The following is a 115,255-nucleotide window of genomic DNA, read 5'->3' on the forward strand; positions in this document are numbered from 1 at the left end:
AATACCATGTCGTAACCGGTCAGGCGGTCGAGGTTGTCGAGCGATACTTCACTGAGTTTGATGGATGAATTGTCGTTGGCTTTCGATATACTTCCCTGCTGTATGGTCTGGAAGTTGATGAAAGCAATCTTTGTAGGACTGAACCAGGTATTCCATACGGACATCCCTATCAGAGCTGCAGCAACGATGCATACACCTAAGATGATTTTACTTTTCTTTTTCATTTCTCTTATTTTTAGCTTTGTATGTAGTTTTATCTTTTTTATTTTTTGAAGAACCTGTCTACGTCTAATGCAAGTCCGATGGAGAAGTTAGTTCCCCGGGTATAAGGAGAGTTTGCGTCATAATAGCTCGGAACATAATTAAATATGTTGTTGACGGCCATATTCAGGCTGACTCCTTTCCAGATTCCTTGTGTCAGCGTCAGGTTCCACATCGTATATCCCGGATAAGTCACTCCGGTAGTCCCTTCATCCGGATTATTGCCCACATATTTATTGGTTTCTACTTTGGATAACGCACGTCCGTTCAGGGAAAGATTGAATTGATAATTATCCCATGATTTGCCGTATTCGATACGTGCGGTCGCTGAATGTGGGCGGGTACTGGAGAATTTCATTTGTCCGTCGCGCATAAACTCGTGGAGGTATCCGTAAGAAACACGTATTCCCAGACCACAAGGATATTTGGCGGAGGCGTTGATATCTACACCGGCGATGTCTACTTTCTCTGTATTGATATATAGCTGTGCCCATCTTCCGTCAGTGTCGCGGAATGAAGTCAGGTCGATCCGGTCATTGACAAGGTTGTAATATCCCGAAACGGTAAAATTGTAACGGTTCTTGGTATATTCCGCCGAGAGCGAGAAGTTATGGCTCGTTTCCGATTTCAGGTCGGGATTACCATAAATCATCATGGCATTTGCCATGTCGAAGTTCATATACATTTCTTTGAGGGTAGGAGAGCGGAATCCCTGTGAGTATGAACCACGGAGGGAGCAGTTGGCTATTTTGTACATCAATCCGATGTGCGGAGATATATGACGCACGTTAGATTGTGAGAAATAGTCGAAACGTACCCCGCTGATTACGTTGAAATGTTCGGTCGGGTTCCAGTCGAACTGTCCGAATGCATCTGCCGAGTGCATGGTATAACTTCCATTGTTGGTGAATTGATAAGACAATAGATAGTCACGCATATAATCTCCTCCTACGGTCAGAATGTTTTTATCGTTGAAGGTGTAATTGTAGAGTGCGCGTACGCTATGTTGCACATTGCTGTAATCGCGGACATCGTATTTGTATGAGGTCAGATAATCACTTTTATCATATTGGTCGAATGTATAGGCAACTTCCAGATTACTCATGATGTTGAAATCATAGTTGGCTTTCAGACCTCCGCTGAAATCACGATAACGGTCTTTGCTGTCTCCGGTCTTATCCCGTTCGCGGAAATAATAACCTCCGCGTGCAGTCAGTTTCAACTGTTCAATCGGTCTGTAAACAAGACGTTCTTTCACATTCCATGTGCGGTTTCCGAAGATGGTTGTCACATCTCCTTCCGGTACGTCGTAAGAATCGGACATTGTGTGTTGCACATTCGTCTGGCTGTTGAATTTACCGGCTTTGAAACTGAAAGTTCCGCCATATCGTTGGTCGTTATGTTCACCGAAGCGGCTGTTTATGTTTAAATTCCATGGGTCCTCGGAATCACGGGTGATGATGTTGATTACGCCACCTACTGCACTGGAACCATAGAGAGTAGAGGCAGCCCCTTTTACAATCTCTACCCGTTCCACGTTATCGAGGTTCAATCGGTTGTAGTCGACGTTGTTTAAAGTTTCCCCTGCCAGACGTTCACCATCTACCAGAAAGAGTACAGAGTTTCCTCCGAATCCCTGCATATTGATAGAAACCTGCTGATCCATTGAATAGGAAAACTCAATGCCCGGCAGTTCTGATTGTAATAATTGGCCTACGTTGGTTGCATCTACCTTCTTAATATCGTCTGCTGTGATTACACGAGTGATGATAGGAGCATCTTTCAGTAATTTGGGAGTACGTGTACCTGTGACAACCACTGTTCCCAGGTCAAACTGATCTTCCGACAAGCGGAAACTTAGTCTTTTCTCTTTCCCTACAGTCAGTCTTTTTTCTTGTGGTTGATAGCCTACATACGAGGCGGTGATGAGGTATGTACCGGTTCCGGGGAGTTGTAATGTATATGTTCCGTCGACGGATGTGACGGTTCCGGTTCCTTTACCTTTGATGGAAATCGTTGCACCGGGGAGAGGTTCCCCTTCTGTATCAGTAACACGTCCGCTGATGTGATAAGTTGAGTGTTGTGCTAATGTGGTGCAAGTTGCTATAAATGAAAAAAGCAATAATGATATTATAAATGTAGGTTTCATTCTTGTTGATTGGTTTCATTGTTGTTGTCCTCGAACTCAAGCGGATACTGGAAATCGAAGTCAATATATCCTTTTATACCTCTGGCATTCATGTAGTTGGTAAAACGGATTGCTGCGTATGTATTGTCTTTCAAACGTATCAAAAAAACTTGGTTTGACATGGTGTATACCGGAGGCATCGTTGCGGTATTAACGTCCAGCCAGCCGGAAAGAACAGCATTACGGTAAGACTCTGTGTAGATAATGTTTCCGTCCATCATGCCCGACATGTCAATGGCTATTTTATCGGTTGTCCATTCATCTTCTACAAAATCTTCCGCTTTAGGCAGTTTACCTGTTGCTTTAAACTCGTCGATACTTGTGTAAGTTGTTTTGTAGGCAGCACCCTCGTTGGTTTTTATATCATAACGATGAATAGCGAAATCCCATTTTTCAGGAATTTGACTCTCATATTCCTCTCCGATTTTAACGGTGCTAACCGTACGCTCCGAAAGGTTAATGTAGGCCCATTCTGTATATTCAACAGTCTTGACTTGTGAAAAGCTATTCTCCTTGATTTCCATCTCCGTTTCGATGGGGGCATCATAAATATTTTCAAATATTCCATTACAAGCAGAGAGCGACATTGCCGCTCCCAGTACTATAGTATATTTGAAAATAGCGTTCCTGCTTCTTTTCATTGCTTATTTAATCGTTTATTGTGCGCTGTTAGTATTGCTTCCAGTAAAATCTGCTGTAATGTCCCATGGCATATTTCCCGGTTTAAAAACTATAGTAATAGTAGTTGTTCCGTCTGACTTAACAGTACCACTTAAACTCGTACCGGTGATTGCCAGAATTTCTCCTGTAGTCTTTTGGGTGTCTGCTTCAAAGCTATCGATATTGAGTGAGTAACTACCGTCGTTTGCTTTAGTAACATTTACTCCCTTTACGGTGAACTTTTCAAAATAATTCATAGAACCACTTGTGTTATTGAAGCCGCTAATTGTAACATCTACTGTACTGCCTGTTGGGTTTTCGATGATAACTTTGCAATCCTCAGTAGATTCAGTGGTATTTCCTCCTGAAATAGTGACTGAAAGAGATAAATTAGTTTGGTATTTATAAGTATCTTTTATATAATAACCAACAGGAGTTTCTCCTTGTATGAAATCAATCTCCATTTTTCCCATAGGTACAGGAATATCAACATTGGCTTTCAAACTTAACACTTTAGAACCATCTACACTACCTTCTAATGTGTAGTCGTAGCTACCGCCTGTGCTGCCGCCCATAGACATGGCAACTTCACCGGAACCGCTGAAAGATTTATTAGAAGAAAGTTTTAAATTATTCAGAGTGAAATCTCCGGATCCGGATTTATATACCAAATTGATGGTACCATCTTCGTTGGCAGTGATTGTTGCAGTGGATTCATCCCCCAACAAATAATCAGAGAACATATTGCATGCGCCGACTGAATAACCTTTATAAGCTCCTGCTATTTCTTTGGCAAGATTAGATTCATCGTCGTCGTTGTCGCTACAAGAAACGAAAGTAGAAGAAAGAGATAGTGCCATAAGGGCAACCATCCAAAAGTTTAAGATTTTCATACTTAATTTTGATAGATAATGATTAATTAAATTTCCAGCTGCAAAGTTACAGGGATATATATACAGGGGAAATACCTAAAAGAAATGAAAAAATGAAAGGGCTTTAATTATAAGTAGGTATTGGGAGGAGTGGTTTAACTCGTTATTTTTGCAGTCTTTTACTAAATTGATGATTAAAAACTCAAAATAAGAAGAAAATGAAAGGTGGTTACAGTAGAAAAAGTGTATTGACAGGGATTACTTCTTTCCTGATTGTATTGTTTACTATGCCGTTGGGGCATGCATTAATGATTTTTATGGAGCATGTGCTCTCATCCACAGCTCTTCACTATGCGGCTTTCACGATGGGAGCAGCAGGTCTGGTGATGGTGATTATTGGAGTGTTTGCAAAAGGAGATACACGACAGACGTTATGGGGATTATTCGGAGGACTACTCTTTTGGACCGGATGGATAGAGTTTATCTACGTATATTATGCACATCGTTATGAAGTGCAACCATTGCTGAACGCTGCCGGTGAAGTCGTGACAAAACCGGAATATTTAATTATGCCTTCCTCCTTCGGTTTTTGGGTGATGTTTATGCTGATTTACATTTTCAGTATAAAAAGCGGATGCGACTTCTTTACCTATCTTCAAAAAGTCTTTTTCCGTAAGAGTACCACCACGATTGTAGTACGGCCGATGACACGTCATACCTCGATTGTTACTTTTATGGAGTTAAATCTCATCATGTGGACGAGCTATCTCGTGCTACTCTTCTGTTATGATGAGAATTTTGTCGGCGAGCATAGTCCTGTTACTGCTATAGTTGCTTTCGGCTGTCTGGCAGGTTCGTTTTTTATGTTTAAACGCCTGTTGAAAATCACTCAATGGGGATATGCCATGCGCTTTTCTATTGCTACGGTAGTAGTGTTCTGGACTTTTGTAGAAGTATTGGGACGCTGGAATATCTTTCATGAAATATGGGTAGAACCAATGGCATATACGACAGAGATGATTACGATACTTTTGGCTTTCTTTGTTCTGTTGGCATTTCTGTTCTACCAGTCTGCTAAAAAGAAGAATAGTCATAACTAAAATATAGAATCAGAAATTATGTTAGAAAAACGATTGCTCGGAGAAGGAATACATATACGTTATATGGTAGACCGGAACAAATTTCTGGAAAAACTTGCCAGCCGTTAATACTGCCAAAAGCGGAAAGGGATGAACTAATCTCCTGATAAGATGTTTTTTATATAATTAGATATAATAACAATATATATAATGGAACCTCATCATCACGAACATAGTCATCGTTTGACATCGCTCAATAAAGCTTTTATCATAGGTATTGCTCTGAATATTACTTTTGTCATAGTAGAATTCGGAGTAGGATTTTATTATAATTCTTTGGGGTTACTTTCCGATGCCGGGCATAATTTGGGTGATGTAGCCAGTCTGGTGCTTGCCATGTTAGCTTTCCGGTTGGAGAAAGTTCACCCTAATAGTCGTTACACGTATGGATATAAGAAGAGTACGATACTTGTTTCTTTATTAAATGCAGTTATACTGTTGGTTGCTGTCGGCATTATTATTGCCGAGAGCATAGACAAATTATTTCATCCGGTTTCGGTTGATGGTTCCGCTATCGCATGGACAGCTGGGGTGGGAGTGGTCATCAATGCGCTTACTGCATGGCTTTTCATGAAAGATAAAGATAAGGACCTGAATGTGAAAGGAGCCTACTTGCACATGGCAGCAGATACACTGGTATCTGTCGGTGTAGTTGCTTCCGGTATTATTATTACGTATACGGGATGGAGTATCATTGACCCGATTATCGGACTTGGCATTGCTGTTATTATTATTGTCTCTACCTGGGGATTGCTTCACGATAGCCTCCGGTTGTCATTGGATGGAGTGCCGGTGGGGATAGATGCTCAAAAGATACAGCAACTTATCATGGAACAGCCCGGTGTGGAGAATTGCCATCATCTACATATCTGGGCATTGAGCACAACGGAAACTGCCCTGACAGCCCATGTTGTCATTGATGACGTAGAGAGAATGGAAGAGATAAAATGTTCAATTAAAAATAAGTTGGAAGAAGCGGATATTCATCATGTGACACTCGAATTTGAAGATAAAAGTATCTCTTGTGAAACTAAAAATAACTGTTATTAGGTATTACTAAGAAATAATATAGCAATTTGTTGCGATTGTCCGGGCCGCATTAAGTATTTAATTTTGCGGTCCGGATAATTGTTTATAACAAAACGCTAAAATGAGAGCATTTATTATTTCTTTTTTTGTAGTTATTTTCATTTCTGCCATTAGTTTTCAAGCTACCTATGCCCAACAAAAAGACATTGTGCTGACCGGTATGGTCACAGATCATCAGGGAGAACCGCTTCCTGGCGCTACGGTTCGTATTGGAAATACTCAATTTGGTACGGTGACTGATGCTAACGGACGCTATCAGTTGCGTGGAAGATGGAAAAAAGGAGACATGATTATCTTCTCCTTTATCGGAATGAAAGATGTCCGTGAAAAGTATACGGGACAGAATATACAGGATGCAGCTATGCAGCAGGATGCCAAATCATTGGATGAGGTGGTCGTGGTGGCACGGCAGAATATCAATGAGTTGGATATTCGTGCAAAATCCGGTGTAGTGCAGAATGTAGATATGGGACGTCTGAATAGCAAACCTATGATTGATATGTCGTTAGCATTGCAAGGAAGTGTTCCCGGACTGATTGTTACCAATACAGGTGATTTGGGCTCGAAGCCGGAAATTCGTATTCGTGGAAACTCGTCTTTTCGCGAAGGGGATGCTGCGAATGAACCACTATATGTAATGGACGGACAGGTAATCTCATCCGATGCCTTTATGACCCTTAACCCGGCGGACATTAAAGAAATAAAGGTGTTGAAAGATGCTGTGGCATGTGCCTTGTATGGTATCAAAGCCGCCAATGGAGTAATAGAAATCACTTCCTTGCGCGGGAATCCCGATGGACGTACAACTACCAGTTACAGTTTCAATATGGGTATTACTACTCGTGGACGCAGGGGAGTCGAGATGATGGATACGGACGAGAAACTGGAACTGGAGCGCCGATTACAAAATCGTTCTACTCCCGGTTATCGGTACAGTGAGGATTACTATAGGAAGTATTTCGCCAATGATCCGAATTTGAACCAAATGATAGCCGAAGGGCAGGGAATACTCGATTCTTTGCGCACCATTCATACTGACTGGTTCGACGAACTGATTCATTTAAATACCTATCAACGTCATAATCTGAGTGTCAGAGGCGGATCGGAAAAAACGTCTTATTATGTATCTGCCAATTATGCCCAGCAAGGAGGACGTGTGCCGGGGAATGATACACATCGTTTTACTGCCACTATGAGCCTTGACCAGCAACTGGGTAGGGTGGGATATTTATCATTAAGTGCCAATGCGGGATATTCTGAAACAGATACGCCGAATGGAAGTTCATATTCTCCTACCGATTTGATCTATCAACTCAATCCTTATGAAACAAAGACGGGAAAATTAGTTTCTTTTTCTAATGAAACTTCAGATTACACTTATAATGATTTGCTAAGTCAGTACAACAGTAAATCGACAGACAAACGCGGTGGAGTAAGTGGGAGTTTGAATTTGGAACCTCTGAAAGGATTGAGTATCGATGCTGTAGCAGGTATTGATATGCTTTTGAATGAAGGCATGACGCTGGTGCCTTCTACTTCTATCAGCGAACGAAACAGCGGGGTGGATGAAGCAGAGCGTGGAAAGCTCTCCAAAGAGAAAAACGTGACAACGAATGTTTCATCGAATGTCCGCATCACTTATAACAAGATATTTGCGGAGAAACATGATTTTACTATTGGCGGGAATATGGATTATTATATGACGGATGCGGATAATGTTTCTATTACAGGATATGGAGTGGGTACGCAAATGTCACCATCCGCTATCAACCAGTCTATTTCCGGTAATAGAAAACCTGTGGTCGGTTCTTATAAGGAAAAGACTGCCCAACTGGGAGTGGGGCTGGTGATGGGATATAGTTTTGATAATACTTACGATCTTTTCGCGACCTACAAAGCGGACGCTTCTTCTATCCTTCCTGAATCCAAACGTTGGAATGCCGCATGGGCTATCGGTTTGGGATGGACGATCAGCCAGTATCCTTTTCTGAAAGATAATAATGTAATCTCCCGCTTGAACTTGAAGGCTTCTTACGGGCGAATGGCTAATTTGGCGGGAGTGTCTGCTTCATCAACGATTGGTACTTTTTCTTATTCGACTGATTATTATGGAAATGCACGTCTCCTGCAGTTACTCGCACTTTATAATACCGATCTGAAAGCGGAGCAGACAGCATCTACGGATATTAGTTTGTCGGTTGAACTATTCAAACGTCTGACTTTGGACGCCAACATTTACCGGCGTGAGACAAGCGATGCTTTGCTTGATGTTCCGGTTCCGTTGTCTAATGGATTCAGCACGATGAAACGCAATATTGGCGTGCTGCGCAATGAAGGCTACGAATTGAGCGCTTCCCTGAAAGTACTTGATACTTCTGATTGGCGTCTTTCGCTACGCGGATCACTGGCGTACAATCGTAATAAGGTAGTCGATTTATATTATGCCGATCGCTTATATGCAAGTGAAGAAGCTATTATTCCTGATTATGAGATAGGAAAATCGTATGATATGATTTATGGATTGAAGTCGTTGGGGATTAACCCGATTACAGGCCTTCCCGTATTTCAGGGAGCAGACGGGCGCGAAATACCAGCCACGGAAAATCCGTCGAAAGAGAACATTGTAGCTTTGGGTCATGCGACCCCTCCTTACAGTGGTATATTCAATTTAAGTTTTTCTTATCGTGATTTTGATTTGGATATGGATTTCTATTATGTATTTGGCGGAGTTAAATCTTATAGTTATTCATACGTCCGCTCTTCCGATGACGCTAATAAAAATGCCATAAAAGGGCAATTGCAGAATATGTGGTTTGAGAAAGGAGATGAAGGAAAGACGTACCATTCTCCTTTTTACAGTTCTTCGGCTATCGCCTCACTGGATTATCCGAATACGGAAACTGTTGGAAAGAGTGATTATCTGAAACTGTCAATGGTGTCATTGCGTTATCGTGTTCCGCACACATTTCTGGAGAAGAACTGTAATTTCATTAAATATGCCAACGTTGCTTTCCAGGCATCCAATCTGTTTATGATTACTCCTTATAAGGAATCTGATCCGGAAACAGGTTCGTTGGCGGGTACGATGCAGCCAGTGTTAACCATTAATTTGAGTTTGACTTTCTAAACATGGATGGATATGATGATTGTAAAAATGATAAATAAAAGTCGGATCAAAACAGTGATAGGCAGTCTTTTCCTGACACTTTGTTTCACTGCCTGCTCATTGAATATTCCGTATGAAAATCAGTTTTCGGATCCGGATGCCATAACAACGCCGAATACTGCCCGTGAGTTGTTGGCTACTGCTTACAAGCAGTTGCCAAGTCCGGAATTTGACTTATCGGTATTAGGCGATGATTTTGAAACAACTTCCTGGATTTCCCGGGATGCGAGTTTGAATAATCTTTATAAATGGCAGACGCAACCCATAGAAGATCTCGCCGTTTCCATCTGGTCTGACTATTATGCGGCGGTAGCTATAGCGAATGCAGTGTTGGAACGTGTAGATGGCATATCGGTATCTACAACTGAAGAGACGAAAGAACTGCAAGCAGTGGTGAGCGAAGCGAAATTGTTGAAAGCTTATTGCTACTTCAATCTTCTCCGGCTTTTTGCACCGGATTATGAAGACGGGCCGGAAAAGGATGGAATCATATTGAAGGATCAGCTGGAATTGGAATTTCTGTATCGGTCGAGCATTGAGGAATGTGTGACTGCCATTCGTGAGTTGCTCAAGGAGGCCTTGACGGTGGAGAATAATCCTTCGGATGTTTATTGGTTTTCACAGTATAGCGGTTATTATATGTGGGCGGAATTGGAACTGTATGCTCATAATTATGAGCAGGCGGCAGAGTATGCACAAAAGGTGATCGATGAAAAAGGCGGCTATGATGTGCTTGGTGAAACGGTGTATGCTACATTGTGGAGCAATTCGTCCTGTGCAGAACGGGTGTTTTCTTTGTTTACAAACAGCAGCTATTATACCGGTATAAATTATGATACACATAAAGGGGATTACATGACAGTGAATAGTTCCCTGATAACCTTGTATGCTGATGGAGATATTCGTTCGGGAGCATCTGTATTTACCAAAGAAATGACGGATGATGCATTGGGCAACACGACGATGGAGAATTGTTTGGGTAAATATAATAAAATGAACTGGGAGAAGATAGAGCCGCAATATATCAATAAATATCGTGTGGCTGGTGCCTGTTTTATTCTGGCGGAAGCATACTGTCGTGACGGAAAGGGGCACGATGGACAAGCTGTCGGGGTGATGAACCGGTATTTGGAACAGCGTAATGCCACTTTGTTGGATACGCAGTTGTCCGGCGAGCCTCTTCTAAAGGCTATCTTTCAAGAAAAATGGAAAGAGTTTGTAGGAGAGGGGGAACGCTATTTTGATTTGAAGCGATGTCGTAAGGGAGTACTGTCCGATTGGAATACTTCCGGTACGATGGCAACAGACAAACGTGTTCAGGCGGATGATTACCGTTGGACTTTCCCCATTCCGAGAGGAGAATATCTGTATAATGAGAATGTATCACAGAATGAAGGTTGGACAAAAATAGAGAACTGATAATTTTAATTATAAACGAATCAATAAAATGAAAAAAGAAATGAAGAAACTGTTTGTTTATACAATGGGAATGTTCCTGTTGTCTCTTGTCACATCGTGTGGAGATGATAAAGAAGATACTGGGTATACAGGCGTTAATAAGATTTATTTATCTGCAGAAAATCCGGTGATTGAAGAAGCGGAAGCAACTCCCCTGACGGTAAATGTCGATCTTACTACAGCTTGTGAGCAGGATGTTACACTTAATTTTGAGGTATTGGATGACGAAGCCGGTATTTTAAAACTGGTAAATAATCCGGTGACTATTCAGGCCGGTCAGAAGAAAGCGACTTTTCAAGTTGTATCCAATCAGAAAAATCTGTTGGCTGTAGATACTTATTTTCAGATTGGCATTTCTACTATTCCTGTAGAGAATATGGCTTTGAATGCAGTGTTAAGTGTGCGTGTGAAACCCGATCCGCAAATACCGGAACTTTCCGAGGAACAATTGGCATTGATTGAAGGCTATAAAACTAAATATAACATTGATTTGACAGACTGGCTGGGAATCGTTTCTTGTCACACAGTGGTAAATAGTCCTGCAGATGGATATTTAACTCCTTTTGTTCAAGCGTTCACAAAAGAATACGACGGGAAAACAATTATTACTTTGAGTGAGGAGGCTACGGCTGAAATGCCTGTGTTGAAAATGGTGGACAACCCGATGGGATTAACCGAATATCTATATTGGGTATTTCGTGCCGAAACGGTCGAAGACTCCGAGTATTGGACAGAGTCACCGGCATCACAGACCTTGATGGAACAGATTAATTGGAATAAAAATACCAATGAAAGCTTCTCCGCATCATTGAACGGTATAAAACTTAAAGATATTACTTCTTCTACTGCCACTGTAGACTATATAGGAGAAGGAACAGACTCTTATGGTGATCCGATAAAAGCAGTTCCGTTCTCATATACTTTTAGTGCATGGACCCGGCAACAAGAATTGATGAAAACAGATCCAACTGCTCAAGAAATCTATGAACAGGGGGGAAGGGCAGAACCCGATTATTATTTGTGCAATACAGGTATTGACGAAGATGGTTGGGAAGATCCGGAAAATTTTGAAGAGTCTACCGGTAGTATTGATTTTACTGCTAAAAAGATGACCTTTAAATTTTTGATAGACCACATGAATGCCGGTGGATATACCCATGTAACAGTGACCTATGAGAAGAAATAATAAGAACTTGTATAAGGATGTTTCCATAGCAGCTATTTTAATAGCTGCTATGTGTGTGTATATACCTGGGTATGCGCAATCTGCTCCGATTTCTCTTCCAAAAGGAACTGTAGAGGGGTATTTGCCTAACGGACTGCATTATTTAATATTGAAAAACGCTGTTCCTGCTTCAAGGGTAGAGTTCCGTTTGATTATGCGTGTCGGTTCTGTTCAGGAAACGGAGAATCAGAAAGGATGTGCTCATTTCCTCGAACACATGGCATTTGGTGGAACCAGGCATTTTCCCAAACGTTCATTGGTGAGTTATCTGGAATCTAAGGGAGTGAAATACGGAATTGATATCAATGCTTTCACAGGCTACGATCGTACCATTTATATGTTTGCTGTCCCCACAGATCATGGGCAGGAGGCTGTTGTTGACAGTTCGTTGTTGATTATACGTGACTGGCTCGACGGAATATCTTTTCTTCCGGAGAAAGTGGAGAATGAGAAAGGAATCATTCTGGAGGAATTGAGAAGTTATGATCTCAATGATGAATTCTATCAGTTGAAGATTGGACAGGGTGTTTTTGGAAACCATATCCCTTTGGGTACTGCCGATGATATTTGTAAAGTGACCCCTCAAGTACTCAAAGAATATTATAATAAATGGTATACTCCTTCACTGGCTACATTAGTGGTAGTGGGAGATATTTCTCCCAATGAGATAGAGGCTAAGATAAAAGCAGGTTTCTCTTCATTAAAGAAACGTGTGGCTAAAGATTTTCGCATTTATCCGTTGGAGTATGCAAAAGGTATTCAAATATCGGAAGTCAGAGATTCGTTGCGTAACCATACGAAAGTGGAGTTGATGATTCCTCATCCTTGTGTGGTTGAACGCACTATAAACGATGCTGTCAAGAAAGAAACCGGACGTCTACTGCTTCGGGCAATAACACAACGTTTTCGGGGGCGTCACATCAAAGCGGATCTATCTGATTCCTGGTATTTGAGCGATAAGAATCATTTGGTATTGGCAGTAGAGGGAAACGACAGGAGCGAAATACTAAGTACTATAACTACTGCCGTAGCCGAATTAAACTGTTTGATTCGTGAAGGATGGGACAAGGAGGAACTGGCAGATGTCCGTACACAATTCTGCAATCAGCTAGCTGAAGGCAATCCTGACGATGCGCGTTCTTCTATTTATTTCTGTGATGATTTTACTGATTATGTAATATCAGGTGATCGTTATATGACTGCCCCGGCGGAGCGGAAGCAATTGAAAGAAGCCATGTTGCATGTGCAAAATAACGATTTGCAATTACTGCTGAAAGAATGGCTTACTTATCAGAAGCAAGCTATGCTTGTTGCCTGTAATTCTCATCCGGGGTTGGGGATGCCATTGACAAAACAGGAAATAGCAGAAGCGTGGGCAGAAGGTGAACGGGCAGAATGTATACCTTATACTTATGTTCGCCAGGAAGAAAAAGAGGAAGTGCCGGTAGAAACACCCGCTTGTTTGGCTATCCGTCCTCCTTTTGATGCTACGATGATTGCTCATATCAATGTCTATAATGAAATGGGGGTTAGGGAAGTAAAGCTGAAAAATGGTATTCGTTTAATAATGAAGCCCACACAGGATTCTGACAGCACCTTGTATCTGACTTCTTTCGCTCCCCTCGGCACTTCTTCCTTGTCCGACGAAGAATATCCTTTGTTAGAAGGTGTTGGAGGATATATCGATATGGGAGGTCTTGCGAAAGTAGATGGTCAAATTCTCTCAGAATATCTTTTTCAGAAAGAAATGTCAATCACTGTAGCCATGGAAAATCATTGGCATGGTTTTATGGGAATGTCTTCCACTGCTAATGCGCCGGAATTCTTCAACTTGATTTATGAGAAGATTTTTGATCCTGAACTGAAATACGAAGATTTTGAAGAGATACGTCAGGGATTGATGCAGAATGAAGGGAAAGAAACCATGTTGGAGAAAATGCTGAAAAGGGATTCAGGGCGTCAGTTGTCTGCCCGCATCAATGAATTGATGGGAGCATCTATTATGCGTCCATCTATTCGCTCTTTTGCAGAACGGTTGAACCTCGATTCCATAGCCGGATTTTATAAGAAATTGTATACACGTCCCGAAGGAACTACGTATGTTGTATGTGGTAGTTTCAATCCGGATTCGCTCATGCGCCAGTTTGTGTCTGTATTCGGAAGAATTCCGGTTTCAGGAAATACGGTGCAATACTCTTATCCTAGTTTTGAACTACCGGATAAAACCCTTATAGAGGGATTTCCTAATGATAACGAGACACAGACCTTGTTTGATTATTTACTTTACGGTCATTACCTGCCTTGCCAAAAGAATACACTCATGTTGAAATTGATGCGAGATGTAATTCGTAACCGCCTGATTTCAGTCTTGCGTGAGCGGGAGTCATTGGTCTATTCTCCTTATATTTCATTGTTTTATGAGGGAATCCCGTGGGGTACATTCTACTTTGACATAAATGCTTCTGCCGATAACCGGAATATGGGGCAGATAGACCGTTTGTTGAAAGAAATTCTTCAGAGGCTGAAGGAAGAAGAAGTAGATATACAGGAATTACAAACCATCAAGCGCTCTTTCCTCTTGGCAAAACGTGAAGCATTGAATGAAAAATCACCGGCGGCATGGCGTACCACGCTGGTCGGATTACTTAAAAATGGGGAATCATTAGCTGATTTTGAACAATACGAACAATGTCTTGATGAGATAACTCCGGTTGAGTTGCGTAAAGCTTTCAAAGAATGGATTGACTTGGATAATTATGTGCTATTATATTTGAGTAATAATAAATTAAAGAATGAAACAGCAAATGATTAAGCGTTTATTAGTTATAATTTGGGGGTGTTTTTGCCTGCAAATGGTTACCTGTGCACAGGTAGGAGTGGACAAGCCTGCCTACGTGTTATATGATAATGCGGGGAAAGCAATTACTTACAGCCAGTTGATAAAGCAACTGGAGAAGTATGATGTCGTTTTCTTAGGAGAGATGCATAATTGTCCTATCACTCACTGGCTGGAGTTTGAAATAACCCGTTCCCTTTACCATATTCATAAGGACAAACTGATGTTGGGAGAAGAAATGATGGAGAGCGATAACCAACTGATCCTGAATGAATATTTGCAGCGTAAAATTTCTTACGATCGTTTTGAAGAAGAGGCTCGTTTGTGGCCTAATTATAGTACGGATTATTCTCCGGTAGTCTATTTTGCTAAAGAGAATAAGATTCCGTTTATCGCCACAAATGTACCCCGCCGTTATGCCAATGCAGTGAAAAACGGGGGACTTGAAGTGCTGGATTCACTGTCAGATGAGGCTAAAAGATACATTGCCCCTTTGCCCATTTCTTTCAATTATGATGAAAAGGAGAGTGAGGCAGCTTTTAGCATGATGAATATGATGGGAGGACAAAAATCCGGAGATAATTATAAGTTGGCACAGGCACAGGCTGTAAAGGATGCTACAATGGGGTGGTTTATAGCTCACAATATGAAAGACAAATTTCTGCATATTAATGGAAGCTATCATTCCGACTGGAAAGGTGGGATTATTCCCTATCTGCTTCAATATCGTCCCGGGACAAGCGTTGTGACGGTTACTTCCGTACGTCAGGAAAACACGGATAAACTGGATGAAGAAAATAAAGGTCGTGCGGATTTCTATATCTGTGTCTCGGAAGATATGGTAACCAGTTATTAAGAAAGTAAAAGAATCAGGTTAGTAAAACTCATAAAAGTCTCCATGATGCTGTGCGTCTGGAGACTTTTTTGTACCTTCGCGCCCTTAAACTAACTAACCTTTATTTTTATGTTTACTGACTTATTGCATTCCTCTTATTTTTCCCTTTTCCTGATTGTCGCATTGGGGTTTATGCTGGGAAGAATAAAAATCAGAGGATTATCTCTCGATGTGTCGGCAGTTATTTTCATTGCCCTTCTTTTCGGGCATTTTGGTGTTATCATTCCTAAAGAATTAGGAAACTTCGGTTTGGTGCTCTTCATTTTTACCATCGGTATTCAGGCTGGGCCCGGATTCTTCGATTCTTTCCGCAGTAAAGGAAAGACGCTCATTCTCATTACTATGCTTATTATTTGTTCCGCCTGCCTGACCGCAGTCGGATTGAAGTACGCATTTGATATTGACACACCGAGTATTGTCGGTCTGATTGCCGGTGCGTTGACCAGTACGCCGGGTCTGGCGGTTGCTATCGACAGTACCAATTCTCCTTTGGCATCCATTGCTTACGGTATCGCATATCCGTTTGGAGTGATCGGTGTGATTCTGTTTGTCAAGCTGTTACCTAAAATTATGCGGGTGGATTTAGATAAAGAAGCCCGTCGTTTGGAAATAGAACGTCGCGGACAATTCCCGGAATTGACTACTTGTATTTATCGTGTCACCAATTCGAATGTGTTTGATCGCAGCCTGATGCAAATTAATGCGCGTGGTATGACGGGTGCCGTTATTTCCCGTCTGAAACACAATGATGAGATATCCATTCCTACAGCTCATACAGTGTTGCGTGAAGGAGACTATATACAAGCCGTAGGTAGCGAAGAAGCGCTGGATCAGCTTGCTGTACTGGTAGGTAAGAGAGAAGAAGGTGAACTGCCTTTGGATAAAACGCAGGAAATAGAATCTTTGCTGTTGACCAAAAAGGATATGATAAATAAACAACTGGGGGATTTGAACTTACAGAAGAACTTTGGCTGCACGGTTACCCGCATTCGTCGAAGCGGTATTGATTTGTCTCCGTCTCCCGATCTTGCTTTAAAATTTGGTGATAAGTTGATGGTGGTCGGTGAGAAAGAGGGGATTAGAGGAGTAGCCCGCCTGTTGGGGAACAATGCGAAGAAACTGTCCGATACGGACTTCTTCCCTATTGCGATGGGGATTGTATTGGGAGTGCTGTTCGGCAAAATAAATATATCTTTCTCTGATAGTCTGTCATTCTCTCCGGGATTGACCGGCGGAGTGCTGATGGTAGCTCTTGTGTTAAGTGCGATTGGCAAGACAGGACCTATTATCTGGTCTATGTCCGGACCTGCTAATCAGTTGTTGCGCCAGTTGGGTCTGCTTCTTTTTCTTGCCGAAGTAGGAACTTCTGCCGGTAAGAATCTGGTAGCCACTTTTCAGGAAAGCGGATTGCTGATGTTCGGAGTGGGGGCTGCCATCACATTAGTGCCGATGCTTGTTGCAGCCGTTGTAGGACGTCTGGTATTTAAAATCAGCCTGCTCGATTTGTTGGGGACTATTACGGGCGGTATGACGAGTACTCCGGGACTTGCTGCTGCCGATTCAATGGTAGACAGTAACATACCGAGCGTAGCTTATGCAACAGTTTATCCGATTGCTATGGTATTCCTGATTCTGTTTATTCAAATCATAGCTTCGGCGGTATATTAACAAAATTTTGTATAATCATTGATTGTTAAATAAATAGTTCGTATCTTTGCCGCCTCAAAGAAAAAATGAGGTGAAACGATTGTTATTGAATATTACACGCTACTTCTTACCGATACTGTTTGTGTCGTATCTGGTAAGCTTTACATTCTTTGCCCACGTGCATGTGGTCAATGGCGTGACAATCGTCCATTCACACCCGTTTAAGAAAGGGGCGGCACATAAACACTCTACAGTCGAACTGCTGCAGATTCATTTTCTGTCTCACTTGACGGCAGACGGTGCAGCTATTGTTTTTGCTCTTTCCCTTTTTATTCCTTTCTTATTGTGTTTTCTGCTCGGACGTTCGCAATATGCTCACTATCACTGTCCGTATCATGGGGTAGTGGGACTTAGAGCACCTCCGGTTATTCGTTTCTCCGTTCTTTGAATGATGATACCGTACCTTGCATGAGGTAGGGCATTGTCTGTCTATCCATGTGAATACTTATCGAAAATGAATAACAAACGAAAAATGAAGAAATATATCTTTTCGCTTGTCTGCCTGTGCTGCGCATTGTTGCCTGCCCTTGAAGGACAAGCTCATGAATATCCGGATCATCCCGAATTACGTAAGTCAGATGCCAATATTATTGGTCATATTCTTGATAAAAACACAAAAGAGCACTTGCCCTATATTACAGTCGCCCTGAAAGGTACTACCATCGGAACAGTGACCGATGCTACCGGGCACTATTTCTTGAAAAATCTTCCCGAAGGCAATTTTGTGCTTGAGGTTAGTTCGGTGGGCTATAAAACCGTCAGACGAAATGTGACGCTGAAGAAAGGACGTACATTGGAAGAAGATTTTGAAATAGAAGAAGACGCAGTTGCTTTGGATGGCGTAGTAGTATCTGCCAATCGTAATGAAACCACCCGCCGGCTGGCTCCGACACTGGTGAATGTAGTAGATTTGAAAATTTTTGAGAATACCAACTCTACGACTTTGGCGCAGGGGTTGAGCTTTCAGCCAGGCGTCCGTGTAGAGTCCAATTGTCAGAATTGCGGTTTCCAGCAGGTGCGTATCAATGGACTGGATGGTCCTTATACGCAAATCCTGCTCGATTCCCGTCCCATTTTTAGTGCACTCTCCGGTGTATATGGTATCGAACAGATTCCTGCCAGCATGATAGAACGTGTGGAAGTGATGCGTGGAGGCGGTTCGGCCTTATTCGGTTCATCTGCCATTGCCGGTACAATAAATATCATTACTAAAGAGCCGATACGCAACTCCGGTATGTTATCCCATACAATTACGGGAATTGGCGATGGAGACGCTTTTGATAACAGTACGGCATTAAACGCATCTCTTGTGACGGATAATCAACGTGCCGGTTTGTATATCTTCGGTCAGAACCGCCATCGCTCTGCGTATGACTATGATGGAGACGGATATTCCGAGATTCCTAAGTTGCATGGTCAGACAATCGGTTTCCGTTCATTCCTGAAAACAACGACTTATTCGAAACTGACTTTTGAATATCACCATATGGAAGAATTTCGTAGGGGAGGAGACTTGTTGAACCGCCCGCCCCACGAAGCGAATGTGGCGGAGCAGACCGAACACTCGATCAATGGCGGAGGACTGAAGTTTGATTATTTCTCACCTGACGAGAAACATCGTTTCAATGTGTTTGCATCCGCGCAGCATATCAATCGTGACAGCTATTATGGTGGCGGACAAGATCTGAATGCTTACGGAAACACCACCGACCTGAACTGGATGGCAGGATCGCAATATGTTTATAGTTTCGCAAAATGTATCTTCATGCCTTCCGACCTGACTGCCGGAATAGAATTCAATCAGGATAAACTGGAAGATAATATGTGGGGATATAATCGTACGGTAGACCAAAAAGTGAATATCGGTAGTGCCTTTCTTCAGAATGAATGGAAGAATGAGCACTGGGGATTCCTTATTGGCGGTCGTTTGGACAAGCATAATCTGATTGACCATGTGATATTCAGTCCGCGTGCCAATCTGCGTTATAATCCGACTGAGAATATCAATCTTCGTTTCAGTTACTCATCCGGTTTCCGTGCTCCGCAGGCCTTCGACGAAGATTTGCACGTGGAGAATGTAGGCGGTAATGTGGCGATGGTTGAACTGGCGGACAATCTGAAAGAAGAAAGATCACAGAGCTTGAGTGCTTCGGCAGATATTTATCACCGTTTTGGCGCGTTTCAGGTTAACTTTCTGGTAGAAGGATTCTATACAAAGCTGTCAGATGTATTTGCCCTTACCGACGGAGAGACAGTGGACGGAATCCTGACACGTACACGCTACAATGCACCGGGAGCCCGTGTGATGGGATTGACATTAGAAGGAAAGATGGCATATCTGACTAAATTCCAGCTTCAGGCAGGAGTCACTTTGCAGCAGAGCCATTACAGCGAACCGCACGTATGGAACCCAGACGCTCCGGCTGTGAAGAAAATGATGCGTACGCCGAATACTTACGGTTACTTTACAGCAACCTATACCCCGATAAAACCATTATCTATCGCTCTTTCCGGTACATATACCGGTTCGATGCTGGTTCCCCACGAACCTGTGCCGGGATTCCTTGAAAACCCGATAACGGTGAATACCAAAGACTTCTTCGACATCGGTTTGAAGGCTGCCTATGATTTCAAACTTTACAAGTCGATGAACTTGCAGGTGAATGCCGGTATACAGAATATTTTCAATGCTTACCAGAATGACTTCGATAAAGGAGCCGACCGTGACTCCGGTTATATCTATGGTCCGTCGTTGCCGAGAAGTTTCTTTGCAGGGGTGAAGATAAGTTATTAAGATTCGGTTAAGATTTAAAATCGTTATAAATAGGGATTGTTTTGTATAGAGACAATCCCTATCTTTGCAAAAAACAAACTGAACTCTGACTTTACTGCACGGAATAGATGTGCAAAATTACCGGATGAAACAATTGTACCTACATATAATGAAGTATTTTCTGCCTGTACTGTTTATTTCGTACATGGCAGGAATCACTTTGTTTACTCACTCACATGTGGTAAACGGGGTTACGATTGTCCATTCGCATCCATTCAAGAAGGGGAGTGAGCATAGTCATACGACGGTTGAATTCCAGCTACTTCATTTCCTGAATCACATATTGGTGACAGATAGCGGACTATTACCCGCGTTTATTGTTGCCGTTTTCTCTTTCTTGTGTATTCTGCTTGCCCGTCCGCAAGGTATGCGGTATTGTCGTACTTGTCCGGGCGTAATATCTCTTAGGGCGCCTCCTGTCGCTTAGTCTATACTTTTCGGGAATAGCATTTATTATTAGTTAGGAACAACGATTTATGATTGTTGCTTCCCTTTCCCTCTATTATTTTTTTTGAATTAAAACATTAAAAGACTAACGACAATGAAGAAATATCTTTTAGTCCTGATCGGCCTGTGTTGTGTTCTGTCACACGCATTGGCTGAACATCCGGACTACCCTGAACTGAAGAAATCCGATGCGAATATAATAGGTCATGTACTGGATAAAAAAACGAAAGAACATCTTCCGTACATCACCATTGCACTGAAAGGAACGACCATAGGAACGGTGACCGATGCTACCGGGCATTATTTTTTGAAGAATTTGCCGGAAGGAAATTTTATACTGGAAGTTAGTTCAGTAGGTTACAAGACAGTGACCCGCAACGTAACTCTGAAAAAAGGAAAGACACTGGAAGAAGATTTTGAAATAGAAGAGGATGCGATTGCTCTCGACGGAGTAGTGGTTTCCGCCAACCGGAGTGAAACGACACGCCGTATGGCTCCTACTTTAGTGAATGTCGTCGACCTGAAACTTTTTGAAACCACTAACTCTTCTACTTTATCACAAGGACTGAACTTCCAGCCCGGAGTGCGTGTGGAGACAAATTGCCAGAATTGTGGTTTCCAGCAAGTTCGCATCAATGGTCTGGACGGACCATATACGCAAATTCTGATCGATTCGCGTCCCGTATTCAGTGCCCTTTCCGGAGTGTATGGGCTGGAACAGATTCCTGCCAGTATGATTGAACGTGTAGAAGTGATGCGTGGGGGAGGCTCCGCCTTGTTCGGTTCTTCGGCTATTGCAGGAACAATTAATATAATCACTAAAGAGCCTTTACGCAATTCCGGTCAGCTATCGCACACCATTACTGCTTTGGGAGGAAGCTCCTCATTCGATAACAACACCTCGCTGAATGCCTCATTGGTGACGGACGATCATCGTGCCGGATTGTATATCTTTGGACAGAACCGCCACCGGTCAGGATATGATTATGACGGAGACGGATTTACCGAACTGCCCAAGTTGAAGAATCAAACAGTGGGTTTCCGCTCTTATCTGAAAACGAGTACTTACTCCAAACTGACCTTTGAATATCACCATATGCAGGAATTTCGTCGTGGAGGGGATATGTTGAACCGTCCTCCTCACGAAGCGCATATTGCAGAGCAGTTGCAACATTCTATTGATGGTGGAAGTTTGAAATTCGATTATTTCTCTCCGGATGAAAAGAACCGTCTAAGTGTCTTTGCATCGGCTGCCAATACAGACCGGGACAGTTATTACGGACCGGGCAACGATCCTCTGAAAGCCTATGGAAAGACGACGGATTTAACCGCTATGGGGGGCGCACAATACGTACATACGTTTGGCAAGTGCCTTTTTATGCCTTCTGATCTCACAGCAGGGCTTGAATATAACCGTGACCGCCTGAAAGATAACATGTGGGGATATGACCGTCACACGGATCAGACGGTGAATATTTACAGTGCTTTTCTGCAGAACGAATGGAAGAACGACCGTTGGGGAATTCTGATTGGCGGTCGTCTGGATAAGCATAATATGGTGGATAATGTGATCTTTAGTCCCCGTGCCAACTTGCGTTTTAATCCTACCCGGAATATTAACCTGCGTTTGAGCTATTCTTCCGGATTTCGTGCTCCGCAGGCTTTTGATGAGGATATGCATATTGAAAATGTGGGCGGAACAGTGGCTATGATCGAGCGTGCAAAGGATTTGAAAGAAGAGAAATCCCAAAGTTTCAGTGCTTCTGCAGATATGTATCATCGTTTCGGAGCATTCCAGACGAACTTGTTGATTGAGGGGTTTTATACAAGACTGACCGATGTTTTTGTATTGGGCGAACCTTACGACCGTGGTGATGGTATATTAGTGAAAACACGTAGCAATGGCCCCGGTGCTAAAGTGATGGGATTGACACTGGAAGGTAAAGTGGCTTATCTGTCTATCCTGCAAATACAAGCGGGATTGACTTTACAGCGTAGCCGATACGATGAACCACATAAGTGGCATGATGATGCACCGGCAGAAAAGAAGATTTTCCGTACTCCCGATACATACGGTTATTTTACTGCCACATATACTCCCGTCAAACCTTTGTCTATCGCCCTGTCAGGAACATATACCGGCAAAATGTTAGTGCAACGTATGGATATCACTGCCGAGAATGCCAAACTGGGTGAAATGCCTGAAAGAAAAGCGGAAGCAATCAGAACACCTCGTTTCTTTGATTTGGGAGTGAAACTGGCTTATGACTTCAAGCTATACAAAACAGTTGATTTGCAATTAAACGGTGGAGTTCAGAATATTTTCGAGTCTTATCAGAAGGACTTTGACAGAGGAGCTAACCGGGATTCCGGTTACATTTACGGTCCTTCTTTGCCGAGAAGTTTCTTTGCCGGGGTGAAGATTAGTTATTAACCGGTCATAAAAATAGTTTCCCGGCACGGTACTTTTAGTTTCATGCGTTGAAACTATTTGTTCCCCTATGGGAAACTGTAGTTTCCCCGTAGAGAAACCATAGTTCCCCCATAGGGGAAACAACAGTTCCCTTGCGGGGAAAACATTGTATTCTTTGGAGAAACTAAAGTTTCAAGCGGCTGAAACCAATGTATCGTATAGAGATTCATTCTTTTTCCTTATTGATCATTGATTGATCAGGCAGGGTGATAGGTGATAGATGTGGTGATAGGTTGCAAACAACCTGTCACCATCCCTGAAAGTACCATGAATAAAGGTTTTTAGAAGTGCTGGTGATAGGTGATAGAGGAAAGTGAAAAAATCTCTGTGTAGAGATGGATTAAACCATATCTTTATCGACCCCGAATTTTTCTCCTGTCTGGCATTTACCGGCGGGTTCCACATGTACCAGAATGTCATATACGTTATCTATCGAATTGATAATGCTTTTCTCCACCGAATCGGCAATCTCATGAGCTTGCGTGATCGTGATTTCCGGATTCACTTCTATATCAAGGGTAATCATATAGAGATTTCCTATCATTCGTGATCTGACGCGATGCGGATTACTGGCACCGGGCACTTTCTCTACAGCCTCGAATATCTTGTTGTATACATTGACATCTTTCACTCCGTCCATCAGTTCCACATTCGAATCAATGAAAATACTGATGGAAGATTTGATGATGAAGAGGCTGATTATCAATCCTGTTATTGAATCGAGTATCGGTAATTTGAAGATGAAAGTAAATATCAATCCTAATAAGACACCTGTTGAGATGACAACATCATTCCGCATATTGATGGCATTTGCAGTCAGCATGGAGCTGTCGATCTTCTTTCCCTGTTTGTACTGGTATGAAGCCAGTAAGAGTTTACCGATAATAGAAAATACAGTGACATAGATGGCGATAGCCGATGGTATTTCTTTCACTTCATCCGAAAAGATACTTTTAGTGGACGATAGCAGCATTTGTGCGCCGGCATAGAATATCACGAGTGATAGAATCTTTGTTGCGATCCCTTCCGCTTTCTCATAGCCGAATACATACTTCTTTGAAGGAGGGCGGTTGATGAGGCGTGCCGTAAAAATCATAACGATAGAGATAACAACATCGGTTGCCGAGTCGATACCGTCGCCGACTACGGCTAAACTACCGGCAAACAAACCGATGATGATTTTGGATGCGGACAGGATTGCATTGCCAATTGTACTGATCCATGAGGTTTTGATTAATATTTGTTCTCTTGACATTGAAGTGATTCTTTAGATTTGTTTGTAATGGGATTGGGCAGCAAAGATAAACATTAATAGGAGTTTGTGACATGAAGTCGCAAAAAAAACTTTTTCCGCCTTTTTAGTACTTTATGCCTTTTAGTTGTATTATATATAGATGGTCAATTAAAAACAGGACAAATCATTTATTAAATAGTTAACCGCATGTTCAAAAAATTAAGTAGTTCTTTACTCATTGTGTCAGTTTGTGTTTTTTCTTCTTGTACGTCTACCGTCAAGCAAGAAATTGCAATCTTGCCTACCCCCGTTAGTCTGACCGAGCAGTCGGGCTCGTTTGTTTTAAAAGATGGCATGAAAATCGGAGTTTCCGATCAGTCGTTGTTTCCCGCTGCCGGATACCTGCAGGAAATTCTTCGGAATGTCATATCGTCTTCTGTTGAAGTCACTACCGATAAGAGTCAGGTAGATATGTATTTTCAGTTGAAAGATACTATTGGAAAGCCCGGTTCTTATAAGCTTGAGTCTGCACCGGAGTATATTCGAGTAGAGGCAACTGACTATTCAGGCATTATTTCTGCTATTACTACTATTCGCCAGTTGCTTCCTGCAACGATAGAAGTGCAGGGAGAGAAACAGAATTATTCTATCCCTGTCGTGCAAATAGAAGATGCGCCACGGTTTGAATGGCGTGGGTTTATGTTGGACGCTTCCCGTCATTTCTGGGATAAGGAAGAAGTGAAGCATGTGTTAGACCTGATGTCTTTGTATAAACTTAATAAGTTCCATTGGCATCTGTCCGACGATCAAGGTTGGCGTATAGAAATCGAGAAATATCCGTTACTTACGGAAAAAGGGGCTTGGCGTAAATTCAATACGCAGGATCGTACCTGTATGGCACGTGCGAAAGAAGAAGATAATGCCGATTTCCTGATTCCGGAAGATAAGATACGTATTGTGGAAGGAGATACACTGTATGGAGGTTATTACACTCACGATGATATAAAAGAAATAGTAGCCTATGCTGCGCAAAGAGGAATTGATGTCATTCCTGAGATTGATATGCCGGGACATTTCCTGGCAGCTATCGGTCAATATCCGGAATTGGCGTGCGACGGATTAATCGGGTGGGGGGAGACATTCTCTTCTCCTATCTGTCCGGGCAAAGACGCAACACTGGAGTTCTGCCGGAATGTGTTCAAAGAAGTTTTTGAACTTTTCCCTTATGAATATGTGCACATGGGTGGTGATGAAGTGGAAAAAGCCAACTGGAAGAAATGTCCTCTTTGTCAGAAACGGATTCGTACGGAGAAACTGGGGTCGGTAGAAGAACTTCAGGCATGGTTTGTACGTGACATGGAGAAATTCTTCCTTGCCAACGGAAAGAAACTCATAGGTTGGGATGAAGTGGTATCCGACGGATTATCTTCCGATGCTGCTATTACCTGGTGGAGAAGTTGGGCGAAAGATGCATTGCCTACGGCAACTGCACAAAAGCAGAAAGTGATTGCTTGTCCGAATGAATATTTCTATTTCGATTATGCGCAGGATCAGAATTCAGTAAAGAAAATACTTGCGTATGATCCGTGTGCAGACGAGCGGTTATCGCCGGAACAGAAGAAATATATCTGGGGGGTGCAGGCGAATCTCTGGGCTGAATGGATTCCGACCATGAAGCGCATTGAATATTTGATTGTTCCCCGTATGATAGCATTGAGTGAGATAGCTTGGGCGGAGCCGGCAGCTAAACCGGGTCTCGAAGAGTTCTATCGTCAGCTTGTTCCGCAATTTAAGCGGATGGATGTGATGAGGGTAAATTATCGGGTGCCTGATTTGCAGGGATTCTATAAAGTGAATGCATTTATTGATGAAACAACTGTGGAATTGACTTGCCCGTTACCCGGTACTGAAATACGTTATACAACAGACGGTAGTATGCCTACCAAAGAATCAGCTCTTTATAACGGTGCTTTGGAAGTTGGGAAGACTACGGATTTCGCTTTCCGCACTTTCCGTCCGGATGGTTCTCCTTCGGATGTGGTGCGTACCAAGTATGTAAAGGCTCCTTATGCGGAGGCGGTGACTGCTCCGGCTGCTTTGCAGCCCGGCTTGAAAGCAGTATGGCACGATTTCCGTGGTAACCTTTGTGCGGATATGGATGCAGCTCCTGTCAAAGGGGAGTATGTGGTGGAATCGGTATCCATTCCCGAAGAGGTGAAAGGAAATATCGGTCTGGTATTGACCGGCTATCTGGAAGTTCCTGCCGATGGTATCTATACATTTGCCCTTCTCTCGGACGACGGTAGCACATTAATGCTTGACGGTGAATTGTTGGGAGATAATGATGGAGCACATTCGCCGGTAGAGATTATTGTGCAGAAGGCTTTGAAAGCCGGGCTTCATCCGATAGAGGTGCGTTACTTCGATTGTAACGGAGGCGTATTGCAGATGGAACTGGTAAATGAAAAAGGTGAAAAAGAAGTATTACCAAGTATGTGGCTGAAACATGAATAACTATTCTGTTGTTTCAATCATTACTTATTCGTTATAGTCTGAATAGTAAATTTCATTATTTTTAGGTATTGTCCGTCTTGCCGGCGAGCCGTACCTTTGCAGAAAATAATTGAAAACTTATGCGAATCAGTGAGAGACGAGTCGAGATTAATCATATATCAAAGGTGCACATGCACCGGATTGAATGGGATGAAGAGAGCTTATAGAAATATAAGCTCTCTTTTTTTTTGAACGATTTCGAATATTGTTCTTTTTTGAAAACAAGCGATAAGTTAAATGATTGTCGAACTTAATATAGATTGAACGTACGTTATGAGTACATTGAAAAAACTTCAGAACTACATGGGTAAACGGAAAGTGCTTTTGCCTGCGGCAATGCTGCTGTCTGCCCTAAGTGCCCTGGCGGGCATGTTGCCTTATATCCTTATTTGGCTGATTGTGAGAGAACTGCTTGAACACGGAGAGATAACCTCTTCCGGTAATGTGGTGACGTATGCCTGGTGGGCGGCAGGCATGGCCGTGGCGAGCATCGTCCTTTATTTTGCCGCATTGATGTCTTCGCATCTTGCAGCTTTTCGGGTTGAATCGAATTTGCGCAAAGAAGCCATGCGCCAGATAGTGCGTATGCCTCTCGGCTTCTTTGACATTAATACGAGCGGACGTATTCGCAAGATTATAGATGACAATGCAGGGATTACCCATAGTTTTCTGGCACATCAGTTGCCTGATCTTGCGGCTACTTTTCTAGTGCCGTTGGTAGCTGCCATACTGATTTTTGTGTTCGATTGGATACTCGGTCTGGCATGTATCGTCCCTGTAATTATTGCCATGCTGGTTATGGGTTTTATGATGAATGCGGAGGGACGGCAGTTTATGAAAAGCTATATGACCTCTCTGGAGGAAATGAATACCGAAGCTGTAGAGTATGTGAGAGGAATTCCCGTAGTGAAGGTTTTCCAGCAGACTATTTACTCTTTCAAAAACTTTCACCGCTGTATCATGAATTATAATAAAATGGTATTCGGCTATACACGAATGTGGGAGAAGCCGATGTCGCTCTATACCGTAATAATCAATGGCTTTGTGTTTTTCCTTGCTCCGTTGGCTATTTTGCTGATTGGTTATTCAGGTAATTATGCATCGGTATTACTTAATTTCTTCCTGTTTGTTCTCATTACTCCTGTATTCTCCCAAAGTATCATGAAGAGTATGTATCTCAATCAGGCTTTGGGGCAGGCGAGTGAAGCTATCGGACGTCTTGAGAATCTGGTTGCTTATGAGCACCTGACTGTTGTAGAGCATCCACAACCGGTAAAGGAATTCAGTATTCAGTTCGAAAAAGTTTCCTTCAGCTATCCGGGAGCTAATCAAAAGGCGGTGGATGATGTTAGTTTCACTATTCCGCAAGGAAACACAGTAGCTCTTGTCGGAGCTTCGGGCGGAGGGAAAACAACGATTGCCCGTCTAGTTCCCCGTTTCTGGGAGGCAACGGAAGGGAAAGTTTTAATAGGTGGCATCAATGTAAGAGAAATCGCTCCCGAAGAACTGATGAAATATATTTCTTTCGTGTTCCAGAATACAAAGCTGTTCAAGACTTCTCTGCTCGAAAATATCAAATATGGTAATCCCGACGCGACAATGGAGGAAGTGGAACGGGCAGTAGATATGGCACAATGCCGGGAAATTATCAATAAACTTCCGCTCGGACTGAATACGAAGATTGGTACGGAGGGAACATATCTCTCCGGCGGGGAACAGCAACGGATCGTACTGGCACGTGCAATCCTGAAAAATGCTCCCATCATTGTACTGGATGAGGCGACTGCTTTTGCCGACCCCGAAAATGAGCATCTCATCCAGCAAGCCTTGAAAGAACTGACAAAAGGAAAAACCGTATTGATGATTGCTCATCGTCTTTCAAGCATCACTGATGCCGACAATATCCTCGTCAATGACAAGGGGAAGATTGCGGAACAAGGTACACATGCCAACCTGCTTGGAAAACAAGGCATCTATTATCGTATGTGGAATGAATACCAGCAATCCGTTCGCTGGACAATAGGAAAGGAGGTTTCTAATGATTGAAGTAATAAAAAGACGTTTTGCCCTTTCAACTAAAGGAGCGAAAGATTTCTGTAAAGGTGTGTTTTTCACTACACTGCTCGATATCGTATTGATGTTGCCGGCGGTATTTGTTTTTCTCTTTCTTGAGGAATATCTTCGTCCTGTGTTTCAGCCTTCGGCTTCGGTGACGCATGGTATTCTCTATTATAGCATACTCGGTATTGTCTTTATGATAGTCATGTATATATTTGCGGTATTGCAATATCGTAGTACCTATACCACCGTTTATGATGAGAGTGCAAACCGGCGTATCTCATTGGCGGAAAAACTTCGCAAGTTGCCTCTGGCTTTCTTTGGCGAAAAGAATCTTTCCGACCTCACCGCCACGATTATGGATGACTGCACTGATCTCGAGCATACTTTCTCGCATGCAGTTCCCCAGTTGTTTGCTTCCATTATCAGTATTCTGCTTATTACCGTCGGTATGGCATTTTATAACTGGCAGTTGACGATTGCTTTGTTCTGGGTAGTGCCGCTTGCCGCCGCAATCCTTCTTTTCTCGAAGAAGGAAATACAGAAAAGCAATGAAAGTAATTATCTGAACAAGCGGATGGTGACCGAACATATCCAGGAAGGACTCGATACCATTCAGGAGATAAAATCCTACAATCAGGAGAGAGACTATCTGGAAAAACTGGATGCGAGCATTGATACCTATGAAAAGGTATTGACTCGTAATGAACTGGTGCTCGGCATGTTGGTAAACGGTTCCCAAAGTGTATTGAAACTCGGACTGGCAAGCGTTATTATCGTTGGTGCCAATCTCTTGGCTTCGGGTACGGTTGATTTGTTTACCTATCTTATATTTATGGTTATCGGGTCGCGTGTGTATGCTCCGGTCAGTGAGGTGATGAATAATATTGCCGCTTTGTTCTATTTGGATGTGCGTATCAATAGAATGAATGAGATGGAAGCATTGCCGGTACAAAACGGGACTACCGAATTCACTCCTCAAGGTTATGATATCGAATTCAGACAGGTAGACTTTGCTTATGAGCAGGGAAAACAAATTCTGAATAACTTGTCTTTTATTGCCCGGCAAGGTGAAAAAACGGCTTTGGTTGGTCCTTCGGGTAGTGGCAAGAGTACGGCGGCCAGGTTGGCGGCACGTTTCTGGGATATCCAGTCGGGAAAGATTACCCTCGGCGGGCAGGATATCAGTCGGATTGATCCTGAAACTTTGTTGAAAAACTATTCCGTTGTCTTTCAGGATGTAGTTCTTTTCAATGCTTCCATTATGGATAATATCCGTATTGGCAAACGGGATGCTACGGATGAGGAAGTCCGGAGAGTTGCCCGCTTGGCACAATGTGATGAGTTTGTCACTAAAATGCCGCAGGGATATCAGACGATTATCGGTGAGAATGGAGAAACATTATCCGGCGGTGAGCGTCAGCGTATTTCCATTGCCCGCGCTTTATTGAAGGATGCTCCGATTGTTCTGTTGGATGAGGCTACGGCTTCGCTTGATGTTGAGAATGAAACCAAGATACAGGCAGGTATATCTGAATTGGTACGTAATAAAACGGTGCTGATTATTGCGCACCGTATGCGAACCGTTGCCAATGCCGACAAAATTGTAGTATTGGAGAATGGAAGTGTTGCTGAAATGGGAACACCGGAGGAATTGAAAAAGAAAAATGGTATATTTGCCCGGATGGTGAACAGACAGGTTACAAATATGAATTGATAAATAGCAGCGATACTATGCAATTTTTGAAAGGAGATATACAAGAGGGAATCTTGAAGGCAGCCGAAGAAGTGTTTCTGGAAAAGGGATACAAGGATGCCTCTATGCGTGAAATAGCTTCGAGGGCAGGGGTGACGGTGAGTAATATCTATCATTATTTCACCAATAAGGATGAGATATTCCGTACGATTCTGAAACCGGTATTGAATGATCTGTATGCTATGATTTATAATCACGATGCAGATCAGATGACGATAGACGTCTTTATGGATTCGGATTATCAGAAAATGTCTGTACGGGAATATATCAGATTGGTCTCTGAACATCGTGACCGTTTGCGGTTGCTGCTTTTTCAGGCACAAGGTTCTGTTTTGGAGAACTTCCGTTCTGAATATACAGATTTGATGACGCGTACGATTTCTGTTTTTTTTCAAGGGATGAAGCAGAAATATCCGCATATCAATATAGCAATAACTAACTTCTTTATTCACCTGAATACGGTATGGTTGTTTGCCCTGCTCGAAGAGCTGGTGTTGCATCCTGTGAAGAAAGAAGAGATGGAGAAGTTTATAGCGGAGTATATCGCTTTTGAAACGGCTGGTTGGAAAGAGCTCATGAATGCATGAGCTCTTTCACTTTATTAAAAAAACGTCCGGCTTTCACAAGCCGGACGTCCTTGCCTCTTTTAGAATATGTCATCTATTCATATTCCAAAATGAATACATTATATGGTTTTTTCAACTTAACAACCAAATAAAAGAAATGCGGGTGAATCACTTCGGCCGATTTCTATGTATTTTTAATGTGGCTACGTAATATAATTATGACTAATTAATTTAATTCTGATACTGCAAAGATAGGGGCTTTCCGCTTTTCCCGCAATCCCCTAAAATGGGTATTCTTCTATCAATTACTAGCTATATATAGTGGTTCAGGCGTTTGCATAACTATGCATCCCTCCAAGAACATAATTTACCCCGAAATAGGTCATTAAGACGGTCAGGAAAGCAAGAATCATATAGATATGGAAGAATAGAGGCTTGCGGAAAATGCGCAGGCTTTGTGAATGGAAGGCTACTCCATATACCAGAAAAGTAATCAGTGCCCATACTTCTTTCGGGTCCCACGCCCAGTATCGTCCCCAGGAAACGTTTGCCCAAACTGCTCCCAGAAAGATGCCTGCTCCTAAAAAGAAGGTGGCAGGGTAGAGCAGCAAGCGGCTGACTAGCGTCAACTGTTCTATCCGGTTGTCTTGTATAGCGTCGTTTCCGGAGACATTGTTTTCCGATTCTTTTTTCCGGAGGCATAATGCCAGTATTCCGTTTAGCATGATGAATGCCAATAGGGCATAAGACATCATAATCAATGAAACATGAATACTTAGCCATGGAGAGACGAGCACCGGCATTAATGGGGTTATCTGGGGATTCATTTGTCCCAGATAGGAGACCAACAAAGCAAAGCCGGAGAGGAGGAATCCGAATGGAAGTATAAATGAGAATCTTCGATGGAGCAGACAGGCTATCAAAAGAATACAAAGAGCCATAAACTGCATGGTTTCGTAACCGTTGCTAAGTGGAATACGACCGCCAATGTACCAGCGCAGGCAATATCCTGCTAAATGGAATATGAAAGCAAGATAGAGTGCAACGGAAAAGAAAGTTCCTGCCATGCGGGAAATCGTTTTGGCTTTGGGCGAGAGGGTATTTCTTTGCAGGCTGTTATGAAGTAGAAGTAGGAAAGACAACATTCCCAATGACAGGTTAATCATAAAAAGAATCTTGCTGAACGGAGTCCGGTTGTAGAGTAATTCTGCTTTTACTTCCATTTCGGAGAGAGGTTGCACGCTGCCATCAGTAGGTAATGGATGGATGAATGTTCCTTTTTCCAACATCAGGATCAGGCCTACTTTTTCATCTGTTTCCTGGATCGCTTTGGCGAGTTTGCTGTCTTTTCCCTGTTCTTGTTGCCAAGTTTTCTGAAGACGGTAGACCGGACCGTCAAACAAATCGGTCAAGCGTGCATAAGAGGTTTTCAAACCGAGTAAATGGTGTAGTTCGGGACTTTTTATATATATCATTGGTTCATTTTTCCATGATTCCGGGTAAAGAATCCAGCCACTTATTACTTGTTCGGGAGTGAATCCTTTATAGTAGGTTTTTCCTGTCAGTTTCTTGACAAAGTCTCTTGCCAGTGTATTGAACGGCACTACACGGTCATGGTAGATAACCTGTTGTTGTGCCAGACTGTCTGCCTGTATTTTGTTTAATACGCGAAGAGGCGTTTCCTGCGCTTGCGTTGTTTCTGTCAGGTAGAAAAGGAATAGAATGAATAATCCTCCTTTTTTCAATAAGGGATGATTTAATAACTGACGAAACTCCCCCCGGCGATAGAAAAGTAGTAAAATCATGGAGATGCCCAGTAGGATGTATCCGCTATAGGCTACTCTGGTACCCCATGGATCATAGTTTACTGTTAGCCAACTTCCTTCACCATCTTCATCAAATGATGACTGGTAAAAGCGGAATCCTTGCATGGCAAATATACGGTTCATTGAGATGCGTTCGTTATGCAAAGAATCTTTCTGGCCGGGAAGTGAGTAGTTGATATAACTGACGTAATCAGCAGGAGCTTCTGTACCCGGATAATACTCTATCCGGAAACTGTCCAGTTTCATTGTAAATGGCAGGTCTGTCTTTTTGTCGCTTTGTGGTGACTGGAAGCTGCTTTTTACTGTATTCAGACGTAAATGCATATATCCTTGTTCACTATAGATAAACGTAATCATGGCCCCCACCAAGATAACGAGGAGGGAGCCATGAAACAGCAAAACAGGGAGCCGGTGCCATAGGGAACGTCGGATGAGGGTAACAAACCCTATTACGGCAATTACTCCCCACAAACAACAAAACCAGATTGTGTGATATATATTTCTTTCTACAAACTCTGTCCCGTATGCTTGCTCTATGAAAGTGGTTGCAGCAAGTAATCCTATCAGACAGATATATAAAATGATAAGTAATCTTTTCAACGGTATATCTTTTAAATGCTATTAATAGGGAGCATATTCCTTATTCTCACAGGTTTTTACTCCCATACATTCCATCTCGATCAACCATCCCGGTCGGCATACCGGTGCATGTACAAATACTTTGGGTGTACAAGGAAAACGTTTGTCGTACATTTCTTTGACGATGGTATAATCTGCAATGTCACGCAGATAAACAATCATTTGCCCCATATCGTCAAATGTACATTCTGCTTCTTTTAGTAGGGCTTCCACATTCTCCCACATCCGTTCTGTTTGTTTACGGATATCTCCCGGACATACCACCTCGCCTTTATTATTAATACTTGCTGTGCCCGAGATGAATACTTGGCGACGATCTCCATAATCTACATACGTTCCACGTTCGAAACTGACGCCGTATTCATAAGTGGGATTCAGGTGTGTCGGCGCATAAAGGAAATGAATCTGTTCGGGTTTGATTCCGTCTACGGCATACGTGTCCATTTGTACAAGAACTTTGGAGTCAGCATGACGTCCGCCGATACCTGTACTGGAAATGTAGTGTGTCTTTTCCGTCAGGTTTTGAGTAACGAATACTTCGTTACGTGCCTTTACTACTCCGGGATAATTCACATCCACATTCTGTACGAAAAACCAGGTACGGATACAGTTGGCGGCTAGTTTGCAACCTTGTTCAATAAGCTGCATGACATAGTCATTTAATAGTAGCCGGGTCTGGTATTCCGAGTTGGCAGCCCGATTGAAAGAGCAACCACCCCAAAGATGTCGGTAGGGGCCATGTTTAACCTCAAAGAGACCATTATGCAGCATTTGTGTTTGCACCTTCGTTTGGAGGTAAATCCATACTGCTACTTTGGTTCCGTTCAACGGTGGCTGTTCGACGATAGAAAGTGCGCAATCCGAACTTTCAGTTGTAAGTGCCAATAAGGTGTCTGCCTGATTGGAAGCGTCGCTCAAGAAATATCGTTTAAAAATGGCGACGGTACCTTGCAACTCTTTTTCCCGTAATTGGTAATATGTATCTATAATGGCGTTTAATTGTTCCTCGTAAGCATCTTTCGGCTGGGTTGCGTGAATCATTAAATGATATTCGGAAACGCCGTCTGCTACTTCGTATTTAAATATTTCAGTTAAAGTTTTTTCTGATCTTAAGGGTGGTTGTTTTCTGCTGTTCATATCAAAGTTTCTGTTACAAGTTAATTGTTTTCGGCTCCTGCTTTTATCCAAGTACGGATTAGAGCACGGACTTCACGTTGTTCAGCTCCATTGAATATATCAATATGATTATCGTGCTCTAATACATCTAATAGATAGCTGTTGTTTAAATCTCCGGGAGTTACATAATTCTTTCCCTCGTCGGAATGGGGAGCTTTTACATTAATCAGTGAGTTGTATGCTTTGGCTGCTGTCAGATCCAAGTCTCCGGCCGTTGTTGTACTTCCTCCATGACACATCACACATTTTGCATTGAAAACTTGTGTCTGGATGCGGCTGAACGAGGACACTTCGATTGTTGTCTCCGGTAAAGTCAACGATTCTTCCGATGCATTAACGGGGAATGACTGATAGGCATGTACCAAAGACATACCGGACGTAACAACTGCTACGGCAATACTATGCGTGTTTTCGGTTAAGTTGTTTAATGTCACAGTCACGGTTTCCGCTTCGCTGGATGGTTCCAGAATACGCTTTACCAATATGGGAGTAACTCCGTCCTCACCTAAGGAGATTAATGACATACTATTTTTTTGCGGCCAGGCATCCAGATGGGTGAAATGAAGGGTAACAGTAGCCGTACGTCCACTGTCAATCGTGTCGTCCGGATATATTTTACCTTCATCACAAGCTGAACACAAGCTTAGGCAGGTACAGGTTATAAATAAATATTTTAGTCTTTTATTCATAGACAGATTCCTCCTTCTGTACTTTAGAAAGTGAATTGTAACATGGCGGTAACGCTATGGCGTGATAGTCCTATTCCATCGTTGTCACGGTCAGTCTGTGTATCATGTCCGGTTCTGCCCAGATATTGGTACATCATTTGAAGTTTTAGATTAGAACCGACAAAGTAGTAATTAGCTCCAATGGCGGGCATATTCAACAAACCGCCTTCGTCTGTTCCGTTGCGATCAAATAGATCATAACGGAGAGCTGCTTGTAACTTAGGAGTTACAAAATAACCGGCTTGTGCGTAAGCTCCCCAATAATTCTGATCTTTGTCTTTATGCATGATTTCTGTAAAATGCATATTCATGAAATAACCTTCGGCTGCAAAATAGAAGCGGTTCTTTACCATTGCAAACTCTGCACCTATGCGCCAATCGCTACTACTGTGATCTTCTGCTTCGGCATTATAAGAGGTAGAAACACCGAATTGCATTTTATCTTCTTTCAGATTGTTCGGATTACCTTGTGTGGACGGCATTTCTCCTTTGGGCATATATACCAGACGACCGGAGTAAAGCAGTTGAGGCAACCATTTATGATCATCGCACATTCCTTTAGTTGCCGAATTGACATCAATTCCTGTACCATTGAAAATCCCTAACTGATAATTCCATTTTCCATTAATCAGACCATGTATCTGTACTCCTAAATCGAATCCGGTAGCCATGCTTGGTTTTACAGCGTTGATATCGTAGGGCATCAATATACCGCCTGCCACAGAGGTGGGTAATACAGGAAATAATGTTTCGCCCAGTGTGGTCAGGTAAGCATGCATGAACGGGGTTTTAAACTTTCCGACACGAATACGGAATGATTCTTTGAGGGCTACATCAAACCAGGCTTGTTGCAGTAGGGCAGCACCACTTTTTGCCGCATTTAGTGATAAGTTGAATGTGACTTTTCCAAATGCTTTGCCTGTAAATCCAAGGATGGCATTAGGAATAGCAAAACCACTGTTTGCCCAGTTGCGTGCATAGAGGCTTTCCAAACCTTGATCGTCGTATCGGTTGAAAGACAGGCTGGTTTGAACTAATGCATAGGGTTTGAATAGAAAATCACCGGCTTTGGTAGAAAAAGAAAAACCTTTCTTTCCCGCCAGTGAAACAACGTCATTCTCTACATATTTATCATCGATTTCTTTTGTATTTGAATCTTGAGCATAAGAGTGGCTGCACATAAATGCAGTGAGCGCAAGTACTAGAAATTTTTTTTTCATTGTTGTTGCTGATTATATTATAAACTGTTCAAAAATGTAAGTAAGGCTGCGCGATCTTCTTTCGACATGTGAGAGAAAATAGAACGTGAAGCGGCTCCTTCACCGTCATGCCACATGATCGCTTCTGTCAGGTTACGTGCCCGTCCGTCATGTAGGAAATAGGTATGTCCGTTGACAATTTCCTGAAGGCCGATTCCCCACAATGGAGTAGTACGCCATTCACAACCGCGTGCCAGACCACTCGGATAATCATCTGCCAATCCTTGCCCCATGTCATGTAATAAGAAGTCGGAATAGGGGTGAATGATCTGATTACCCAGCCAGGGCAGTTGAGTTCCATTCAGTAATATGCTGCCTCGTGGGCGGGTATGTAAAGTAACGGTATGGCATAAATGGCATTTTGCCTGATAGAACATTTGCTCGCCATGTTTGATGGTTTCATCATCCACATTGCGGCGTGCAGGAACTCCCAATGTCTGCATGTATAAATCGACATCTTCCATGTCACGGGTAGAAATCTCTACACCTTGGTTGGCAAATCCCATCATTTGTGATTGTCCTTCACCAACTTCATGTGGAAAACGGTCGTTGGTTACTCCCAAGTCCGAAGAGAATCCTAGTTCTACTGTTAAATCCTGATGGTTGGCTTTGTTGCCGGATATTCCAATGTCATATTTGCCTTTCTCCGTCACATAATTTAGGCGTCCGCTAATGCCATATTCGGGATAGTTGCTTTGAGCTGCCAACTGTTTCAGTTCATCATGGTTAAGTGCCATCATCTGCCCCATGCCGACATGTCGTAAAGGGGCACGTACCGAAATAATCAGATCTTCGGGCTTTATTTCATAATCATACCAATCTGTTATTTCATAATGAGGAGTTATCAATTCATATTCTTCTCCATCGGGAAATTTGAACTTTTCGGTAGTAGTGGTTATCTTTATTTTACCTTCGGCTTTTACACCATAAATGGACTGATCATGTAATACACGGCCATATTCGGGGAAGTATCCTCCGGTTTTGCGTGTAATATAAACCAGCATAGATGAAAAGCCTGCACCGGAACCACCTGTCACCCATGCAGGAGTCGTACGTCCTGTGTTTCTATGGCAAGCTCCGCAGGAATAACCTCCAAAAATGGGACCTAATCCATTACCACTGCCTGTACCTACTCCACGAGAATTATCATACAAACCATCGCCACGATTGAAGCGTGTTAATAATTCACCGGTGACCCAATCTGCATTGGTGTCGTAAGCGCCACTTACGGTAGAAAAGATAGTGGAAATGCCGGCTGATAATTCCTCCGGTTTCGCTATTTCTCCGTTTGGCTTATAAATAATGCCGTCAAAAGCATCATGATCACAACTTTGTAGGAAGCCTATATTTATCGCAACAAAGAGGATTCTTCCCAATCGCCTTGGGAATCCTCCTCGTAATGCTTTGATAACCGGCTTTCCTAAAAGAAAGAGCTTAGTCATCATAATTAGTATTGTTTATTCTCCTGCTAATTTTGCGCGGACTAAAGCCAGACCGCTACATAAAAATACGCATTGGTTTTGAGCATTCTTAACTTCAGTAGTAGCACCTAAATTGTTACGGAATGGGTGAGGTATATCATTGATTGCTGTGATTGTTTCCTGAATCTGCTTAACAACCATGTCATTCAATGTCGGATTCACTTTTTTCATGATAGAGCACAGACTTGCACTAGCAACAGTTCCGTCTAAACTACCATAGTAAGCATTACGGATGCTGTAAATGTTATCTGTATAATCATCTAAAGAGTTCCAGCTATACCAGGATTCTACGGCTAATACACCACCTTCTTTATCTCCGCTGTTCCACTTATCTACCGGATCTCCGATTTTCGTTGCACCTACTTCATTGGCAATTCCTTCTGCACCATTGTCAGAGTTTAGTATCATTGCAACAGATTGTTTGATATTGCTTATAGAGTAAGTTCCGTTAGGTGCTTTCATTGCATCTTTATAGGCACCGTTCTCCAGATTTTTACCTTCTGTCCAACCTTTTAACAAAAGCTCTGTGTCTTTTGACATACGTCCGACAACAGCCTTGAGGTATCCTATTTTATTAGCATCCAGGTCTGTGATTTTTTTTGCTTCACCGTCTTCAAACAATAAATATTCGGCTGTATGGAAACCACGCAAGTTTTGTGGTGCATCAGCTGGTGCGTCATCATCATCGTTTACATCGCCTCCAACAGCATCTTCCCAATTCCCAGACTGTAGAATTGCATCAATACCTCCTTTATCTAAAGGCCAGCTATCTAGACTAGGATCGAGCTTATTCAAATCTGCAGGACCATATAAAAAGGCCTCACTTTTTTCCCAAGGTTTACGTGCTGCAACCCAGGCGTCTGCTGCATTGGCTACATCATTATCACTGGAGGACGTTGATAACTTTTGTACTGCCGTGTTTAATGCGGTTACTTTATTGTACATATCTTCATAAGTAGGAATCACTACATCATCTACATACGTTGCAACCGCAGCTTTTAATTCATCATCTGTTGCAGTGCCACTGTCCGGGGTATTAAAACCCGCAAATGGATTTGGTGAAACATCTTCTTTTTTAGAATCTTCACTACAAGAGGTCATTGCCATACATACCCCTATTGCCATTATAGGCAAAAATTTCCATGTTTTCATTTTTGTTGTTATTAAAAAGTTATATTTATTTCTTGATAAACCAACCAATATAGGCTATGCCTACAGAGACTAAGTTTTCGTCGTTATATTTTCCACCTCCTATGGAGCGGTGAGTGTAGTCTGCTTTAATCACTAGATTGGGTAGAGCGTAGTAATTCAATCCTGCTGTTACGGCTGATACCTGAAAACGTTTGTCGGCCAACAAACCTGTGTTAGCTTCTGTCTTTTCCATCGGATTGTAATATTCATAACGAATAAAAGGATAGATACGGGGAGCTTTTGAGTTAAAGAAAGAACTTATATTATATCCTGCTTCGCCTCCATAACTGACTGCATTCTGTGCTACTGTTGTATTAGGGTAACCGGAAGCAGCTGAAGAACTGTTATTGATTGTAGTTAAGGCTCCGCTTGCCCCTAAATTTCCATAAACGGCATTTCCGCGTACAATCAGATTGTTATTAAAGCCTTTGTATTGTAAATCACCGGTTACAATAGTTACCGGGAATTTATAACCTGTATTTCTCCAAGGTTTAGTTCCATTCTTTGCAGTCTGGTTGTAATAGAAAGAAGCACCTACTCTTAATCCTTTCACTCCATGGTAGTTAACACGGGCTACAAAAGCCGGGCTGGTAAAATTGTTTACTTCGAAGGCTCCTTGTCTACCGTTTTTTATCCAGTCTTCACTGCGAAAGCCTTGTGGATCAAGACCATTGACTAATTGAAGTTCGTAATCAAATCGTCCTATCTCGCCAAATACGGCAATACCTGTTTCATGCCATGTTGAAGGTAATATGGTTGTTTCACCTTCCGGACGGTAGACTCCAAAGAAATTGATTGGCTCATGGTGGTTATTTGTCAATCCTACCGGTACAATCATATGTCCGAAACGCAGATTGATGTGTTTATTAATGAGGCGGGTGATATGAAATTGTTCCAAAGCTACTTCACCACCTTTTTCAATCTCTGTTTCATACTCGCCATTCTCTTCAAACCATTCTATTTCACGAGCTGCTCCCGTGCCTCCATATTCAAATTCGATTTCGGTGCTCAACACCCATTTGGAAGAGAATTTATAATCGAAGGCTAATACAAAACGTGGAATGGAAATCTCTCCACGATTTAGTTTACCGGAACCATTTGGAGTGAAACGATTAAAATTATAATCTTTATAGCTTGCTGCCATTTCTCCATATCCTCCGAAACGAAATTTAGTATATTCTTCTGTGGAAGAAGTTTTACTGTCTTTAGACTTCTCTTCTGTTTCCTGTGCTGAAAGTGTACGGTAAGATGACAGGAAACAAAGAATAATGATTGCAGTTAATTTTCTCATCTTTTTTATAATTTTTTCGACTGCAAAGTTATGTGAGGTTAAAAATAACCGCAATACCCAATAGTAGGCATAGTTATTTCTTAAATTCAGTATATGTAGGTAATTTAAAACTAATGAGTGAATATAAGGATATATGTAACGAAATAAAACAAATAAAGGTGTATTACAGTATGATGAAATTTACTGAAATACACCTTTGTTTGTTCTAACATGTGAGATTAGTCGGATTAGTATCTGTCGGCTGTCATGGACAAATAGAAAATGCTGCCAATGTATGGGCAGTGTGGTGTGGCTTTTGTTTGTAATTGAGCGAATCGTTTCTTTTACAGCCAGTTCCCTTGAGTATCTCTACCATCAAGAAACAGCCTCTTCAGAAACGATTCAACTCAGACAAACTACATACAAACAAAGCTAAACTTATGCTAAGGTTATCGCTTAAACTGCTATCTTTATACCTTCTTTTTTACTGCAATATCGTTTGCATTGCTGGCAAAGGTCATATCCCAGCATGGCTCCTAAAATAAAATCTTCTTCGGCAGTCAGTTGGTTTAAAGGACGGATGATGATGTGCCGCATGGCTTCCATACATTCTGCCTTTCCAAAAAACAGGTTGATTTTATTGGTTCCTACTTCCTGTATCATATAACTGATCTTTTGATTTTTCAATCGGCGGATGGCAAACTCTTCGTGCTCTTTACTCATTGTGTAAAGTACCATGTTGCGTACGCCTTTCTTAAACTCATAAATATGATTAAGAAAAATCCGGATTTCGCCGGGGATGATTCTTTCAGTTGCCATGATGCAAAGTATTCTTTTTATGTTAAGGTAAAATTAGCTAATTTCTTGTTTCACTTGTTCAGCCCATGCGCTGATACGTTCGTCTGTTTTGCTATCTTCGTTGACTTCGTCAAGTGGAAGACCTACAAACTTACCGTCTACGACGGCAATGGAAGAATCGAAGGTATAGCCTGCAGTATCTGTTGCTCCACAGAATTTACAGTGGGTATCTTTTAGGTCTTCATAAAGAATACCTATTGCGTCACAGAATGTGTCGCTATATGAGTCAGAGTCGCCGCAACCGAATAGGGCTACAGATTTGTGGGATAAATCACACTTCTTTAAAACTTTGACTCCATCGTACCAGTCGTCTTGGAGTTCGCCTGCTCCCCAGGTGGAAGAGCCGAGCACCAATACGTCATATTCATTGACTAATGCCTCTGTTAACTTGGATACATCAAATACATCTGCCGATGGTACATCTAATTTCTCTGCAATTCGACGGGCAAGGTCTTCTGTTGTTCCGGTTGTGGAACCATAAAATACACCAATTTTATTCATCTTTGATTCGTTTTTAAATGTAACGCTGCAAAGATAGAGGGTCTTAAAGAAATAGGAAATCCCCATTTATAATGGAAGATTTGTCTCCTTCTCATTATAAATGGGGATATATGGAATAAAAAATGGTCGATCTTTTTAATGGTGGAACAAGCGGATGCCTGTAAATGCCATTGCCATATTGTATTTGTCGCAAGTTCCAATCACATGATCGTCACGTACTGATCCGCCCGGTTGTGCAATATAGCTGACGCCACTCTTGTGTGCGCGTTCTATATTATCTCCGAATGGGAAGAATGCATCCGATCCTAAAGCTACGCCTGTCATCGTATCCAACCATGCCCGTTTTTCTTCGCGTGTCAGTATTTCCGGCTTTTCGGTGAAGAACTGTTGCCAGATGCCGTCTGCCAGTACGTCGTCATAATCTTCCGAGATGTAAACGTCAATTGTATTGTCACGGTCTGCACGACGGATTTTCTCAATCCATGGCAAGTTCATCACTTTCGGGTGTTGGCGTAAATACCAGATATCTGCTTTATTTCCTGCCAGGCGCGTACAGTGGATACGTGACTGTTGGCCTGCGCCAATACCGATTGCCTGTCCGTCTTTGGCATAACATACAGAATTGGATTGTGTATATTTTAAAGTGATTAAGGCAATGATTAAGTCGCGTTTTGCATCAGCCGGGATTTTCTTGTTCTGCGTAGGCATCTCTTTCAAAAGACTTTCATCGATCTTCAATTCGTTTCTTCCTTGTTCGAAAGTTACTCCGAATACATCTTTATGTTCGATAGGAGCCGGGCGGTATGCAGGATTTATCTTTATTACATTATAGGTTCCTTTTCTTTTATTCTTTAGAATCTCCAGTGCTTCGGGAGTATAGTCAGGAGCAATGACGCCGTCGGATACTTCACGGTTGATGATGCGTGCTGTTTCTTCGTCGCAAGTGTCGGACAATGCGATAAAGTCTCCGTAAGACGACATACGGTCTGCTCCACGTGCACGGGCGTATGCTGTAGCCAATGGAGATAGTTTCATGTCATCGACAAAATAAATCTTCTTCAGCGTGTCACTCATTTCTACCGCAACAGCAGCACCTGCAGGGCTGACATGTTTAAAAGAAGCGGCGGCCGGCAGTCCGGTAGCTTCTTTCAGTTCTTTCACTAGTTGCCAACTGTTGAATGCATCCAATAGATTGATATAACCGGGACGTCCATTCAATACTTCGATGGGGAGTTCGCCTTCTTTCATGAAGATACGGGCAGGCTTTTGATTAGGGTTGCAGCCGTATTTCAGTTCGAGTTCGTTTGCCATTTTATTAATTACAAATTACGAGTTACTAATTACAAATTGATAGCGACAAAATTACTAAAAAAAGACTAGCTTGCCTAAAGTTGCGCCACAAAATAGTAGCATATAATTAGTATTTGGCTATTTCCGGCGAATTAAAATACCTATAAATGATGATTGCATTTCAGCAAAATATTCCGTTCCTTTGCAGTCTCTAATATAAATAGGTATGATGGATAATTTACAAAAATATAAGTCAACTGATAAGATGATCGATCTCATCAGCGATAATTATTCTTTGTTGCAAGTGATGAGTCGTTTTGGGCTTTCGTTGGGGTTCGGTGACAAGACAGTCAAGGAGGTTTGTGAACTGAATGGAGTAGACTGCCGGACCTTTCTGATTGTAGTCAACTTTATGGCTGAAGGCTTTTCCCGGCTCGATGGAGATAAAGATGATATTTCCATACCTGCATTGATTGATTATCTGCGGCAGGCACATATTTATTTTCTGGATTTTTCTCTTCCTGCTATTCGTCGTAAACTGATCGAGGCAATCGACTGTTCGCAAGACGATGTTGCTTTTCTCATCCTTAAGTTTTTCGATGAATATACACGAGAGGTGCGTAAGCACATGGATTATGAAGAGAAAACCGTATTTAAGTATGTCGATTCATTGATTAAAGGAGTTGCCCCAAAAAACTATCAGATCAGTACATTTTCCAAGCATCACGATCAGGTAGGGGAGAAATTGACAGAACTGAAAAATATCATTATTAAATATTGCCCTGCCAAAGCAAATGAGAATCTTCTGAACGCGGCTCTTTTCGACATATATGCTTGCGAAGCCGGACTGGAATCTCATTGCAAGGTTGAGGACTATATTTTTGTTCCTGCTATTCTGAATTTGGAAAGGAGGATTAGGGAAAATGAAAAATAACGAAGTCGTTCGAATAGCTATTGCAGAGACTTCTGTAATTATTCGTGGTGGATTGACTGCTGCATTGAAGCGTCTTTCTAACGTAAAAGTGCAACCAATAGAATTGTTGTCTGTTGAAGCTTTGCACGATTGCGTCCGGACGCAATGTCCGGAGATGTTGATTGTCAATCCTACTTTTGGTGATTACTTTGATGTAGCTAAGTTTCGAGATGAAATATCCGGTAAAAGAATACGTTTAATAGCCTTGGTTACTTCTTTTGTAGATGCTTCATTATTGGGTAAGTATGATGAGTCTATTTCAATATTCGATGATTTGGAAACTCTTTCTAAGAAAATTGCAGGTTTACTGAATGTGGTTTCCGAAGAAGAAGAGATGGATAATCAGGACACGCTTAGCCAGCGGGAAAAGGAGATCGTCATCTGTGTGGTGAAGGGAATGACAAATAAGGAAATAGCGGAAAAGCTATTTTTGTCGATTCATACGGTGATTACACATCGGAGAAATATTAGCAAAAAATTGCAAATACATAGTGCTGCCGGTTTGACTATCTATGCTATTGTAAATAAGCTGGTTGCGTTGAGCGATGTGAAAGATTTATAGCCTGCGGAAGTGTTATAAAATATAAAACCGTTTGCGCACACGAAAAATATTCGTACCTTTGCAAAGCAGTTGAGAAATTGCTGTTAGTTTATAAGGTAAAAGAAAATATTAAATAAGGTATTAGATTAGATAGTTTTAAGGTATTAAAAGTTTTTTAGTTTAGTTCAATAGGATAAGTTTTTAATAGAAGGTAAAAGGATAACAATAGGTAAGACGTTTTAGGTAAAAAGAAGATTGGTTTTCAGGAAATTTGAGGTACTATAGAAAAGCCTTTAGGCTTTTCTGATGCAGTGGCGAGTGGTTCTATAAAAAGAATTAGCTCGTTTTTTTATTATATGGGATTTAAGTCTGTCGCATTGTTATGGGTTAAACAGAGAGCATTATTATTAGTCTAGATTATATAGTGGGTTTAAGAATCCCTGTGAGCGTAAAAAAATAGTGACGGTATATGACAATGATACCGTTACTATCCCATACATATCCCGTCACTATCCTTGCCGGATAGCGTCACTATTTTGTGGACGAAAACTTATCGATGAATATGGTTGCTTGATCTTGCAGGTTAGGAGGGTAATAAGAAAACAAAATCCCGACGAAATCGCTTCGGCAGGACTCTATTTCATTTTTTACTTAAATGTGGCTACGTAATAAAATTATGACTAATTAATTCAATTCTGATACTGCAAAGATAATGCATTTCAGAATGTGTCACAATCACCTTTATGAGGTATATTCTGTAGCTATTCTCACTATTTATGGTTAGTAGCAGGTGTTTTCTCTACTTTTTTCCACTCTTTAGTCTCGAAATCGTATGTTTTTATGATTCTTGCAGGGCATCCGGCACATATTGAATAGGGTGGGACGGAATGGCTGACTACACTTCCGGCAGCCACTACACAATGTTTCCCTAAAGTTACTCCCGGTAGAATGACTGAATTGGCGCCTACCCATACATCATCTTCGATGACAACGGGCAGTGTGCTGACGCCTTGTTCGTCAATCATCTTTTCTGCATCCTGATAATTATGGTTGAGCCCTGTGACCGTTACATTCTGTGCCAGGTTGACATGATCGCCAATATTAACCGGACCTATGATTGTGTTTCTCAATCCGATGCGTGTGTAATTTCCTATTGTTAAGTTGCCAACTGCATTATTCAGACAGGAGAAGTCTTCGACAACAGAATATCTACCCAAAGAGAACCGGTTGAAAGGAGGGAGGTCTTTGCGTACACTCCGATAAATGACAGAGCCCTTTCCACGTTTCAGGTATATGAAATCGAAGAGCCGTATCCACCAATTAGGGCGAGTTTTAACGGGATGCATGATAAAACGATGTACAGCTTGTTTTAAGCCGGGGTTTTCTTTAATTCGCTGTTTAAGTGTTTTCTTCTCCATATTGAATGTTTTTTCTTCTTTTTGTCCTCTACCAGATAATCAGGAATTGCCAGGCTATAAGTGATTAATAGACCGAAAAGTGCAATCCACCATCCGAATGATAAGGTCCAATTATATACGGTAATTAACGAAGCCCATATACTTACGAAGATACATAATGTAAGCGGAGAAGGCGTTAATTGTTGTACGATCCGGTTGCAGAAACTCCAGTTTCCTTCAAATATGGAAGGGAGTAAGTAGGAAGTTGTTTTCCGAATACGTTTACGGTAAGGACAGACGGGCGCAGACTGGCAATAAACGATCACATCCGGCAAGTAGTCAATGTATATATTCTGTCGGAATAATTTTCGTTCAATATTAGTCTTAGAACTTTTCATGTTCTTTTGCAGCCATTTTAGGTCAATTGCCATATTAGTCCCCAATAAATTGGATGACAGTCCGAATTGTGTATTGCTGGCTCTGCAGAGGCTGTTTTTTATTTCCTCACGTATAGCCCGAAAGCGATTACGGATGCCTTTGCGGTTTTCTACCACCGTATGTAGTTGGATGGCTTGTACACCGGCATCATAGGCATTATATATCTTATTCAGGAATTGCGGAGATAAAGTGCATGCTGTATTGGACAGGAAGAGAACCAGATCGTATTGCTCCTGGTCTAAACTGTTGATTGTCTGATGCAGATCGCTGTATGTGATAAACTCGTACGCCTCTTCTTTATACATATCCGGAAGAATACTTCCCTCCGGAACGAGAATGGCGCAACCATATTCTTTTTGAGCTTTCGGGTAGATAATATGTTTGCAATGTGAGGCTATGGCCATCACAAAGAGGTATAGGAGCAAAAGCCCTGTACAGAAGAATATCAGATCATCTATTATGTAGATATAAGAGTCTATCATCTGGAAGGAGATTATACGTTCTCTTTTTGAATGAATGCAGTAACTGTTTTCAGAATAATCTTTATATCCAACCAGAAAGAGAATGTCTTTGCATAGGTGATATCCAATTGCTTGCGCTCTTCAGCAGAAAGCTTACCGGCTTTGCCTCTTTTCTCTACCTGCCATAAACCGGTCAATCCGGCCGGACCCATAAAACGGTCGATGTATTCATCGCTTGTCAGTAACTCGGCTTCATAGAGTGGGAGAGGGCGGTTGCCTACTATTGACATATCCCCTTTTAAGATATTAATAAGCTGGGGTAATTCGTCAATACTATATTTACGTATAATACGTCCAATCTTAGTTATTCGAGGGTCATTTTCCAGTTTGACGAAAGCATTGCTTTTTTCCTTGGACTTCTTATTAATGTAGTCTTCTTCGGAGATTACGAAATCGTCGGATATCAAGAGGATTTCTTCTTCATTGATTTCTTCATTCACTTCCGCTTCCGGTTCTTCTCCCCAAATATCCTCATCTTCCTGCTGGTATTGGTTAAGGGCATTGAAATCTTTTAAATGCTTGTCGGCATCGGTATACATCGAACGGAATTTAAGGAAGTCGAATATCTGATAATTGCTCCCTACTCGTTTGGATTTGTAGATAATGGGACCCTTGCTTTCTACCCGGATAGCTAGTGCAGTAAAGATTAAGAGAGGAGAAAGACATAATATCGCCATTCCTGAAAAGAATATATCAAAAGTTCTTTTCCATAAAGGCAGTCGGAAAGCATTTATATTTTGTGCTTTCAGTTGGAGTGCCTTTATTTTCTGATCTTTTCTTCGTTTAAGGAAAGTTGATAAATTTTTTACAGCCTCCTGGCTTGTTTCATATTTTATCGTATTGTTGATACCGGCTTTAAGGTATTCAGATGCTTCTTCCTTAGATAAGGAGTCGATAACGAGTACCATATAAAGCCCCGGATACTTTTTACGCATGTATTGGATATCTGCAATATCTTTGGATATGTTCACTTGCTCGAAAAATAGAGCGGCGTCGTATTTTTCGCGTATTTTCTCCAATACTTTGACAGCTTTGCTACAATTGGGCGCAGCATAGAATACCCCAATACTTAGTCGGGAGAGTAGTTCTATTGTTTTGCTATCTCTGCCTATATAAACAAAATATTGCATGTGTAGAAGACCCGGTATTAGTCAATAATCTTTTTGATTCGGATTTTGAGTTCCAAAGGGTTGAATGGTTTCAGGATATAGTCTTCTGCTCCCTCTTCCAATAGTCTGATTCTTTCCGTTGTACTTTCCTCACTGGATAACATAACGATAGGAATTGACTTGAATAATTCATTGTTCTTCATGTATCTTAAGAATTCATCCCCCATCATGAGAGGCATACGAATGTCTGAAATAATGAGGTCAGGTACATTGCCTTCATTAAGCCATTCTATTGCTTTGATGGGATCTTCCAAATAGGTAAAATCATACTCTTTTCCTAGATACACACCGGCCACTTTTCCGATTGTCGATTTATCGTCGACTAGTAATATTTTTTTCTTCATACGAATAGACCTTTCTATCGCTTGCTTTGTTATTTGATTTGTAGATTAAGATTGTTGTCACATAATATTTGTGATACACTGCAAATATAGATATTATTTTAGAATAATTCCCAATCTGGAGAGTAAAATTCGTGATATATCTTTTTTTTCTATTAATTGCAACTTACAGCATCTTAATGAAAAAACACGGATTCCTGTTTTATGAAATCCGTGTTAAAGATTAATTGTTAGGCTTTATTTATATACTCTTGATGAATCAAAAGTTTTCCACCATTCTTCATTCTTAGTACCGCCACTGGTTACCCAACTTTCGAATAATGAGTAAGCAGATTTGATATTCACATATTCCAACGGCCATTTGAAGTCTGTCGGAACCATGATTCCCCATGCCAGGTTATCTTTGCTGATATAATATCTCTTGCGGGAAGTAGAGCTATCGTCGTTGTTTCCTCCGAACAAATCGGTATTTGCCAACTTAGTTGGCTGATAGCCGACAATATGAATCTCCTTACGCTGGTTCCTGTTTCCTTCTACGAAGATGAAAACATTCAGTTTGTTGATATTAAGTTCATCCACAGAGATAGGGTTATTGAACTTTATAGTGAAGCTGATATTTTTAGGACTCGTATTAGCAGAGTGGCCTGCAATCGTGTTAATCTGTTCGTAACGGTCTCTTCCCAAAGCTTTGTGAGCATCGTCAAATAATGGAATAACCGCATAGTCCTGTCCGTTCTCAATCAGATTACTATTCACATTGAAACCTTTAAAAAGAGAGTTGTCACTGAATTCCACCGGCTGCGTAATGGTGCTGGCAGGAACACCGTCCAGCATGATAGCAGCTCCAATACTCTTGGTAGCTCCGGCAGCCGATAAATCAAGACTTAACGTGAACTCTTCTGCTTTATTGCTCTTGTTGATAGAGATCTTTCTTTCCTTGACAATCAGAACAAGGTCGTTCATATCGTAATCCCCATATAAAGGCCATTGGTCTTCAAACAGATAAGCATAATTACGATTATCATCCATGATGATCGGGAACTTAGGATCTTCAGGATCTCCTCCTTCATTACCATTATTCTTGGTACCTGTACAGACTTCTATCGCAACTTTGGATTCTCCCATTTTGGTAAAGTATGCGCCATTCAATACATGGAAGTTCTCCCACCATTGTTCCTTTTTAACGTGGTTATCACATTCAATAACCAAATTTCCATCATACGTGAAACCTTGTCCGGTGATAACCGGTGATTTTATCATAGAAGTATTTTCGCCTTTTCCATAAAACTTGGCATAACCGGGAGGTATGCTGATACTTGTCGTAGCATCCAGCATAGAACCATCACTTAAATTTACTGTTCCATTAACAAACTCCATTTTAGGAGCTTTCAAATATCCTTGAGTAAAGTTAAACGTCGCTCCGTTGGCATAGAAAGAGGTAGTTGCTTCCATGCTACAAGCGTTATTGACAGTCGTATTGGTAAGACTGATGGTTGTAAACTTCATGATGTTGTTGTTAGTAGCAACAGCGTCGGAATTTGCAATTAATTTCTCTCCATAAATCTCTCCGTTATTTTCCAATGAGAAATTAGACGGCAGATTTAATTCACCTTCCAAACTGATTTTATTGTCATTCACAATTTTCGTATTGGAATTGATTGAGATATTCTTGCTGGCTATGGTTCCTTTGTTGTAGAGTGTTGCACCGGAATGTAGCGTCATTGTGTTTACTACAGTCAGTGTGCCCCAGTTTCTTAATGCGGCAGGCGCTCCATTAGTGAATGATATATCCTCTGCATTTACTTCTCCCTTTTCCATAATGGTCAACATGGAGTTTCTAATGAATGTCATGGTTCCTGATGCTTCAATTTTAGCATTATTCATCACAATGATTTCAATTCCGTTTTGGAATTGGAATGTTGCGGGAATCGTCCATTTGGCATCTACATAAACTTTGGTTGCAATTTCACCGTCATAACCGTCAAACTTGAATGTGCCGGTATAGTCGGAGGTGATTTTGTAAGAAGCATCACGCTGCAAAGTGGTTCCTGACATTTCAGTCACTTCTTTTGCATTAGCAGGTATGGAATAGTAATCAGGCTTTTCAAATGAAAAGCCTCTTGTAGCAGCGGCACGACTCATCAACGCCCTATTTTGTGCAGTGGATCCTGCATAATAGAGTTTACAGATCATGTTATCGCTGTTTTCCGGCACATCGAACTGATATACCTGTTCACGTCCTCTAGGGTCGGTTTGCTTCACATAAATACCCTTTTGAGTTGGCAGCAGACTGATAGCGGCTGTAACTTTAAAGTTGTTTTCTTTATTAGCTGTTCTTGTAGCTAGTACGGAGGCATTTTCGTTAGTTAAGGGATCATCTGCATATATTTCAACTAGATAAGCAAATAACCCTCCTTCTTCATCTTTCACTTCGACCGAGACATTTTTAGTGGTTATCATGCTCCAATCGATATCATCGGGAGCAGCAAAGCCATCTCCCATCGGGTTAGGTGTTTCGTAAGACGGATCATAGAGATCCTTTCCAGAGTCAACACAACTAGACATAGTACCTGCCATTGCTATTGCAATGATAGGTACAAATTGAATTGTTTTCTTCATCATAATGTATTATTGCTTGATTGTTTGTAACCAAATCCATTACAAAAATAACTGCATATCTTTTATTGGAAATGTTTTTTCTGTTATTTTATAGAGTGAAAACAACTATATTTCCGTTTTGGTTCTTCTTTGGCTCTTTTAGGTTTGATTCGGCCTTGATGATGATGAAAAGAATGCCCTTGATTTTCACTTTTATACAACTGTTTAAAATGAAAATCAAGGGGTTATAATAGATGGATTTAACTTAAGACTTGGTGATCTCTCCTATTAAGCAGGAGTTCATTTTATATCGGATATCCTTGTTGGGTAATCCATGTCCCAATAAAAACATGAGCTTTGTTATGGCACATTCGGGAGTACTGTCATATCCACTGATTACACCTGCTTCCAGAAGATGCATTCCTGTTTCGTAACGTCCCATTTCTACTGCTCCGGAGGCACATTGTGTAATGTTGACAATGATAATTCCACGATCGGTAGCTTCCTTTAGTTGGCGGATGAACCATTCTTTTTGCGGAGCATTTCCCGAACCGAAGGTTTTCATGACAACCGCTTTCAATCCCGGAACATGAAGCAGAGAAGTCACGATACTCTCTTGAATGCCTGGAAAAAGTGTTAGAATAACCACATTAGTGTCGAACAGGTAATGCGGCTTTAACGGTTTTGTCGGGTCTGGTTTCCGAATGAGATTAGGTTCATATTTAATGTGGATACCTACCCGTGCCAATGGCGGATAATTGAAAGAGCGGAAAGCGTTGAAATTCTCCGCATTGATTTTGGTGGTACGGTTACCGCGCATTAGATGATTTTCAAAGAAAATACAAACTTCAGGAACGATGGCTGTACCATCCGGGTTTTTAGCTGCAGCAATTTCGATGGCTGTGATGAGGTTTTCCTTTCCGTCTGTGCGCAAAGTCCCGATCGGGAGCTGGGAACCTGTGAGGATGACAGGTTTACTTAGATTTTCGAGCATGAAACTTAGTGCAGAGGCAGTGTAAGCCATTGTGTCTGTTCCATGAAGGATGACGAAACCATCGAAATAATCATAATTGTAATTGATGATCTTTACCAGTTTTGCCCAGTAAGCAGGTTCCATGTCCGAAGAGTCGAGAGGGGGATCGAACTGGTAGGAAGAGATGCGATAGTTGAATCTTTTTAGCTCGGGCACATGTTTAAGCAAATGATCGAAGTTGAAGTTTTCTAAAGCGCCTGTTTCCGGATTCTCTATCATTCCGATAGTTCCACCCGTGTAAATTAACAAAACGGAAGGGGTTTCTGCTCTCATAATTGTTGAATTACTGTTAAAACACTGACAAAGATATAGATTAATTACGAATTATGAGCAGTAAATGATGAATTTGTATGTAGTTTATGATGAAATGTTATAAATCTGAATAATTATGCGGAATAATCAGATGAATTATAAGAAAATGGCTTCTATATCGTTATAGGTAAATAATCAAAGTAATTAAGCAGAATAACCGTACCAAATCATTCTACTTAATTACTGATTGCCGGATTGCCGTCTGTTGTACTTACTTCAATGCTTCTTTTAATTTCAGAATAGCTTTTTCCGGGTCTTTTTCTTCTTCAAGCAGAGTGACGAACTTGCTTCCGATGATAGCTCCGGAAGCGTGTTCACAAGCTGCTTGGAATGTCGCTTTATTGGAGATGCCAAACCCTACCATCAACGGATTGTTCAGGTGCATATCTTCTATCTTTTTGAAGTAAGCCCGTTTTTGTTCGTTGAAATCCTGTTGCGCTCCGGTGGTTGCTGCTGATGAAACCATATAAATAAATCCGCTGGTATGTGTATCTATCTCGCGTACCCGTTCTTCGCTGGTTTCCGGTGTGATGAGCATAATCACTCTGATGTTATAGCGTTCGGCAATGATACGATAATGTTCTTGATAATCACGGAAAGGGAGGTCAGGGATAATGACGCCGTCGATACCACATTCCACACATTTACGGCAGAAATTCTCAAATCCGAATTGCATGATTGGATTTAAATATCCCATAAGTACAAGTGGGATTTTTACGTCTTTGCGAATATCCCGTAATTGTTCAAAAAGAAGTTTTAGAGACATACCGTTGCGCAATGCCTGAGTAGCGGCATTCTGAATAACAATGCCATCTGCCATCGGGTCACTGAAAGGAATGCCGACTTCAATCATGCTCACTCCGTGCTTTTCGAGCGTGCGGATTACATCGGCAGTGCCATCTAAAGTAGGAGTACCGGCACAAAAATAAATAGAAAGTATGTCTTTCTTGTTACTATTGAAAAGTTGATTAATTCTATTCATGACGTTGAAATTTTTAGATTATGATTTTAATTCATTTAAAAATGTCCGGATACGCTCCGGATCCTTTTCTCCCGGTTTCAATTCAAAACGGCTGTTGAGATCGTATCCGGCAAGCCGGGGATGCTTGAACTCTTTCAGGGCATTGGCACTGTACGAGTTAATACCTCCACTCAATAGAAAGGGTACATGTCCATTGTACATATCCAGAATGCTCCAGTCGAATTGATTTCCCGAACCACCATACTGTTCGCATTTGGTATCGAACAGAAAAAGATCACAGACTTTTTCATAGTCATATACCTTTCTCAAATCTTTGGGACGGTCTACTGAAAAGGTCTTGATGATTTTCAATCCAGTGGAATGTAAGGACCGGCAGTATTCCGGCGATTCATTTCCGTGGAGCTGCACATAATTCAGTCCGAAACGATCAGCATACATGCTGATTGTCTGCTTGTCTTCGTTGACGAAAACTCCGACACGCTGAGCGTGAATGGGCAAGTAAGCCGGAAGCTCGTAGACATATCGGGGAGATTTAGGATAGAAGATGAATCCCAGCATATCTATGCCTTCGATAGACTCTACGTCCTGTATGTTTTCAGCTTCACGCATACCGCATACTTTGATAATTTTTCCGTTAATCATAGGGCTGTCCGTTTTGAATAATTAGTTTATTGGATTGCTTGCAGGAAATTCTGTAAAGTTTCTCCCGGTTGCTGTGTTTTCATAAATGTTTCACCGATCAGGAATCCTCGGAATCCGGCTGCCCGAAGTCGTTTTACTATTTCCGGATCGGAGATGCCGCTCTCGGATACCAATACAGCATCTTGGGGGAGTTGTCCGGCCAAGCGGAAAGAGTTTTCTACATCAGTGAAGAAAGTACCTAGATTACGGTTGTTGATTCCTACCATATCTATTTTCTTGTTGATGTATATTAATTCCTCGGAGCTGTGAATCTCCAGGAGAACTTCCAGACCTAGTTCATGAGCTTTTTCTGCAAGTTCATTACATTTCTCCGGTTCTAATGCGGCTGCGATAAGAAGTACGGCATCGGCACCGACAATTTTGGCTTGATAAAGCTGGTATTCGTCAATGATGAAGTCCTTCCTAAGAATGGGGATCTCTACCAAAGGGCGTGCAGTGCGGATATCCTTCAGGCTTCCTCCGAAAAACTTCTCGTCGGTAAGGATGGAAAGGGCGGAGGCTCCTGCTGCTGCATAGGAGGGGACAATCTCTTCCGGGCATGCTTCTTTCTTTATCCATCCTTTGGACGGAGACCGGCGCTTGAATTCAGCGATAATACCCGATGCAGAAGAGGATAATGCCTGCTTCATAGAACGAGAGGTCGGAGCTTCGCTGATACCTTCCTGTAATTGCTCGATGGAGATAGCCTGCTTTTGCAGGTCAACTTCAAATCGTTTGTTTGCTATAATCTCTGATAATATATCTTTCATCAGTTCGTAGGTTTTTATATTTATGATGATTTAGGCACGGGGTACACGGATTTTACGGCTTCGGATTAACAAGAACTGTGTAATCCGCGTAATCCGTGCCTAATTTTACATTTAACTATTTAACTCAATGAATTTCTTCAAAGTTGCTAATGCGCGTCCACTTTCCAATGACTCTTTGGCGAGAGCAATACATTCTTCAATAGTCTTCTCCGGACAAATCACATGGATGGCGAAAGCTGAATTGACTACCACTACATTCTTTTGAGCTTCCGTAGCTTTGTTATTTAGGATCTGGTCGAAAATCTTAGCTGCATCTTCCGGTGTTTGTCCACCATCCAGGTCAGTTTCCTTATAGCGGGAGAATCCGAGACTCTCGGGAGCGTAAATCTTTTCATGATCGCTGGTCGCCACTTTAAACTCATTTGTCAGAGAGATTTCGTCATATCCGTCGAGACTATGAACAACGGCAAATTTCGTCTTGCTTTCCTGATAAGTATAGGTATAGAGACGAAGCAACGGGAGGTTGTAAACTCCTAAAAGCTGATAGGCCGGTAATACCGGATTAACCAACGGACCGAGCATATTAAAGAAAGTGCGCACTGCCAATCCTTTACGAACCGGAGCTACAGCCTTTAATGCCGGATTGAATAAAGGAGCATGCAGATAGGCAAGATTACATTTTTCCATGCTACGACGCAGTTGATCGATGTCACTGGTGAACTTTACACCGTGTTGCTCCATCACATTACTGGCACCGCTGACTGATGTTGCTCCGTAATTACCATGTTTCACAACCGGGAAACCGGCTCCGGCAACAGTGAAACAAGAAGCTGTGGAAATATTAAATGTATTTTTTCCATCACCTCCGGTTCCTACGATATCTATCGGAGCAAATTCACTTAAATCAACCGGAATACGCATTTCAAGCAATGCATCGCGGAAACCGCATAATTCTTCTACAGAGATATTACGCATCAGAAAGACGGTAATTAAAGAGGCTACCTGTACATCATTATATTTTCCTTGTGCGATGTTCTGTAAAATGGTGCGAGCCTCATCGCGTCCTAGATATTGATGTTCGAAAAGTTTGTATAGAATCTGTTTCATAAGTTTAATCGTTTAAGAAGTTTTTAATAATTTCTTTTCCTTGCGGAGTTAATACTGATTCGGGATGGAACTGAATACCATGTACATGGTAGGTCTTATGGCGGATTGCCATGATTTGTCCTTCCTGACTTTCTGCCGTTATTTCCAGGCAATCGGGAAAACCTTCCCGGCTGACTACCCAGGAATGGTATCTTCCGACAGGGATTTCTTTTCCCAATCCTTCAAAAAGCAAATCCTGGTGAAGGATGGTAATCGGAGTCTGTACTCCATGATATACTTCTTTGAGATTTTCCAGACGTGCTCCGAAAGCTTCGCCGATGGCTTGATGACCGAGGCAGACACCCAGAATACTTTTGGTCGGAGCATATCTTTTAATAATAGGTAATAGCAGTCCGGCTTCTTCGGGTATGCCCGGTCCGGGAGACAGGATGATTTTATCAAATCGGTCTACTTCATCAAGCTCTATCTGGTCGTTGCGGACTACTTCTACATCTGTAGCCCCTAATTCTTTCACTGCGTGCAGTAGGTTATAAGTGAAAGAGTCGTAGTTATCTAAAAGTAATATTTTCATTTTTATTGTCATTGTAAAATGGTTGTTCAAATACTATCTCTGCTTTCAATTTTTTAGTTTGACAGCTAAATCAATCGCCTTTTTCAGTGCTCCCAGTTTATTGTTCACCTCTTGCAGTTCGTATTCATCCTGACTGCGGGCTACAATACCTCCTCCGGCTTGGAACCAGAGTTCATTGTTGCGGCTTACAAAAGTACGGATGGTGATAGCCTGGTTTAATTCGCCGTTCAATCCGATAAAACCGATACAGCCACCATAGGCTCCACGATTATGTGGTTCGATTTCGCTGATTAACTGCATAGCGCGTACTTTGGGAGCACCGCTTAATGTGCCGGCAGGAAACGTGTCAATAAACGTTTTTATTTTGTCTGCGCCCTCATTCAACATACCGCTGACGCGGCTTACCAAGTGAATGACATGGCTATAATATTGTGGTTCCTTATAGAATAGAACGCGTACATCATGACAATTACGGGAAAGGTCGTTTCTGGCAAGATCAACCAGCATGACATGCTCTGCATTTTCTTTAGGATCGGCTAGTAAAGCTTCTGTCAGTTCCCGGTCTTTTACTATATCTCCGGTACGGCGGGTAGTTCCGGCAATCGGATCGATGTAAGCACGACCATCTTCGATTTTGCAATGTGTTTCCGGTGAAGAACCGAAGATGCGGTATCCTCCGAAATCGAAGTAGAAAAGATAAGGAGAAGGATTGATGCTGCGGAGTGCGCGGTAAACTTTGAAATCATCTCCGGCATAAGGTTGGATAAATCTTCTGGAAAGTACGATTTGGAAAACATCTCCACGCATACAGTGTGCGATTCCTTTGCGGACATTGGCTTTATGTTCTTCGTCGGTGATAGGGCTGGTAACGGGACCTGTTACAGAGAAGTTGTAAGAAGCATAATTCCGGTTTTCGATGGCTGCTTCCAGTTCCGGCAAGCCGCTTTCTTCTCCTTCGGACAACATTTCAACGAGTGTCAATTCATTTTTGAAATGATTGAAAACAATGACATACTTATATAATATGTATAGCAAATCCGGAGCATCATTTTGCTCATCGTGACTTTCTTTCACCGGGATGTGCTCGAAGTATTTCACAGCGTTAAACGTCGTGTATCCGTAAAGTCCACATACATTCTTATTATCTCCGGTCACTTGGAATTGATTGATAAACCGGTTCATGGCCTTTTCTACATGGAAGGTTTTTGTCAAGGGTTCTTCCGTGCGGCTGTTATCGGGATATTTGGCAGTGACAATTCCACTGTTTATACCGATGCTTGCCAGGGGACAGAGGGCTATAAATGACAAGGAATTTTCTCCGGCATGATAATCGGAACTTTCCATTAATGCAGATTGCGGATACATGTCGCGGACTTTCAGGTAAATGCTGACGGGAGTATGCATATCTCCGAGCACTTGTTTGCTATGAGTTGTATAATTAAATGTTTTCATTTCTATAATTGCTTGATTATTGATTACGAATAATGGTTTACTAATTACTTATTGCTGTTCATTAAACGATAAATAGGTTTCAATATCTTTGTCTCCTCGTCCTGAAACAGTCAATACAACGATATCTTCCGGTTTGAACTTCAATTTTTTCAAAGCTCCTAATGCATGGGCAGATTCCAGTGCAGGGATAATACCTTCGAGTTTAGTTAGTTCGTAAGCGGCTTCTATTGCTTCGTCGTCATTGATTGCCAAAACGTTGGCACGTCTTTGTGCGGCAAGATTGGCGTGTATCGGGCCAATGCCCGGATAATCCAGTCCGGCGGAAATCGAGTAAGGCTCTTCAATCTGTCCGTCTTCGTTTTGGATGACGTAAGTACGCGCTCCGTGGATAATTCCCATTTTACCGAGTTGGATGGTAGCGGCGGTCATTCCGGTTTCTATTCCTTTGCCTCCGGCTTCTGCCAGAATGATGCCTACCCGTTCATCATTGATATAATGATAAATCGTTCCGGCAGCATTACTTCCTCCTCCGACGCAGGCTATCAGATAATCCGGATAGTCACGTCCTTCTTTTTCTTGCAGTTGTTTTTTTATTTCTTCGCTGATAACAGATTGCAGGCGTGCCACCATATCAGGATAAGGATGAGGGCCTACGGTAGAGCCGATGATATAATAAGTGTCGGCAGGATGACAGCACCAGTCGCGGATCGCTTCGTTGGTGGCGTCTTTCAAGGTCATATTTCCGGAAGTAACGGGAATAACGGTAGCTCCCAGCATTTTCATTTTCTCCACATTGATGTGCTGGCGTTCTACATCCGTCTTTCCCATATAAACGATACATTCCATATCCATCAATGCACACACGGTAGCTGTTGCTACTCCATGTTGTCCGGCTCCGGTTTCGGCGATGATGCGCTTCTTTCCCATGCGGCGTGCCAGCAAGATTTGTCCGATGGTGTTGTTGATTTTGTGTGCACCGGTATGATTCAGGTCTTCCCGTTTCAGATACAACTTGCAACCATACTTTTCGGAAAGGCGTTTTGCCAGATAGAGTGGGGAAGGGCGTCCTACGTAGTCGCGTAATAATTGCTCAAATTCCTTTTTAAATTCTTCGTTTTCAATCACTTCGAGGTACTTGTTTGTCAGTTCCTCAACACATTTGTGGAGGATTTCCGGTACGTAAGCACCACCGAATTCTCCGTAATAGCCATCCTGGTCAACTAAAAAACTTTTCATAATCCTATCTATTTTTTATGTTATTATCTAATCTGTTCGAAAATGGGCAAATAAAAAGAGCCCTGCCGCAAGTTGCGACAGGGCTCTTTCAAATCTGTTATATCTTTAATGAGGTATATACATACGAGCACTGCTCCCTTACGACTGTCGGAGTTGTAACGGGTGCCACCACCAATATGTATTTACTAACATTGTTCTCATTGTCTTTTGTAATTTTATGAGGGCAAATATAGACACTTTGTTTGAAACAGCAAACAAAAAATGACTTTTTTTCTCTTTTGCCTTCATTTTTCTGATATAGAACAATTTTCAACCTGAACTGTTCTTATAAATATTGAATATTTAAACAAAAACAATTATGAAACAGAGAAAAGTTTTAGTAGGTATTGCTATTGCCATTTTCATTATATTATTATTGTATTGGTTATTGGTAGCAGAGGATATGAAACCTTGGTTGTCGGCTATGGTTCCTTCCGTGGTACAACAATTCTTCGCTTGATTCTGACAGGGTTCGGATAAATCATGTATCTTTGCAAGGAGAGTGACTGATAACCAAAATAATAACAATAGACTAACGATATGGAAAATTTTATTTTTCAAAATCTCGTGAAACTGATAATGGGAAAAGGGATGATTGCCCGGCTGGCTAAAGAAATACCATCCGACAAGCGTATTATGATTACTTTTGGCGGCGGAAGCGTGAAGAAAAACGGAGTATACGATCAGGTAAAAGAAGCATTGAAGAATCATTTTACAGTAGAATTCTGGGGAATCGAACCCAATCCTGCCATTGAAACTCTTCGTAAAGCTATTGCTTTGGGAAAAGAAGAGAAAGTAGATTATCTGCTGGCTGTTGGTGGTGGTTCCGTTATTGACGGTACGAAATTGATTTCTGCAGGAATCCTGTATGATGGTGATGCCTGGGATTTAGTACTTGCCGGACGACCAGTCACTCATACTGTGCCTCTTGCCACTGTATTGACTTTGCCCGCTACCGGTTCGGAGATGAATAACGGGGCAGTTATTTCCCGTCGTGAAACAAAAGAGAAATATCCTTTTTATGCCAACTATCCAATCTTCTCTATTCTTGACCCGGAAGTAACCTTTACCTTGCCTCCTCATCAGGTGGCCTGTGGTTTGGCTGATACCTTTGTTCATGTGATGGAGCAATATATGACTACTCCCGGGCAGAGCCGCATTATGGACCGTTGGGCGGAAGGCATTTTACAAACTTTGGTGGAAATAGCTCCGAAAATCCGTGAAAACCAGCATGATTATCAACTGATGGCTGATTTTATGCTTTCGGCTACAATGGCATTGAATGGATTTATTGCTATGGGAGTGTCGCAAGACTGGGCAACTCACATGATTGGCCATGAAATTACTGCTTTGCACGGATTGACACATGGTCATACGTTAGCCATTGTTCTTCCTGCCACTTTACAGGTGCTTCATGAAGAAAAAGGAGACAAGCTTTTGCAGTATGGTGAAAGAGTCTGGGGAATTACTTCCGGTACGCGAGAAGAACGGATTGATGAAGCGATTTGTCATACCGAAGAGTTCTTCCGTTCACTTGGGCTGACTACACGTTTGCATGAAGAGAACATCGGACAGGATACTATCTTGGAAGTCGAACGTCGATTCAATGAACGTGGTGCTAAATATGGAGAGAATGGAAATGTAACGGGTGCTGTTGCCCGCAGGATATTAGAGACTGCACTTTAAGCATACTCTTACATTAAAAATATAGGATAAAGAGGATATTGGAACAGACTTTTCACGATATCCTCTTTTATTATTTCTCAATTTTCTCTGACCTTGGAATTCTGAACCAGAAGCGAGAGCCTTCTCCTTCTTTAGATTCCACTCCGATAACCCCGCCCAGTCTTTCTACTATGACACGGCAGATGGCTAGTCCGAGTCCTGTTCCTTTAATAAAGGAGTTCAGTTTGACGAAGCGTTCAAACACTTTATCTATCTTGTCAGCAGGAATTCCGATACCTGTATCTTTTACATAAAAGTATATTTCATCTTTGGCTTCTTCAATCCGGTATCCCATTTCGATAGAACCTTTAGGGGTGAATTTCAAAGCATTATTTGTAAAGTTGATGATAACCTGTGATAGACGTATGCGGTCGGTATACATCACGCATTGATCTGCTTTTTCTGTGAATAAGATTTGAACGTCCGGGGAAGAATTCTTTTCTTGCATTTGCCTGCAAATACCTTCCATCAATTCATTGATATCAGTCTGTGCAAATGTGAAATCCATAGTGCCGGCTTCAATTTTAGAAAGATCGAGGATGTCGTCTATCAGTTGCAATAATAAGATATTATTGCTGGAGATGATTTTTACAAATTCTTTTCTCTCTTCCTCCTCCTCCGTCTGGCAAACCATTTCGGAGAATCCTACAATCGCATTTAGCGGGGTTCGTATTTCATGGCTCATATTAGCGAGAAAGGCAGATTTGAGCCGGTTGGATTCTTCGGCTTTTTCTTTTGCTTCCTGCAGCATTTTGTCCATCTTTAGTTTTTCAGTGATGTTTTCAAAACGAAGTAATCCTCCAATAATTTCAGTTTCCTTTTCGTCGCCGAATACAGGAGTTGCGGTCACTTCAAAATCTACATCGTCTACTCTGATGGTATGCCGGATAATTTTGCCCTGTTCGATAGCTTTCTTGAAAGCACATTGTCCACACGGTTCATTACGAAGTGCACTGGTCTGATAGCAAATTTTTCCCGGTATGTATCGTCTGCCTTTTACCAGGCTGGCTATTTGTCTTGTTTCCTCCCATTGTACGCGGTAATTTTTATCAATATAGATAAGGCCGAAGTCGATACTTTTTAGAGCTAGTTTTTGCTTCTTCAATGCTTTTTCCAGTTCTTCCTTGGCGGCAACTAATTCTCTTTCATAATTCTTGAGTTGTGTGATATCCCACCGGGTTGCCAACAGCCATTTCTTTTCTCCTTCCCATGAAATAATAGATTTAACGGCAATAGTATCATGGGTGATTCCATCGGGAGTGGTGTATTTCTCTTCTTTGCGATATACTTTGCCTGCTTGTATGAGTTCTTTGTCGATATGCCGGTATTTTTCACCTCTTTCTTCTCCGTAAATTTCATAATCAGTATGTCCGATGGCTTCTTCACTGCTAATGCCGGATTGAGCGGCTGATTCTTTATTCCAGTAATAGTATCGGAAATCGTTTGTAATATCTTTTACAAAGATAGGAAAAGGAAGGTTATCGAGAATATCAAAGGAGAAACGGTAGGAATGATTGGTCTTTTTAATCGTTTTTTGTAATTTACGGATTCTATATAGTAAGATGCTGATGACAAGGAGCAAAATAATTACCAGTAAATAATTATAACCCCAATGAGCTTCGTTGATCCAATAATTTAACAAAATATTGTTTGCCATAAAATGTTTGATATAAATGAGGTGTAAAGATATGAATTGTTCTTTAATTTTCAAAAAAATAATACATAAATATATTGTCTTTCAACATTATATTGTGAGGCTGTAATTATATGTGATGAAGAGATAGTAGAAGTGTGGTATTTTATAGTTCTTGTATAGTATCATATTTAGTTTGATTTAGAATCTTTTTTCGGAGAGAAAATGTATTAAAATATTAAATGATGTCTCATGAACTAAAATCATTTCTAATTTGTTTTAATAACGCTGGAGTATTTTCTATTTTTGTTCACCTGAATTAGTTTTGATAGAGTCAAAATAAAACAATCATTAAATTACGTATGCTAATAACCATTATCATTCTCGTTCTTTCGGCTGTCTTTTTTGTGAACGGCAAGGTTCGTTCGGATATTGTGGCACTATGTGCGCTGATAGCTTTACTTATTTTTCAGATATTAACTCCTGACGAAGCACTCTCCGGTTTCTCCAATTCGGTAGTCATTATGATGATCGGATTGTTTGTAGTGGGAGGGGCTATTTTTCAGACTGGGTTGGCAAAAATGATAAGTTCCCGTATTCTTAAACTTGCAGGAACTAGTGAGATTCGATTATTTCTGTTAGTGATGTTAGTGACTTCGGTCATTGGTGCGTTTGTCAGTAATACAGGTACGGTGGCGCTGATGCTTCCTATTGTTGTCAGTCTGGCGATGAGTGCCGGTATGAATCCGAGCAGGCTATTGATGCCATTGGCTTTTGCGAGTAGTATGGGAGGTATGATGACTTTAATCGGTACTCCGCCGAACCTTGTGATACAGAATACGTTGACTTCCGCCGGACTTGAACCGCTTTCCTTCTTCTCTTTCCTGCCTGTCGGTGTTGTCTGTGTAATTGTCGGTACACTTGTATTAATGCCACTTAGTAAATGGTTTCTTTCTAAAAAGGGTCAGAAAGATGATAATAAACGTTCGGGTAAGTCATTGAAGCAGTTGGTGAATGAATATGGACTTTCCAGCAATCTGTTCCGTTTGCAGGTAATAAAAGATTCCCGGCTTTTAGGTAAAACAATTATTGACTTGGATATTCGTCATAAATATGGTTTGAATATCATGGAAGTTCGTCGTGGTGATGCATCGCAACATCGTTTTTTGAAAACGATTACACAGAAGTTTGCCACACCGGACACGATGTTGCAAGCCGAGGATATTTTGTATGTGACGGGAGAATTTGATAAGGTACAACTCTTTGCGGAAGATTATCTGTTAGAGATTTTAGACGACCATGCAACAGAAGAAACAAAAAGTACAGTTAATTCGCTGGATTTTTATGACATCGGTATTGCTGAAATAGTGTTGATGCCAGCTTCTAATTTGATAAACCAAACTATTAAAGAGGCCGGTTTTCGTGATAAGTTTAATGTGAACGTATTAGGAATCCGTCGTAAAAAGGAATACCTATTGCAAGAGTTGGGAAATGAGCGCATTCACAGTGGTGATGTACTTCTGGTGCAGGGAACATGGAATAATATAGCCCGTCTTAGTAAAGAAGAGGCTGATTGGGTTGTCTTGGGACAGCCTTTGGCGGAAGCGGCTAAAGTAACGTTAGACTATAAAGCTCCCGTGGCGGCTGCTATTATGTTATTAATGGTGGCAATGATGGTTTTCGACTTCATTCCGATAGCTCCGGTTACAGCTGTTATGATAGCAGGTATATTGATGGTATTGACCGGATGTTACCGTAATGTAGAAGCGGCTTATAAAACGATAAACTGGGAGAGTATTGTATTGATTGCAGCTATGCTTCCTATGTCCTTGGCATTGGAGAAAACAGGAGCTTCGGAATATATTTCCAATACGTTGGTTAGCGGCTTGGGAGCATACGGACCTGTTGCATTGATGGCAGGTATTTACTTTACGACTTCGCTGATGACGATGTTTATTAGCAATACTGCTACTGCTGTCTTACTTGCGCCGATTGCTTTGCAAAGTGCCATACAGATTGGGGTGAGTCCGGTTCCCTTCTTGTTTGCTGTGACGGTAGGTGCAAGTATGTGTTTTGCTTCTCCATTCTCTACACCGCCTAACGCCCTGGTGATGCCTGCCGGTCAATATACTTTTATGGATTATGTAAAAGTAGGATTGCCATTGCAGATTATTATGGGGATTGTGATGATTTTTGTTTTACCTTTGATTTTCCCCTTCTAATTATTAACTTTTATTCTTTCGATAGGGAAATGAAGGAACTCGGGATTTTGTAGTGCTCTGTAGTACTGAATCTTTGTCGTTTAATTGAGAGTTGCATAGAATATGCAACTCTTTGTTTTTGCTTCATACTACAAAGCTTATACTTATAAGTTTTTTATTTTCAATGATGTAGCCGATTATCTTTTAATGAGAATAATTAAAATTATATTAATAAAAGATGTTAACGGTGAGCTGAAAATACAACTTTAACTGTCTTTTATCTATAAATACAATTATCTTTGTGCGTTCATTACTGATTGTTGATTAGTGGTGATTTGTATTTTGTGCAAATAAAGCAAACTTAAGCATTCAAAGATTATGAAACAGAACATTGCAAAAGTCTTCACTTTTTCGTTGTTGGCGTCCTCCATCAGTTTTACTAGTTGTGTTGATAATGAGAAAACTCTGTTCAATGCAGATCAACTGAGACAAACTTACGAAGAAACCTTTCCTGTAAAGAACATCGATCCTAATGGGGATTGGACCATGTCGCATAAAGTGACGGCACATGTGTCGGTTAATGGAGATTTGGGCACAGATTATAAGATACAGATATTCGATGCTGACCCATTAAGCTCGGAAAGTACAGCAAAAATCTTAGCGGAAGGAACTGCCAATCAAAGTACAACTTTGAATGTAGTGATGGACTGTGCAACAGCTCTCAATAAAGTGTTTGTTGCACGTATAGACAATCACGGACATTATATGGTGCAGCCCGTGGCGATTGAAAATGGAGAAGTAACTGCACAACTTGGACATGAAAAGGATGTGCCTACACGCTCTATGTCACGAACTGTGCCGAAAACAGGTATACCGGCTATGGGAGCGCCTTATACAGCTGATGATATTAGTAGTAAAAAAGCGATAGCTACTGATGTTCAAGCTGGTTGGGATTTGGGTGCAGGTTCCGGATGGTTTGAATATGCTAAATTACCTGTATTCAAAGAAAAAGAACGTTGGTTTAAAATTCAGAGTGGTACTTTTAATAAAGGATTTACTACTACTGGAACCAGTGGTGGAGCCCAGGCTGTGAAAGTAATCGTTCCTCAAGGAAGTACATGGATTATTGAAAGTAGTTATCAATTTAGCGATATTACAGAAATTGTAGTTGAAAATGGTGGGAAAGTAGAGATAGCCAAAAATGCGAGCTTGGCGTTGACAAATAAGTCTTATTTAACAGTAATGCCGGGTGGAAGTATCATAGGTGAGGGAACTATTCAAATTACAAATGGTTCTAGTGGATTAAGAAACTATAATGCAGGCACTATTAATTGCTCTGTATTAGATTTCAACGGTGGTGTAGGAGTCTTTTATAATTATGGATTACTTCAGTTGGAACGCTATGAAGCTTCAACAAATGGAATGGAACTGGTGAATCATGGTACTATGGAGGCTGAAAGTATCAATGGTAACAATAATACCAATATTAAAAATGGTTGTTATTTGAAAACCGGTAAATTTCAATTTGGCACACTTGTTATGGGGAATACTTCCGAAGCCATTTGCGAGGAGCTTGGTTATAATGGTAATGACAATGACATTGTAATGGAGGCGCAATCCATGTTGACTTGTACAGGTAAGGCCAGCTTATATAGAACTGTTACCGGTCCAACTGTGGGTACTGCTTTATTGAGAATTAATGAGATTGCTAATCTTAGTGGTTTGGCCCAATCTAATTCTAAAGTAACCAATAATATCATTTGTGAAATAACAGATCAGACATATAAAGGTGAAGCGCACTATGACTGGTCTCCTTTTGCATGGCTAGTAAATAAAGGATTGCAGCAAGGCGCTACCTATTGCAATCCGGGTAAGGCTGATTTTATACTTCCTGCTGACGGTGAATGTATCAAAGAAGGATACAATTCTGATGAAAATCCGGATGATGTAGAGATTCGAAATGCAGTTTATTCTTATGCCTTTGAAGACAATTATCCGCAAGCGGGAGACTATGATTTCAATGATATTGTGTTGAATGTCAATTTGCCTGCTGCTGGTAATGATGTGAAAGAATTGAAATATATAGTCGACCTGCGTGCGGTTGGTGCCGTGAAGCAATTAGGTGCTGGTTTAAGAATACGAGAATTCGATAAAAGTAATGTGGAAGAGGTCAGTTTTGGTGCAGGTGCTACCCAACGTACCAACTCATTAAATTCTGGAATATTTGAAAATGCATCTTATGAAACGAACGGTAATGAGCTTGTGATTCCTTTATTTGGCGATGCACATTATGTGTATGGATATACTGGATCACAACGTCCTATGTTGAATACGGGGAATGCTAGTACTCCTCTTACAAACATATATACTCTTGAAGTGAACATAAAACTCAAGAATGCAATATCCATCCCTAGTGTGACAGACGGCTTAGATTTCTTTATTGCATATCAGGGGGGAGCTCAGAAGAGAACGGAAATTCATCTGAATCAATTTAATTCGCCTACAGCGAACGGCCAATTGGCTGATAAGGAAGTGCTGGATGTAATCAAGGCGGTTAATAATACATGGGCTCTTTGCGTTCCTGAAAAATTTGCTTATCCTACAGAGACAACAGTGATAACGGATGCATATGCTAAGTTCGTCGACTGGGCGCATGATCAGGTCATGAATACTGACTGGTATAATACTGTAAGCAGTAATAAGGTAATGAAGTATTAAGCTATTGATTTTATAAAAAACAAGGTATCATAATATTATATTTACTAAAATATAAAAAGGTGATTAATACGAGGACTTTTCCAAATATTGATCACCTTTTTTTCATATCGTAACATATTACGAACTTATTACAATGTTTATTTGTTATTTTTATATGTCAGTAGAAACACTTATATTCGCAAAAGTATTGGAACAGACTCGGTTAAAAAAATAGAATTTATGAAAACAATGAATTATTCCCTTATTCGTATTCTCTTCGCACTTGTGATTGGATTGGTACTCGTGATTTGGCCTAATGCGGCTGCCAGCTATATTGTCATTACGGTAGGTGTTGCCTTCTTGATTCCCGGTGTTATCAGCCTTTTTGGCTATTTCGGCCGGAAAAGACCGGAAGGTGAAGCTGCTCCCCGTTTTCCGATAGAAGGAATCGGTAGCTTATTATTCGGACTTTGGTTGATTGTGATGCCTGAATTCTTTGCAGACGTCCTGATGTTTTTATTGGGATTTATCCTGATTATGGGAGGAGTGCAACAGATTGCTTCTTTGTCGATGGCTCGTCGGTGGATGCCCGTTTCGGGAGCTTTTTATCTGATTCCTTCGCTGATTCTTATTGCGGGTATCATCGCTTTGTTCAATCCGACAGGAGCGCGTAATACTGCATTTATAATTATTGGTATCAGCAGTTTGGTTTATTCTCTTTCCGAATTGATAAACTGGTTCAAGTTTGCCCGTCGCCGCCCGAAGGCTCCGGTTATGCATGACGATGATGATATTGAAGACGCAAAGATTATCGAATAAAAAAAAGAAGAGGACTGCTTCACAGCACCCCTCCCCGCAAACTTAAAACAACCAACAAAAGAAATAGATAATTTCAATAACAGTGAACGGCTAACGGTGAATATTCTGCAATGATAATGCAGTTTGTTCACCGTTTACAGTTTATCGTTCACCGTATTTTTTTCTATCTCACAAATAACAGTTCCCTGTATTTTGGAAGCGTCCACATCTGATTGTCGACAATCAGTTCCAACTTGTCGATGTGATAACGGATTTCTTCCAGTGCCGGGACGATTGTGTCGTGGTAGGCAATGGCTTTTTCCCGTTCGCTTTCTATCTTGTTTGCAACCTTACGAGCCTCAATCATTGCATCTACATGCTCCTTGATGAAAGCTGTGCGGTCGGCAATCTCTTCAATAAGTTCCAGGTTTTTAGCAGACAATTTCGCTGCCTTTTCTGCCGGGAAAAGAGATTGCATCTTATAGACATTATTAATTAAGTCCGTCTGGTATTGAGTGGCAACCGGAATGATATGATTCATTGCCAAGTCACCCAATACACGTGCCTCAATCTGAATCTTCTTCGTATAAGTTTCCCATTTCACCTCGTTACGGGCTTCCAGTTCTTTCTTTGTCATTACACCGGTAGCTTCGAACATGGCAATTGTTTCCGGTTTCAGGTAATTGTCGAAGATAACAGGAACACTGGTTTCGCAATCCAGTCCACGACGGGCAGCTTCTTTTTTCCATTCGTCGCTGTAACCGTTACCGTCGAAATGAATGGCTTTACATTCTTTGATATATCCGCGAATGATTTCAAGAATGGCGGAAATTTTGGGTTCTCCCTTTTCAATCAACGCATCCACGTCCTTCTTAAACTTCACCAATTGATTTGCTACGGCCGAGTTCAATGCAATCATGGCAGAAGCACAGTTTGCTTCGGAACCTACAGCACGGAACTCAAAGCGGTTGCCTGTGAAAGCAAATGGAGAAGTACGGTTACGGTCTGTATTATCGATCAGCAATTCGGGAATCTGCGGAATATCCAACTTCATTCCCTGTTTACCGCTAAGGCTGATCAAATCATCTTTCGTACTGTTCTCGATATGATCCAATACCTGCGACAACTGTTTTCCGAGGAAAGAGGAGATAATTGCAGGAGGCGCTTCATTCGCTCCCAGACGGTGGGCGTTGGTAGCACTGGAGATAGAAGCTTTCAGCAATCCGTTATGATGGTAAACAGCCATCAATGTATTGACAACAAATGTAACAAAACGCAGATTGTCTTCCGGAGTCTTACCTGGTCCCATCAATAAGATACCTGTATCAGTACCCAAAGACCAGTTGTTGTGTTTACCCGAACCATTGACACCTTTGAAGGGCTTTTCATGAAGCAGTACGCGGAAACCGTGGCGACGGCTCACCTTACGCATCAGTGACATAATCAGCAAGTTATGGTCGTTGGCCAAGTTACATTCTTCAAAGATAGGAGCCAGCTCAAACTGGTTTGGAGCAACCTCATTGTGACGAGTCTTGACAGGAATACCCAGTTTCAGAGCTTCAATTTCAAGGTCTTTCATGAAGGCAGCCACACGGGTGGGAATAGCACCGAAGTAGTGGTCTTCCAACTGTTGGTTCTTGGCACTGTCATGTCCCATCAAAGTACGTCCGGTCAGCAATAAATCCGGACGTGCGGCATATAAACCTTCGTCCACCAGAAAATATTCCTGTTCCCAGCCTAGATAAGCAACCACTTTCTTAACTTCCGGATTGAAGTAATGGCATACGTCTACGGCAGCTTTATCTACGGCACGCAGTGCTTTCAATAAGGGAGCTTTATAGTCGAGAGCCTCACCGGTATATGCGATAAAGACAGTCGGGATGCAAAGCGTATCATCTACAATAAAAGCAGGTGATGAAGGATCCCAGGCACTGTAACCACGCGCTTCGAATGTATTGCGGATTCCGCCATTCGGGAAAGAAGAAGCATCCGGTTCTTGCTGCACAAGCAGTTTGCCTGTAAATTCTTCCATCATGCCACCTTTGCCGTCATGTTCGACGAAAGCATCGTGCTTTTCTGCCGTACCTTCGGTGAGCGGTGCAAACCAGTGTGTGTAGTGAGTGGCCCCCATTTCGATGGCCCATTTCTTCATGCCGGCAGCTACTTCGTCAGCAATACTGCGATCTAGCGGAGCACCATTATCAATTGCGTCAATCAGCGCATTGTATACCTTGCTGGGAAGATATTTGAACATCTTTTCCTTGTTGAACACATATTTGCCGAAGTATTCCGAAGGACGTTCAGCAGGTGTTGCTACCTCAACCGCTTTCTTCTTGAAAGCTGTCTCTACTACTCTGAATCTAAGTTTTGACATAATACCTGATTTGATTTGTTGTTAAATATGTTAGAGTTGATAATCTGTTTCATTTAGTTGTAAGCGGACTCTCCGTGTTCGTAGATATCAAGACCTTCTTCTTCGATACGTGCCGGAACACGAAGTCCGTGAATCTTGTCAAGTGCTTTAAAGATTATGAATCCCATACCTGCTGCCCAGACACCGACAACCAGTGCTCCGAATAGTTGTGCACAGAGGAATCCGAAACCGTGTCCGTAGAATAAACCTTCGCTGGTAGAGAACAAACCCGTGAGAACTGTTCCGAGAAATCCGCAAACACCATGTACGGAAGATGCGCCCACCGGATCGTCTATCTTTAAAATCTTGTCTATAAAATCGACAGAGAAAATCATTACAACACCACAGATTGCGCCGATCAGAGCGGCTCCTGCGGGAGATACTGCGTCACATCCGGCTGTAATACCGACCAAACCTGCCAGAATACCATTCAATGTCAGTGACAAAGAAGGCTTTCCGTATTTCATCCAGCTGATCGCCAATGCGAAGAAACCACCGGCACAGGCCGCAAGATTTGTAGTCAGGAATACGTGGGAGATTGCATTTGCATCAGTTTCGGTACTTGCTGCCAATTGAGAACCGGGGTTGAACCCAAACCATCCGAACCAGAGAATAAATACACCTAGTGCGGCAATTGTCAGGTTATGTCCCGGAATAGCTCTTGATTTGCCGTCTTTTCCATATTTACCGATACGCGGGCCAAGAATGGCAGCACCTACCAGAGCAATCCATCCACCTACAGAGTGAACAACGGTAGAACCGGCGAAGTCATGGAAGGTTGTTCCAAAAAGATTCATCATGAAAGACCCCTCTTCACCGTTCATCAGCCAACCGCCACCCCAAGTCCAGTGGCCGGATATCGGATATATCAGTACACTGATGAAAATCGTGTAAACCAAATACATGGAGAATTTGGTACGTTCTGCCATTGCTCCTGATACGATTGTGGCTGCCGTTGCACAGAATACGGTCTGGAAAACCAGAAAACCTTCTCTGGGAAGACCGTTGTCCATGAAAGAAAGGTCGAAGAAGTGGGGCATTCCGATGAATTCTCCTGCGCCAAACATAAGCCCGAAACCGATGAACCAATATAATAAAGAACCGAACATGAAATCAACAAAGTTCTTCATCAGAATATTGGCGGTATTCTTTACTCTTGTGAACCCAGCTTCAACAAGTGCAAATCCCGGTTGCATAAAAAATACCAGCATTGCTGCAAGCAACATCCAGACCGTATTCAGTCCTAAGGCCAGTTCACCAATTGTATCAGGGGTTTCTGCGTCAGTCTCGGCAGGAGCTGCTGTAATTTCAGTTGTCGTCTCTACCACCGTCGTAACAGTATCTGCAGCAACTGCGTCTTGTGCTAGCGTGCCGGTGGCAAAACAGCATAACATAAACATAGTAGTGGCTATCCACAGCTTTACGAAGCTATGGCTTTTATATTTTGTATCCATAATGAATTATCTTATTAAATGCCTGTTATTAGTAATATTATAATTTCTTTTTCATATATGCCATCAACGTTTAATCCGCATGGGAATCTGGCCCCGGCATATTGCTGGTTGCCGGATTAACGTTCTTGTTCAGCATTGTATAGGGCTATATCGCCACGTTCGGCGGTACGGATACGGATAGCGTCTTCAATAGGGATGACGAAAATACGTCCGTCTCCGATTTCTCCGGTTTGTGCCGCTTTAATAATGGCTTGTACAGTTTTCTCGGCATTCTTGTCGCGCACGACAATAGAGATTAAGATTCTTTCGATAGTGCTGGTGTCATATACTACACCGCGGTAGATACGTCCTTGCCGTGCTTTCCCAATACCTCTTACGTCATAGTAAGAAAACCATTCGATGTCCGCTTCGAGAAGAGCTTCTTTCACGTCCTCGAATTTGGTTTTACGGATAATAGCTTCAATCTTTTTCATATACCTTAAATATTAGTGTTGACCTGTAAAAGAAAGAGGTACAGGGGGCAGCCATAGCAGGTTACCATACAACAAACCGATAAAATCTAAACTCTAACTACCTGATCCCTATACGCTCTTTGATATTCTAAATTCTCTCTCCTAAAAATTTAATCCGAATGTGAAGTAAGCTCCTTCTGTTCGTGGATTCGCTGTAACTTTCGCAAATGCCGGGAGTGAGAAAGAATCTGTTATTTTGATTTCTTTGGAAGCTCCGATACTTACGTCTGATACGCAGAATCCACTTGTATAGCCATTGTAGAAAGTTGTTTCCCAAGGAACCATCCCTAAATCTACTGTCCAGTCGAGACCTCCCAATTTGAATGGTGCGCTAAGTGCGAGGTAAGAAGAATAAGCTCTTTTGCCATTTTCTTTCACACCGTCGGCACCTGCAAAGTTTGTATACCAGTTGACTGTCAGTGGTCCGAAGTCATATCCGACTTGTGCTTCAAATACATGAGCTGTTGAATGAGCTCCGTATTGAAAATACTTGTTAGTTGCTGTTTGGGTATTAAACCAATAATCCGTCACTGAAACGCTAAAACCACCCGTCGAATAACCGAGAGTTAAATCGAACTCTTTCGTATCTGTCGATTCGAACCCTACCGATCCCCATGCTCCGAGTGAGAAGCCCTTGTAAGTGATTCCCAATGAAGGCTGAATACTAACTCCGCCTAAATCCTGGCCACGCCAGATGTAACCACTTACCAGATCGGCTCCAACGGAAGCTTCCACTTTATCTTGCGCCAACATTGCGGATGGAGCAAACCCTGTCAGTAATAATGCTACTATTATTACTCCCCATTTTTTGTTAATCGTCGTTTTCATCGTCTTTTTACCTTTAAGTTAGAAAAATGTGGATGTACGGTCCATGTATATAGTAGCGCGCGAAATACTATCTTATAGCCAGTTTTTTATTCTTCTCATTGCTTCGATACAATCGTTACGTTCGCCAAAGGCAGTCAGGCGGATATATCCTTCACCGCTTGGTCCGAAGCCTACACCGGGAGTACCGACCACATTGGCTTCATACAACATCTGTTCGAAGAATCGCCATGATGAAAGCCCGTTCGGAGTTTTCACCCATAAGTAGGGAGCGTTGACTCCTCCATACACTTTCAGTCCTGTGGCTTCCAATCCCTCTTTCATAATTTGGGCGTTGGTCATATAATAGCCGATTGTTTCTTTAATCTGTGCTTTGCCTTCTGCACTGTAAACGGCTTCTGCTGCCCGTTGGGTAATGTAAGAAGTACCGTTGAACTTGGTGCACTGGCGGCGGTTCCACAATCTGTTGAGTGGGATGCGGTCTCCTTCCAATGTGGCGGCAGTAAGTTCTTTCGGAACTACGGTATATCCGCAGCGTACTCCGGTAAATCCTGCCGTTTTTGAGAAACTACGGAATTCGATCGCACACTTTTTAGCTCCCTTAATCTCATAGATAGAGTGGGGGACATTCTCATCCTGGATATATGCTTCATAAGCGGCATCGAACAGAATCAATGTATCGTTTGCCAATGCATAGTCCACCCATTTCTTCAGTTCCGGTTTGGTTAAGGTCGTTCCTGTCGGGTTGTTCGGATAGCAGAGATAAACAATGTCTATCCGTTTGTCCGGAATTTCCGGAATAAAGTTGTTCTCACTTGTGCAAGGCATATAAGTAACATTACTCCATTTGCCCGTCTCTTCTTCCAGCACTCCGGCACGTCCGCACATGACATTGCTGTCTATATATACCGGATAGATGGGGTCTGTAACACCTACGCTATTGTCATGGCGAAGAATATCTCCTATATTTCCGGTATCGCTTTTGGCACCGTCACTGACAAATATCTCGGATGCCGAGAAGTGAATCCCACGTGGAATAAAGTCATTTTTTATAATTGCTTCAATCAGAAAATCATATCCCTGTTCAGGACCATATCCGCGGAATGTATCTTTGCTGGCCAGCTCTTCTACCGCTTTGTGCATGGCTTCGATACACGCTTTCGGAAGCGGTTGGGTGACATCACCGATACCCAACCGGATAATATCCTGTTTAGGATGTGTTATCTTGAAGGTATTTACCTTTTTCGCTATGTCCGAGAATAAATAGCTTCCCGGTAACTTCAAAAAATGTTCGTTTACTAATGCCATCTTGTTATTGTTTTAAGTTCTGCAAAATCTAATACCTGATACCTAATACTTAATACTTAATATCTGATACTTACTAATACTTATTTATTACTTATCCTCAATCTCCCCATCGAAAACTTTGGTTGCCGGTCCGGTCATTAATATATGCCCGGAGATTTCATCCCATTCAATGGTAACTGTCCCTCCATCCATGATTACATCGCTTTTTCTTCCTGTAAGTCCGTTGATGAAGGCGGCTACTGCTGTGGCACAAGCACCTGTCCCGCAAGCTTGAGTGATTCCCGATCCTCTTTCCCATACCCTCATCCGTATGGTGTCTTTGCCGACAATCTGTGCAAACTCCACATTAGTTCTATTGGGAAAAAGAGGATGATTCTCCAGTGCAGGACCGATTTCCGGTAAATCAATCCGGGTGATGTCCTCAACAAATGTGACGAGATGCGGATTACCCATTGATACTTTGGTTGACCGGAAAGGATACTTCCCTTCCCACTGAATCCCGTCTGTTTCCAACGGACTACCCATATCTACGGTGACTGTACTGACTGTTTTTTCCTCTATATGCAGTTTCAGAATTTTTATTCCAGATCGTGTATCCAGCGTAATTTCTGTTTTGTCAGTCAAGCCGTATTCATATACATATTTGCCTACACAACGGCTTCCGTTGCCACACATCATAGCTTCCGAACCGTCCGCATTGAAAATACGCATGCTGAAATCCGCTTTATCAGAGATGCCAATCAATATAAGTCCATCACTTCCGATTCCTGTATGAAACTTGCTCCATTCGATTGCCTTCTTTGCAGGGTCGGTTATCGGATATTGGGTTGTGTCTACATATATGTAGTCATTTCCCGCTCCATGCATTTTTGTGAACTTAATTTTTGATATCATTTTGATTGTTATTTATTGGTTGTTGTATCCTTTTGTTTTATTACGATGCAAAGGTATGACTTTTTGCTTTATATTTTACTAAAAAGTATATCTAATATCTATTTATTTTCCTCAAACTTATAATCGCTTTATATACGGCTGTGTTTAGTTATAATTTGAAATTATACCTATTTATATATTAATAAACTGTTATTTGGGTGAATTGTTTTGCATATTCTTCCATAATATATGAAGAATATTTAGCCTTGATAATCGGTGAAATCCGCTATAAAAACAAGAAATATATCCTTTTCCTTTTGACGATATGAAAGTGAAAACCCCTATTTATCTATCATATTGCTCGCCGGATATGCTGAAGAACCTTTTCCTGTATTCATTGTTTTAGCACTATCATTAATATAAAAACGTAGAGATATGAATATAGAGAAACAATTAGAAACAGCAGCTAAGACCAACCATTTGGTGTTGGTAGTATTTTATGCCGACTGGTCACCTCATTATGAGTGGATAGGTCCTGTGCTTCGGACTTACGAAAAGAGAACTGTAGAATTGATAAGAGTGAATGCTGAAGAAAATAGAACAATAGCCGATGCGCATAATGTAGAAACAGTGCCCGCCTTTCTTTTATTGCATAAGGGACATGAATTATGGAGACAGGTAGGAGAGCTTACGGTAGGAGAGTTGAAAGAGGTATTAGATGATTTCCAGTAAATCGTTTGTAATCTTTTATTGGCATATATGAAAATGACCTTTTTCTTTTTCAAATGAAAAAAAGAGTGTTCTTAATATGCTGGTATTTAGTTTGTTATGAAAGCTCATTTTTCCTTTAAAAGAAACGGGTGGTTCCTTTAAAAGGAACCACCCGTTCGACACCGAGAAACATCCTGTTTCTTTTAAAGGAACGAGCTGTTTCTTTAAAGACGGATATTAAATAGTTTACTTTGTAATGATTTTATCTTATTGATGTTTTTTCAGTTCTTCTTGTAAGATGACTGGTTCGTTGGTGGTAATGAAATCTACTTTCTGTTCGATCAGCGATTTCATATCTTCCACTTCGTCCACAGTCCACACATTTACTTTCAAGCCGAGCTCATGAGCTTCTTTGATCCATTCGGGGTGTTTCTTAATCACTCCCATGTGATAATCAAGACCGGCAGCACCAAGTTCCTTTAATTCTTTGGGAGACAGTTCCCCGTTAAGGTAAAATACCGGAGTACCGGCAGGAGCCAGGCGGATAAACTCTTTCATGGCATGTAGGGAGAACGTGATATATTCCATGCGGTTTTCCAGTCCCATTTTCTTCACCATGGCAAGGATTCCCTGTACGGCTTTGGTTTCACGTTTCTTATTGCTATGTGCTTTCAGTTCGAGAATCAGTCGGGTATTACAGTTTTTCCCGGCTTCCAGATATTGTTCCAGGCTAGGCAAGTTTTCTCCGTTGGATAATTTAAGTCCGGTCAGTGCGTCACCTTTGGAATACTCCATCGGTCTCATCTTGTATACAGGATCATGGTTGACCACCAACTTGTTATCCTTAGCGATCCATACGTCAAATTCTGAACCGTAACAACTGATGGAGTCTGCTTTTAGAAGTGATGAAATACTGTTTTGTGATGATCCCGGAGTTTTCCAGAATCCGCGGTGGGCTATCACTTTTGTCTGTGCCTGCATACAGCAAGCAGCCATTAGAAGGGCAGAAGCCATCATCATTTTTTTTAAATTCATTTGTTTGGTCTTTTAAAAGTTTGATAGATTTAATTGGGTTTGGCCTCAAAATTATAAAAAAGAAAACGCAAATCAGACAATAATATGCTAATCTGCGTTAATCCTTGGGATTTTAAAATAGAAATGCTACAAAAGAATAACAGAATCTGCTCTTTCCGTTATTTTTATCAGTTAAGTATAGGCCTCTTCGTGTATTCCTCTCACCGCACGTCCGCTAGGCTCATTCAGGTTCCTGAAAGCAATATCCCACGCCAGCGCTTCTGCTGTGGAACAGGCCACACTGGGAACACTCGGTACGCTGCGTGCTGCACTTTCACTGGGGAAATGCTCTTCAAAGATACTACGATAATAGTATTCTTCCTTGTTTTGCGGAGTATGGATGGGGAAGCGTTCGGCAGCATGTTCCATTTGCTCATCGCTAACGGCAGCCGCTGTGATTTCTCTCAAAGTATCGATCCATGAATATCCCACACCGTCACTGAATTGTTCTTTTTGTCTCCACGCCACACTTTCCGGTAACATATCGGCAAAGGCTTCGCGAACAATCCGTTTCTCAATATCCTTTCCGGGGCACATTTTAGCTTTCGGATTCAGGTTCATGGCTACGTCGAGAAATTCTTTGTCAAGGAAAGGGACGCGTCCTTCTACGCCCCATGCTGACAGACTTTTGTTGGCACGGAGACAATCGTACATGTGTAACTTTGAAAGTTTACGTACCGTTTCTTCGTGGAATGCCTGTGGAGTGGGGGCCTTGTGGAAGTATAGATACCCTCCGAAAACTTCATCGGCACCTTCACCGCTCAACACCATTTTAATCCCCATCGATTTGATGACACGTGCCAGTAGGTACATGGGAGTGGAAGCGCGTACCGTGGTTACATCGTATGTCTCGATGAAATAAATGACATCACGCAGGGCATCCAGACCTTCCTGAACAGTATAGTTTATTTCATGGTGTACAGTACCGATATATTCAGCCACTTCACGTGCTTTAATCAAATCGGGAGCACCTTTGAGTCCGATGGCGAAGGAGTGGAGTTGAGGCCACCACGCATCACTCGCTCCGTCTGTCTCTATACGCTTTGCCGCATATTTTTTGGCAATAGCGGAGATGACGGAACTGTCCAGCCCACCCGAAAGAAGCACTCCATAAGGTACGTCACTCATTAACTGGCGATGTACGGCATCTTCTAATGCTGTTTTCACATCACCGGTTTGTGCGTCATTGTCTTTGACGGCTTCATAAGCTGTCCAGTCGCGTGAATACCAACGTTTCATTTTTCCTTCTTTGCTATGGAAATAATGTCCGGGAAGGAATACTTCATATTCGTCGCAAAATCCTTCAAGTGCTTTCAGTTCGCTGCCGAAGTAGATTCTTCCTTCTTTATCTTTTCCTATATATAAAGGAATAACCCCTATCGGATCACGGGCAATCAGAAATTCATCCTTTTCTTCATCATAAAGAACAAAAGCAAAGATACCGCTAATATCTTCCAGGAAGTGGATGCCTTTCTCTTTGTAAAGAGCAAGAATGACCTCACAGTCACTTCCTGTCTGAAAGTTATATTTTCCGGCGTATTGAGCGCGAATGTCCCGGTGGTTGTATATCTCACCGTTTACGGCGAGCACCTGTTTACGATCAGGAGAGTATAACGGTTGTCCGCCGCTCTGCGGGTCGACGATTGACAGGCGTTCGTGTGCCAGGATGGCACTTCCACCTACATAGATTCCACTCCAGTCCGGTCCGCGATGACGGATTCTCTGGGCCATCTTCAGTGCTTTATCTCTTAGTTCTTTCGTTTGAACCTTTATGTTGAGTATACCTGCTATTCCACACATAACTTTAAGTTTTTGGGGGTGATTGAATATGTTGATTGTTTATTCGCAGTTTCTAAGAAGCCCGATTGCTATTATTTATTCGTTCTACCTAGGTTGACTTTTCGTTCCACCATGGTTGTCTTTAAATTCTACCTAGGTTATCCTTAAGTTCCACCTAGGTGGAACGAACCGATAATAGCAGTCAGACTTCTTAGTATTCCTTACTTCGGAGATTATTTCGTCAAATAAGTGTCTATTTCTGCAGCCGCTTTTCTTCCTCCTGCCATGGCACGTACGACGAGGCTGGCTCCTGTATCCGCATCTCCGGCAAGGAATACATTTTCGGCAAACTTCGGCTGTTCCGGTTTCAGGAATCCCATCGCCAGCAATACCATGTCCGCTTCGATGACTTCCTTTTTTCCTGTCGGTTTCATCGTGGGACGTCCGCCATCTGTTGCCGGAATCCATTCCACTTCTTCCACTTCTACGCCTGTCACTTTTCCATTCTTTCCGAGAAACTGATTGGAGGCCAGACACCAACGGCGTGTACAACCTTCTTCATGGCTGGAAGTCGTCTTGAAGACTACCGGCCATTGAGGCCATGGAGTAGCCGGATTGTATCCGACAGGAGGTTTCGGCATGATCTCTATTTGGGTGACACTGACGGCTCCTTGTCGCACGCTGGTTCCGATACAGTCGGAACCTGTATCACCGCCACCTATCACGAGAACCTTTTTGCCTTTGGCATTTACCAACTTGTCTTTCGGGAAAGTCTGTCCTGCCAAAATCCTGTTCTGCTGTGCCAGCATTTCGAGTGCGAAATGAATCCCTTTCAGTTCACGTCCCGGAATACTCAAGTCACGTGCTGCCGGTGTTCCGGTACAGATGCAGTAGGCATCGAATCCTTCCGGTAAATGATTGACATCTATTTCCACTCCCATCTCAAACCGGATTCCTTCTGCGGCCAATATCTTCATCCGCCGGTCGATTACATTCTTGTCCAGTTTGAAATTAGGAATACCAAATCGCAGTAATCCTCCGGGAGCTTCATCCTTATCGAATAGAGTAACGCTATATCCTTTTAGATTTAACTGATTGGCGACTACCAGTCCGGCAGGACCTGCACCAATCACCGCTACTTTCTTTCCGTTTCTTTCCGGAGTCTTTACCTGTATATATCCTTCACGAAAAGCCGCTTCCACGATTGCCGCCTCATTCTCACGAATGGTTACCGGCTGATCGCACGAAAGTTTCAACACGCATGATTTCTCGCAAAGGGCAGGACAGATACGTCCTGTAAATTCCGGAAAATCGCAAGTAGATGACAATACTTCGTAAGCCTCCTTCCATTTTCCTTTGTATAATGCATCCTGCCATTCCGGTTGTTTATTTCCTATCGGGCATGCCCAATGACAGAAAGGTACGCCGCAATCCATACAGCGTGACGCCTGCAATTTACGGCTATTTGTATTCAATGTCTGTTCCACCTGACTATAGTCAGTGATTCGCTCGCTCACAGGGCGATATCCCGCCTCCTGCCGAGCTATATTTAAAAATGCTCTAGGATCCCCCATCTTGTTATTTACTATTTGACGATTTACGATTTACTATTTCTAGACTATCTTGTCATTTGCTATTTGACTATTTACAGACTATACATTCAAATAGTAAATTGTAAATAGTCAAATTGTAAATCTAATAGTCTCTTTGCATATCTGCAATTTTTTGTTGTAACTTTCTCATTTGTTCTTCCTGCAGTACTTTTTTGTATTCGATGGGCACTACTTGGATGAATTGGTCTACGTAATGATTCCAGTTGTCGAGTAGGATGCGTGCCAGTTTCGAGCCTGTGTAGAGGTAATGCTGGCGGATTAGTTCGTGCAACTCTTTCCGGTAGCTGGCTTCTTCGATGAGTGACAGTTCCACCATTTCCATGTTGCAGAAATAATCGAAGTTACCGTCCTTGTTCCATACATAAGCCACACCGCCACTCATACCGGCTGCAAAGTTACGTCCGGTTTGTCCGAGGACTACCACACGACCTCCGGTCATGTATTCGCAACAGTGGTCACCCACGCCTTCCACTACGGCGACTGCGCCGGAGTTACGAACAGCAAAACGTTCTCCTACACGGCCGTTGATATATACTTCACCGCTTGTTGCGCCATAAAGCAAGGTATTACCGGCGATTGTATTTTTTTCGGCTTCGAAGTTGCTGCGGATAGGAGGCAATACGGAGATACGTCCGCCACTCAATCCTTTGCCCAGGTAATCATTCGCTTCACCTTCCAGTTTAAAGTTAACTCCCGGTACGAGAAAAGCTCCGAAAGACTGACCTGCCGAACCTTTGAATTTTACATTCAGCGTATGTTCCGGCAATCCTTTGGCACCGTATTTCTTGGCGATCACTCCGGAAAGCATAGCACCTATTGCACGGTCTGTATTGGCAATCGTATATTCTAAAGAAATCTCTTTCTCATGTTCGATAGCTTCCTGTGCGGCATCGATGATGGTTACATCCTTTACAGTAGAAATTCCATGATCCTGGTCGATGACATGACGGATAGCCGCACTGTTGTCAACACGTGCCAACAATTTGCTGAAGTCGATTAAAGTATGCTTCGGATTCGGGTCATTGGCATCGGACTTGCGTTCGATTAAGTCTGTACGTCCGATGATGTCATCCATCCGGGTGAATCCCATTTCAGCCAAATGCTCACGGACTTCCTGTGCCAGGAATGTGAAAAAGTTTACTAAATATTCACTGCGTCCATGAAAGCGTTTACGTAACTCTTCATTCTGCGTGGCAACTCCTACCGGACAAGTGTTCTGATGACATTTACGCATCATTACACAACCCAATACGATTAATGCGGAGGTGGCGAAACCATATTCTTCGGCACCCATTAATGCCATTAAGATGATATCCCGTCCGGTTTTCAGCTGTCCGTCGGCTTGCAGAACTACTTGGCCACGAAGTCCGTTCAGAACCAGTGTTTGCTGTGTTTCGCTCAATCCTAATTCCGGTGAGATACCCGCATAGCGGATAGAAGAAGCGGGAGAAGCACCCGTACCCCCTTCAGCGCCGGAGATGACAATCAAATCCGCCTTTGCTTTTGCCACACCGGCGGCAATTGTACCGACACCGCTTTCTGCTACCAGTTTCACGCTGATTTTGGCCTGTGGATTTACATTTTTCAAATCGAAGATCAGTTGAGCCAAATCCTCAATCGAATAAATATCATGATGGGGCGGGGGAGAAATTAGCGAAATTCCCGGAATGGAATGACGTGTTTTCGCAATCACATCATTTACTTTAAATCCCGGAAGTTGTCCCCCTTCACCCGGTTTGGCTCCCTGTGCTATCTTAATTTGAATTTCGTCCGCATTCACCAGATACTCTGCCGTTACACCGAAACGACCGGAAGCTACCTGTTTGATCGCACTTCGTAAAGAACTGCCATCCGGCAACGGTTGGAAACGCGCGGCATCTTCACCACCTTCACCAGTATTGCTGCGTCCATGGATTTTATTCATGGCAACAGCCATTGCCTCGTGGGCTTCCTTGCTGATGGAACCAAAAGACATAGCTCCTGTGACGAAACGATGCAGAATATTTTCCACCGGTTCCACCTGATCGATAGAAATAGGATTACGACGGAATCCCAGGAAGTCACGAAGGAAAATAGGCTTCTCTTTTTCGTCTACCAGATGGGTGTACTCTTTAAATTTCTTATAACTCCCCAGTCGTGTAGCCAATTGCAGCGTGCTGATTGTTTCCGGATTCCATGCGTGCTTTTCTCCATCTTTACGGAAAGCATACAAACCGTTGTTTTTTAATAACTCTTCATTTTTAATACCTTCAAATCCATCTTTATGGAAAGCAATGGCATCTCTGGCTATTTCTTCCAGACGGATACCTCCGATCGGTGAACCGAGTCCTCCGAAATAAGCCTTGCTCAACTCTTCACTCAAACCGACAGCTTCGAAAATCTTAGCGCCACGATAGGAGCGGATCGTAGAGATACCCATCTTACTCATGATTTTAAACAAGCCTTTACAGATGGATTTGATATAGTTCTTTTCGGCAGTGGTATAATCCAACTGAATATCCTTGTCTTTTACCAGTCGGTCGAGGACGGCAAATGCCATGTATGGATTCAGGGCACTTGCTCCGAAACCCAACAATAACGCGGCGTGCATCACTTCACGTATTTCACCGCTTTCTACAATCAATGCCGTTTGTACCCGTTTACCAACTGAAATCAGGTGGTGATGAACAGCGCTTACTGCCAGCAATGATGGAATGGCAGCATGGGTAATATCCACCTCACGGTCGGTCAGTACAATGTAGTTTACACCTTCCGTCACGGATTCTTCCGCCATTTTACAAAGATGGGCCAGTGCTTCCTGCAATCCGGCTTTCCCTTTTGCAACCTCAAACAACATAGGGAGTTTGACCGTTTTGAAGCCTTTGTACCGGATATTACAAAGAATATCCAGTTGTGTATTGCTCAAAATCGGGTGGTTCAGGCGTACCATTTTACAATGACTTTCACTGGGTGTCAGAATATTCATGCCGACTGCTCCGATATATTCCGTCAATGACATCACCAGTTCTTCGCGAAGCGGGTCAATAGGCGGATTGGTTACTTGTGCAAATTGCTGACGGAAATAGTTGTAAAGCAACTGCGGCTTATCTGAAAGTACGGCTAGCGGAGTGTCATTGCCCATTGAGTTGATCGGTTCTGCTCCGGTACTTGCCATCGGCATAATCAGTTTTTCGATGTCCTCCTTGGAGTAGCCGAAAGTACGAAGCATACGGTTGTAGTTTTCCACCTGATGGGGAACTTTGCGTCCGCTTTTCAGTTCGTCTAGTTCGATCCGGTTGGTAGATAGCCAGCTGCGGTAAGGTTTGGCTTCAGCCAGCTGCTTTTTCAGTTCACCGTCATAGTAAATTTCACCTTTCTCCGTATCCACCAGCAGAATTTTGCCGGGCTGTAAGCGACCTTTTTCTTTAATGTCTCCCGGTTCGAAATCCATAACACCGACTTCCGAAGCTACCACCATCATATCGTTTTTAGTAATCAAATAACGGGCAGGGCGCAGGCCATTGCGGTCGAGCATACCTCCGGCAAATCGTCCGTCGCTGAAAAGTAGTGCGGCCGGTCCGTCCCATGGTTCCATCAGGATGGAGTGGTATTCGTAGAATGCTTTCAGATCTTCACTGATCGGATTCTTTTCGTTGAAAGATTCTGGTACGAGCATAGCCATGGCATGTGGCAGGCTCAATCCTGACATCACCAGGAACTCTAGCACATTATCCAGAGAAGCACTGTCGCTCATGCCCGGTTGTATAATCGGGCGGATTTCTTTTATATCGCCTAAAGTGGGAGTGGAGAGTACACTTTCACGGGCTTCCATCCATCCTCGGTTGCCACGGATAGTATTGATTTCACCGTTGTGTGCCAGCAGACGGAACGGCTGTGCCAATCCCCATGTGGGGAATGTATTGGTACTGAAACGAGAGTGCACCAATGCCAGTCCGCTGGTAAAATAGCTATTTGTCAGGTCCGGATAGTAGTTGCGCAGTTGTAATGATGAAAGCATACCTTTATATATAATGCTTTTGGTAGAGAGCGACACAACATAAAAATCGTCTTTTGCCGGAATAGATGACAATCTGACTTTATTTTCGATTCTTTTCCGGATCAGGTATAACTTCCGGTCGGCAGTTTCCGTTTCCGTAAATCCGGTGATGAATATTTGTTTGATATCCGGTTCGTTTGCCAGAGCTGATTCTCCCAGGATTTCGGGGCAGGTGGGCACATTGCGCAGATGCATCAATGTGAGTCCTTCTTTTTCAATTTCTTCAATAATAATACTTAGAATAGCTGCCTGGTCTTTTTCGTTTTTCGGCAAAAATAACAATCCTGTGCCGTACCGTCCTTTTTCGGGGACAGGAATACCTTGTAATAAAATAAATTCATGCGGAATTTGAAGCATGATACCTGCCCCGTCACCGGTCTTGTTATCCGCACCCTCGGCACCGCGATGACGCATGTTCTCTAATACCTTTAAAGCCGACTCAACAATGTCGTGTGACTTTTCTCCATGAATGTTAACCAGCATACCAACACCGCAGGCATCGTGTTCGTATGCCGCATCGTACAAGCCCATCTGTTTGGGCTGTCGTTGGTAAGGGAATCCTTCTGTTACGTTGTTAAAAAGTTCTTGTTTCTTCATTCTTAATAGCTTTATTGTATGATAATACCTGTTTGATGTATCAAATTGTTTGGCAAAGTTAGTGTTTTAATTCCAAAATGATAGTAAAATTTAGCTTTTGTGTGACGCGAAATAAGAATAGGAATCTTTATTCTTTTAAATTGTTATTAAAAACAGGAAATTTACTTTTAATTTGTTAGCTTATTTATCCTTATTTGAAGCTGATTGTAATTTATTTCTTTTTGAGCTAAAAATAATATATTATTTAACTTTTTGATGTGTTTGAAACTTTTTTATGCGTTTCTGTCAAATAAATCTGTTTTTTGTTGTCTTTATGTTATTTGTAATGTGTATATTTGCAGGCGAAATAAAAATATCATAATATGTGTGGAATAGTAGGCTATATTGGTAAACGAAAAGCCTACCCTATCCTTATCAAAGGGTTGAAGCGACTGGAGTATCGTGGATATGACAGTGCGGGGGTAGCAATCATTAGTGATGACCAACAGTTAAATGTGTATAAGACGAAAGGGAAAGTCTCCGATCTTGAAAATTTCGTCACACAGAAAGATATTTCCGGTACAATCGGAATTGCCCATACCCGTTGGGCTACTCACGGGGAACCTTGTTCCGCTAACGCCCACCCTCATTACTCTTCTTCCGAAAAGCTCGCTCTCATTCATAACGGTATTATTGAAAACTACGCCGTTCTTAAAGAAAAACTTCAAGCCAAAGGCTATCTTTTTAAAAGTAGTACAGATACCGAAGTCCTCGTTCAATTAATAGAATACATGAAAGTCACTCATCAGGTCAGTCTGTTGACGGCTGTTCAGTTGGCGTTAGGGGAGGTGATTGGTGCTTATGCGATTGCGATTCTTGATAAAGAGCATCCTGAGGAGATTATTGCTGCCCGTAAGAGTAGTCCGTTGGTAGTGGGGATTGGAGAGAATGAGTTCTTTCTTGCTTCGGATGCTACTCCGATTGTAGAATATACCGACAAGGTGGTTTATCTGGAAGACGGGGAAATCGCTGTCTTGAATCTGGGGAAGGAGTTGAAGGTGGTCAACTTGAGCAATGTTGAAATGATACCTGAAATAAAGAAGGTGGAACTCAATCTCGGTCAGTTGGAAAAAGGGGGATATCCGCACTTTATGTTGAAAGAGATTTTCGAACAGCCCGATTGTATTCATGATTGTATGCGCGGACGTATCAATGTGGAAGCTGATAATGTGGTACTTTCTGCTGTGATAGATCATCGGGAAAAGCTGTTGAATGCCAAACGGTTTATTATTGTTGCTTGCGGAACTTCCTGGCATGCCGGACTGATCGGTAAGCATCTGATTGAGAGTTTCTGCCGCATACCGGTAGAAGTGGAGTATGCTTCCGAATTCCGCTACCGTGATCCGGTGATTGACGGGCAGGATGTGGTGATAGCAATCTCCCAGAGTGGTGAGACGGCAGATACATTGGCTGCTGTGGAATTGGCGAAAAGCCGCGGGGCATTTATATATGGTATTTGCAATGCGATCGGATCCTCTATTCCCCGTGCCACTCATACCGGTTCGTATATTCATGTGGGTCCGGAAATCGGGGTGGCTTCTACCAAAGCATTTACCGGACAGGTCACTGTATTGGCGATGCTGGCATTGACACTTGCCAAAACGAAAGGAACCATTGACGAACAGCATTATCTTTCAATCGTACAGGAGTTAAATCATATTCCGGAAAAGATGAAAGAGGTGTTGGAATTGAATGATACTTTGGCGGAGTTATCGAAAACTTTCACTTATGCGCATAATTTTATTTACCTGGGACGCGGATATAGTTATCCCGTAGCTCTGGAAGGTGCATTGAAATTGAAAGAAATATCGTATATTCACGCCGAAGGTTATCCGGCTGCGGAGATGAAGCACGGACCGATTGCCTTGATCGATGCGGAAATGCCGGTAGTGGTGATTGCTACGCAGAATGGATTGTATGAGAAAGTAGTAAGTAATATTCAGGAGATCAAGGCACGGAAAGGAAAAGTGATTGCGTTCGTGACGAAAGGAGATACCGTTATCAGCAAAATCGCTGATTGTAGTATCGAACTTCCTGAAACAATCGAATGTCTCGATCCGTTAATAACTACGGTACCTCTCCAACTTCTTGCTTACCACATTGCGGTATGCAAAGGGATGGATGTGGATCAGCCGAGAAATCTGGCGAAGTCGGTAACAGTAGAGTGATGTGATTTACAATTAGACAATTTACGATTTACGATTGAAGAATCAATGATAGATAGTAAATTGTTTGATTGGCAGGTGGTAATTTAAATCGTAAATAGTAAATCGTCAAATTGTAAATAGTATAGATGGAACAATTGAAACATGAATGTGGCGTTGCCATGATACGCTTGCTCAAACCATTGGAGTATTACGAGAAAAAGTACGGGACATGGATGTACGGTCTTAATAAACTCTACCTGTTGATGGAGAAGCAACATAATCGTGGACAGGAAGGTGCGGGACTGGCATGTGTGAAACTGGAAGCAAATCCGGGCGAAGAATATATGTTTCGTGAACGCGCTTTAGGTTCCGGAGCCATTACGGAAATCTTTGAAAACGTTCAAAACAATTTTAAGGATCTCACTCCCGAACAGTTGCACGATGCAGCGTATGCCAAACGAACTTTACCTTTTGCCGGTGAAGTATATATGGGACATCTTCGTTATTCCACGACGGGAAAATCCGGAATCTCTTATGTGCATCCATTTTTAAGAAGAAATAACTGGCGCGCCAAGAATCTGGCTCTCTGCGGAAATTTCAATATGACGAATGTAGATGAGATATTTGCCCGTATCACTGCCATCGGTCAGCATCCGCGTAAATATGCCGATACATATATTATGTTGGAGCAGGTGGGACACCGTCTTGACCGTGAAGTGGAGCGTGTATTTAATCTTGCTGAAGCCGAGGGGCTTACGGGCATGGGAATCACTCATTATATAGAAGAATATATTGATTTGGCAAACGTGTTGCGTACTTCCAGCCGCGAATGGGATGGGGGATACGTGATCTGCGGATTGACCGGAAGCGGTGAGTCTTTCGCCATCCGCGACCCGTGGGGAATCCGGCCTGCATTCTGGTATCGGGATGATGAGATAGCTGTTCTTGCTTCCGAACGTCCGGTGATCCAGACTGCTTTGAATGTTCCGTTTGAGGAAATCAAAGAATTGCAACCGGGGCAAGCATTGTTAATCAGCAAAGAAGGTAAAATCCGTACTTCGCAAATTAACAAGCCGCGCGAGAATCATGCTTGTTCTTTTGAACGTATCTATTTCTCCCGTGGCAGTGATGTCGATATTTATAAGGAAAGGAAACGGTTGGGTGAAAAGTTGGTTCCGAGAATTTTGAAAGCGATCAATAACGACATCGATCATACGGTTTTCTCTTTTATTCCCAACACTGCGGAGGTTGCTTTCTACGGAATGTTGCAGGGACTGGACGATTATTTGAATGAGGAGAAAGTGCAGCAAATCGCCGCATTGGGGCATCATCCGAATATGGATGAACTGGAAATTATTCTTTCCCGTCGTATTCGTAGCGAAAAGGTGGCAATCAAGGACATCAAACTCCGTACGTTCATTGCCGAAGGAAACAGTCGTAATGATTTGGCTGCCCATGTGTATGATATCACATACGGAAGTCTGGTACCCGGTGTCGATAATCTGGTGATTATTGACGACAGCATTGTGCGTGGTACTACGCTGAAGCAAAGTATCATCGGTATTCTCGATCGTTTGGGTCCGAAGAAGATTGTGATAGTATCTTCTTCTCCACAAGTGCGTTACCCTGATTATTACGGTATTGATATGGCAAAGATGAGCGAGTTTATCGCTTTCAGGGCTGCTGTCGAACTGTTAAAGGAGCGGGATATGAAAGATGTGATTGCGGCTGCTTACCGTAAATCGAAAGATCAGGTGGGACTGCCGAAAGAGCAGATGGTAAACTATGTGAAGGATATCTATGCTCCGTTCACCGATGAGGAAATCTCTGCCAAGATGGTGGAACTGCTGACGCCCAAAGGGACAAAAGCGAAAGTGGAAATCGTCTATCAACCGCTGGAAGGACTGCACGAGGCTTGTCCGCATCATAAGGGCGACTGGTATTTTAGTGGCAATTACCCTACCCCGGGAGGGGTAAAAATGGTGAACCGGGCATTCATCGACTACATAGAACAAATGTATCAATTCTAACAACCATACAACGATTCAATAATAAGAATGAGAAATGTGACATTAATCCTTGACGACGGGAGCCGGTTTTCCGGTAAGTCGTTTGGCTACGAGAAGCCGGTGGCAGGCGAAGTAGTTTTTAATACTGCCATGACCGGATATCCGGAGAGCCTTACTGATCCTTCCTATGCCGGACAGTTGATGACGCTTACCTATCCTCTGGTAGGCAATTACGGTGTTCCTCCTTTTACCATCGAACCGAATGGACTTGCCACTTTCATGGAAAGTGAGAAAATCCATGCGGAAGCGATTATCGTAAGTGACTATTCTTATGAATACAGCCATTGGAACGCAGTGGAAAGTCTCGGCGACTGGCTGAAACGCGAGCAAATTCCCGGCATCACAGGCATCGATACGCGCGAGCTGACTAAGGTTCTTCGTGAACATGGAGTAATGATGGGGAAAATCGTTTTCGATGATGAGCCGGATAATGTGCCTGAAGCAGCATACGCAGGCGTCAATTATGTAGATCGTGTATCTTGCAAAGAGATTATTTGCTATCTTCCTGCCGGAACTTCACAAACTTTCTCCATAAATAGCTCCTATGCGCAGCTTAATTCTCAATTCTCAACTTTCAATTCTCAATTTAAGAAGGTTATTCTGGTAGATTGCGGTGTAAAGACAAATATTATTCGTTGTCTGCTGAAACGTGGTGTGGAAGTAATCCGTGTGCCTTGGGATTATGATTACAACGGACTCGAATTTGACGGGTTATTTATCTCCAACGGACCGGGCGACCCGGATACTTGTGATGCTGCGGTGCAGAATATTCGCAAGGCGATGGCAAACGAGAAATTGCCTATTTTCGGTATCTGTATGGGAAACCAGTTGCTTTCAAAAGCAGGCGGAGCCAAAATTTATAAATTGAAATACGGACATCGTAGCCATAACCAGCCGGTGCGTATGGTAGGTACGGAGCGTTGTTTTATTACTTCACAAAACCACGGTTATGCTGTAGATAATAATACGTTGAGTGCAGACTGGGAGCCGTTGTTCATCAATATGAACGATGGATCCAATGAGGGAATCAAACATAAAAAGAATCCTTGGTTTTCTGCACAATTCCATCCGGAAGCGGCGAGCGGACCTACAGATACGGAATTCCTGTTCGATGAATTTGTAAACCTGCTAAAATAACCGACAATCATGAAAGAAAATATAAAGAAAGTATTGCTGTTGGGTTCCGGTGCCCTGAAAATCGGTGAGGCCGGTGAGTTCGACTATTCCGGTTCGCAGGCACTCAAAGCCTTGAAAGAAGAAGGTATTGAAACCATTCTTATTAATCCCAATATTGCTACGGTACAGACATCTGAAGGAGTGGCGGATCAGATTTACTTCCTTCCGGTGACTCCATATTTCGTAGAGAAAGTGATTCAAAAAGAAAAGCCGGAAGGTATCATGCTGGCATTCGGTGGACAGACGGCTTTAAATTGTGGAGTGGCTTTATATAAGGAAGGCATCCTTGAAAAATATAATGTAAAGGTGCTCGGCACTCCGGTACAAGCTATTATGGATACCGAAGATCGTGAACTTTTCGTTCAGAAATTAAATGAAATCAATGTAAAGACCATTAAGAGTGAGGCCGTAGAAAATGCGGAAGATGCTCGTCGTGCAGCGAAAGAGCTGGGTTATCCGGTAATTGTTCGTGCGGCTTATGCATTGGGTGGCTTGGGTTCCGGTTTTTGTGATAATGAAGAACAACTGGAGCTTCTTGTAGAAAAAGCATTCTCTTTCTCTCTGCAGGTATTGGTGGAAAAATCACTGCGTGGTTGGAAAGAAGTGGAATATGAAGTGGTGCGTGACCGCTTTGACAACTGTATCACCGTTTGTAATATGGAGAACTTCGATCCGCTGGGTATTCATACCGGTGAATCTATTGTTATTGCTCCATCCCAAACGCTTACGAATAAAGAATACCATAAACTTCGCGAGTTGGCTATACGTATCATCCGCCATGTTGGTATTGTGGGTGAATGTAATGTACAATATGCCTTCGATCCCGAATCCGAAGATTATCGGGTTATTGAAGTGAACGCCCGTCTTTCCCGTTCTTCCGCTTTGGCATCCAAAGCAACCGGTTATCCGCTGGCTTTCGTTGCTGCCAAATTGGGATTGGGTTATGGACTCTTTGACCTGAAGAACTCTGTAACCAAGACTACTTCCGCTTTCTTCGAACCGGCATTGGATTATGTCGTATGTAAGATTCCTCGTTGGGATTTGGGTAAATTCCATGGGGTTGATAAAGAATTGGGTTCTTCCATGAAATCTGTTGGTGAAGTAATGGCTATCGGACGCACTTTTGAAGAAGCGATTCAGAAAGGTCTTCGTATGATCGGACAGGGAATGCATGGTTTTGTAGAAAACAAGGAATTGGTTATTCCGGATATTGACAGGGCATTACGTGAACCGACTGACAAACGTGTTTTTGTCATTTCGAAAGCGTTTCGTGCCGGCTACACCATCGATCAGGTGCACGAATTGACGAAGATTGATAAATGGTTCTTGCAGAAGTTGATGAATATCATGAACACTTCCGAAGAGTTGCATAGTTGGGGAAATAACCACAAACAGATTGCCGATTTGCCGGACGAATTGCTTCGTAAAGCTAAAGTTCAGGGTTTTTCTGATTTCCAGATTGCCCGTGCCATCGGTTACGAAGGTGATATGGAAGATGGAATTCTTTATATTCGCAATTATCGTAAGAGTGTGGGGATCCTTCCGGTAGTGAAACAGATCGATACGTTGGCAGCCGAATATCCGGCACAAACCAATTATCTGTACCTTACTTATAGCGGTGTAGCAAATGACGTACATTATCTGGGCGACCATAAATCCATCGTCGTACTGGGTTCCGGTGCTTACCGTATCGGGTCTTCGGTAGAATTTGACTGGTGTGGCGTACAGGCTTTGAATACCATTCGCAAAGAGGGATGGCGCAGTGTCATGATTAACTATAATCCTGAAACCGTATCTACGGACTACGATATGTGCGATCGTTTGTACTTCGACGAATTGACCTTCGAGCGTGTGATGGATATTCTGGAACTGGAGAATCCGCATGGCGTGATTGTATCTACCGGTGGTCAGATTCCGAACAACCTTGCTTTACGTCTGGATGCACAGAATATCCATATTCTTGGTACAAGTGCCAAGAGTATTGACAATGCCGAGGACCGTGAGAAGTTCTCTGCCATGCTCGACCGTATCGGTGTGGATCAGCCTCGTTGGCGTGAGTTGACTTCTATGGATGACATTCAGGAGTTTGTTGAAGAAGTCGGTTTTCCCGTACTTGTTCGTCCGTCTTACGTGCTTTCGGGTGCTGCAATGAATGTTTGTTCTAATCAGGAAGAATTGGAACGTTTCTTGAAACTGGCAGCCAATGTATCGAAGAAACATCCGGTGGTAGTAAGCCAGTTTATCGAACACGCCAAGGAAGTGGAAATGGATGCGGTGGCGCAGAATGGAGAAATCGTGGCATACGCTATTAGTGAACATATCGAATTTGCGGGAGTACACTCCGGTGACGCAACGATTCAGTTTCCGCCACAGAAGTTGTATGTAGAAACTGTTCGCCGTATTAAGCGTATCAGTCGTGAGATTGCCAAGGCTTTGAATATCTCCGGTCCGTTTAATATTCAATATCTGGCGAAAGACAATGATATCAAGGTGATTGAATGTAATCTGCGTGCCAGCCGTTCTTTCCCGTTTGTCAGCAAGGTGTTGAAGATCAACTTTATCGAACTGGCAACGAAAGTAATGCTCGGTCTGCCTGTGGAGAAACCGGAAAAGAATCTCTTCGAACTGGATTATGTAGGAATCAAGGCTTCCCAGTTCTCCTTTAACCGCTTGCAGAAAGCCGATCCGGTATTGGGGGTAGATATGGCTTCTACCGGTGAAGTGGGCTGTATCGGTATGGATACTTCCTGTGCCGTACTCAAAGCAATGCTTTCCGTGGGCTATCGTATTCCGAAGAAGAATATCCTGTTGTCTACGGGAACAATGAAACAGAAAGCTGATATGATGGATGCGGCCCGTATGTTGGTGAATAAGGGATACAAACTCTTTGCAACGGGTGGTACACACAAAACGCTTGCAGAGAATGGAATCGAGAGTACTCATGTCTATTGGCCGAGTGAGGAGGGGCATCCGCAGGCATTGGAAATGCTTCATCGCAAGGAAATCGATATGGTAGTCAATATCCCGAAGAATCTGACAGCTGGAGAATTAAGTAATGGGTATAAAATCCGTCGTGCCGCCATTGACTTGAATATACCGTTGATTACAAATGCCCGTTTGGCTAGTGCATTTATCAATGCCTTCTGTACGATGAGTGTGGATGATATAGCTATCAAGAGCTGGGCAGAGTATAAATAAGCAGAATGTCATCTTTTTGAAAAGAGGCTGACATCACATTGAAATGAAAATGTTAAGGCCGTTCCTGATATTCGGGAGCGGCCTTTGTTGTAGAAATGTAATTTCTCCGTCATTCCTTTTCTACTATAATTTTCCGGCGAGGAATAGCTAAATTTAGTATTAAATCGTATAGGTTACTAAAAACTTTATAAGAAAACGACCGTAAATCACCTTCTTTGTTGTAAATTCGTTCTATTTCTCGTAATATCAAACTTATTTTAATCAATTAATATAGAAAGTAAATTATGAGAAAAGACGGATTTACCGTATGTGCAAATAATTATATAAATTGTTTGCGTCAGGAAGGGCGTTATGCCACAGCGCATGTTTATGAGAATGCACTTCGCTCTTTCACCATATTTTGTGGAACAGAATGTGTGTCATTCAGTTTGATTACTCGTGAGAATTTGAAGCGGTATAGCAGTTATCTGATGTCCTGCCGCTTGAAGTTGAACACGATTTCCACTTATATGCGAATGTTACGTTGCATATACAATAAGGGAGTAGATACTCATCAGGCTCCTTATATTCATCGCTTGTTTCGTGATGTCTTTACCGGAGTAGATACTCGTCAGAAAAAAGCAATTCCTATAAATGAATTACACACGCTGCTTTATAAAGATCCGCAGTCCGAAAAACTTCGCCGGACGCAAGCCATCGCTAATTTGTTATTTTTATTCTGCGGAATGCCTTTCGCCGATCTTGCTCATTTGGAAAAGTCGAATTTGGAGGGGAATATATTGAAGTACAACCGTGTCAAGACGGGAACTCCAATGAGTATAGAAATCTTAGAATCAGCTTCATGTATTGTTTCCCGGCTTCGTAATACGCATTCTGTTGTTCTTCCCGAGCATCCGGATTATCTTTTTTATATATTAAGTGGAAAGAATAAACGGGATGGAGAAGCGGCATATATAGAATATCAATCCACACTGCGTCGTTTTAATAATGATTTGAAGAGTTTAGCCAAGAAACTGCGTATTCATTCATCCGTAACTTCTTATACATTTCGCCATTCCTGGGCAACTACCGCTAAATACAGGGGAGTACCTATCGAAATGATTAGCGAGTCATTGGGGCATAAATCTATTAAGACAACACAAATTTACTTGAAAGGCTTTGATTTGAATGAGCGTACCAAAGTAAATCGACTGAATTATTCTTACGTCAGGAATTATAGGGGAATTCTTTGAAAAGGATATTAAGTCTTTGATAACCAGTCTAAATACGCAGCTGTTACTTCTTAGGTAACGGAAATTATTCGGTGCAAATATAGACAAAATTGTTAATAACATACAAGCAAAATTCCTTTTTTTTCTCTTTTTATTTAAATATACAGTAAAAATGTATCGGGACATGAAACATTCCTATTTCATGTTCTATGAATTCGACTGCCTATACTTTTCAAATATCTCTGTATATCAGGCAAAATGTATCTAAACTCCCTTGTTCGTACGTATTTCTTCTTCTTTTTGTGGTAGGTGTCCAGTACTCTATAATTTCCGTTACCTAAGAAGTAACGGAAACTTAAGGGGTAAAAAAGTATGATTCTAACGAAAGAAACTTTAAGTGCTGGGCCTAAAATTGGGACAGGGGAAGGCGTAGCACACTCTAAACGCTGGTATGTCGCTCTGGTCCGTATGCATCATGAGAAGAAGGTAGCCGAACGTTTAGACAAAATGGGGATTGAAAATTTTGTACCGGTCCAGCAAGAAGTACATCAATGGAGCGACCGCCGTAAAGTGGTTGAATCCGTGCTGCTTCCCATGATGGTCTTTGTACATGCTGATCCTAAAGAACGTAAAGAGGTTCTTTCCTTTTCTACCGTTAGTCGGTATATGGTAATGCGCGGTGAGAGCAGTCCGACTATCATTCCTGATGAACAAATGGCCCGTTTCCGTTTTATGCTCGACTATTCCGAAGAGGCAATCTGTATGAATAGCGCTCCTTTGGCACGTGGTGAAAAAGTACGTGTTGTCAAAGGTCCTTTGACTGGTCTTGTAGGAGAGCTTGTTATGGTGGATGGCAGGAGTAAGATTGCTGTCCGGTTAAATATGCTGGGGTGTGCTTGTGCGGATATGCCGGTTGGGTATGTGGAAAAGATTGAAAATCAAGTTGCTGTATAAAAATGAATTATTGCATCAACTAAATGGGGCTTAATATTAAACTTTATTCATGAAATAATTATTCGAATGAATTATATATTTATAATCTTAGCTTTTGTTATTTCTGTCTGTATAGCGTTATTTGTCATACCTCGCATATTACTAATTTCTCTTCGTAAGAGATTATTTGATATACCAGATAAACGTAAAATCCATACATGTGCCATTCCACGTTTGGGGGGAGTTTCTTTTTTCCCAACGATATTATTTTCTTGTTGTTTGGTATTGGCATTCCGTACTATAACAGGATATTATATTTCAGATTTACATGCAACTTGTTTTTTATTGGAATGTTTGTTTTTAGTCTGTGGGTTGACTCTTTTATATTTGACAGGAATTACAGATGACCTTATTGGAGTGCGTTATCGCCAAAAGTTTGTGATACAAATTCTCTGTGCTTGTTTTTTTTCTATCGCAGAGCTTTGGATAAATGACTTATATGGGTTATTTGGAATATATGCAATTCCAAAGTGGATTGGTATTCCTTTTACTATATTGACCATTGTTTTCATTACTAATGCTATTAATTTAATAGATGGAATTGATGGATTAGCATCAGGATTGAGTAGTGTTGCGCTTTTGGTCTTTGGCCTTTTGTTTATAGAGAAAGGTCTGTGGATGTATAGTATGCTTGCATTTAGTACCTTAGGTGTATTAGTTCCTTTCTTTTATTATAATGTTTTCGGTAATGCAGAACGGGCACGGAAAATATTTATGGGAGATACCGGCAGCTTAACTTTGGGGTATATACTAAGTTTTCTTGCTATCAAATATAGTCAGAACGATCCTGAGGTAATTTCTAATACCAAAGGTACTTTTCTTATAGCCTTTAGTACACTAATAATTCCAGCTTTTGATGTGATTCGTGTGGTAATGGTACGCTTGCGTAATGGAAAGAGCCCTTTTGAACCAGATAAGAATCATATTCATCATAAATTTTTGGCAATGGGATTTACACCCCGTAAAGCTATGATTATTATAATATTAATATCCTGTGCATTTAGTGCTGTAAATATTTTATTGATACCATGGGTGAATAATACTGTGATATTAATAGGAGATATTGTAGCCTGGATTGCTTTAAATCTTTGGTGGGATAAAGTGAGAGATAAGCGCACACATTTAAACAGATTATATTAAAATGAAAGGTATTGTTTTAGCCGGTGGATCTGGTACTCGTTTGTACCCTATTACCAAGGGAGTTAGTAAGCAGCTTCTTCCCATATTTGATAAACCGATGATTTATTATCCCATTTCGGTTTTGATGCTTGCAGGTATTCGTGAGATTTTAATAATTTCTACTCCGTATGACCTTCCTGGTTTTCAACGATTATTAGGTGATGGTTCTGATTTCGGTGTTCGTTTTGAATATGCAGAACAACCTTCGCCTGATGGTCTTGCGCAAGCATTCATTATTGGAGAGGAATTTATTGGTGATGATTCGGTTTGCTTGGTACTAGGAGATAATATTTTTCATGGTCAGGGGCTGACTTATATGCTAAAAGAAGCTGTACGCATGGCTGAAGAAGAAAACAAAGCTACTGTATTTGGCTATTGGGTATCAGATCCCGAACGTTATGGAGTTGCGGAATTTGATAAAAACGGTAATGTATTAGGATTGGAAGAAAAGCCTGTTCACCCAAAATCAAACTATGCTGTAGTGGGGCTTTATTTCTATCCCAATAAAGTGGTTAAAATAGCAAAGAATAGCAAGCCATCTGCACGTGGAGAATTGGAAATAACTACAGTAAACCAATGTTTCTTGGATACTAAAGAATTAAAAGTCCAACTTTTAGGACGTGGTTTTGCATGGCTTGATACTGGTACGCACGATTCTTTATCAGAGGCTAGTAATTTTATTGAAGTGATAGAAAAACGTCAGGGGTTAAAAATAGCTTGTTTAGAAGGAATTGCTTTTCGGAAAGGCTGGATTACTCCTGAAAAAATGATGGCATTGGCACAGCCGATGTTAAAGAATCAATACGGGAAATACTTGATGAATGTAATAGATGAATTAAAAGAAAAATAGAAAGATGAAGCGGAATATATTGATTACTGGTGGTGCAGGATTTATCGGAAGCCATGTTGTTCGCTTATTTGTGAATAAATATCCTGAGTATCATATTATAAATTTAGATAAGTTGACTTATGCTGGAAATTTAGCTAATTTGAAAGATATTGAAGGTCAGCCGAATTATACTTTTGTAAAAGCTGATATTTGTGACTTTGAGAGAATAATACAGCTTTTTAAACAGTATAATATTGATAGTGTGATACATTTGGCAGCAGAAAGCCATGTTGATCGTAGTATTAAAGATCCATTTATTTTTGCACAAACGAATGTGATGGGTACCCTTTCATTATTACAGGCAGCTAAGTTGGCTTGGGAAACTTCAGAAACGGGATATGGTCATAAACTTTTTTATCATATTTCAACAGATGAAGTATATGGTGCATTAGATTTTGACGGAACATTCTTCACTGAACAAACAAAATATCAGCCACATAGTCCTTATTCTGCTAGCAAGGCTGGTAGTGATCATTTCGTACGTGCTTTTCATGATACATATGGAATGCCTGTTATTGTTACCAATTGCAGTAACAATTACGGGCCTTATCAATTTCCCGAAAAGCTTATACCTCTTTTTATTAATAATATCCGTCATGGTAAAGCCTTACCGGTTTATGGTAAGGGTGAGAATGTACGTGATTGGTTGTATGTAGTAGATCATGCACGTGCTATTGATATCATTTTTCATAAAGGAAAAATAGCTGAGACTTATAATATTGGTGGTTTCAATGAATGGACAAATATTGATTTAATTAAGGTTATCATCAAAACTGTGGATCGGTTATTGGGTAATCCGGACGGTACTTCCGAAAAGTTGATTACATATGTAGCTGACAGAAAAGGACATGATTTACGCTATGCTATTGATTCTAATAAATTGAAAAAAGAATTAGGATGGGAACCGTCTTTGCAATTTGAGGAAGGTATTGAAAAAACTGTTCGCTGGTATTTGGAAAATCACGAATGGATGGAAAATATAGCGAGTGGAGAGTATAATAAGTATTATGAAAGTATGTACAAAATATAAAAGTTATGAATGTATCAGATTGTAGGTTGATTGATCTTCCAAAATTTTTGGATAAAAGGGGTAATCTCTCTTTTGCCGAGGAATTTAAGCATATTCCATTTAAAATAGAACGGACATATTGGATATACGATGTCCCTGGTGGAGAGAAACGTGGAGGGCATGCATATAAAGAAAATCAGGAATTTATTATTGCACTTTCCGGTAGTTTTGATGTGCTCTTGGATGATGGTAAAGAGAGGAGGAAAATCCATTTGAATCGTTCATACTATGGATTGTACGTACCAAAGCAAATATGGAGACAGATGGATAATTTTTCTACTAATTCGTTAGCTTTAATATTATCTTCAACTCCATATGGAGAAAATGATTATATACGTGATTACGAAACTTTCAAAAATACTGCATTATGAGTAAAAATAGTACAGTCTATGACTGCACAATTATAGAGCTTGATAAGCATCACAGAGATGAAGGTAATATCACTGTGGTTGAAAATGTTAAAACTGTTCCATTTGAAGTAAAACGTACCTATTATCTATACGATATACCAGGTGGCGAGGCGCGTGGTGGACACGCTCATAAAGAATTGTTTCAGCTGGTGATAGCTGCTAGCGGTAGTTTTAATGTAACAGTTGATGATGGCAGTGTGAAACGTACCTTTTCATTAAATCGTCCTTATCAAGGTTTATATATTGTTCCGGGAATGTGGAGAGAACTGGATAACTTTTCATCTGGAGCAGTGTGTCTGGTACTTGCTTCAATGCCTTATGATGAAGCTGATTATATACGAATATATAAGGATTTCTTAGAGTATAAGAATACAAAATGAAAAAGCGGGTATTGATAATTGGTGGTAATGGACATGGTTCTGTTATTGCAGCTTGTATAAAAGATAACCAGAAAAACGGATACGATGAAGATATTGAAATCTGTGGTTTTGTGAACGATTTTGTAGATAATGTAGATGAGTATGCTGTTTTGGGAGGTACTGATAGAATTCAGCATTTTGTCGATGAAGGGTATTATTTTATATGGGGAATACATATGATAGGACGAAATGTCTTGACAGAAGAACTGTTTAAGAGACTAAATGTTCCATTGGATAGATTAGTAACAATAATACATTATACTGCATTTATTGGAGAGAACGTGGTTCTTCATCCAGGGGTACTGGTCATGTGTCATGCATATATTGCTCCTCGAACAGAACTGGGCGTAGGGACAATGGTAAAATCCAATACTTGTATCGGACATGATGTTAAATGTGGACCATTATGTCATTTTGCAATGGGTTCGATAACCGGTTCATTGGTGGTTATAGGTAAGTGTGCTGATGTTTCTATAGGTGCTACAGTTTTAGAAAAGAGAAAGATTGGCAATTTTGCTATGGCAGGAGCAAGAAGTTTGGTTACTCATGATATACCAGACTCTGAAATACATGTAGGGTTACCTGCAAAATTCTTGAGAAGAATTATGGAAGATTAATTCAATAATACTAGGAATGTCAGAAGCAATGGACACTGAAAACAGGAACTCGTATAAACAAAGCCTAAAAGCTACATCATTGTTTGGAGGGGTTCAAATCTTTAATATACTTATACAAATCATCAGGTCTAAATTTGCTGCAGTATTATTAGGCCCTGAAGGGATGGGGGTTATGGGATTGCTTAATTCTACCATTACAATGATTTCATCCTTTACAAATTGTGGTTTAGGGACCAGTGCCGTACGTAATATTGCAGAAGCTAACGGAGCCAATGATACTAAACGTATAGCTTTAATTATTTCTGTATTTAGGAGATTGGTTTGGATTACCGGATTGACAGGTGCATTGATTTGTTTGGTTTCAGCTTCATTGTTAAGTCAAGTGACATTTGGAAATACAGATTATACTTTTGCTTTTATAATACTTTCATTCTCGGTTTTATTGATGCAATTAACTTCCGGGCAAAATGCTTTAATGCAGGGGATGCGGAAGTATCGTTATTTGGCGAAGGCCAATGTAGTTGGCAATGCAGTCGGTTTAGTATTTATCATACCGTTATATTATTTTTGGAAGATAGATGCTATTGTCCCTGTTTTATTGTTTTCGAATGCTTTGATTTTTATCCTGTCTTATATATATGCCCGCAAAATAAAGATTGAGAAGGAAGAAATAACCATTACGGATATAAAAGTTGAAGGGCGAGATATGTTGAAGATGGGAGTGTTGATCAGTCTTCAGGGTATGTTGGCAATATTAGCTTCCTATTTCATTCGTATTTTCATAAGTCGTATGGGTTCTATTGATGATGTCGGGTTGTTCAATGCGGGGTTTACAATAGTCAACACATATGTTGGATTGGTATTTACGGCTATGGCAACAGATTATTATCCCCGATTGTCAGCGATAGCTTCGGATAATGACTCATTTGTTAGGGCGATTAATCAGCAGGCTGAGATTTCGTTACTGTTGCTTGCTCCAATAATTATTGCTTTTATCGCTTATATACGGGTAGCTGTAGTAGTACTTTATTCTACAAAGTTTATACCTACTGAAGGTATGATGTATTGGGCAATGGCAGCCATGTTTTTTAAAGCCATGGCGTGGAGTATGTCTTATGGTTTATTAGCGAAAGGTGATTCCAAAGTATACTTTTGGAATGAATTTATTACAGTTTGTTATGGATTAATTTTTAATATGATAGGGTATTACTATTGGGGATTAATAGGACTTGGCATATCATCATTCATTAAATATGGATTCTATTTTTTGCAGCTATGGATCATTTGTCGAATAAAATGTAATCTCAAATTTACCAGATCAATAATGAAATTATTTATACTATTTTCTTGTATCACTGCCATAGTCCTTACCTGCAAAATATTAATGTTTGGTTGGAGTGGATACGCAGTGGTAACAGTGTTTTTAGTTTTAACGACATATTATTCATATACGGGACTAGATCGTAGGATAGGGATTAAGCAGGTTATAATAAACAAATTACATCGTAAAAACTAATATGATGGATGATGAAGAAAATATTGCTCGAAATAAAACATTCAATAAATAAAAGAATCGGAAATGCTATAGAAAGTATATCATGCAGACTCTATTATCATTCAAAAAAGAACAGTTGGGGGCATTGTTTATATGCGATGAATAATATGGTTTTACGTTGTGTTTCGTTTGTACCGTTTGAAGTTGTTAGTCATCATGTCTATGCGAAATCGCATTTGACTTCATCTATAATACCACTTATTACTAATAGAGTAGGGTATACAAGTAAGTTGACCTATGAGTTGGAGCCTTTGAAGAAAGAACTGATATCAGTTCCGATGCAAGATATTTTTATTTATAAACATGAAGGTGTTAGAATACAAGGAAATTCCGATTTTATCTTAAATGTGAAAGAAAAGTGTGTAATTAACGACTTCTGTTATAATATGAACGATCGCTATGTGATGTTTGATGGGCTTTTATTGCGGTTAAAGAATAATGTTGCTGTTTTACGTAACGATGGCGGTATTGGGAAATGTCGTTATTTGAAGTCTGGAATTATGCTTTCAGGGAAATTTTCATGTAATTACTATCATGAATTGTATGAAATTCTCATTAAACTGCTTGTCTTCAACAGAATAAACATATCAAAAGATGCTCCGTTGATAATCGATGAAATCGTAATGAAAATAGATTCTTTTAAAAAGATTTTTGAGATTCTTAATGAAACCCAACGTGACATAATTACTATAGGAGAAAAAGAAATAGTAGAATTTGGTACTTTATATTCTCTTTCTGCTGTGAATTCTATTGCACCTCATTATAGAGATATTACTGATCCTGATCATTTATTTGGGTTTGTTTTTGATTGTCATTTAACATTGCAAATGCGTGATAAATTGCTCTTGTTTAAGTCTGATTTAGCAACTCCGAAACGCATTTTTCTGACACGGAAGAGTACAAAAAAGAGGCATTATAATGAATCTGAAGTTTGGGGAGTACTTAAAGAATATGGGTTTGAAGTTGTTGCTCCCGAAACATACACTTTTTGTGAGCAAATGGCCTTGTTTAATAATGCTGACTATATTGTGGGTGGTTCTGGAGCTGCATTTACAAATTTATTGTTTTGTCATAGCGGTTGTAAGGTTATTTGTTTTAGATCCATAAGAAACTATTCTCCAATATTTTCGACTATTGCTAATATTGTCGGTGTTAAAATGCGGTATTTAGCTGGTATTTCTGATAGTACAGTAGATTTACATGCTGATTACATTGTCAGCACTGATAAACTGAAAAAAATGATTGATTATAATGAGGATTAAAAATAGTAATGACATAACTTATTTTATAGGAGGTATATTACTTTTGTTAACTCTAAGGCCATTTTTTACTTGGAGTCTAAGTGGGTCTTATGCGCAAATTGTATTTCTTTTCCCATTGGCGATTCTATTCTGGCGGAATTATAGAATGAATAGATTGAATGTGCTGTATCTGATTTTCTTTGTTTTTACCCTTTTGCTAGCTTCTATTTCTCAAAATCGTAATCTGATAGGATTCTTTTTTATGATTATTTTGGCAGCAGTACCTTTTGGATCGAAAAGATTTATGGTAAACGTGTTTGATAGGTACAAAACGTTATATTCTATAATAATTGGAATATCCATTTTGGTATGGCTGTTACTTTTCTTTGGTATTCCTGTCCCTGGAAAAATAATAGCTCCTTTGAATGCTGTAAAAACATATAATTATATTGCATATCCATTTTTAGTTATTCCCAACTATTTAGGGGCAGGTCTTGATGTTTATTTTCAATCATTAAGATTTTGTGGCCCTTTTGATGAGCCGGGTGTTGTTGGTACTATCGCCGGACTTATGCTGTATATAGATAATTTTAATCTGAAGGATAAAAGGAATATATTTATTTTAATTTCTGGACTTCTTTCATTGTCCCTATTTTTCTATGTCCTTTCTGCCATTTTTTTAGTGTATTTTTTATTTTCTAGAAATGTCAAGGTCGTATATAAATTCTTCATCTCTTCTTTAATGGCATTGTTAATTGTTTTTTCTATGCAAAATGCAATGACTAGGTTGTTGATTTGGGATAGATTGGAATATGATAAAACACAAGGGATGATCAGTGGGGATAATAGGGCTGATAGTAGTTTAAAAAGTTATTTTAATTCTATTCAGGGTACAAGTCAATATTGGTGGGGGGTAGATAATAAGAGACAGCTGGCAAACTTCTCGGATAGTGCTGGTTATCGAAATGCGATTCTGTCCAATGGAGCTGTTGTCTGTATTATGTACCTGCTTTTCTTTGTTCTTTATGCCTTAAATCGTATAAAGTCCATATGGTATATTCTTATATTTATAACCTTGCTACTTGCTACATTATATCAGCGTCCTGGGTTATTTTCTGTTAATTATATCTTTCTATTTTCTATGTATATAGTAATGCACGACAAACGTGAAAATATAAAATTAAATCCATGATGCATATTTGTTATCTCACAGGGCTTTATTCTCGAAAAGACCCATTGATCTTTGACCGTCAGGGGAAGGCATTGGCAATGGCTGGCTATAAAGTTACTATTGTTGTTTGTGACTTAGAACCGAATGAAACAATTGATGGTATTGAGTTTATTTCGTGTAACTATAAGCCATGCTCGCGTATAGAGAGGATGCTGAATACCAAGAAATTTCTTTATAGGAAAGCACTAATGATAAATGCAGATGTATACCAAATTTCTGATCCGGAGCTATTATCTCTTGGGGTTAAATTGAAACATAAGGGATATAAAGTTGTATTTAATCTTCGTGAGTTTTATCCTGGCATCATTCATGATAAAGCATATTTGCCTAAAATAGCTCGTAATGTAATTGCAGTGCTGATGGAGAAATATCTGAAGTCATCTCTAAAGAAATATCATGCTGTATTTACTGTAACTGATGATACTGACAATCGCCTTGAAAAGTGGGGAATAAAGAATCATTATGTTATTAAAAATTTCCCTGTTGTATCTTCCAGGTTTACTTTATCCAAGGAGGAATATTTATCCCGTAAAAATGTTCTTGGATATATTGGAACAGTCTATTGGATTAGTTGTCAAAAAGAAGTATTAAAAGCTTTAGCGGAATTGCCGGATATCAAATATTATGTTGCAGGTGTGATTGAAGAAGGATATGTTGATGTTCTTGAAACTTTTCCAAACTGGAAGAATGTGGATTTTGCAGGGCCGTTTAAGAAAGAAGAGATATCAACAGTTTTTTCAAAAATGACTATTAGTAATACTCTTCGGGATTTTAGTCGGACAGGCAGTCCGAATGGATCTTTTGGTGTGTTGAAAATATTTGAAAGTATGGAGGCGGGGTTACCGGTGTTGCTTTCGGATGTGAAATGCTATCGTGAAATTGTAGAAAAATATAATTGTGGAATTTGTGTTGATCCACATAATTCGCAGCAAATAAAGGAGGCTATTCAATATTTAGTTGAAAATAAGGAAATGGCTTATCAGATGGGGCAAAATGGTCGGCGAGCAGTTTTAGAAGAGTATAACTGGGAAAGTCAGGCTAAACTATACATTGAAGTATTAACAAATATATAAAGCGAGGAATATATGATACACCCACTGGCTGACTGTCAAAGTAAATTGATTGGTGACGGGACTACTATATGGCAATTTTGTGTCATCTTAAATGGTGCTGTTATTGGAAGTAACTGCAATTTATGTGCCCATGTTTTTGTAGAGAATGATGTTATTATAGGTAACAATGTTACTGTAAAATCAGGAGTACAATTGTGGGATGGACTAAGAGTAAAAGATAATGTTTTTATCGGAGCAAATGTCTCTTTTATTAATGATTTGATTCCTCGTTCAAAAGTCTATCCAAGTGAATTTCTAATGACGACACTTGAGGAACATTGTTCGATCGGAGCCAATTCTACAATAATGGGAGGATTGATTATTGGTGAGTACGCTCTTGTCGGGGCAGGAAGTGTTGTTACAAAAAATGTTCCGGCACATGAGATTTGGTTTGGTAATCCTGCATGTAAAAAAGGGTATATCACTAAAGATGGTATTGCTCTGGACTTAAATATGTGTGATAAAAATGGAGTTAAACATAAAATATAAAACGGATATGATTAAATTTTTAGATTTACAGAAAGTTACTGCAAAATATGCAGAAGAGATTCATGAAGCAGTATTGAGAGTCGTTGATTCAGGGTGGTATTTACAAGGCAAAGAAAATGCAATGTTTGAAACACATTATTCCTCATATATTGGTACTAAATATACTATAGGATGTGCTAACGGCCTTGATGCATTGATTTGGATTTTCCGTGCTTATATTGAAATGGGGATAATGAAACCTGGAGATGAAGTTATCGTTCCTGCAAATACCTATATTGCTTCTATTTTAGCCATTACTGAGAACGGACTCATTCCTGTGTTGGTTGAACCCAATCTGGAAACATATCAAATTGATGATTCTAAGATTGAAAAAGCTATAACTTCTCGTACAAGAGCTATACTTATAGTACATCTTTATGGTCAGTGTGCGTATACTGAGAAAATAGGTGAATTATGTGAAAAATATAATCTTAAGCTTGTAGAAGATAATGCGCAGGCACATGGCTGCAAATTTAATGGGAGAATGACAGGCTCGATAGGCGATGCTGCAGGGCATAGCTTTTATCCGGGTAAAAACTTAGGTGCATTAGGGGATGCAGGAGCTGTGACAACGAATGATGATGAGTTGGCACATATAGTAAGGTCGGTTGCTAATTACGGATCTGCAAAGAAATATGTTTTCCAATATGTAGGGCGTAATAGTCGTCTTGACGAAATTCAGGCAGCTATTCTTGATGTTAAACTCCGTTATCTTGATAATGATATACAATTAAGAAAAGAAGTTGCAAAATATTATATAGAAAACATTGAGAATCCAGCGATTATTTTGCCAATTGTGAAAGATTGGAATGCACATGTATTTCATCTTTTTACAATTCGTTGTGCGGATCGTGATGGCTTGCAACAATATTTAGCAGAGAATGATATTCAAACTAATATCCATTATCCTATTCCTCCTCATAAACAAGAATGCTATAAAGAATGGAATGATCTTAGCTTTCCAATTACAGAATTGATTCATGCTGAAGAATTGAGTATTCCAATGAGTCCTATTATATCTATGGAAGAGGTTGAAAGGGTTGTAAAAGTGTTGAATGCTTGGAAGTAATAATCTTATGATGAAGAAAAAGACTATTTGGTTCATAAATAAAGATGCAGCACCTATTGAATTTTATGGCACTCATTTGAGAACAATAAAGTTGGCACAATATTTTCAATCAGAAGGCTATAATGTGAAATTGTTTTGTTCTAGTTATGTTCACAATAGAAACTTATGTTTGTCTGACTCTAATAAGACATTTGAAGAGAAAACTTATGATAATATCCCTTTTGTTTTAGTAAATGCAGGTTGTGGATCTACTAATGGGATAAGAAGGATTATATCATATTTTAGGTTTGCGGTTAAATTATTCATCCATAGAAAACAATTTGAGAAACCGGATGTGATAATTCATACATCTCGTATTCCTTTTGATATTCCAATTTATCAACTAGCCAAAAAGGTAAAAGCAAAATATATCGTGGATGTTACAGATTTATGGCCTGATTCATTCGTAAGCTTAGGCTTATTGGGAAAAAATAATCCATGCGTGAAAATTGCTTATTGTTTAGAACGATATATTTATAGTAAAGCAGACAACGTTGTTTTTTCTATGCCTGGTGCAGTTAATTATGTGAGAGAAAACGGATGGGATAGTGATCAGGGGGGGACAATTGATTTAAATAAATTGCATTATATAAATAATGGTATTGATTTGTCTGAGTTTAATGTTAACATGCAAAGATACAAAGTAGAAGATTTTGATTTGGCAAACGATAAAACTTTCAATATTATTTATTTGGGAAGTATTCGATTGGCAAATAATCTTAAACTGCTTATAGATTCAGCTAAAATATTGCAGAATAATAATGTGCAGGTCTTGATTTATGGTGATGGTGAGGATAGGGCTTTTTTAGAGCATTATTGTGAAGAACAACAGATTACAAACGTAAAATTTAAAGCAAAATGGACATCACCCGAGTATGTGCCATATATACTTTCAAAAGCAGATGTGAATGCTCTGAATTATTCTACTAATTTCGGGAAGTATGGTGGCAGTATGAATAAGATGTTTTTGGGACTGGCAAGTGGTAAACCATTATGTTGTAATGTGGGAATGCCATACAGTATCATATTAGAGGAGGGTGTCGGCATAGACTGTAAGTTAACTGATCCGCAGGATTATGCCGCTGCTATACTTTCGCTTAAAAACTTGCCTTCTGATGAGTATCAGACAATATGTAATAAAGCGAAAAAAGCAGCCGAAAAATATGATTATGCGAAACTATGCGTGAAATTTAAAGATGTCTGTAATTTGTAAATTGTTAGTGAAAAGATAATTAGTAAAAACATGAAAATAACTTTAATTGGTGCGTCAGGTTTTGTCGGGACTCGTTTGATTACACTTTTGAAAAAAGCACAAAGGTATGAGATGTTGAATATTGATTTGCAACAAAGTCGTTTCTTTCCAGAAGTTACAGCAATTGGTGATGTACGTGATCAGGATTATTTAGATAAGAAATTGGAAGGGGCTGAATGTGTTGTTTTATTAGCAGCACAGCATCGGGATGATGTTGTTCCGGTATCTCTTTATTATGATACAAATGTAGGTGGTATAGAAAAGACATTAAAAGCAATGGAGAAAAATAATATAAAACGAATCATTTTTTTTTCATCTGTTGCAGTATATGGTCTAAATAAAAAGAATCCAAATGAAGAATATCCGGCAGATCCGTTTAATCACTATGGGAAAAGTAAATGGCAGGCAGAGCAAATTTTGCATGAATGGTATAAGTTACATCCGGATTGGAATATTGATATTATTCGTCCAACAGTCATTTTTGGAGAACGTAACAGAGGCAATGTGTACAATTTATTAAAGCAAATTGCGAGTGGAAAGTTTCTAATGATTGGTTCTGGAAACAATAAAAAGTCAATGGCTTATGTCGGTAATGTTGTTGCTTTTGTAAAATACATGATTGATGAGGTTCGGACAGGTTATAATGTGTTTAATTATGTTGACAAGCCGGATTTTACAATGAATGAACTGGTGGCTCATGTTAGCAAAGTTATGAATAAACATATTCCGGCTACTCATTTCCCTTATTGGTTGGGCATGATAGGAGGATATTGTTTTGATATATTTGCTTGCATTACTCGTAAGAAATTGGCAGTAAGTTCTGTGCGTGTGAAGAAGTTTTGTGCAACAACTGAATTTGATGCTGCTAAAATACATTCTTCTGTTTTTAAAGCTCCTTATTCTTTAGGAGAGGGGCTGGCAAGAACTTTAGAGTTTGAATTTATATACCCCCCTACAGATGATATTACTTTTAAAAGTGAATAAGATGATAAGAATATGGAAAAAGTAAATAAACTAATATGTGTGATATTGTTGTCTTTTTTATTAGCAGCATGTCAATCTTATAAAAAGGTACCTTATTTGCAAGACGTGGAAGCAGTCAATCAAGCTACTCAGCAGGAAACTCTTTATGATGCAAAGATCATGCCGAAAGATTTATTGACAATTGTGGTTTCGTGTACGAGTCCGGAACTAGCTGCACCCTTTAACTTGACAATTGCCAGCCCGTCTAATTTATCAATACAGTACACTACTACTCAGCCTGTGTTACAACAATATTTGGTTGACAATGAAGGGAAAATATCTTTTCCAGTATTAGGAGCACTGACAGTTGGAGGGCTTACAAAGAAACAGGCAGAGCAGTTAATCGTTGATAAATTGAAGCCTTATATGAAAGAAAATCCTATTGTTACAGTACGTATGGTAAATTATAAGATATCAGTCATTGGAGAGGTTGTTCGACCGGGTACATTTACTATTTCTAATGAGAAGGTGAATCTATTGGAGGCATTGGCCATGGCTGGTGATATGACGGTATACGGTCTTCGTGATAATGTGAAGCTGATTCGTGAGGACGCGAATGGCAAACAGCAAATTGTCACTTTGGATTTAAATAATGCCGAAACGATTCTTTCACCTTACTATTGGTTACAACAGAATGATATTGTTTATGTAACTCCCAATAAAGCAAAGGCTCGAAATTCTGATGTGGGCAATAGTACCAGCCTCTGGTTCTCCGCTACCTCTATCTTGGTATCCGTTGTCAGCCTATTAGTAAACATCTTAAAATAACGATTTGTAATGAAAGAAACAGAATTCAACGGAACACAAGAGCCTAAAGAAGAAAGTATAGATGTCAAGGAACTGCTGTTTAAGTATTTGCTCCATTGGCCTTGGTTTGTGGGGGCGGTTGTGGTATGCTTGATTGCGGCATGGGTCTATTTGTATATAGCTACTCCTGTGTATAACATATCTGCTACGGTTTTAATAAAGGACGATAAAAAGGGAGGTAGCGCCGGAATGCTTTCTGGGCTAGAGAGTTTGGGATTGGATGGTTTGATGTCTTCTTCACAGAATATTGATAACGAGATTGAAGTGCTCCGTTCCAAGACTATCGTCAAAGAGGTGGTTGAAGATTTGGGCCTCTATATTTCTTATACGGATGAGGATGAATTTCTTTCCAGGAATATGTATAAGACTTCGCCTGTGCAAGTGAGCATGACTCCACAGGAGGCTGACTTGTTGGAGAAACCGATGATTGTGGAGATGACATTGCAACCACAGGGAAGTATGGATGTGAATGTGAAGATAGGCGATGCTGAATATCAGAAACATTTCGAAAAGTTGCCGGCTGTTTTTCCTACCAACAAAGGAACATTAGCCTTTTTCCTGACACCGGATTCTGTATTGTCTTCTAAAAGAATATTGGAAGAAACTACAGATTCAAAAAAGACTACACGCAATATTACAGCAACAATTAATAAACCTTTGGCTGTAGCGAAAGGGTATTGCAAGAATATGACGATTGAACCCACTTCCAAAACCACTTCTGTGGCTGTCATATCATTGAAAAACTCAAATGTACAACGCGGCAAGGATTTTATCAATAAGTTATTGGAGATGTATAATATCAATACGAATAATGATAAGAATGAAGTGGCACAGAAAACAGCTGAATTTATCAATGAACGTATTAGTATTATTTCGAAAGAACTGGGTAGTACGGAAAAGGATCTGGAAAGTTTCAAACGTGGGGCAGGTATTACAGATTTAACCAGTGATGCACAAATTGCTTTGACGGGTAGTGCTGAATATGAAAAGAAGCGTGTGGAGAATCAAACCCAGATTAATTTGCTGCAGGATCTGCAGAAATATATGCAAAATGAAAGTTATGAGGTTCTACCCAGTAATATAGGATTGCAGGATTTGAATCTTGCTGCTGCTATCAACCGTTATAATGATGTGCTTGTTGAGAGGAAACGTTTATTACGTACATCAACGCAGAATAATCCTACCATTATAAATCTTGATACTAGCATTAGTGCAATGAAAGAGAATGTACAAGTATCTTTAGACAGGGTGTTGCGTGGATTATATATCACAAAAGCTGATCTGGATCGTGAGGCGAACCGTTATTCCCGTCGCATTAGTGAGGCACCTGGCCAGGAGCGTGAGTTTGTGAGTATTGCACGTCAACAGGAGATAAAGGCCGGACTTTATCTGATGCTTCTTCAGAAGCGTGAGGAAAATGCTATAACTTTGGCTGCTACTGCCAATAATGCGAAGATTATAGATGACGCTATAGCAGATGATACTCCTGTATCTCCTAGAGGTAAGATAATTTATCTGGTTGCTTTAGTGTTAGGAGTCGGAATTCCGGTGGGGATTATTTACCTGCTCGAATTAACCAAATTCAAGATTGAAGGTCGTTCTGATGTAGAAAGGCTTACTTGTGTGCCTATTGTTGGTGATATTCCATTGACTGATGAAAAACAGGGAGCTATTGCTGTATTTGAGAATCAAAATAACCTGATGAGTGAAACCTTCCGAAATATCCGAACGAATCTTCAGTTTATGCTTGAAAATGATAAGAAGGTGATTTTGGTTACTTCTACAGTTAGTGGTGAGGGCAAATCTTTCATTTCTGCTAATCTAGCTATTAGTCTTTCTTTATTAGGGAAGAAAGTAGTAATCGTTGGTCTTGATATTCGTAAACCGGGTTTGAATAAGGTTTTTAATATTCCGAGAAAAGAAGTTGGTATAACTCAATATTTGGCTAATCCGGAAAAGAACTTGATGGATTTAGTACAGCTTTCCGATGTCAGTAAAAATCTGTATATTCTTCCCGGTGGAACAGTTCCTCCTAATCCTACCGAATTATTGGCCCGTGATGGACTGGATAAAGCGATTGAAACTCTTAAGAAGAATTATGATTATGTGATTCTGGATACAGCTCCTGTTGGTATGGTAACTGATACCTTGTTGATAGGACGTGTGGCTGACCTGTCTGTTTATGTCTGCCGTGCAGACTATACTCATAAAAACGAGTATACTTTGATCAACGAACTTGCTAAAAAAGATAAATTACCTAGCCTGTGTACTGTAATCAATGGTTTGGATCTGAAAAGAAGAAAATACGGTTATTATTACGGTTATGGTAAATATGGCAAGTTCTATGGTTATGGTAAGCGCTATGGTTACGGTTATGGATATGGAGAACAATCTCATGACAAGGAGTCATAAATTCAACCAATATAGCGGTTTATAAACTTTGACATAGAATTCGCCAATATGGATTTTATTGGTGACCAAGATTTTTTAAGTTAATAATGTCATAGAGTACTTTTAATACTTTACACAAAAGTGAGATGGAACATGTAGGTCCCTAACTTCATGCTACACACATGAAGTCCCTACATTTTGTGGTCAGGAAATATACGGCGGTGTATTCCTAATCAACGCCCTCATGTCGGTGTAAATCCGATGTGATTTCTATTATATCAACTGTCTGTGAAGATCGTTGATATTTGAAATGATATTATCACTAGATAATATACAACTCAAAACGGGAGATAGCACTTTTGTTGTCTTCCGTTTTTATATTGAATACTTCTTCATAATAAATATTGGTACTTTATTGGGAGCTTACAAATACTCTTATCTTTATTTGCTGTTTTGGACATTTTAGCGTACCTTGCACACCTATTTTAAAGAATATTTTTTTAACAGGAGAATAACAGGTATGGATAATCATGTTGTAATAATGGCTGGTGGCATAGGGAGCCGCTTCTGGCCGATGAGCACTCCGGAATGTCCTAAACAATTTATTGATGTAATGGGATGTGGTCGGTCGCTGATTCAGTTGACGGCAGATCGTTTCGACGGTGTTTGCCCTAAAGAAAATATGTGGGTCGTAACTTCTGAAAAATACATTGATATTGTTCGGGAGCAGTTGCCGGAAATTCCGGAAAGTAATATTTTGGCGGAGCCTTGTGCGCGCAATACTGCACCCTGCATTGCTTTTGCTTGCTGGAAGATCAAGAAAAAACATCCGAATGCTAACATTGTAGTAACTCCTTCGGATGCATTAGTCATTGATACGGGAGAATTCCGTAGAGTGATGGAGAAAGCCCTTCGTTTCACAGATGATGGCAGCGCCATTGTAACGATAGGTATCCGGCCAACTCGTCCGGAAACCGGATACGGATATATTGCTGCTGCTGATCAGCTCCAGACAGATAAAGAGATTTACACTGTAGATGCATTTAAGGAAAAACCGGATAAAGAGACTGCCGAAAAGTATCTGGCAGAAGGCAATTTCTTCTGGAATGCGGGAATCTTTGTGTGGAACGTGCGTACTATTACTTCCGTGCTGCGTGTATATGCTCCGGGCATCGCACAAATTTTCGATCGCATTTTCCCCGATTTCTATACAGAGAAAGAAAATGAAACGATCAAGAAGTTATTCCCTACTTGCGAAAGCATTTCTATCGACTATGCAGTGATGGAGAAAGCACAGGAGATTTATGTACTTCCCGCTTCTTTTGGCTGGTCAGATCTGGGTACATGGGGAGCACTTCGCGGTTTGCTTCCACAGGATAAGTCTGGAAATGCAACCGTAGGAACCGATATCCGTTTGTATGAAAGTAAAAATTGTATTGTGCATGCCAGCGAAGAAAAACGAGTAGTCATTCAAGGCTTGGATGGATATATCATTGCAGATCAATAATGTGTTATCTTTCTCTGCAATGATATATCCATCCAAGCC

Annotated in this window: 86 protein-coding genes (1 of these 86 running past the window's edge); 47 read left to right on the plus strand and 39 right to left on the minus strand. The window is 41.0% G+C overall.

Features of this window, described 5'->3' with window-relative positions:
- The 4 genes in view from AAHJ11_RS18855 to AAHJ11_RS18870 are tightly spaced (at most 38 nt apart) and all read right to left on the minus strand, a layout consistent with a single transcriptional unit that may run on beyond the window.
- Positions 1–224, minus strand: partial view of a cobaltochelatase subunit CobN gene (locus tag AAHJ11_RS18855; RefSeq protein ID WP_413580002.1) — the beginning only. It extends 4,123 nt beyond the left edge of the window; 224 of the gene's 4,347 nt are visible here — the first part of the coding sequence; it begins with the start codon at positions 222–224; its stop codon lies beyond the left edge, outside the window.
- A 38-nt stretch (positions 225–262) separates the two neighbouring features.
- Complete coding sequence (locus tag AAHJ11_RS18860) at positions 263–2,410, minus strand: TonB-dependent receptor (RefSeq protein WP_259023135.1); 2,148 nt, start codon at positions 2,408–2,410, stop codon at positions 263–265.
- On the minus strand, positions 2,407–3,090 hold the full coding sequence (locus AAHJ11_RS18865) for an HmuY family protein (protein WP_148367620.1): 684 nt from the start codon (positions 3,088–3,090) through the stop codon (positions 2,407–2,409). The genes AAHJ11_RS18860 and AAHJ11_RS18865 overlap by 4 nt, the downstream gene beginning before the upstream one ends.
- A 15-nt stretch (positions 3,091–3,105) precedes the next feature.
- On the minus strand, positions 3,106–4,002 hold the full coding sequence (locus AAHJ11_RS18870; RefSeq protein ID WP_148367621.1) for a calycin-like domain-containing protein: 897 nt from the start codon (positions 4,000–4,002) through the stop codon (positions 3,106–3,108).
- Between the two features lie 197 nt (positions 4,003–4,199).
- On the opposite strand from AAHJ11_RS18870, the gene AAHJ11_RS18875 reads away from it, so the two are divergent.
- From AAHJ11_RS18875 to AAHJ11_RS18930, 12 genes are all read left to right on the plus strand, one after another.
- On the plus strand, positions 4,200–5,081 hold the full coding sequence (locus AAHJ11_RS18875; RefSeq protein ID WP_148367622.1) for a hypothetical protein: 882 nt from the start codon (positions 4,200–4,202) through the stop codon (positions 5,079–5,081).
- Positions 5,082–5,270: 189 nt separating this feature from the next.
- Entirely contained in the window at positions 5,271–6,170 is a 900-nt protein-coding gene (locus AAHJ11_RS18880) for a cation diffusion facilitator family transporter (RefSeq protein WP_148367623.1), read from the plus strand.
- Between the two features lie 100 nt (positions 6,171–6,270).
- The gene (locus AAHJ11_RS18885) at positions 6,271–9,336 is read left to right on the plus strand and encodes a SusC/RagA family TonB-linked outer membrane protein (RefSeq protein ID WP_148367624.1); all 3,066 of its coding nucleotides are present in this window, start codon (positions 6,271–6,273) and stop codon (positions 9,334–9,336) included.
- A gap of 12 nt (positions 9,337–9,348) precedes the next feature.
- Complete coding sequence (locus AAHJ11_RS18890) at positions 9,349–10,794, plus strand: RagB/SusD family nutrient uptake outer membrane protein (RefSeq protein WP_195649951.1); 1,446 nt, start codon at positions 9,349–9,351, stop codon at positions 10,792–10,794.
- Positions 10,795–10,822: 28 nt separating this feature from the next.
- Positions 10,823–12,019 carry a DUF4929 family protein gene (locus AAHJ11_RS18895; RefSeq protein ID WP_320979258.1) on the plus strand — a complete coding sequence of 399 codons (1,197 nt, stop codon included), beginning with the start codon at positions 10,823–10,825 and terminating at the stop codon, positions 12,017–12,019.
- The gene (locus AAHJ11_RS18900; RefSeq protein WP_320979257.1) at positions 12,006–14,870 is read left to right on the plus strand and encodes a M16 family metallopeptidase; all 2,865 of its coding nucleotides are present in this window, start codon (positions 12,006–12,008) and stop codon (positions 14,868–14,870) included. Before AAHJ11_RS18895 ends, AAHJ11_RS18900 begins: the two co-directional genes overlap by 14 nt.
- On the plus strand, positions 14,851–15,750 hold the full coding sequence (locus AAHJ11_RS18905; RefSeq protein ID WP_148367628.1) for a ChaN family lipoprotein: 900 nt from the start codon (positions 14,851–14,853) through the stop codon (positions 15,748–15,750). Before AAHJ11_RS18900 ends, AAHJ11_RS18905 begins: the two co-directional genes overlap by 20 nt.
- 108 nt (positions 15,751–15,858) lie before the next feature.
- Positions 15,859–17,457 (plus strand): aspartate:alanine exchanger family transporter, encoded by a 1,599-nt coding sequence (locus tag AAHJ11_RS18910; RefSeq protein ID WP_148367629.1) that lies wholly within the window; start codon positions 15,859–15,861, stop codon positions 17,455–17,457.
- A 46-nt stretch (positions 17,458–17,503) separates the two neighbouring features.
- Positions 17,504–17,884: a hypothetical protein gene (locus AAHJ11_RS18915; RefSeq protein ID WP_148367630.1), complete on the plus strand. Its 381-nt coding sequence runs from the start codon at positions 17,504–17,506 to the stop codon at positions 17,882–17,884.
- Positions 17,885–17,968: 84 nt separating this feature from the next.
- Positions 17,969–20,290, plus strand: coding sequence for a TonB-dependent receptor (locus AAHJ11_RS18920; RefSeq protein ID WP_148367631.1), 2,322 nt, complete (start codon positions 17,969–17,971; stop codon positions 20,288–20,290).
- 124 nt (positions 20,291–20,414) lie between these two features.
- A complete protein-coding gene (locus AAHJ11_RS18925; RefSeq protein ID WP_148367632.1) occupies positions 20,415–20,756 on the plus strand; it encodes a hypothetical protein in 342 nt (113 codons plus the stop codon).
- A gap of 114 nt (positions 20,757–20,870) precedes the next feature.
- Positions 20,871–23,210: a TonB-dependent receptor gene (locus tag AAHJ11_RS18930; protein ID WP_320979256.1), complete on the plus strand. Its 2,340-nt coding sequence runs from the start codon at positions 20,871–20,873 to the stop codon at positions 23,208–23,210.
- A 379-nt stretch (positions 23,211–23,589) separates the two neighbouring features.
- Here AAHJ11_RS18930 and AAHJ11_RS18935 read toward each other — a convergent pair whose 3' ends face one another.
- Positions 23,590–24,504 (minus strand): cation diffusion facilitator family transporter, encoded by a 915-nt coding sequence (locus AAHJ11_RS18935; RefSeq protein ID WP_148367634.1) that lies wholly within the window; start codon positions 24,502–24,504, stop codon positions 23,590–23,592.
- Between the two features lie 186 nt (positions 24,505–24,690).
- On the opposite strand from AAHJ11_RS18935, the gene AAHJ11_RS18940 reads away from it, so the two are divergent.
- The 4 genes from AAHJ11_RS18940 (at position 24,691) to AAHJ11_RS18955 (ending at position 31,437) form a co-directional block, all read left to right on the plus strand.
- Complete coding sequence (locus tag AAHJ11_RS18940; RefSeq protein WP_320974785.1) at positions 24,691–26,997, plus strand: family 20 glycosylhydrolase; 2,307 nt, start codon at positions 24,691–24,693, stop codon at positions 26,995–26,997.
- A 312-nt stretch (positions 26,998–27,309) separates the two neighbouring features.
- Entirely contained in the window at positions 27,310–29,082 is a 1,773-nt protein-coding gene (locus AAHJ11_RS18945; RefSeq protein WP_320974786.1) for an ABC transporter ATP-binding protein, read from the plus strand.
- Positions 29,075–30,811 (plus strand): ABC transporter ATP-binding protein, encoded by a 1,737-nt coding sequence (locus AAHJ11_RS18950; RefSeq protein WP_004300132.1) that lies wholly within the window; start codon positions 29,075–29,077, stop codon positions 30,809–30,811. The genes AAHJ11_RS18945 and AAHJ11_RS18950 overlap by 8 nt, the downstream gene beginning before the upstream one ends.
- Before the next feature lie 17 nt (positions 30,812–30,828).
- Positions 30,829–31,437, plus strand: coding sequence for a TetR/AcrR family transcriptional regulator (locus AAHJ11_RS18955; RefSeq protein ID WP_004300131.1), 609 nt, complete (start codon positions 30,829–30,831; stop codon positions 31,435–31,437).
- A gap of 305 nt (positions 31,438–31,742) precedes the next feature.
- Here AAHJ11_RS18955 and ccsA read toward each other — a convergent pair whose 3' ends face one another.
- From ccsA to AAHJ11_RS19005, 10 genes are all read right to left on the minus strand, one after another.
- Complete coding sequence (gene ccsA / locus AAHJ11_RS18960) at positions 31,743–33,842, minus strand: cytochrome c biogenesis protein CcsA (protein WP_320974787.1); 2,100 nt, start codon at positions 33,840–33,842, stop codon at positions 31,743–31,745.
- A gap of 21 nt (positions 33,843–33,863) precedes the next feature.
- Positions 33,864–35,018, minus strand: a complete 1,155-nt coding sequence (locus tag AAHJ11_RS18965) for a Rid family hydrolase (protein WP_195649958.1) — start codon at positions 35,016–35,018, stop codon at positions 33,864–33,866.
- A 20-nt stretch (positions 35,019–35,038) separates the two neighbouring features.
- On the minus strand, positions 35,039–35,746 hold the full coding sequence (locus tag AAHJ11_RS18970) for a hypothetical protein (protein WP_320974788.1): 708 nt from the start codon (positions 35,744–35,746) through the stop codon (positions 35,039–35,041).
- A gap of 23 nt (positions 35,747–35,769) precedes the next feature.
- Positions 35,770–37,005, minus strand: coding sequence for a porin (locus AAHJ11_RS18975; RefSeq protein ID WP_148367641.1), 1,236 nt, complete (start codon positions 37,003–37,005; stop codon positions 35,770–35,772).
- A 17-nt stretch (positions 37,006–37,022) separates the two neighbouring features.
- A complete protein-coding gene (locus AAHJ11_RS18980; RefSeq protein WP_370540847.1) occupies positions 37,023–38,489 on the minus strand; it encodes a di-heme oxidoredictase family protein in 1,467 nt (488 codons plus the stop codon).
- A gap of 12 nt (positions 38,490–38,501) precedes the next feature.
- A complete protein-coding gene (locus AAHJ11_RS18985) occupies positions 38,502–39,677 on the minus strand; it encodes an imelysin family protein (protein WP_148367642.1) in 1,176 nt (391 codons plus the stop codon).
- 25 nt (positions 39,678–39,702) lie between these two features.
- Entirely contained in the window at positions 39,703–41,007 is a 1,305-nt protein-coding gene (locus AAHJ11_RS18990; RefSeq protein ID WP_195649960.1) for a hypothetical protein, read from the minus strand.
- 435 nt (positions 41,008–41,442) lie between these two features.
- Complete coding sequence (locus tag AAHJ11_RS18995; RefSeq protein WP_148367644.1) at positions 41,443–41,805, minus strand: DUF2023 family protein; 363 nt, start codon at positions 41,803–41,805, stop codon at positions 41,443–41,445.
- Between the two features lie 33 nt (positions 41,806–41,838).
- Positions 41,839–42,345 carry a flavodoxin FldA gene (gene fldA / locus AAHJ11_RS19000; protein ID WP_004311873.1) on the minus strand — a complete coding sequence of 169 codons (507 nt, stop codon included), beginning with the start codon at positions 42,343–42,345 and terminating at the stop codon, positions 41,839–41,841.
- A 135-nt stretch (positions 42,346–42,480) separates the two neighbouring features.
- Positions 42,481–43,656, minus strand: a complete 1,176-nt coding sequence (locus AAHJ11_RS19005; protein ID WP_234133665.1) for a phosphoribosylaminoimidazolecarboxamide formyltransferase — start codon at positions 43,654–43,656, stop codon at positions 42,481–42,483.
- A 208-nt stretch (positions 43,657–43,864) separates the two neighbouring features.
- Between AAHJ11_RS19005 and AAHJ11_RS19010 the strand changes: the two genes are divergently transcribed.
- Positions 43,865–44,569 carry a hemerythrin domain-containing protein gene (locus AAHJ11_RS19010; protein ID WP_148367667.1) on the plus strand — a complete coding sequence of 235 codons (705 nt, stop codon included), beginning with the start codon at positions 43,865–43,867 and terminating at the stop codon, positions 44,567–44,569.
- On the plus strand, positions 44,559–45,170 hold the full coding sequence (locus tag AAHJ11_RS19015) for a helix-turn-helix transcriptional regulator (RefSeq protein ID WP_074559659.1): 612 nt from the start codon (positions 44,559–44,561) through the stop codon (positions 45,168–45,170). The genes AAHJ11_RS19010 and AAHJ11_RS19015 overlap by 11 nt, the downstream gene beginning before the upstream one ends.
- A gap of 749 nt (positions 45,171–45,919) precedes the next feature.
- On the opposite strand, the gene AAHJ11_RS19020 is transcribed toward AAHJ11_RS19015, so the two are convergent.
- From AAHJ11_RS19020 to trpB, 13 genes are all read right to left on the minus strand, one after another.
- Positions 45,920–46,567, minus strand: a complete 648-nt coding sequence (locus AAHJ11_RS19020; RefSeq protein ID WP_217722511.1) for an acyltransferase — start codon at positions 46,565–46,567, stop codon at positions 45,920–45,922.
- Complete coding sequence (locus AAHJ11_RS19025) at positions 46,519–47,466, minus strand: glycosyltransferase family 2 protein (RefSeq protein WP_320974789.1); 948 nt, start codon at positions 47,464–47,466, stop codon at positions 46,519–46,521. The genes AAHJ11_RS19020 and AAHJ11_RS19025 overlap by 49 nt, the downstream gene beginning before the upstream one ends.
- Positions 47,467–47,477: 11 nt before the next feature.
- Positions 47,478–48,635, minus strand: coding sequence for a sugar transferase (locus AAHJ11_RS19030; protein WP_320974790.1), 1,158 nt, complete (start codon positions 48,633–48,635; stop codon positions 47,478–47,480).
- Positions 48,636–48,652: 17 nt separating this feature from the next.
- The gene (locus AAHJ11_RS19035; RefSeq protein ID WP_004300114.1) at positions 48,653–49,018 is read right to left on the minus strand and encodes a response regulator; all 366 of its coding nucleotides are present in this window, start codon (positions 49,016–49,018) and stop codon (positions 48,653–48,655) included.
- 234 nt (positions 49,019–49,252) lie between these two features.
- Entirely contained in the window at positions 49,253–51,637 is a 2,385-nt protein-coding gene (locus tag AAHJ11_RS19040) for an LruC domain-containing protein (protein ID WP_320974791.1), read from the minus strand.
- Positions 51,638–51,878: 241 nt separating this feature from the next.
- Positions 51,879–52,919 carry an asparaginase gene (locus tag AAHJ11_RS19045; protein WP_004300111.1) on the minus strand — a complete coding sequence of 347 codons (1,041 nt, stop codon included), beginning with the start codon at positions 52,917–52,919 and terminating at the stop codon, positions 51,879–51,881.
- A gap of 250 nt (positions 52,920–53,169) precedes the next feature.
- Positions 53,170–53,940: a tryptophan synthase subunit alpha gene (trpA, locus tag AAHJ11_RS19050; RefSeq protein ID WP_195649966.1), complete on the minus strand. Its 771-nt coding sequence runs from the start codon at positions 53,938–53,940 to the stop codon at positions 53,170–53,172.
- An 18-nt stretch (positions 53,941–53,958) separates the two neighbouring features.
- Complete coding sequence (locus tag AAHJ11_RS19055) at positions 53,959–54,582, minus strand: phosphoribosylanthranilate isomerase (protein WP_195649967.1); 624 nt, start codon at positions 54,580–54,582, stop codon at positions 53,959–53,961.
- Between the two features lie 26 nt (positions 54,583–54,608).
- On the minus strand, positions 54,609–55,391 hold the full coding sequence (gene trpC / locus AAHJ11_RS19060) for an indole-3-glycerol phosphate synthase TrpC (RefSeq protein ID WP_148367651.1): 783 nt from the start codon (positions 55,389–55,391) through the stop codon (positions 54,609–54,611).
- 111 nt (positions 55,392–55,502) lie between these two features.
- Positions 55,503–56,498: an anthranilate phosphoribosyltransferase gene (gene trpD / locus AAHJ11_RS19065; protein ID WP_217722521.1), complete on the minus strand. Its 996-nt coding sequence runs from the start codon at positions 56,496–56,498 to the stop codon at positions 55,503–55,505.
- 4 nt (positions 56,499–56,502) lie between these two features.
- Entirely contained in the window at positions 56,503–57,069 is a 567-nt protein-coding gene (locus AAHJ11_RS19070; RefSeq protein ID WP_217722523.1) for an anthranilate synthase component II, read from the minus strand.
- A 45-nt stretch (positions 57,070–57,114) separates the two neighbouring features.
- Complete coding sequence (locus tag AAHJ11_RS19075; RefSeq protein WP_148367654.1) at positions 57,115–58,521, minus strand: anthranilate synthase component I family protein; 1,407 nt, start codon at positions 58,519–58,521, stop codon at positions 57,115–57,117.
- Positions 58,522–58,569: 48 nt separating this feature from the next.
- On the minus strand, positions 58,570–59,757 hold the full coding sequence (gene trpB, locus AAHJ11_RS19080; protein WP_217722527.1) for a tryptophan synthase subunit beta: 1,188 nt from the start codon (positions 59,755–59,757) through the stop codon (positions 58,570–58,572).
- Between the two features lie 358 nt (positions 59,758–60,115).
- Between trpB and AAHJ11_RS19085 the strand changes: the two genes are divergently transcribed.
- Together AAHJ11_RS19085 and AAHJ11_RS19090 are read left to right on the plus strand one after the other, a co-directional pair.
- Positions 60,116–60,256, plus strand: coding sequence for a hypothetical protein (locus AAHJ11_RS19085; protein ID WP_167511910.1), 141 nt, complete (start codon positions 60,116–60,118; stop codon positions 60,254–60,256).
- An 80-nt stretch (positions 60,257–60,336) separates the two neighbouring features.
- On the plus strand, positions 60,337–61,482 hold the full coding sequence (locus tag AAHJ11_RS19090) for an iron-containing alcohol dehydrogenase (RefSeq protein WP_320974792.1): 1,146 nt from the start codon (positions 60,337–60,339) through the stop codon (positions 61,480–61,482).
- A gap of 70 nt (positions 61,483–61,552) precedes the next feature.
- On the opposite strand, the gene AAHJ11_RS19095 is transcribed toward AAHJ11_RS19090, so the two are convergent.
- A complete protein-coding gene (locus AAHJ11_RS19095) occupies positions 61,553–63,178 on the minus strand; it encodes an ATP-binding protein (protein WP_234133672.1) in 1,626 nt (541 codons plus the stop codon).
- Positions 63,179–63,516: 338 nt separating this feature from the next.
- Here AAHJ11_RS19095 and AAHJ11_RS19100 point away from each other — a divergent pair, with 338 nt between their 5' ends.
- The 3 genes from AAHJ11_RS19100 to AAHJ11_RS19110 all read left to right on the plus strand — a co-directional run bounded on the left by AAHJ11_RS19100 (position 63,517) and on the right by AAHJ11_RS19110 (position 68,871).
- Complete coding sequence (locus AAHJ11_RS19100; protein ID WP_234133673.1) at positions 63,517–65,376, plus strand: SLC13 family permease; 1,860 nt, start codon at positions 63,517–63,519, stop codon at positions 65,374–65,376.
- A 357-nt stretch (positions 65,377–65,733) separates the two neighbouring features.
- Positions 65,734–68,073: an LruC domain-containing protein gene (locus AAHJ11_RS19105; RefSeq protein WP_320978425.1), complete on the plus strand. Its 2,340-nt coding sequence runs from the start codon at positions 65,734–65,736 to the stop codon at positions 68,071–68,073.
- A gap of 219 nt (positions 68,074–68,292) precedes the next feature.
- Positions 68,293–68,871: an HdeD family acid-resistance protein gene (locus AAHJ11_RS19110; protein ID WP_148367544.1), complete on the plus strand. Its 579-nt coding sequence runs from the start codon at positions 68,293–68,295 to the stop codon at positions 68,869–68,871.
- 163 nt (positions 68,872–69,034) lie between these two features.
- Here the strand turns inward: AAHJ11_RS19110 and AAHJ11_RS19115 are convergent, their stop codons facing one another.
- From AAHJ11_RS19115 to dapF, 6 genes are all read right to left on the minus strand, one after another.
- Entirely contained in the window at positions 69,035–71,224 is a 2,190-nt protein-coding gene (locus AAHJ11_RS19115; protein ID WP_148367542.1) for a glutamine synthetase III, read from the minus strand.
- Positions 71,225–71,277: 53 nt separating this feature from the next.
- The gene (locus tag AAHJ11_RS19120) at positions 71,278–72,717 is read right to left on the minus strand and encodes an ammonium transporter (RefSeq protein WP_148367540.1); all 1,440 of its coding nucleotides are present in this window, start codon (positions 72,715–72,717) and stop codon (positions 71,278–71,280) included.
- 116 nt (positions 72,718–72,833) lie between these two features.
- Positions 72,834–73,190 carry a P-II family nitrogen regulator gene (locus AAHJ11_RS19125; RefSeq protein ID WP_143866860.1) on the minus strand — a complete coding sequence of 119 codons (357 nt, stop codon included), beginning with the start codon at positions 73,188–73,190 and terminating at the stop codon, positions 72,834–72,836.
- A gap of 141 nt (positions 73,191–73,331) precedes the next feature.
- Complete coding sequence (locus AAHJ11_RS19130; RefSeq protein WP_217722536.1) at positions 73,332–74,057, minus strand: hypothetical protein; 726 nt, start codon at positions 74,055–74,057, stop codon at positions 73,332–73,334.
- A gap of 72 nt (positions 74,058–74,129) precedes the next feature.
- Positions 74,130–75,362, minus strand: coding sequence for an LL-diaminopimelate aminotransferase (locus AAHJ11_RS19135; RefSeq protein WP_195649973.1), 1,233 nt, complete (start codon positions 75,360–75,362; stop codon positions 74,130–74,132).
- A gap of 87 nt (positions 75,363–75,449) precedes the next feature.
- Positions 75,450–76,256 (minus strand): diaminopimelate epimerase, encoded by an 807-nt coding sequence (gene dapF, locus AAHJ11_RS19140; protein WP_320974794.1) that lies wholly within the window; start codon positions 76,254–76,256, stop codon positions 75,450–75,452.
- 414 nt (positions 76,257–76,670) lie between these two features.
- On the opposite strand from dapF, the gene AAHJ11_RS19145 reads away from it, so the two are divergent.
- Positions 76,671–76,967 carry a thioredoxin family protein gene (locus AAHJ11_RS19145; protein WP_143866853.1) on the plus strand — a complete coding sequence of 99 codons (297 nt, stop codon included), beginning with the start codon at positions 76,671–76,673 and terminating at the stop codon, positions 76,965–76,967.
- A gap of 246 nt (positions 76,968–77,213) precedes the next feature.
- Here the strand turns inward: AAHJ11_RS19145 and AAHJ11_RS19150 are convergent, their stop codons facing one another.
- The 4 genes from AAHJ11_RS19150 to gltB all read right to left on the minus strand — a co-directional run bounded on the left by AAHJ11_RS19150 (position 77,214) and on the right by gltB (position 86,045).
- Complete coding sequence (locus AAHJ11_RS19150; RefSeq protein ID WP_167511904.1) at positions 77,214–77,981, minus strand: glycerophosphodiester phosphodiesterase family protein; 768 nt, start codon at positions 77,979–77,981, stop codon at positions 77,214–77,216.
- Between the two features lie 171 nt (positions 77,982–78,152).
- Positions 78,153–79,820, minus strand: a complete 1,668-nt coding sequence (gene asnB / locus AAHJ11_RS19155; protein ID WP_320974795.1) for an asparagine synthase B — start codon at positions 79,818–79,820, stop codon at positions 78,153–78,155.
- A gap of 212 nt (positions 79,821–80,032) precedes the next feature.
- Positions 80,033–81,373, minus strand: coding sequence for a glutamate synthase subunit beta (locus AAHJ11_RS19160; protein ID WP_234133496.1), 1,341 nt, complete (start codon positions 81,371–81,373; stop codon positions 80,033–80,035).
- 121 nt (positions 81,374–81,494) lie between these two features.
- Positions 81,495–86,045 (minus strand): glutamate synthase large subunit, encoded by a 4,551-nt coding sequence (gltB, locus tag AAHJ11_RS19165; protein WP_195649975.1) that lies wholly within the window; start codon positions 86,043–86,045, stop codon positions 81,495–81,497.
- Positions 86,046–86,407: 362 nt separating this feature from the next.
- Between gltB and glmS the strand changes: the two genes are divergently transcribed.
- The 23 genes from glmS (at position 86,408) to AAHJ11_RS19280 (ending at position 115,216) form a co-directional block, all read left to right on the plus strand.
- Positions 86,408–88,252: a glutamine--fructose-6-phosphate transaminase (isomerizing) gene (gene glmS, locus AAHJ11_RS19170; RefSeq protein WP_413580024.1), complete on the plus strand. Its 1,845-nt coding sequence runs from the start codon at positions 86,408–86,410 to the stop codon at positions 88,250–88,252.
- A gap of 125 nt (positions 88,253–88,377) precedes the next feature.
- Positions 88,378–90,261 carry an amidophosphoribosyltransferase gene (locus AAHJ11_RS19175; protein ID WP_148367523.1) on the plus strand — a complete coding sequence of 628 codons (1,884 nt, stop codon included), beginning with the start codon at positions 88,378–88,380 and terminating at the stop codon, positions 90,259–90,261.
- 27 nt (positions 90,262–90,288) lie between these two features.
- The gene (gene carA, locus AAHJ11_RS19180; protein WP_074558392.1) at positions 90,289–91,437 is read left to right on the plus strand and encodes a glutamine-hydrolyzing carbamoyl-phosphate synthase small subunit; all 1,149 of its coding nucleotides are present in this window, start codon (positions 90,289–90,291) and stop codon (positions 91,435–91,437) included.
- A 9-nt stretch (positions 91,438–91,446) separates the two neighbouring features.
- Complete coding sequence (carB, locus tag AAHJ11_RS19185) at positions 91,447–94,674, plus strand: carbamoyl-phosphate synthase (glutamine-hydrolyzing) large subunit (RefSeq protein ID WP_320974796.1); 3,228 nt, start codon at positions 91,447–91,449, stop codon at positions 94,672–94,674.
- A gap of 284 nt (positions 94,675–94,958) precedes the next feature.
- Positions 94,959–95,906: a tyrosine-type recombinase/integrase gene (locus AAHJ11_RS19190; RefSeq protein WP_148367519.1), complete on the plus strand. Its 948-nt coding sequence runs from the start codon at positions 94,959–94,961 to the stop codon at positions 95,904–95,906.
- A gap of 351 nt (positions 95,907–96,257) precedes the next feature.
- Entirely contained in the window at positions 96,258–96,839 is a 582-nt protein-coding gene (locus AAHJ11_RS19195; protein WP_148367516.1) for a UpxY family transcription antiterminator, read from the plus strand.
- A gap of 66 nt (positions 96,840–96,905) precedes the next feature.
- Entirely contained in the window at positions 96,906–98,018 is a 1,113-nt protein-coding gene (locus AAHJ11_RS19200; RefSeq protein WP_148367514.1) for an MraY family glycosyltransferase, read from the plus strand.
- A 1-nt stretch (position 98,019) separates the two neighbouring features.
- Positions 98,020–98,907 carry a glucose-1-phosphate thymidylyltransferase RfbA gene (gene rfbA, locus AAHJ11_RS19205; RefSeq protein ID WP_004309285.1) on the plus strand — a complete coding sequence of 296 codons (888 nt, stop codon included), beginning with the start codon at positions 98,020–98,022 and terminating at the stop codon, positions 98,905–98,907.
- A gap of 4 nt (positions 98,908–98,911) precedes the next feature.
- Positions 98,912–99,976, plus strand: coding sequence for a dTDP-glucose 4,6-dehydratase (gene rfbB, locus AAHJ11_RS19210; RefSeq protein ID WP_148367512.1), 1,065 nt, complete (start codon positions 98,912–98,914; stop codon positions 99,974–99,976).
- Between the two features lie 5 nt (positions 99,977–99,981).
- On the plus strand, positions 99,982–100,386 hold the full coding sequence (locus AAHJ11_RS19215) for a sugar 3,4-ketoisomerase (protein WP_004300047.1): 405 nt from the start codon (positions 99,982–99,984) through the stop codon (positions 100,384–100,386).
- Positions 100,383–100,805 carry a sugar 3,4-ketoisomerase gene (locus AAHJ11_RS19220; protein ID WP_004300044.1) on the plus strand — a complete coding sequence of 141 codons (423 nt, stop codon included), beginning with the start codon at positions 100,383–100,385 and terminating at the stop codon, positions 100,803–100,805. Before AAHJ11_RS19215 ends, AAHJ11_RS19220 begins: the two co-directional genes overlap by 4 nt.
- Positions 100,802–101,461, plus strand: coding sequence for an acetyltransferase (locus tag AAHJ11_RS19225; RefSeq protein ID WP_148367509.1), 660 nt, complete (start codon positions 100,802–100,804; stop codon positions 101,459–101,461). The genes AAHJ11_RS19220 and AAHJ11_RS19225 overlap by 4 nt, the downstream gene beginning before the upstream one ends.
- 16 nt (positions 101,462–101,477) lie before the next feature.
- Positions 101,478–102,977: an O-antigen translocase gene (locus AAHJ11_RS19230; protein ID WP_148367507.1), complete on the plus strand. Its 1,500-nt coding sequence runs from the start codon at positions 101,478–101,480 to the stop codon at positions 102,975–102,977.
- A gap of 8 nt (positions 102,978–102,985) precedes the next feature.
- A complete protein-coding gene (locus tag AAHJ11_RS19235) occupies positions 102,986–104,278 on the plus strand; it encodes a glycosyltransferase family 61 protein (protein WP_297284782.1) in 1,293 nt (430 codons plus the stop codon).
- Between the two features lie 145 nt (positions 104,279–104,423).
- Positions 104,424–105,449, plus strand: coding sequence for a hypothetical protein (locus AAHJ11_RS19240; protein ID WP_229128717.1), 1,026 nt, complete (start codon positions 104,424–104,426; stop codon positions 105,447–105,449).
- A complete protein-coding gene (locus AAHJ11_RS19245) occupies positions 105,446–106,561 on the plus strand; it encodes a glycosyltransferase (protein WP_148367503.1) in 1,116 nt (371 codons plus the stop codon). The genes AAHJ11_RS19240 and AAHJ11_RS19245 overlap by 4 nt, the downstream gene beginning before the upstream one ends.
- Positions 106,562–106,573: 12 nt before the next feature.
- Complete coding sequence (locus AAHJ11_RS19250) at positions 106,574–107,089, plus strand: acyltransferase (RefSeq protein WP_004300033.1); 516 nt, start codon at positions 106,574–106,576, stop codon at positions 107,087–107,089.
- A gap of 7 nt (positions 107,090–107,096) precedes the next feature.
- Positions 107,097–108,197, plus strand: a complete 1,101-nt coding sequence (locus AAHJ11_RS19255; protein WP_148367500.1) for a DegT/DnrJ/EryC1/StrS family aminotransferase — start codon at positions 107,097–107,099, stop codon at positions 108,195–108,197.
- 7 nt (positions 108,198–108,204) lie between these two features.
- Positions 108,205–109,449: a glycosyltransferase family 4 protein gene (locus AAHJ11_RS19260; RefSeq protein WP_297284783.1), complete on the plus strand. Its 1,245-nt coding sequence runs from the start codon at positions 108,205–108,207 to the stop codon at positions 109,447–109,449.
- A 30-nt stretch (positions 109,450–109,479) separates the two neighbouring features.
- Entirely contained in the window at positions 109,480–110,472 is a 993-nt protein-coding gene (locus AAHJ11_RS19265) for an NAD-dependent epimerase/dehydratase family protein (protein ID WP_004300024.1), read from the plus strand.
- 12 nt (positions 110,473–110,484) lie between these two features.
- Positions 110,485–111,279: a polysaccharide biosynthesis/export family protein gene (locus tag AAHJ11_RS19270; RefSeq protein WP_148367496.1), complete on the plus strand. Its 795-nt coding sequence runs from the start codon at positions 110,485–110,487 to the stop codon at positions 111,277–111,279.
- Between the two features lie 9 nt (positions 111,280–111,288).
- Positions 111,289–113,730, plus strand: coding sequence for a GumC family protein (locus tag AAHJ11_RS19275; RefSeq protein WP_195650741.1), 2,442 nt, complete (start codon positions 111,289–111,291; stop codon positions 113,728–113,730).
- Between the two features lie 499 nt (positions 113,731–114,229).
- Complete coding sequence (locus AAHJ11_RS19280; protein ID WP_413580031.1) at positions 114,230–115,216, plus strand: mannose-1-phosphate guanylyltransferase; 987 nt, start codon at positions 114,230–114,232, stop codon at positions 115,214–115,216.
- Positions 115,217–115,255 lie beyond the last annotated feature (39 nt).

The organism is Bacteroides sp. 90-K9/2 (assembly GCF_047310725.1).
Classification (GTDB): domain Bacteria; phylum Bacteroidota; class Bacteroidia; order Bacteroidales; family Bacteroidaceae; genus Bacteroides; species Bacteroides vicugnae.

Excerpts from the sequence above, each read along its gene's own strand:
- AAHJ11_RS18975 (WP_148367641.1), bottom strand. The coding sequence starts at position 37,005 with ATGAAAAAAAAATTTCTAGTACTTGCGCTCACTGCATTTATGTGCAGC.
- AAHJ11_RS19095 (WP_234133672.1), bottom strand. The coding sequence starts at position 63,178 with ATGGCAAACAATATTTTGTTAAATTATTGGATCAACGAAGCTCATTGG.
- glmS (WP_413580024.1), top strand. The coding sequence starts at position 86,408 with ATGTGTGGAATAGTAGGCTATATTGGTAAACGAAAAGCCTACCCTATC.
- AAHJ11_RS18950 (WP_004300132.1), top strand. The coding sequence starts at position 29,075 with ATGATTGAAGTAATAAAAAGACGTTTTGCCCTTTCAACTAAAGGAGCG.
- AAHJ11_RS19120 (WP_148367540.1), bottom strand. The coding sequence starts at position 72,717 with ATGGATACAAAATATAAAAGCCATAGCTTCGTAAAGCTGTGGATAGCC.
- AAHJ11_RS18880 (WP_148367623.1), top strand. The coding sequence starts at position 5,271 with ATGGAACCTCATCATCACGAACATAGTCATCGTTTGACATCGCTCAAT.
- AAHJ11_RS19225 (WP_148367509.1), top strand. The coding sequence starts at position 100,802 with ATGAAAAAGCGGGTATTGATAATTGGTGGTAATGGACATGGTTCTGTT.
- trpD (WP_217722521.1), bottom strand. The coding sequence starts at position 56,498 with ATGAAACAGATTCTATACAAACTTTTCGAACATCAATATCTAGGACGC.
- AAHJ11_RS19085 (WP_167511910.1), top strand. The coding sequence starts at position 60,116 with ATGAAACAGAGAAAAGTTTTAGTAGGTATTGCTATTGCCATTTTCATT.
- AAHJ11_RS18995 (WP_148367644.1), bottom strand. The coding sequence starts at position 41,805 with ATGGCAACTGAAAGAATCATCCCCGGCGAAATCCGGATTTTTCTTAAT.
- AAHJ11_RS18940 (WP_320974785.1), top strand. The coding sequence starts at position 24,691 with ATGTTCAAAAAATTAAGTAGTTCTTTACTCATTGTGTCAGTTTGTGTT.
- AAHJ11_RS19130 (WP_217722536.1), bottom strand. The coding sequence starts at position 74,057 with ATGAAAACGACGATTAACAAAAAATGGGGAGTAATAATAGTAGCATTA.
- AAHJ11_RS19220 (WP_004300044.1), top strand. The coding sequence starts at position 100,383 with ATGAGTAAAAATAGTACAGTCTATGACTGCACAATTATAGAGCTTGAT.
- AAHJ11_RS18890 (WP_195649951.1), top strand. The coding sequence starts at position 9,349 with ATGATGATTGTAAAAATGATAAATAAAAGTCGGATCAAAACAGTGATA.
- carB (WP_320974796.1), top strand. The coding sequence starts at position 91,447 with ATGAAAGAAAATATAAAGAAAGTATTGCTGTTGGGTTCCGGTGCCCTG.
- AAHJ11_RS19175 (WP_148367523.1), top strand. The coding sequence starts at position 88,378 with ATGGAACAATTGAAACATGAATGTGGCGTTGCCATGATACGCTTGCTC.
- AAHJ11_RS18970 (WP_320974788.1), bottom strand. The coding sequence starts at position 35,746 with ATGAATAAAAGACTAAAATATTTATTTATAACCTGTACCTGCCTAAGC.
- AAHJ11_RS19045 (WP_004300111.1), bottom strand. The coding sequence starts at position 52,919 with ATGAGAGCAGAAACCCCTTCCGTTTTGTTAATTTACACGGGTGGAACT.
- AAHJ11_RS19235 (WP_297284782.1), top strand. The coding sequence starts at position 102,986 with ATGATGAAGAAAATATTGCTCGAAATAAAACATTCAATAAATAAAAGA.
- AAHJ11_RS19280 (WP_413580031.1), top strand. The coding sequence starts at position 114,230 with ATGGATAATCATGTTGTAATAATGGCTGGTGGCATAGGGAGCCGCTTC.
- AAHJ11_RS19260 (WP_297284783.1), top strand. The coding sequence starts at position 108,205 with ATGATGAAGAAAAAGACTATTTGGTTCATAAATAAAGATGCAGCACCT.
- carA (WP_074558392.1), top strand. The coding sequence starts at position 90,289 with ATGAGAAATGTGACATTAATCCTTGACGACGGGAGCCGGTTTTCCGGT.
- rfbB (WP_148367512.1), top strand. The coding sequence starts at position 98,912 with ATGAAGCGGAATATATTGATTACTGGTGGTGCAGGATTTATCGGAAGC.
- AAHJ11_RS19150 (WP_167511904.1), bottom strand. The coding sequence starts at position 77,981 with ATGAATTTAAAAAAAATGATGATGGCTTCTGCCCTTCTAATGGCTGCT.
- AAHJ11_RS19255 (WP_148367500.1), top strand. The coding sequence starts at position 107,097 with ATGATTAAATTTTTAGATTTACAGAAAGTTACTGCAAAATATGCAGAA.
- AAHJ11_RS19145 (WP_143866853.1), top strand. The coding sequence starts at position 76,671 with ATGAATATAGAGAAACAATTAGAAACAGCAGCTAAGACCAACCATTTG.
- AAHJ11_RS18885 (WP_148367624.1), top strand. The coding sequence starts at position 6,271 with ATGAGAGCATTTATTATTTCTTTTTTTGTAGTTATTTTCATTTCTGCC.
- AAHJ11_RS19245 (WP_148367503.1), top strand. The coding sequence starts at position 105,446 with ATGATGCATATTTGTTATCTCACAGGGCTTTATTCTCGAAAAGACCCA.
- AAHJ11_RS19160 (WP_234133496.1), bottom strand. The coding sequence starts at position 81,373 with ATGGGGGATCCTAGAGCATTTTTAAATATAGCTCGGCAGGAGGCGGGA.
- AAHJ11_RS18945 (WP_320974786.1), top strand. The coding sequence starts at position 27,310 with ATGAGTACATTGAAAAAACTTCAGAACTACATGGGTAAACGGAAAGTG.
- AAHJ11_RS19010 (WP_148367667.1), top strand. The coding sequence starts at position 43,865 with ATGGATAATTTACAAAAATATAAGTCAACTGATAAGATGATCGATCTC.
- AAHJ11_RS19035 (WP_004300114.1), bottom strand. The coding sequence starts at position 49,018 with ATGAAGAAAAAAATATTACTAGTCGACGATAAATCGACAATCGGAAAA.
- AAHJ11_RS19055 (WP_195649967.1), bottom strand. The coding sequence starts at position 54,582 with ATGATTAACGGAAAAATTATCAAAGTATGCGGTATGCGTGAAGCTGAA.
- AAHJ11_RS19020 (WP_217722511.1), bottom strand. The coding sequence starts at position 46,567 with ATGGAGAAGAAAACACTTAAACAGCGAATTAAAGAAAACCCCGGCTTA.
- dapF (WP_320974794.1), bottom strand. The coding sequence starts at position 76,256 with ATGATATCAAAAATTAAGTTCACAAAAATGCATGGAGCGGGAAATGAC.
- AAHJ11_RS19015 (WP_074559659.1), top strand. The coding sequence starts at position 44,559 with ATGAAAAATAACGAAGTCGTTCGAATAGCTATTGCAGAGACTTCTGTA.
- AAHJ11_RS18930 (WP_320979256.1), top strand. The coding sequence starts at position 20,871 with ATGAAGAAATATCTTTTAGTCCTGATCGGCCTGTGTTGTGTTCTGTCA.
- AAHJ11_RS19070 (WP_217722523.1), bottom strand. The coding sequence starts at position 57,069 with ATGAAAATATTACTTTTAGATAACTACGACTCTTTCACTTATAACCTA.
- gltB (WP_195649975.1), bottom strand. The coding sequence starts at position 86,045 with ATGAAGAAACAAGAACTTTTTAACAACGTAACAGAAGGATTCCCTTAC.
- AAHJ11_RS18895 (WP_320979258.1), top strand. The coding sequence starts at position 10,823 with ATGAAAAAAGAAATGAAGAAACTGTTTGTTTATACAATGGGAATGTTC.
- AAHJ11_RS19115 (WP_148367542.1), bottom strand. The coding sequence starts at position 71,224 with ATGTCAAAACTTAGATTCAGAGTAGTAGAGACAGCTTTCAAGAAGAAA.
- AAHJ11_RS18900 (WP_320979257.1), top strand. The coding sequence starts at position 12,006 with ATGAGAAGAAATAATAAGAACTTGTATAAGGATGTTTCCATAGCAGCT.
- trpC (WP_148367651.1), bottom strand. The coding sequence starts at position 55,391 with ATGAAAGATATATTATCAGAGATTATAGCAAACAAACGATTTGAAGTT.
- AAHJ11_RS19100 (WP_234133673.1), top strand. The coding sequence starts at position 63,517 with ATGCTAATAACCATTATCATTCTCGTTCTTTCGGCTGTCTTTTTTGTG.
- AAHJ11_RS18990 (WP_195649960.1), bottom strand. The coding sequence starts at position 41,007 with ATGAGAAAATTAACTGCAATCATTATTCTTTGTTTCCTGTCATCTTAC.
- AAHJ11_RS18985 (WP_148367642.1), bottom strand. The coding sequence starts at position 39,677 with ATGAAAACATGGAAATTTTTGCCTATAATGGCAATAGGGGTATGTATG.
- AAHJ11_RS18910 (WP_148367629.1), top strand. The coding sequence starts at position 15,859 with ATGTTTACTGACTTATTGCATTCCTCTTATTTTTCCCTTTTCCTGATT.
- AAHJ11_RS19125 (WP_143866860.1), bottom strand. The coding sequence starts at position 73,190 with ATGAAAAAGATTGAAGCTATTATCCGTAAAACCAAATTCGAGGACGTG.
- AAHJ11_RS18925 (WP_148367632.1), top strand. The coding sequence starts at position 20,415 with ATGAAACAATTGTACCTACATATAATGAAGTATTTTCTGCCTGTACTG.
- AAHJ11_RS19025 (WP_320974789.1), bottom strand. The coding sequence starts at position 47,466 with ATGATAGACTCTTATATCTACATAATAGATGATCTGATATTCTTCTGT.
- AAHJ11_RS19270 (WP_148367496.1), top strand. The coding sequence starts at position 110,485 with ATGGAAAAAGTAAATAAACTAATATGTGTGATATTGTTGTCTTTTTTA.
- AAHJ11_RS18980 (WP_370540847.1), bottom strand. The coding sequence starts at position 38,489 with ATGATGACTAAGCTCTTTCTTTTAGGAAAGCCGGTTATCAAAGCATTA.
- AAHJ11_RS18955 (WP_004300131.1), top strand. The coding sequence starts at position 30,829 with ATGCAATTTTTGAAAGGAGATATACAAGAGGGAATCTTGAAGGCAGCC.
- AAHJ11_RS18865 (WP_148367620.1), bottom strand. The coding sequence starts at position 3,090 with ATGAAAAGAAGCAGGAACGCTATTTTCAAATATACTATAGTACTGGGA.
- AAHJ11_RS18860 (WP_259023135.1), bottom strand. The coding sequence starts at position 2,410 with ATGAAACCTACATTTATAATATCATTATTGCTTTTTTCATTTATAGCA.
- AAHJ11_RS19105 (WP_320978425.1), top strand. The coding sequence starts at position 65,734 with ATGAAACAGAACATTGCAAAAGTCTTCACTTTTTCGTTGTTGGCGTCC.
- AAHJ11_RS19275 (WP_195650741.1), top strand. The coding sequence starts at position 111,289 with ATGAAAGAAACAGAATTCAACGGAACACAAGAGCCTAAAGAAGAAAGT.
- AAHJ11_RS19250 (WP_004300033.1), top strand. The coding sequence starts at position 106,574 with ATGATACACCCACTGGCTGACTGTCAAAGTAAATTGATTGGTGACGGG.
- trpB (WP_217722527.1), bottom strand. The coding sequence starts at position 59,757 with ATGAAAAGTTTTTTAGTTGACCAGGATGGCTATTACGGAGAATTCGGT.
- AAHJ11_RS19040 (WP_320974791.1), bottom strand. The coding sequence starts at position 51,637 with ATGATGAAGAAAACAATTCAATTTGTACCTATCATTGCAATAGCAATG.
- trpA (WP_195649966.1), bottom strand. The coding sequence starts at position 53,940 with ATGAATAGAATTAATCAACTTTTCAATAGTAACAAGAAAGACATACTT.
- AAHJ11_RS19195 (WP_148367516.1), top strand. The coding sequence starts at position 96,258 with ATGATTCTAACGAAAGAAACTTTAAGTGCTGGGCCTAAAATTGGGACA.
- AAHJ11_RS19090 (WP_320974792.1), top strand. The coding sequence starts at position 60,337 with ATGGAAAATTTTATTTTTCAAAATCTCGTGAAACTGATAATGGGAAAA.
- AAHJ11_RS18935 (WP_148367634.1), bottom strand. The coding sequence starts at position 24,504 with ATGTCAAGAGAACAAATATTAATCAAAACCTCATGGATCAGTACAATT.
- AAHJ11_RS18965 (WP_195649958.1), bottom strand. The coding sequence starts at position 35,018 with ATGAACAGCAGAAAACAACCACCCTTAAGATCAGAAAAAACTTTAACT.
- AAHJ11_RS19030 (WP_320974790.1), bottom strand. The coding sequence starts at position 48,635 with ATGCAATATTTTGTTTATATAGGCAGAGATAGCAAAACAATAGAACTA.
- AAHJ11_RS18905 (WP_148367628.1), top strand. The coding sequence starts at position 14,851 with ATGAAACAGCAAATGATTAAGCGTTTATTAGTTATAATTTGGGGGTGT.
- AAHJ11_RS19135 (WP_195649973.1), bottom strand. The coding sequence starts at position 75,362 with ATGGCATTAGTAAACGAACATTTTTTGAAGTTACCGGGAAGCTATTTA.
- asnB (WP_320974795.1), bottom strand. The coding sequence starts at position 79,820 with ATGTGTGGAATAGCAGGTATACTCAACATAAAGGTTCAAACGAAAGAA.
- AAHJ11_RS19005 (WP_234133665.1), bottom strand. The coding sequence starts at position 43,656 with ATGGCAAACGAACTCGAACTGAAATACGGCTGCAACCCTAATCAAAAG.
- fldA (WP_004311873.1), bottom strand. The coding sequence starts at position 42,345 with ATGAATAAAATTGGTGTATTTTATGGTTCCACAACCGGAACAACAGAA.
- AAHJ11_RS18920 (WP_148367631.1), top strand. The coding sequence starts at position 17,969 with ATGAAGAAATATATCTTTTCGCTTGTCTGCCTGTGCTGCGCATTGTTG.
- AAHJ11_RS18875 (WP_148367622.1), top strand. The coding sequence starts at position 4,200 with ATGAAAGGTGGTTACAGTAGAAAAAGTGTATTGACAGGGATTACTTCT.
- rfbA (WP_004309285.1), top strand. The coding sequence starts at position 98,020 with ATGAAAGGTATTGTTTTAGCCGGTGGATCTGGTACTCGTTTGTACCCT.
- AAHJ11_RS19230 (WP_148367507.1), top strand. The coding sequence starts at position 101,478 with ATGTCAGAAGCAATGGACACTGAAAACAGGAACTCGTATAAACAAAGC.
- AAHJ11_RS19265 (WP_004300024.1), top strand. The coding sequence starts at position 109,480 with ATGAAAATAACTTTAATTGGTGCGTCAGGTTTTGTCGGGACTCGTTTG.
- AAHJ11_RS19075 (WP_148367654.1), bottom strand. The coding sequence starts at position 58,521 with ATGAAAACATTTAATTATACAACTCATAGCAAACAAGTGCTCGGAGAT.
- AAHJ11_RS19200 (WP_148367514.1), top strand. The coding sequence starts at position 96,906 with ATGAATTATATATTTATAATCTTAGCTTTTGTTATTTCTGTCTGTATA.
- AAHJ11_RS19110 (WP_148367544.1), top strand. The coding sequence starts at position 68,293 with ATGAAAACAATGAATTATTCCCTTATTCGTATTCTCTTCGCACTTGTG.
- AAHJ11_RS18870 (WP_148367621.1), bottom strand. The coding sequence starts at position 4,002 with ATGAAAATCTTAAACTTTTGGATGGTTGCCCTTATGGCACTATCTCTT.
- AAHJ11_RS19215 (WP_004300047.1), top strand. The coding sequence starts at position 99,982 with ATGAATGTATCAGATTGTAGGTTGATTGATCTTCCAAAATTTTTGGAT.
- AAHJ11_RS19240 (WP_229128717.1), top strand. The coding sequence starts at position 104,424 with ATGAATAGATTGAATGTGCTGTATCTGATTTTCTTTGTTTTTACCCTT.
- AAHJ11_RS19190 (WP_148367519.1), top strand. The coding sequence starts at position 94,959 with ATGAGAAAAGACGGATTTACCGTATGTGCAAATAATTATATAAATTGT.